Consider the following 115,343-nt stretch of genomic DNA (forward strand, 5'->3'; position numbering starts at 1 on the left):
GCCGATCAAAAACATACTCCTATGATGCAGCAGTACCTAAAACTAAAAGCAGAAAATCCAGAAATTTTGCTGTTCTACCGCATGGGAGATTTCTACGAGCTTTTCTACGATGATGCTAAAAAAGCCTCTCAACTCCTCGATATTTCGCTAACCAAGCGAGGCTCTTCAAACGGTGAGCCTATTCCTATGGCTGGCGTTCCATACCACGCCGTTGAAGGTTACCTTGCGAAGTTAGTGCAGTTGGGCGAGTCCGTAGCAATTTGTGAGCAGATTGGTAATCCAGCAACTTCAAAGGGCCCGGTTGATCGCGCTGTCGTAAGAATTGTGACTCCGGGAACCGTAACCGACGAAGCACTACTTTCTGAGCGTGTTGATAACCTGATTGCCTCCATTTACCACCACAATGGTAAATTTGGCTACGCGACACTTGATATTACTTCTGGCCGATTCCAGCTATGTGAGCCGGAAACCGAAGAAGCGATGGCGGCAGAGCTACAAAGAACGTCACCACGTGAGCTGCTATTCCCTGAAGATTTCGAACCCGTGAATTTGATGGCAAGCCGTAATGGTAATCGCCGTCGCCCAGTATGGGAATTTGAATTAGATACAGCGAAGCAGCAACTCAATCAACAATTTGGTACTCGTGACCTAGTTGGTTTTGGCGTTGAAACAGCCAAGCTTGGTTTGTGTGCTGCGGGCTGTTTGATTCAATATGTAAAAGACACACAACGTACCGCTCTTCCTCATATCCGTTCTTTGACGATGGATAAACAAGATCACTCAGTGATCCTTGATGCGGCTACTCGCCGTAATTTGGAGATCACCCAAAATCTTAGTGGCGGCACAGACAACACCCTAGCCGAAGTACTCGATCATACTGCGACTGCTATGGGTAGTCGTATGCTTAAGCGTTGGTTACATCAACCCATGCGTAATATTTCAGCTCTTGATCAACGCCTAGATGCGATTGGTGAGATGAAAGATCTGGCTCTGTTTACTGAGTTACAACCAACGCTGAAACAGATCGGTGATATCGAGCGTATTCTTGCGCGTCTTGCACTTCGTTCTGCTCGTCCACGTGATATGGCACGACTCCGCCAAGCAATGGAATACTTACCAGAGCTTGCAGAAACGCTGACGCAACTTAAGCACCCATACCTGACTCAGCTTGCTCAGTATGCATCTCCTGTCGATGAAGTGTCAGAGCTGCTTGAGCGTGCGATAAAAGAGAACCCTCCGGTGGTGATCCGCGATGGTGGCGTGATAGCTGAAGGCTACAACGCAGAACTCGATGAATGGCGCGACCTTGCTGCGGGTGCAACCGAGTTTCTGGATAAGCTTGAGCAAGAAGAGCGTGAACGTCACGGTATCGACACGCTTAAAGTTGGCTACAACAACGTACACGGTTTCTTCATTCAAGTTAGCCGCGGACAAAGCCATCTTGTGCCACCACACTATGTTCGCCGTCAAACACTGAAAAATGCAGAACGCTATATTATTCCTGAGCTGAAAGAGCACGAAGACAAAGTTCTCAGCTCTAAATCGAAAGCCCTAGCTATCGAGAAGAAGTTGTGGGATGAGTTGTTTGATTTGTTACTGCCTTATCTAGAGCGACTACAAAACATTGCTTCTTCAGTGTCTCAACTGGATGTTCTACAAAACTTAGCTGAGCGTGCAGACACCCTTGATTACTGTCGTCCAACCATGACTGAGTCAGCTGGCGTACAAATTCAGGCGGGTCGTCACCCCGTTGTTGAACAAGTAATGGACGAACCGTTTATTGCTAACCCTATCGACCTCAATGATCAACGTAAGATGCTGATCATCACAGGTCCAAACATGGGTGGTAAGTCGACCTACATGCGCCAGACCGCACTCATTGCGCTGATGGCTCATATCGGTTGTTATGTTCCAGCAGAAAGCGCGACGATTGGTTCTATCGACCGTATCTTTACTCGTATTGGCGCATCCGATGATTTGGCTTCAGGTCGTTCAACCTTCATGGTTGAGATGACAGAGACCGCGAACATTCTGCACAACGCGACACCAAATAGCCTTGTGTTAATGGATGAAATCGGTCGTGGTACCAGTACTTACGATGGTCTGTCTCTGGCTTGGGCAAGTGCGGAATGGCTAGCCAATCAAATCAATGCGATGACACTATTTGCAACGCACTACTTTGAGCTAACTGAGCTACCAAACCAAATACCAACCTTAGCGAACGTACACTTAGATGCGGTTGAACATGGCGACAGCATTGCCTTTATGCACGCAGTTCAAGAAGGTGCAGCAAGTAAATCTTACGGCCTTGCGGTTGCAGGATTGGCTGGCGTACCTAAAGCGGTGATCAAAAACGCACGTGCGAAGCTGACTCAGCTAGAAGCATTGAGTATCGACTCTCCGACATCAAAGCCAAGTGGCGTTGATATCGCGAACCAGCTGAGCCTGATACCTGAACCAAGTGAAGTAGAACAAGCACTGGCGAATGTTGATCCAGATGATCTGACACCTCGCCAAGCATTAGAAGAACTCTACCGTTTGAAGAAGTTGCTTTAGTCTCTTTCCAAGTAGGTTGTTATTGTCGTTTTGTACTGTCACTTGAGTCGGTAGCATCAAATACAAAAGCCATAAACAAAAAAACGCTGACTTAAAGTCAGCGTTTTTATTTGTCTTCTATTCAAAGAAACATCATCAGTTCATTTAGTCGTTTTCTACGTTGAACAGATTTTCCATATTCAAGCCTTGTTTGATTAGAATCTCACGTAAACGACGAAGACCTTCAACTTGGATTTGGCGAACACGTTCACGAGTTAGGCTAATTTCACGGCCTACTTCTTCTAGTGTTGATGGTTCATAGCCAAGTAATCCAAAGCGACGCGCAAGCACCTCTTTCTGCTTAGGATTCAGCTCATCAAGCCAGAAAATCAACGAGTTTTTAATATCGCTATCTTGAGTTGAAACCTCAGGATCTGAGTTATTGATGTCCGGAATAATATCCAGTAGCGCTTTCTCACCATCACCACCAATTGGCGTATCAACAGAGCTCACTCTTTCGTTTAGACGAAGCATCTTACTCACATCACCGACAGGCTTATCTAGCTTAGAAGCAATTTCTTCTGCCGTTGGTTCGTGGTCAAGTTTTTGTGATAACTCTCGTGCCGTACGCAGGTAGATATTCAGCTCTTTCACAACATGAATTGGCAAACGGATAGTGCGAGTCTGATTCATTAGCGCACGTTCAATGGTTTGACGAATCCACCATGTCGCGTAAGTTGAGAAACGGAAGCCACGCTCTGGATCAAACTTCTCTACGGCGCGAATCAAGCCTAGGTTGCCTTCTTCAATAAGATCGAGAAGTGCAAGACCACGGTTGCTATAACGACGAGAAATTTTTACCACCAAACGCAGGTTACTTTCGATCATGCGTTTACGTGCTGCTTCATCACCGCGTAGAGCTCGACGTGCATAAAGCACTTCTTCTTCAGCGGTTAATAGTGGTGAGAAACCGATTTCGCCTAAGTAGAGTTGAGTAGCATCTAAACTTTTAGATGTAACTTCAGTCTCTTCTTTCGTTTCGGCTTTCTTTTTGACTGTTCGTTTTGCTTTTCCAAGAGCTTCCGTTTCGTGGTTGCTTGGTTAAGATCGAACTCTTCTTTGGTTACTGCATTGCTTATACTCATAACGCCTCCCCCTGGCGAAATTAGCATGACATTACAACTTCATATGTCGCTAAATGACTGTGTCACTCCATACAATACGTAATTTTGCATACTGTATTTAAGGTAAATATCGTTTTGGATTAACGGATTTACCTTGGTAACGAATCTCAAAGTGCAGCCTAACACTGCTGGCTCCAGAGCTTCCCATTGTTGCAATCTTCTGCCCTGGTTTCACACTTTGCCCTTCAGAAACTAATAGTCGGTCGTTATGCGCGTATGCACTTAAGTAATTATCATTGTGCTTCACAATCACTAGATTGCCGTAGCCTCGTAGTGCATTACCCGAATAAACAACCGTTCCCCCTGCAGTAGATACTATTGGCTGACCTCGCTGTCCTGCTATGTCTATGCCTTTATTTCCTTGTTCGCCTACAGAGAAATTCTTGATTACTCTCCCTTTAGTTGGCCATAACCATTTGGATACTTTATCACTTGTTGGTTTGGTGGACGGTGTAACATTCTGTTTACCTTTAGACCCAACATACTCCTTTGATTTGGATTGTTCAACCTTCTTTGGTGGATCTTTTTTCACCGGTTTGGCGGAAGTTTGCGCCGGCTTAGAATTAGAGTTTTTACTCTTTACCGGCGTACTTTTAGGCTTACTGCTCGCAGACGCAGTCGTGGCCGCGGCTGCAGGAGCAACCACAGCTGCTGCAACGACCGTTGATTTACCATACGCTGGCGCGCTATAGCTAGGACGCCATAACTTAAGCTTCTGTCCGGGATGAATAGTGTAAGGTGCTGCGAGGTTGTTATAACTCACAAGGTCTTTAACGTCTTTATTGGTGACATAAGCAATGAAATAAAGGGTATCGCCTTTTTTGACTTCATAGTAACTGCCACGATAACTACCACGATCGATCGATGAGTAATTTTTGTTTAGGCTAGAAACTGGCGCAGGCGAGTTAGCCGCACACCCAACAAGTGCACAGCTAAGTAACAAAGTACTTCCTTTAAAAACCTTCGAACGCATCGACTCTCTATCCACCTACACCATTAGTCTTGTTATTAAGCTAGCTCACCAGGAACAAGAGGTACAAACCTTACCATTTCAATCACGCTGGATAAGAACTCATCACCATGACGAACAATTTTCAGCAACTGTTGCTCATCATCACCAACAGGAATCAACAAGCGACCACCATCTTTTAGCTGCTGCAAGAGTGCTTGAGGAATCGACTCCGCTGCTGCTGTTACAATAATGGCATCAAAAGGCGCCTTTGCTGCCCAGCCTTGCCAACCATCACCATGTTTGGTTGATATGTTGTAGAAATCGAGCTGTTTGAGACGACGTTTAGCATCCCATTGCAATGATTTAATTCTTTCAACCGAATAAACATGATCAACCAGTTGAGCCAAGACCGCCGTTTGATAGCCAGAACCCGTGCCGATTTCTAAAACACGGCTATTTTGCTGTAATTCTAGCAACTCTGTCATCTTCGCGACAATGTACGGCTGAGAAATCGTCTGGCCCTGTCCGATAGGAAGCGCATTATTATCATAGGCTTGATGATACATCGCCTGTGATAAAAAGCTCTCTCTCGGCAATTGATAAATAGCATCAAGAACCTTTTGATCCTGAATACCATTTTCAATCAGAAAAGTAATTAAGCGCTCTGCTTGAGGATTACTCACTTACTTCTCCCCTAACCATGTTGTCATCGCACCTAGCGACTCATGCGCTGTCAGGTCAACTTGTAATGGTGTTACTGACACAAAGCCATGCTCGATAGCGTAAAAGTCGGTACCTTCACCGGCATCTTGTTCTTTACCTGGAGGACCAAGCCAATAAATATCATGACCACGTGGATCTTTTTGCTTAATCATATCTTCAGCATGATGACGAGCACCTAGGCGAGTCACCTGAGTGCCAGACAACTGTTCTAAAGCTAAATCAGGGATATTGACGTTTAACAGGCGATTGGTTGGGATTGGGTTTGCTAAATGTTGTTCGACGATACGACGAGCAATGGCCGCCGCTGTCTTAAAATGTTTTTTACCCACCAGAGAAAACGCCACCGATTGAACGCCTAAAAAGTGCCCTTCCATGGCTGCTGCCACAGTGCCTGAATAAAGCACATCATCACCTAGGTTAGCACCGTGATTAATACCCGTTAATACCAGATCGGGCATATCATTTTTTAGCAGTTCATTTAACGCAAAGTGCACACAGTCGGTCGGTGTTCCTTGTACCGAATATGTATCTTCGGTAATTTCTTGAACACGTAAAGGCTGTTCTAAAGTTAATGAATTTGAAGCACCCGAGCGATTACGGTCAGGTGCCACAATGATAATTTCAGCAAGATCACGTAATTCATTGGCCAGCTCATGAATACCTTGAGCATGCACACCATCATCGTTGCTGAGTAAAATCTTCATCTTGTATCCTTTCTTTTGTTCCAATGCCAAGTCACTTAATTTCCGATATCAAGTGACTTCGCTCCAAGCAGAATCGTTATTGCTCGTAGCTTCTCTCTACGTGAACTTCTTCAACCAATTCACGAACAATAGCGGTTGCGAAACAACCTGCATCGAGAGAGAACTTAAGAGTGACATTATCTTCGTTCACTTCCCAAGTTAAACCCATCGGCTTCAACGAAGCTTCACGGCGATCATGGCGCATACGGTTGCCACAAATCAGAGCCATTAGATCCGGTTCAGCATCAAGGTGTTTCTGCTCTAAAGCTTGAGACGCATCAGTCGTCGGTAGCGCATTATCTCCAGCCAAAGCAACGGTAATAAACGCAGAACCGTTCGCGATATCTTGATTTACCGTTTCGATATTGTCTGCCGTCACAGCTAATTGAGCGCCGTTTTTAACGACGATATCGCCAACCAATGCCGACGCAAACGCATCTTGCTCAATACGGTCAGAAAGGATTAAGTTGTAGATCCAAGAACGAGCAGCAGAGAGGTACAAGCTGCGCTTATTTTGATTACGCGTGCGAACGTTTTCACGACCCCAACGACGAGCTTCAGATAAGTTGTTACCTTCATTACCGAAGCGCTGAGCACCAAAGTAATTTGGCACGCCTACCTGAGCAACTTTTTCTAAACGCTTTACCACATCATCGCAGTCCGTTACTTCAGACAAAGTCAGTTCAAATTGGTTGCCAATTAAATCGCCTGGACGCAACTTTTTGTTGTGACGAGCTGTCGCCAAGATCTCGATGCTTGGGTATTGTGCGAGAAAAGCTGAAAAGTCAGGTTCACCTTTTGGTAGATGCACACTCAACCACTGTTCTGTCACAGCATGACGGTCTTTCAAACCAGCCCAGCTCACGTCTTTCGACTTAACACCACACGCTTTAGCCAGTTCGTTTGCTACGAAGCTCGTGTTCTCACCAGTTTTACGAATACGCACCATTAGGTGCTCGCCTTCACCAGTAAACTCAAAACCCAAGTCTTCATTAACGACAAAGTGTTCGGCTTTTGCTTTTAGTTTTGCTTTCGCAGTTGGTTTACCGTTTAGGTAAGCCAATGAAGATAAAATATCTGACATGCTGTTCTTTTCGTGTTGGTGCTTACGCACTTTTAGTAATTAGGACCACCGCTTCACATGCGATGCCCTCTTTGCGACCTGTAAAACCTAAACGCTCAGTAGTCGTGGCTTTTACATTCACATTGCTAATGCTTGTTTCTAAATCTTGAGCAATGGCTTGGCACATAGAGTCTATATGAGGAGCCATCTTTGGAGCTTGCGCCATGATAGTAATATCAGCATTACCAATCACATAACCTTGCTCTTTTACTCGACGATAAACATCTTTAAGTAATTCGCGGCTATCTGCGCCTTTCCATTCATCATCCGTATCAGGGAAATGACGACCAATATCACCCGCTGCAATTGAACCCAGTAAAGCATCGCATAATGCATGCAGGGCAACATCACCGTCTGAGTGTGCGATAAGACCCTGTTCATAAGGGACGCTCACGCCACCAATAATTACCGGGCCTTCACCACCAAATTTGTGTACATCAAAGCCATGGCCAATACGAATCATCATTATTCCTTATTCTGACTTAAATAAAACTCAGCCAAAGCCAAATCTTCAGGCTGAGTAATCTTAAAATTATCTGAACGTCCAGCAATCAGTGCTGGTGATAAACCTTTCCACTCAAACGCAGACGCTTCATCGGTAATTGAAACACCTTGCTGCAAGGCTTCACTCAAGACTTTCCGTAAAGGCTTAGATCGGAACATCTGAGGGGTAAGCGCATGCCAGAGATCGACGCGATCGACCGTGTGTTCAATTTGTCCTTGAGCACCGCGTTTCATTGTATCGCGAACAGGCGCCGCTAAAATTGCGCCAACATCATGGGTCATAGCACCAGAGATCAGTTTATCGATATCGCTCAATTGGATACAAGGCCTAGCGGCATCATGCACCATCACCCAATCACTGAGTTGCTGTTGGGCAATATAGTCCAGAGCAGAAAGCACCGAATCGGCTCGTTCCGTCCCGCCGGACACTCTGATCACCTGCGGATTAAGGTTAAGCGGTAATTCAGGGTAATAGGGATCATCATCACTGACCGCTACCACGATTTTAGACACCTGAGGATGAGACAACAGTTTCTCAACGGTGTGCTCTAAAATCGTTTTACTGTGAATTTGAAGATATTGTTTGGGACGGTCGGCCTTCATTCGGCTGCCAACACCCGCAGCGGGGACCACTGCAATAACGCTTTGAAGTTGGTTCGACATTAATGAGATTCCTCACCAATAATACGATAAAACGTTTCGCCTTCTTTCACCATTCCAAGCTCATGACGTGCGCGCTCTTCTATCGCGTCTAAGCCTTGGCGTAGATCGTCGATTTCCGCAAACATCTCAGCATTACGAAGATGAAGCTTTTCATTTACTTGCTGCTGAACTTGGATTTCGTTGTTCACACCGTAGTAATCAGAAATACCATTTTTACCGAGCCACAGTGTGTGTTGTAGCCAGCCAAACACTATGAGCAGTACTAAAGCAAAAATTCGCATAACACCTTTCGCCGGTTGAAAAAGAAGGAACTAGAATAAGGCACATATATACCATAATGAGCTTATTGGTGCGAGATATGTGGTGTCAGGGAATCAATAAGTCGGGGAATTATTGTTGTTCGAAACCTGTGATGAGAGTCCCGACTCCCTCCTCCGTCGGCCTATGGAGTCACGTATTAGATAAACCAATACCTGCAAAAGAGAAAGCAACACACATTGCCCAACTGCATCTAACCACGTCATTCCCAAGAAGGAGGAACGACTGAATTGGGAATCTATCACGCTTAACGTAAACAAGGATTCCCTATGCCTTCCTTCGTCAGTCTAGGGAATGACGTATTTTAGGCAAAAAAAACGCCCTACCGAAGTAGAGCGTTTTCAAAAGCGTTAAGCTAATAATTCAGAGTGAATTATTGACCTTTAACTTCTTTAAGACCGTTGAAAGGAGCTTTAGAACCTAGAGCTTCTTCGATACGGATAAGTTGGTTGTACTTAGCAACACGGTCAGAACGGCTCATAGAACCAGTTTTGATTTGACCTGCAGCTGTACCTACCGCTAGATCAGCGATAGTTGCATCTTCAGTTTCGCCAGAACGGTGAGAGATTACTGCAGTGTAGCCAGCGTCTTTAGCCATCTTGATAGCAGCTAGAGTCTCTGTTAGAGAACCGATTTGGTTGAACTTGATAAGGATAGAGTTAGCTACGCCTTTCTCGATACCTTCAGCAAGAATCTTAGTGTTTGTAACGAAAAGATCGTCACCAACGATTTGAAGCTTGTCGCCTAGAAGTTCAGTTTGGTGCTTGAAGCCATCCCAATCTGACTCGTCAAGACCGTCTTCGATAGAAACGATTGGGAAGTTGTTCGCTAGTTCAGCTAGGTAGTGGTTGAACTCTTCAGAAGTGAAAGTTTTACCTTCGCCCTTCATGTTGTAGATACCAGCTTCTTTGTCGAAGAACTCAGATGCAGCACAGTCCATAGCAAGAGTAACGTCTTTACCTAGTTCGTAACCAGCAGCTGCAACAGCTTCTGCGATAACTTCTAGAGCTTCAGCGTTAGATTTAAGGTTAGGAGCGAAACCACCTTCATCACCAACTGCAGTGCTGTAGCCTTTAGACTTAAGAACTTTAGCTAGGTTGTGGAATACTTCAGCGCCGATACGTAGACCTTCTTTAAGAGTTTTAGCGCCAACTGGTTGGATCATGAACTCTTGGATGTCAACGTTGTTATCAGCGTGCTCGCCACCGTTGATGATGTTCATCATTGGTAGAGGCATAGAGAACTGACCAGCAGTACCGTTTAGCTCAGCAATGTGCTCGTATAGAGGCATGCCTTTCGCAGCAGCAGCAGCTTTTGCGTTAGCTAGAGAAACAGCAAGGATAGCGTTAGCGCCAAACTTAGACTTGTTCTCAGTACCGTCTAGATCAAGCATAACTTGGTCAACGTCAGCTTGTGCTTTAGCGTCTTTACCAACTAGAGCGTCAGCGATTGGGCCGTTTACAGCTTCAATTGCTTTAAGAACACCTTTACCTAGGAAACGTGATTTGTCGCCGTCACGTAGCTCAAGAGCTTCGCGAGAACCAGTAGATGCGCCAGATGGAGCAGCAGCCATACCTACGAAACCGCCTTCTAGGTGTACTTCAGCTTCTACAGTTGGGTTACCACGTGAATCGATGATTTCACGACCTAGAACTTTAACGATCTTAGACATTGAATGTTTCCTTCTCGTTGAATATATAAATGTCAAATTTAAAGGTAGCAGCACAACTTACGCAGCTACCTGGATTCCTTTTTACTTTTCTAATTCGCCGCGCTGGAATTCGCCAGCCGCTTTAACGAAACCTGCAAACAATGGGTGACCATCGCGAGGTGTTGAAGTGAACTCTGGGTGGAACTGAGCAGCAACAAACCATGGGTGGTTCGGGTTCTCAATAACTTCAACCAGTTTCTTGTCCGCAGACAGACCCGATACTTTTAGGCCCGCTTTTTCGATTTGTGGACGAAGATTGTTGTTCACTTCGTAACGGTGACGGTGACGTTCATGGATCGTCGCGCTACCGTATAATTCGTAAGCTTTCGTCCCTTTCGCTAGGTGACAAAGCTGTGAACCAAGACGCATTGTGCCGCCTAGGTCTGATTTCTCAGTACGCTCTTCAACTTTACCTTCGCCGTCAATCCACTCAGTGATTAGGCCAACAACAGGGTATTTAGTTTCTTTGCAGAATTCAGAAGAGTGTGCACCTTCCATCTTCGCAACGTTACGAGCGTACTCAATAAGAGCAACTTGCATACCTAGACAGATACCTAAGTAAGGTACTTTGTTTTCACGAGCGTATTGTGCAGCAAGGATCTTACCTTCAACACCACGGTCGCCAAAGCCACCAGGAACTAGGATTGCATCTAGGCCTTGTAGAATTTCTGTGCCTTTAGATTCAACATCTTGTGAATCTACATATTTAATTGTGACACTTAGGCGGTTTTTCAAGCCTGCGTGTTTCAGCGCTTCATTTACTGATTTGTATGCGTCAGGCAGTTCAATGTACTTACCAACCATACCAATCGTCACTTCACCCGTAGGGTTAGCTTCTTCGTAAATTACTTGTTCCCACTCAGACAGATCAGCTTCTGGTGCATTGATACCAAAACGCGTACATACAAGATCATCAATGCCTTGTGCACGGATTAACTGTGGGATCTTGTAGATTGAATCTACGTCTTTCATAGAGATAACTGCTTTTTCTTGTACATTACAGAAAAGAGCAATTTTCTTACGTTCGTTTGCTGGGATAACACGATCTGAACGACAAACTAGGATGTCAGGTTGAATACCAATAGACAGTAGCTCTTTTACAGAGTGTTGCGTTGGCTTAGTTTTCACTTCACCCGCTGCTGCTAGGTATGGCACTAGAGTAAGGTGCATGAACATTGCGCGTTCACGGCCTAGTTCTACTGCTAACTGACGAATCGCTTCCATGAATGGTAGAGATTCAATATCACCTACAGTACCACCAACTTCAACAAGCGCGATATCGTGGCCTTTAGCACCAGAGATTACGCGTTCTTTGATAGAGTTAGTGATGTGAGGGATAACCTGGATTGTTGCACCTAGGTAGTCACCACGACGTTCATTACGTAGAACGTCAGCATAAACACGACCTGCTGTGAAGTTGTTACGCTTAGTCATCTTGGTGCGAATGAATCGCTCATAGTGACCAAGGTCAAGGTCTGTTTCAGCGCCATCTTCCGTAACGAACACTTCACCGTGTTGAGTTGGGCTCATAGTGCCTGGATCAACGTTGATGTAAGGGTCAAGCTTCATCATAGTCACTTTAAGACCACGAGCTTCTAAAATAGCCGCAAGAGATGCTGCTGCAATACCTTTACCTAGAGAGGATACAACCCCGCCAGTAACAAAAATGTAATTTGTCGTCATGTTTAACCTGAAATTGGTTGAATGAGGGAAATGGATTACTTCTGGACGGGATGAAAATATACCAGAAGCCCCTTATCGCCACAACGTGAAATCTATCACACTGCAATTTTTTATTTTTTGCTTCAAATCAATTCATGATAAAAGCTTTGATGATCTTTTCTCCGCCACTTTGACTTCATCCCACATGGAATCAAGCTGTTGTAGAGAAAAGTCGGTCAAAATTTTATCTTGCTGATGAACTTTTTGTTCCACACCTTTAAAGCGGCGTGAGAATTTCAGATTGGCTTTATTGAGAGCCGTTTCTGGATTTTTACCCAAATGTCGCACTAAATTGACGGTAGCAAACAACAAATCACCCAGTTCTTCTTCAACTAAATCTTCATTTGGCGTTACTTGAAGCGCTTCTTCTAGCACCTCATCAACTTCTTCTAAAACCTTGTCGGCGACTGGGCCAATAGAGTCCCAATCAAAGCCAAATTTCGCGACTTGCTTTTGAATTTTTGTAGCACGCGAAAGTGCAGGTAGAGAGTTTGGTATTGAGTCTAGAATACTTTCTTGAGTTTTGCCTGCCTGTGCTTTCTCTTTGGCTTTTTCAGCTTCCCAGTTGGCGTTAATTTCTTCATCACTAGCAAACTCTGTATCAGAAAATACGTGTGGATGACGGCGCGTCAGCTTCTCATTGATACCGTCGACCACATCAGAGAACTCAAACAAGCCCTGCTCTTTTGCTAATTGACTGTAGAAGATCACCTGAAACAACAGGTCGCCCAACTCTTCTTGTAGATTCGGCCAATCTTTGTTGTGAATCGCGTCCACCACCTCGTAGGTCTCTTCGATAGTATGCGGCACAATTGTTTCAAAATTTTGTTTCAAATCCCAAGGACAGCCACCTTCTGGATCGCGCAGCTTAGTCATAATCTGTTCAAGTTGTTCAATCGGGTGATTCATCGTTTTCTTCCTATTCACTGTCTTTGATTTTTAAATTTAAAGCTTCACTAAAACTAAAAGGTACTAGAACTAAAAAAGGTGAGTAGCCAAAACCACTCACCTTTGTTGATACTGTCTAATTCTCTAAATTGCGCATCTTTCACTAAGCAGTTGTTACTTTAACAAGGCAACAAGCTTTCGTGATTCCTGAGCATAGCTCGCCTATGTGATGGAACAAGAAAGCGCAGTTAACGCAGTAAAAGTGACTAATGCAACGTGAAAGTTAGCCTAGGCGTTTAACCGACATGACATCTTTGATTTGTTCTACTCGGCTGGTCACTCGACTCAGAATTTCAATGTTGGTCACTTCCAAATCGAAATCCATCACCGATAGCTGACGTTTATAGTCAATACGGCTCTTCATTGTCGTCACACTGACTTTTTCGTTTAAGAACAGGGATGTGATGTCTTTCAACAAGCCGGTACGTTCTAGCGCCTCTACACGCAGTGTTAAAATATACGAGCCTACAAAACCATCGCCCCAGACAGTATCGATGATACGTTCGGGAGCATGCAGGTTAAGTTCACTTAACTGTTCACAATCGCTGCGGTGTACTGAGATACCACGCCCTTGAGTAATGTAACCTTTGATCACATCGCCCGGGATAGGCTGACAACAACGAGCCAAGTGGGTCATTAAGTTATCGACACCTTCAACAACGACAGCATCCTTTTTCGGACGACTCTGATGCGCTGGCTTATTGTCAGACTCAAGCAGCTTCTCTAGCGCTTTCTTATCTTCTTCTTCCGCCGTTGGTTTATTGACCAAAGCATTGATGTGATTAACGACTTGGTTGATACGCAAATCGCCACTACCAATACCCGCATACAATTCATCTGGAGTGTTGACGTTGAATCGTTTCAGCGCGTATTGCTCAGCATCTTTCAGTGTGGCGCCGACTCTGCCTAGCTCGACTTCTAAGATATCTCGTCCAGCTTCGAGGTTTTTCTCACGACTCTGAGCGCGGAACCAAGCGTTAATTTTTGCTCGAGCTCGACTTGAATGAACAAAGCCTGTCGTCGGATTCAACCAATCGCGTGATGGATTCGGTTCTTTTTGAGTGATGATCTCAACTTGATCACCCATCGCCAATTTATGAGTAAACGGAACGATTCGACCTGCGACTTTGGCACCGATACAACGGTGTCCAACCATCGAGTGGATGTGGTAAGCAAAGTCCAACGGTGTTGCACCCATTGGTAAATCGACCACATCACCGCGAGGTGTAAAGGCATAGACACGATCATCAAAGACTTGGCTACGTACTTCATCCAGCATTTCGCCAGAATCCGACATCTCTTCTTGCCAGTCGATAAGCTTACGCAACCAAGTGATTTTCTCATCGTAGCCACTGCGTACGCCGCTAGATGCACCTTCTTTGTATTTCCAGTGCGCAGCAACGCCCAATTCAGAGTCTTCATGCATCTGCTTGGTACGAATCTGAATTTCAATGGTCTTGCCTTCAGGGCCAAGAACTACGGTATGAATCGACTGATAACCATTCGGCTTAGGGTTCGCCACGTAGTCATCAAATTCACTAGGTAGATGTTTATATTTGGTGTGAACCACACCTAAGCCGGCATAACAGTCTTGCAGTTGGTCGGCGATAATACGCACCGCACGCACGTCAAAAAGCTCATCAAACTCTAAGCCTTTTTTCTGCATTTTACGCCAGATACTGTAGATATGTTTTGGTCGACCGCTGACTTCAGCATTGATACTTGAACGGTTCATTTCTGACGTGAGATCATCGACAAAGTCGGTGATGTATTGTTCGCGCACAATACGTCGCTCAGACAGCTGTTTGGCAATCTGCTTGTATGTATCTGGTTGTTGGTAGCGGAAAGCGTAATCTTCAATTTCCCATTTTAGCTGACCAATACCTAAACGGTTTGCAAGAGGCGCATAGATGTTGGCACACTCTTTTGCTGCCGCACGGCGCACAGCATCAGGGGCCTTTTTCACTTCTATGAGGTTACAAATTCGCTCTGCTAGTTTGATGACTACGCAGCGGAAATCATCCACCATTGCCAATAGCATTCGTCGAACATTATCGACTTGACCCGAGGCAGCACTGCCTTCAAGGGTGACATTTAGCTGGCCCAAAGCCGCCATTTCTTCCACGCCATCAATCAGCTTTACGGTTTCCTTTCCGTAACTTTCTTCAAACGCTTCACGCTCAAAAACACCGCTTGATACGACAGGGAAGAGTTGTGCCGCCACTAAAGTAGCGCGATCCATCGACAAGGTGACCAAGATTTCGATCATCTCTCGCCCACGCCAAAGCAAAAGTTCACCTTGCTCGTGATCTTTTAATAGCTCTTCACAGTGACGATAAACTTTGGTCAGTTTATTCGAGGTTTTTGCGTCTTGATTCAGTGACGCAATCCAATTATCTAGCTCAAACTGTTCGCTTGGGTTTAAATGTGCGCTTCGTACCGCAACCATCATGCCTTCCTAGTTATTATGTTTTATACCCAATTCAATATGACTAACTGGTTCCACGTTAGTTCGACTCATATTGATATCGGTGCAAGCTGCCCCGCACCTTTGTAATACATTTTTAAGCCTTATTTAAGGGCTTCTAAGCCTTGATAAAGAGAGCCATCGATTCGAGATGACTGGTATGAGGGAACATGTCCAACATGCCTAGCTTAGCCAATTGGTAGCCTTGTTTTTCTAAGCTCTCTGAATCTCTAGCTAGAGTAGCAGGATTACACGAAACATAAACCACACGCTTCGCTCCTAACCCTGAAATTTGATCAACGATCCCACTCGCTCCGGCACGAGCTGGATCGAGTAAGATTTTATCAAATCTTTCTTTTGCCCAAGGTTGTGAAGACAACTCTTCTTCAAGGTTCGCTTGGTAGAATTCTGTATTGCTTAATTGATTCAAAGCTGCATTAGACGTTGCCTGCTGAACCATTTCATCGACACCTTCAACCCCCACCACAAACGCAGATTGTTGTGCGATAGGCAGACTAAAGTTGCCCAAGCCACAAAACAGGTCGAGCACTCGCTCATCGGCTTGAGGCTCTAACCATTCAATCGCTTGAGTTACCATCTGCTGATTGACCTTTTGATTCACTTGAATGAAGTGGTTTGGCTCAAAAGGTAAGGTTACGCCGGTTTCGCTATAGCTTGGCGTGTCGCCCACTAAACGAATCAACTTGTCAGTTTCTGGCATAGAATACAGCGTAGCGCCTTCTGCCTGAGCCAACTCAATCAAAGATTGCTCATCTTTTTCAACCAAAGGCTTAAGGTGGCGTAGTACCATGACTGGACCAGTATCCCCGATCACTAATTCAACGTGTCCTAAAGAAGTAAGGTTGCTGAAAGTATTCAGTAAACTTTTCAGCTTTGGCAGCAAGATATTGAGACGAGGGTCAAGCACCGCACAATCGGTAATATTTTCAATCTGCTTGCTTTGCTTTTTACGGAAACCAAATTGAAGCTGCTGTGTTTTTTTATCGACAAATAAGCTGATACGCGCACGACGGCGATAACCTGTTTCATCACCAATAATCGGTTCAACAACGTCTGTTTTATCCGTTTGATATTGACTCATCAGATGGCTCAAAGACTGCGCTTTATGTTCTACCTGAGAAGAGTAGCCAAGGTGCTGGAGATGACAGCCACCGCACTGATTAAAATGTTTACAGAAAGGCTTCAAACGCAGTTCGCTTGGCTCCAGTAATTTAATCAGTTTTGCTCGCGCAAATTTACTCTTACTCTCGATGAGCTGAATAACAACCTGCTCACCCGGCAATGCACCATCAATGAAAACAGGCTTATTCTTCTGATAAGCAATCCCTGCCCCATTGTGATCCATTCGTTCAACCAAAACCGATTGGTGCTTGGTCTCGAATTGAGTTTTCTTTTTTGGTTGAAAAAAACGTGCCATTGCTTGTGCCTAATGTATCTTTTAATAAGTAATTTGTATCCAGGACTCACTATTATGCCTTGGAATCATTGTCGAACGTCACGGCTTTGATTAAGCTTACCGTTCACTTAACCGCCATTGTGCGCGTTATTTTCCCATATCCAGACCTCGATGTAATTAAAGAACATGACCAGATATGGCTTAAGAGCCCGTGTAATTACCTTAACTCTAGCTCCAACCCTAATTATTGGGCTGCTATTGAGTGCATTTTTCTCATTTAACCGCTATCAAGACCTTGAGGGTCAGGTGGTTAACACTGGTACTAGCATTATAGAACCGCTTGCGATTGCGAGCGCATCTGGCATGCAACTCGAAAGCCGAGAGTCTGTTCGCCAGCTCATCAGCTATGCGCATCGTAAAAACTCTAACCTTGTGCGCAGTATCGCGGTGTTTGATGATCGCCATGAGTTGTTCGTAACCTCAAACTTCCACCCCGACTTTGAAAGCCTCACTTATCCCAAAGATAAGCCGATACCGCATTTGAGCTCTTCGAACCTGCTCGATAACACGCTGATTCTCAGGACGCCCATCATCGCTGAGGGGCAATACATCAACTCAGCCAACGGGCAATCGCAAGCGAACCAAGCCATTGGCTATATCGCGATTGAGCTCGACTTATCTTCATTGCGATTACAGCAGTATCAAGAGGTGTTCTCTGCTTTCTTGGTGTTGATTCTGGGACTAGGTTTATCGGGCGTGTTTGCGTTCCGCTTAATGCACGATGTAACTCAACCGATCACGCACATGAAAAACATGGTTGACCGGATTCGACGTGGTCACCTCGATGTGCGTATCGAAGGCAAGATGCATGGTGAGCTAGATTCACTGAAAAACGGTATCAACGCGATGGCGGTATCGTTATCAGAGTATCACGTAGAGATGCAACACAGCATCGACCAAGCCACGTCTGATCTACGTGAAACCCTAGAGCAATTAGAGATTCAAAACGTTGAGTTAGACATTGCGAAAAAACGCGCTCAAGAAGCAGCACGTGTTAAGTCTGAGTTCTTGGCTAACATGTCTCACGAATTGAGAACACCGCTCAACGGTGTGATTGGCTTTACTCGTCAGATGCTTAAGACCCACCTATCGACCAGCCAAACCGATTACTTGCAGACCATTGAACGCTCTGCAAATAACTTGCTCAGCATCATCAACGACATTCTTGATTTCTCGAAACTCGAAGCCGGTAAATTAGCGCTCGAGAACATCCCATTTGAATTCCAAGCCAGCCTTGAAGAGGTTGTGAACCTTCAAGCCACCAACGCTCATGAGAAAGGCCTAGAGCTGACCCTTAAAATAGACCCGAAAGTTCCACCAGGCGTGGTTGGTGATCCGCTGCGTATTCAGCAGATCCTAACCAACCTTGTTGGTAACTCAATCAAGTTTACCGAGCGTGGCAATATCGATATCAGTGTTGAACTTCGTTCTCAGACCGAAGACAACATTGAACTTCAATTCATGGTTCGAGACACCGGTATAGGTATCTCAGAACGTCAACAGGCTCAGCTATTCCAAGCCTTCAGCCAAGCAGATGCGAGCATCTCTCGTCGTTATGGTGGTACAGGCCTTGGTCTCGTTATCACACAGAAGTTGGTAAGCCAAATGGGCGGTGAGATCAGCCTCACTAGTCGCCTGCACCAAGGTTCAACCTTCTGGTTTACCTTAAGGCTATCAACGACTGATATGCCAATGACCGAGCTTATCGAAACTCAATGCCTACAAGACAAACAGTTACTGTTGATCGAGCCGAACATGCAAGCGGCATCGATTACTCAGCAGATCCTAACCCAAGAAGGCTTAGTGGTAACGTACCGTTCGGTTATGCCTGACGAATCTACCTCGTATGACTACGTTCTACTTAACTTAGCCGCGAACCAAGAGTACCAACTTGATACCGTCAGTGGTTGGGCGATTGGTGCGAAGAAGATTGCCCAAAACGTAATTATTGGTACGCCAAGTACCGAACTTGCATTGGGTGAACAACTAATGAAAGAGGTCGATGTTCAATGCATTACCAAGCCTCTCTCTCGTAAGAAGCTTCTACAAACTCTGATCTCTAATCAAGCACCAACCTTGATTGCTCCAGCGATTGAAACACACTCAGAAGAGAAGCTACCGTTAACGGTACTGGCGGTCGACGATAACCCAGCCAACCTGAAGTTGATTACTGCGTTATTGAAAGAGCGAGTGGAAACCGTGATCAGCTGTACTAATGGTCAACAAGCGATCGACAAAGCGACTAGCACACCATTTGATATCATCTTCATGGATATCCAAATGCCACAAATGGATGGAGTGACCGCTTGTAAGCACATTAAGAAACTCGCTAACAACGCCAACACACCGATTATCGCAGTGACCGCACACGCCATGATGGGTGAGCGAGATAGACTGCTAGCTGCGGGCATGGATGATTACCTAACCAAGCCTATCGAAGAGCATGTCTTACAGCAGGTTCTGCTTCATTGGAGCCCAGCTTCAGAGGTTGAGCATATCAATAAAATAGACCCTGAACATCCTGCGGTCGCGGTTGAGATAGATAGTAGCCAGCCGCAAGAAACAGAAGCAAACGTGCACAAAAACATCATCATTGATTGGCAGGCCGCAATGAAGCAAGCCGCTAACAAAGAGGATCTTGCACGCGATATGTTGCGAATGTTAGTAGACTTTATCCCTGAGGTTTACGAAGCCGCAGAGAAAGCGATAGAAGACAACGACTTCCCTGTTGAAGAACTGATACATATCATCCACAAGATGCACGGCAGCAGCTCATACAGCGGCGTGCCAAGGCTAAAATCGGTATGTGCAACGATAGAGAAAGAGTTGCGTTCAGGTACTTCCATTGAGGCGATTGAGCCAGAGCTGTTTGAATTGCAGGATGAATTAGATAAGGTTCAGGCAACAGCGATTCATTACTTGCAGCCGATTAACAGTTAAAAGTTAGCGGTTGGTTGAAGGCAGTTAGCAGTTAGCAGTAAATTGAACGCATTCAGATAATAAAAAAGCAGAGCCATGAGCTCTGCTTTTTTTAACTTGAATATTTGGTCAGTGTTAAACAATTTGTTCGCTGCCTAAACACGCTCGCAGTCTAAGCAGACGACTAAACACATGGCTCAGTCCAAAGCTTACGACTCAAGTAATACCGTCGCCACCGCATAGTGGCGTTCATCGGAAATCGTTAGATGAATCGACTTTGTTCCATTCGCCAGTGCGATTTCCTGAGCTTTTTTATGCAAACTCAAAACGGGCTTGCCATGCTCATCGTTCGATATTTCAAAGTCATGAAAGGTCACACCAAGCGCAATGCCCGTGCCAAGCGCTTTCGATGCCGCTTCTTTAGCCGCAAAACGCTTCGCAAGGTAACGCCCTTTTTGCTTAAGCTGCTGGAATACTTCAAATTCAGAATCCGTCAAAATACGTTGAGCGAAAGCCTCACCACTTCGTGATAGTGCTTTTTCTACACGCTCGATTTCTGCGATATCTGTACCTAATCCAACAACAGCCATGTTTACCTTACTATTAAACTTCGATTTATTGATTCTATTGGTTTTTGATTAACCACTTACCACTTACCACTTAACTACTTATTAATTAACTACCTACTAATTAAAAAGTTAAGCGTTGTTACGTGCTGTTTCCATGATTGCTTTCATGTCTGCAACGGCTTTATTCAAACCATCAAACACTGCGCGTCCCATGATCGAGTGACCGATGTTCAGCTCGTAGATCTCAGGGAGTGCCGCAATGGGTGCTACGTTGTGGTAAGTCAGACCATGACCAGCATTGACTGTAATACCTAGATCATCTGCGTAGCTTGCGCCTGCTGCAATCTTTTTAAGCTCGTCTTGCTGATCTTCTTCTGTTTTCGCATCAGCGTAATGACCAGTATGAAGCTCAATAAACGGTGCACCACATGCTTTTGCTGCATCAATTTGCTCACGATCTGCATCAATAAATAGAGAGACCTTTATACCCGCAGCCGACAATTTTTCGGTCGCCGCTTTGATCTTCTCTAGTTGACCGACAACATCTAAGCCACCTTCAGTCGTTAGCTCTTCACGCTTTTCTGGAACCAAGCAAACAAACTCAGGATTGGTATCGAGTGCGATTTGAACCATCTCGTCCGTCACGGCCATCTCAAGGTTCATGCGAGTTTGGATTGTCTCAGCAAGAATGCGTACATCACGGTCAACGATGTGACGGCGATCTTCGCGCAGGTGAATAGTGATGCCGTCAGCACCAGCACGTTCAGCAATTTCAGCTGCGTGTACTGGGTCTGGATATTTAGTACCACGTGCATTACGTAGTGTTGCAATATGGTCGATATTAACGCCTAAAAGGATTGAGCTCATTTTCCAATACTCCGTGCTCTAGAGAGGGCTATTGTTGGCATAAATAGCTCTCTACTTTTTAATGGTTTGCCGCCAAGATACGGCTTTAAGGCTATGCGTGTAAAGCGTTTTGCCGCTTTTAACTGCTCTTTAGTGATAAACCTACGTTCACTGATTGCGATAAGTTCATCGCCCATAAAAGTCAGGTTATCTCGACGCACCGATGCGATAAAACCTTTCTGCTCTCGATAACGATAAGTCATGCTCGGATCAATCGGTTCACCGGTGCCGGCACAGTGTAAAAAGTCGACGCCATACCCCATAGCGGAAAGTAGAGCCAATTCAAAACGACGTAGCGCTGGCTCAGGATTCTCATTATGAGCGAGTTCTGTTAAGGCATGAAGATAGTCATGAAAAAATGCGGGCATGGCCACTTCGGCCATTAACACTCGCCCAACTAATTCATTCACGTACATTGCTGAATACAGATTAATACCGGCAAGAGGAAGCCCCAAGCTGATCGGTTCAGCTTGGCGTAACGTTTTCATTGAACCATTGCCAGACCACTTAAGCAGCAGAGGCGTAAAAGGTTGCAATGCACCTTTCAAATTAGAACGCTTACTCCGCGCACCTTTAGACATCAACGTCACCCTTCCGTACTCTTCACTGAAGACGTCCAGAATTAGGCTCGACTCACTGTATGGTCGACGGTGCAACACAAAGCATCGCTGTAACCCTTCGCTCAATCACTTACCCTTCTTACAGATACAAAAAGAGAGAGTTCGCACTCTCTCTTGTATTTATATTCAATTCAACTTTCTTAATATCAGAAAGTGACGTTCAATATATTATAGATCGTCGATGTAACCTAACGAGCGAAGTGCACGCTCATCGTCAGCCCAACCAGACTTAACTTTAACCCAAGTCTCTAGGTAAACCTTACGACCGAATAGTTCTTCCATATCAATACGAGCTTCACGACCAATCGTTTTGATCTTCTCGCCCGCTTTACCAATCACCATTTTCTTCTGACCAGTACGTTCAACAAGAATCAAAGCGTTGATGTGGAAACCATCGTTATCTGGGTTGTAATCAAAACGCTCGATTTCAACCGTTACTGAGTAAGGTAGCTCTTCGCCTGTGAATCGCATCAGTTTTTCACGGATGATTTCAGAGGCCATAAAGCGCTGTGAGCGATCCGTTACGTACTCTTCAGGGAAGTGGTGCGTCGCTTTTGGTAAAGAATTACGAACGTGCTTACGCAGTACATCGATATTCTTACCTTGCTTCGCCGAGATTGGCACAACATCCAGGAAGTCCATCTTCTTAGACACTTCCATCATGTGTTGCATCACGTCGGTACGGTCTTGAACGTTGTCTACCTTGTTAATACAAAGGACTACTGGGAAATCTGTTTTTCTCAGCTTGTTCAGTACCATTTCATCGTCGTCAGTCCAGTGAGTACCGTCAACAAGGAAAAATACTAAGTTCACATCGCTCAGTGAGCTGTTCGCCGCACGGTTCATCAAACGGTTGATTGCACGCTTTTCTTCGATGTGAAGTCCAGGAGTATCAACGTAGATCGCTTGGTAATCACCTTCAGTTTCTACGCCCATAATACGGTGGCGTGTTGTCTGAGGTTTACGTGATGTGATCGAGATTTTCTGACCCAAAATATGGTTCAGAAGCGTCGATTTACCTACGTTTGGTCGACCTACGATAGCGATGAAGCCACAGTGTTGGTTTTCCGGTAGGCCCGTTTTTTTGCTATCAGATGAAAAGAATGCATCGATATCGAAATCTTGATTGTTATCAGACATTGCTTAGTTGCTCTAATGCTGTTTCAGCAGCCGCTTGTTCTGCCTTGCGGCGGCTAGTGCCTTTACCGATAACAGGTTTATCCACACCTGCCACTTCACACTCAACCGTAAACTCTTGGTTGTGTGCTTCACCTTTAATATTAGTCACTGTGTAGACAGGTAGGGGATTTCTTCGACCTTGTAAAAACTCTTGTAGGCGAGTTTTCGGATCTTTTTGAGATACACCAGGCTGAATAGACTCTAGGCGAGATTGGTACCAGCTTAAAATAATGCGGCGAACAACCTCGGTATCACTATCTAAATAGACAGCACCGATGATCGCTTCTACTGCATCCGCTAGAATAGAATCACGACGGAAACCGCCACTCTTCAACTCACCTGGACCTAATTTTAAGTAATCTCCTAGTTCGAATTCACGACCTAGTTCTGCCAATGTATGACCACGTACTAATGTTGCGCGCATGCGGCTCATATCACCTTCGTTTACCTTAGGGAAACGGTGGTAAAGATCATCAGCGATAACAAAACTTAAAATTGAATCGCCCAGAAACTCAAGACGTTCGTTATGTTTACCTGCGGCGCTGCGGTGAGTCAGCGCCAGATGGATAAGATCGGCATCATTAAACTGATAGCCAATCTTTCTCTCTAGTTTATCAATTGGAGAATTCATGCTCTCTCGATGTGTTATGTGATCGATTAGTGAATCCCACCGATGCGATTAAAACGCACACCAGTAGGAATCCATGTTGGAAGTACACTGTCTGAACCGCGTTCGAATTCGAAGCTGATCCAAATAGCAACGGCCTTACCAACAAGGTTTGCTTCAGGGACAAAGCCCCAGTAACGGCTATCAGCACTGTTGTCACGGTTATCACCCATCACAAAGTATTGGCCTTCTGGAACGATCCACTCGTTAACACCATTGCGGGGTTGATATGCTTGCACACGATCACGACGTAATGGGTTAACTAAAATTTGGTGCTCCACGTCACCCAGCTGTTCATTCAGCTGAATCAGAGGCACACCGTCTTGAATAAATTGGCTTTCTTCTACGTGACTTAGTTTCACTGGTTCACAGCTACTTGTACCCTTCGCTTGAATGCAAACCTCTTTGCGGCTGCTGTAGCGAATGGTGTCGCCAGGCATACCAACAACACGTTTGATGTAGTCGATATTCGGCTGAGGTGGGTACTTAAATACGATTGAATCACCGCGTTCTGGCTTGCCTGTTTCTACCAATTGAGTGCGCCAAACTGGGTCTTTTAGACCGTACGCGTACTTCTCTACTAAGATGAAATCACCAACCAAAAGGGTTGGCATCATCGAACCAGATGGGATTTGAAACGGTTCATAGATGAATGAACGCAAGATCAAAACAAATGCAATTACCGGGAAAATGGACACACTGTTCTCAACCCACCAAGGCTGAGCCGTAACTTTTGCGCTGGTTTCAGCGTCTAGGCCATTCGATTGTGCTTCAACGTCAGCCAGTTTTTGTTGGCGTTTCTTCGCCCACACAAACTTTTCCAACGCCCATACAATGCCAGTCACTAGAGTTACGATCACTAAGATAAGCGAAAATGTATTAGCCATTGATATCCCTTAAATTTCATTTCTTTAAAAATAACGAAAGTGAAAGAATAGCGAGCTACTCTTCCACTTTCAATTATTCGTTTAATGCTGGATAAAGTTAGTCTTTACCAACATGAAGAATCGCTAAGAATGCTTCTTGAGGCAGTTCAACGTTACCGATCTGCTTCATACGCTTCTTACCTTCTTTTTGTTTCTTAAGAAGTTTCTTCTTACGACTGATATCACCACCGTAACATTTTGCGATTACGTTCTTACGCAGTTGTTTCACTGTAGAACGAGCAATGATGTGGTTACCAATCGCGGCTTGAATCGCGATATCAAACATTTGACGAGGGATGAATTCTTTCATCTTCTCAACCAATAGACGACCACGAGACTGTGCAATGTCTTTGTGCGTAATGATAGCCAGTGCGTCAACCGTTTCGCCATTAAGCAATACGTCTACACGAACCATGTTCGACACTTCAAAACGTTGGAAGTTGTAATCCAGTGACGCATAGCCACGAGATGTTGATTTCAAACGGTCGAAGAAGTCTAGAACCACTTCTGCCATTGGCAGGTCGTAAGTCACAGCAACTTGCTTACCGTGGTAAACCATATCAACTTGAACACCACGTTTTTCTACACATAAGGTAATTACGTTACCTAGGTAGTCAGACGGTACAAGGATATTACAACGAGCGATAGGCTCACGGATTTCTTCTAAATCATTAGTCGCAGGCAGTTTAGCCGGGCTATCAACGTAAAGAATGCTGCCATCCGTTTTTACAACTTCGTACACTACGGTTGGTGCCGTTGTGATTAGGTCTAGGTCGTATTCACGCTCTAGACGCTCTTGGATGATCTCCATGTGAAGCATTCCTAAGAAGCCACAACGGAAACCAAAACCAAGTGCTGCCGAACTTTCTGGTTCGAAGAACAGTGATGCATCGTTAAGGCTTAGTTTGCCTAGTGCATCACGGAAGTTTTCGTAGTCATCAGACGATACTGGGAATAGACCTGCGTATACTTGAGGCTTCACTTTTTGGAAACCAGGTAGACGTTCAGTGCTGCCGCCTTTTGCAAGCGTCAACGTATCACCAACAGGTGCACCAAGGATGTCTTTAATACCACAAACAACCCAGCCAACTTCGCCAGTATTTAGCTCAGTTGTGTCGATTTGCTTAGGTGTGAAGATACCTAGACGGTCAACACCCCAAACTTGGTCTGTCGACATTACTTTAATCTTGTCGTTCTTCTTCAGCTTACCGTTCTTGATACGAACCAAAGAAACAACACCTAAGTAGTTATCGAACCAAGAGTCGATGATCAGCGCTTGTAGCGGCGCTTCTGGATCACCTTCTGGTGGTGGGATAGCAGTTACGATGTTTTCAAGAACGTCGTCAACACCGATACCGGTTTTTGCGGAACAACGAGTCGCTTCCATCGCATCGATACCAACGATCTCTTCGATTTCTTCAGCAACACGCTCAGGTTCAGCTGCAGGTAAGTCAATCTTGTTCAAGATTGGCACTACTTCCAGCTCCATTTCGATCGCGGTGTAACAGTTTGCTAGAGTTTGCGCTTCAACACCTTGACCAGCATCCACAACCAATAGCGCGCCTTCACAAGCGGCTAGAGAACGAGATACTTCGTAAGAGAAATCTACGTGTCCTGGAGTGTCGATAAAGTTAAGTTGGTAAGTTTCACCATCTTTCGCTTTGTAATCTAAAGTCACACTCTGCGCTTTAATTGTAATACCACGCTCGCGTTCTATATCCATAGAATCGAGGACTTGAGCTGCCATCTCACGTTCACTTAACCCTCCACAAACTTGGATTAAGCGGTCAGAAAGGGTCGACTTACCGTGGTCGATGTGGGCGATAATCGAAAAATTACGAATGTGCTTCATAGGCTTGGTGTGACTAAACTCTTTGAATAGGGATAATAAGAAAGCCGCGACGCGTCCAATCTACAGTCAGCATTGGTGGCGGCATTTCAATCAAGTTGGCAGATTCTACCCAATTTAAGGGCAAGAAGCATCATAAATTAGACGAGAGGCTCGCCTAGGATTCGAATCAAGACGACTTCTTGCTTGGATTTGTCTTCCATAGGTTTGGCTAACCGCTTCGCTAAAGCAATACCACCAGCAGTAAACAGCGCAGCACTTAAGATAACAATGCCCTCGCCCCCTTGGAGTAAGGGTTGTAACAAGAGTTGTCCAAAACCAGCACCAATCATCAACATGAAAAGTGGAATGAGGTAAACAATCGCCGCCGACTGAAGTAAGCTTTTTTCTGGAAAGCCAATTTCTACGATTTGTCCTGCTTTAACCAAACTTTTGGTTTTAAGCTGCCAAAACAAAGATTTATTGCCGACAGCTTTAGTAACAATACCGGTTCCACAGCTCTTTTGAGAAGAACAGCTACTGCAACTGGTTTGTTGTTCGCAGCTCAGATGAACAAAAAATTGCTTACCTTTTTGTTCGACTGAGCTGACGGTAGCAAGCGCGGTCATCATTGCGCTGGAACCGAATTAGCAAACTTGATCGATTGAGCAATACGCTTAGCGGTTGCTGGCGGAATGTCACCCACCACAGAGATTTCGCGGTCTCCATTCACTAAACTGTGTAACGTTCTGCGTCCTTGACGCACCAACTGGCCTTTCAATGAATGTTCATCTTTATCGGCAACGTACACCGAGAAACTGAATAATCCATCACTGAACAGTTGGCTTTCAACCATTTTATTGGTTGCCGCCATCGGATAACGACTGAGTTCTTTGGACTTAAAGCCTTCCGGAATCCAAGACACTTCCCAGTTTGTTTCACTCACTAAGCCTTCAGGTAATGACAGTACTTTCGGCAGTTGAGCGCTATTCAAGCCCCCCATTGCCTCTGCAATTTTGTCATTCACCACGTAAGAAATAGTGCGGTACTGCTCTAAGACTTCACCGTCACGATCAAGAAGATCGGCACGTAAAGGAAGATTGGTTTTTTCGTCAACCCATACGACATAAGAGTAGCGAAGCCCGTCTTTTGGAACCACTCGCAATACTTGTGTGGTACTTCCAGCTTCACGAGCTCGACCCACTTTCACGAAATCGTAGTAATCGTTGAGCGCGTCAATATCTCGGTTAATCATAGGAATGACAGGTGCAACCATACTGCCAGACTGGATAGTGAATGGTTCTGTACCCGGTTCTATATAGCTAACTTCGTCGCCACGTCGAATGACTTCGCGAACAGGGCCGCTTAAGTAAACAAGGTGTGCGAGTTGTTGGTCGTCGTTAACTGCATGACGATAAAGCAGAGGTTCAATACTGCTCTTCTTTATCAAAATATAGGAGAGTTCGTAATTTAGATGCTGACTGGCCTCGTTCATTTGATGCAATAACGCCTTTGCAGTAATTTCCTCTGCAAAGGCCGTTGGAGACATCAAGCTGAACAGTGTCAGTGCACTGACCAGGATTTTCTTCATTCAATGTCCGATTCTAGATGTGCATCTTGCATTGGCGATGCATCACTGTTTAATCTTAGCTGTAACTCATAATCTTCTAACAATGCATGAACGCGTTTGCGCTGCTCTTGCAAGTTAGCTTCAGATGCTGGTTTCTCAACAGAGTCACGCGTTAAGCTTACTGGTTCAGCAGAACCCGCAAACGGAATCGTCTGGAGTACAGGCAGCTGTTCTGGTGCTGCTGGGTCACTGCCACCATATTGTTGAACACCTAACACAACAGCTAGAGAAACACAGGCTGCAACGGCAACTTGTCCAAACTGTTGTAACCAAGCAGGAAGCTGGCGCTTCGCTTGTTGAGGTTTCGGTTGTTCTTCAATTGGAGCAACAACAGGTTCTACATTCACTTGGTGCAAGTTCGACATTGAACCGTGTGCTGGCTCGCTTTCAAGCGCAGCGGCAACACTGTTAGCAATGTTCCAACCTTGACTTTCTGGCGCATCCCCACGCATTACATCACCAATTAAATGGTAATTCTGCCAGGTATCCATGCTTTCTTGATCAGACTCCAACTCTGCAATCAGAGCTTTGTCGATCATTTCTCCATCCATGAGTGTCGAAAGCTTTTCTTTATCAGCCATTATTTTCACCATAATTATTACAAGTTCTAGCGTTGTAAAAGAGGTTTAATTTTCTTTTCCACTGCTTCACGAGCTCGGAAAATACGCGAACGTACGGTTCCTACAGGGCAATCCATTACTTCTGCAATCTCTTCGTAGCTCAAACCTTCGAGCTCACGCAGCGTCATTGCAGTTTTTAAGTCTTCTGGTAACGCTTCAATCGCACCAAAAACGACTTGTTTCAATTCTTTGGACAGCGTTAAGTTCTCAGGGTTCGATATTTCTTTTAACGCGCTGCCTGTTTCGTAATATTCTGCATCTTCTGCATCAACATCTGTTGCTGGCGGCCTGCGGCTCTGAGCAACAATATGATTTTTAGCGGTGTTCACGGCAATTCGGTACAACCATGTATAGAAGGCACTTTCGCCACGAAAATTAGGTATCGCGCGGTAAGCTTTAATAAAAGCTTCTTGTGCTACATCAGGTACATCACCAGAATTATTCACGTATCGAGAGATAAGGTTACACACTTTATTTTGGTACTTAACCACTAGTAAGTTAAATGCCTGCTTATCTCCACTCTGCACTCGCTCAATCAACACTTGATCGGTTAGCTGCTCGTTCATTCGAGCGGGTACTCCTATTGTTATAACCCTTACCTTCGCAGATATGGGTACTAATTATGCGAAATGTAGTATTGACACCACCGTCTACAAGAGCACTATTGTGACTAAGCCAAATACTGAAAGTTCCAACTTTCTTAAAATTATTTGCCATTATTGTTTCACAATGTGATGTAATAAAAATAGCTATCCCTATTAATTTGGGGAAACTTGAGCAAAAGCAATGGTATTGAGCAATTAAATATTTCTAGATAGCTGTCTATATCTTGATTTTGCATAGCGTTTTAGGATGGCACTGCGGGGATTATAACAGTCTTACCCCAACTCCTAAAACAAGACAGAGTCAATTGAGAGTGGACAACTCTACTATAGCCCGGGATTTAATAAGTTTTATGAACGCAAACCGTGAACATCAGTGTGATGTATTAGTGGTAGGAAGTGGTGCGGCAGGCTTGTCATTAGCCTTACGTGTAGCAGAACATGCAAAAGTAATTGTATTAAGCAAAGGACCACGTAGCGAAGGATCGACGTATTACGCACAAGGTGGTATTGCCGCGGTATTCGATGAATCAGACAGTATTGAGTCTCACGTAGAAGATACTCAAATTGCTGGTGCTGGGCTATGTGAAGAAGATACAGTTCAATTCATTGCTGAAAATGCAAAAGAGTGTGTGCAGTGGCTAATTGATGGCGGTGTTCCATTTGATAAAGATGAGAACAGCACCGAAGGCCAACCTAAATATCACCTCACTCGTGAAGGCGGACACAGCCACCGCCGAATTTTGCACGCTGCCGATGCAACTGGCATGGCGATGCAAACCTCACTACAAGACAACGTCAATAATCACCCTAACATCGAGATCTTTGAGCGTCACAATGCGCTTGATTTAATCACAGAAGATAAAGTCGGTGGTTCGAAAGACAAAGTTATCGGTGCCTACATCTGGAACCGTAACCAAGAACACGTAGAAACCGTGCGTGCTAAATTTGTGGTACTTGCAACTGGCGGCGCTTCCAAGGTTTACCAATACACTTCAAACCCTGACGTCTCTTCAGGTGATGGTATTGCTATCGCTTGGCGTGCTGGTTGTCGTGTCGCAAACCTCGAATTCAACCAATTCCACCCAACATGTCTATTCCACCCAGAAGCGCGTAACTTCCTTCTGACAGAAGCATTACGTGGCGAGGGCGCTTATTTACGTCGCCCTGATGGTTCAAGATTCATGAAGGACTTCGACGAGCGTGGTGAACTGGCTCCTCGTGATGTGGTAGCTCGTGCGATTGACTTTGAAATGAAGCGCTTAGGCGCAGACTGCATGTATGTCGACATCAGCCACAAGCCTGAAGAATTCATTACCGCGCATTTCCCAATGATCCACACGCGTTTGATGGATTTGGGTATCGACATGACCAAAGAGCCGATCCCTATCGTACCGGCTGCCCACTACACTTGTGGTGGTGTGATGGTGAATAAGCAAGGTCAAACCGACTTAACTAACTTATATGCGATTGGCGAAGTGAGCTACACCGGCCTACACGGTGCGAACCGTATGGCTTCAAACTCATTGCTTGAGTGTGTGGTATACGCATGGGCTGCAGCGAAAGATATCGTTGAGAACATCGACCAATCTCAACTGTGTGCTGAACTGCCTGCATGGGATGAAAGCCAAGTCACCAACAGTGATGAAGAGGTGATCATTCAACACAACTGGCACGAGCTAAGACTGTTCATGTGGGATTACATGGGTATTGTTCGAACGGATAAACGTCTAGAACGTGCAATGCGCCGTATTCAGATGCTGCAGCAAGAAACTCATGAGTACTACAGCTACTTTAAAGTTTCGAACAACCTGCTTGAACTGCGTAACTTATTGCAAGTGGCTGAACTGATGGTGCGTTGTGCGATGCAACGTAAAGAGAGCCGAGGCCTGCACTACACGTTGGATTACCCAGAGCTTGCAGAAGACAGCGGCCCAACCATTCTCACACCAGAGAGAAACCAATCATAACCATTGGTTAAAAGTTATTAGCGGCTTAGTACGTTAACCAAAAGCAATCAAACGAAAGGGAGCCAAGTGCTCTCTTTTCTTTTATCTACACTTTCTTTTATTTGATGCTCTAGCTTATCTCGCGGGCTCGTTGTAGGTTTGCCAGAAAATGTCGATACTCACGCTCATCACAACTATCTCGCCATAACATTACCGAATGTCCACATTCAAAACTCAGCTTAACGAAAAATTGCGCCCAAACCTTATCGACGGTCTTGAGAACATAAGGTTGGCCATTCAACCTAACTTCCCCATAGTGCTTGTAATCGAAACAACCTTGAGCCGCATTAACCACAACCGTATCGGTTTTGAATAAAGAGATCATGAGATAAAAACAGTAGAGACTGGCAACAAGAGGGATGGAGGTGAATACGATGAAAAACAAAAGGCACCCAAAAATAGTGCCTTTTGCAAATAATGCGGAATATGAAGGGTTAAGCTGAAGCCTAACGAACCTTGCTGAGGTTATGCGCGACAATTTTATCAACCATTGATGCATGACCTAGGTTTTCACTGCGCCCGTGTCCCATCACCCAAGTAAACAAATCTGGGTCATCACACTCTAATAGAGAAACAAACTCGCGCTGTTCCTGCTCTTGCAACGAATCAAAACACTCTTCAAAAAATGGCATGATGACTACATCAAGTTCTAACATGCCGCGACGGCAACCCCATTTAATTCGTGCTTTCTGCTCTGCAGTGTACATTGGCTATCCTCACCTATAATTTTTCTTTCTCGGAGTGTAACAAGTCATACGCTCTGCAACTACTATGTGAGTCACAGTCCCTATCTAAGCTCACAAAAAAACCTAGGCTGACAAAGAAACAGAACCGGATTAACATAGAGCCAAATAAAATTCTTAGGAAAGATAAAATGGATTGGAAAAACACATTTCAGCCGCTCGCTCATACGCAAAATGAATCGCTTCCAGAACTGATGATGACACACGTGTCAGATTGGAGCGCAATTACCATGATAGGCGATGACAAAAAGTCGTACCTACAAGGTCAAGTTACGTGCGATGTCGTCACTCTTCCTAATGATGAATCTACATTAGGTGCGCATTGTGATGCGAAAGGAAAGGTATGGAGTATCTTTCGCTTGTTCCACCACAACGGTGGCTACGCACTCATGCAGCCTAAATCGGCAATTGAAGTCGAGCTAGTTGAAATCAAGAAATACGCCGTATTCTCTAAGGTTGATATCGAGCAAACGTCTGACGTTGTTATCGGTGTGATGGGCGCGTCCGCTGATCAATATATTGACTCAATTTCAGAAAGCCAAGGTAAAGTGCGAGTTATCTCTGGTGGCACCGCTGTTCAAGTCTCTGACAACCGTTGGGCTCTACTTGTGACAGAAGAAGCCGCTGAAGCTTTGGTAACAAGCAGCACAGCAGAAAAAGTATCAGAAGCACTTTGGCAGTATCATGAAATTCTTGATGCTCAGCCGAACCTATCGAAAGCAGAGCAAAACGAGCACATTCCTCAAGCACTTAACTTACAAGCGATTGGCGGTATCAGCTTTTCAAAAGGCTGCTACACAGGTCAAGAAACGGTTGCTCGTGCTAAGTACCGTGGCATGAACAAGCGTGAAATGCGCATTGTTTCTGGAACGACTTCAGATGTACTGTCTCTTGAAAATACGATTGAACTAGAACGCAGCGTGGGTGAAAACTGGCGTGGCGCAGGCCGACTATTAAACGTGTATCAATTTGCTGATAACCACGCGATGGGCTTGATGGTGTTACCAAACAATCTTGATGACGATGTTCAGCTTCGATTAACAGCACAACCTGACCAAGTGTGGAGCATTCTGCCACTGCCTTACAGCCTTGACGAAGAGTAACCACGTGGAAACTCTGATTACACAATGGTTGGATCAACAGCAGGTGAATTATCGCCTGCTGATGCAAAGCAAACCAACCACCAGCATCGAAGAGACAGCGCAAGAACGAGGCATCGATGCCTCTCAAATGGTCAAGTGCATCCTGCTCAAGGATATGGGAAACCAGTATGCGTTAGCCTGTATTGCTGGTGATCGCTCTGTCGATCCTAAGAAAGTACGCTCGGTACTGAATTGCCGTCGAATGACCTGCGTATCACTGAAAGATGTTGAAGCCATCACTGGCTTTAAGGCTGGATGTGTCGGCCCGCTTGCTCTGAAGAGACACATGCCGATCATTTTTGATCCTTCTCTTCAGAATAACGCCTTCGTGACGATCAGCTCTGGTGATCGAATGGCTGGCGTCGCATTGGATCTCGATGATCTTATGGCTTTGTGTGCCCCTATCGTCGCAGAGATCTGTCGATGATCCACTCTAAGGCGTAATTGATCGCAAACCTCACTTAAAGTTTTCATTAAATACATATTTTGTGTGAAGTTCGTCATAAGAAAAACACATTAATAGTAAATATTTAATCAAATTAAAAGCATAAGTAGTCACAAGGTTAAATCTGCGTTATTGTTAATTTACTGACTAGCCTTTAGGTAAATCAGTACAAGTGAATCCACTGAGTAACATCAGTATCCACTTTTGTGTAATGCATCTGTGACTATTCGCCCGTTTTAGACGGGCTTTTTTTATGCCTAAAATTTACAATTTGATTACACAAATAAAAAAATCCCGCCTATTCTTATACTTGTAACATCTCTACTGCTTAATACCGAACAGGAAAGTTCATGGCAGTTTCCCTACTCACTATTATTTTGAGGAGAAGCTCACGTAAAAATAGATATTTACTACAGGAAGTGCTTAGAACAGCACAAATATCTAATAAACGTCAACTCTGCTGCATATTAATCCACGCTTATCACAATTATTATCACGGATTTTTTCTATAATATGCAGGCTAGGTAAATATAAGGATAATTAAGAATGAGACTGTTTAAGCGCTATACACCGGGTATGATTGCTAAACATGTAAGTCGACTTTTCAAAGGACGAATCTACATTTACGGCGTCGGCAAATTTGAGTTTGATAATGGCAAGCTCGTACTACCGGAGCGAGCAGAGAAACGTCATTTTCAAACCGTGAAAGAGATCAACAGTGAAATCATGAAGCTGCGTTGTGCATACGCCTAATCTGATTATCTAAAGAATTCGAAATAAAAAGGGTTGGCATATTAATGCCAACCCTTTTTTAGTACTTATGATTCTGAAAACCTGTTCTGTCGCGAGTTATTCGTTATTAATGCTCAACAACTTAACCATTAAATCACTATCGGTGAGTCACAGGACGTTTTGCTAAATCAGGAAGGTTCCCAGATAAACCAAGTGCTCTTTTCATGATTTCATCTTTCGCACCAGGCAGTTGACCCGCAAGCTTCATACCGATGCCACGAATCAGCTTCTTGGCTGGATTGTCACCTTCAAACAGATCTTTAAAGCCCTGCATAGACGCAATCATCTTCGCCGCCTCTGCTTTCCTCCAGCGCTCGTAGCCACGAAGGTTACGCTTAGTACCAATGTCCTCGCCAGCAGCCCACAGCGTTAACAGCTCTTGCGCTAAGCTTGCAGCATCTAATAGTCCTAAGTTGACACCCTGCCCCGCTAACGGGTGAATCGTATGAGCAGCATCACCAACCAAAGCTACACGCTCTACCACGAAATCTCGCGCATATCGCATACGTAACGGGAAGGCGAAACGCTCACCAACCACTTCGCACAATCCAAGCTTGGTATCAAATTCAGCCGTTAGCTGTTTATTGAAATCAGCATCCGACATGGATACAAGCTTCTCGGCACGATTTGGTTCCGTAGACCAAACAATAGAGCTCATATTCGTTGGTTGCATTGGCAGGAACGCCAACGGTCCTTGCGGTGTGAATATTTGACGAGCAACACTGTGGTGAGGCTCTGTTGTTTTGATGTTCGCGACAATCGCACTGTGGCCGTAATCCCAATGTGTTAGTGGGATATCTTGCTGCTTGCGAACCCAAGAGTTTGCACCGTCAGCTCCAACAACTAACTTAGCGGTCAGCGCTTGGCCATTGTCTAGCGTTAACCATGCTTCGCTCTCACCAATCGCCATCGTTTTGCACGTAGCTGGCATGTATAGGCTGACATTGTCTTGTTTCTTAACCTGATCAAGCAGCGCTAATTGAATTACGCGGTTTTCTACAATATGGCCTAGGTTAGGCTGTGCTAAGCGTGTCGAGTCAAACTCGATGCGAGCAAAGCTGTCTTGTTCCCACACTTCCATCGCTTGGTAGGGCGCAGCACGTCTTTGTTCGATACCTTGCCATGCACCTAGGTTACGCAGAATGACTTCACTCGAACGGCTCAGTGCCGACACTCGCACATCGGGTAATTCACTTAGTCCTTCACTGGGAGCTTTGCCTTCAATCACCGCAACTCTTAAGTCACTGTCTTTCAATGCGGCCGCGAGCGCTAGGCCAACCATGCCACCGCCAACAATAGCGATATCAACACTTTGCATCATTATTTTTTACCTTATCTATCTACTAGGCCAAGCGTATGACGCAAAAGTGGACCTTTAAGAGATGGGAGGTTATCGATTACGGCTAACCCAAGATTACGCCCAATACGAGCGGTCATAAAATCATTTGAGAACAGATGAACGAGGCTTGAAGTCAACGTAATCGTCGTGTCTCTGTCTTGTTCTCTACGCTTTCTAAAGTTAACAAGACCAGTGTAACGCCCAACATCATCCAGTTGGTTACATAACTCTTCAGCCAAAGAAGCGACATCACGAATGCCGAGGTTAAAACCTTGGCCCGCAATGGGGTGAAGCGTTTGAGCAGCATTGCCTACGATCGCAAAACGATGAGAAATATTCTGCTGGCGATGACGAAGAATTAATGGGTAACTCGCACGCTTGCCCACTTTTTCTAATCGACCCAATCGCCAACCAAAATCTTTCTGCAGTTGCTCAAGAAATTCATCATCGCTTAAAGCGGTGACTTGCTGCGCTTGCTCTGGTGGCAGACACCAAACCAACGATAAACGATTGTCACTCATCGGTAACAGAGCAACTGGCCCATGATGAGTAAAACGCTCAAAGGCTCGACCTTGATGAGGTTCACTAGCAACAATATTGGCAATCACAGCAACTTGTTCAAAGTCATGTTCACTCAATGGGATATTCAGTTGCTGACAACAGGTTGAGATAGCACCGTCAGCTGCAACCAATAACTTAGTGGTTACTGTTTGCCCACTTGTCAGCTCAATCGTCGTTAACGATTCATCACGTTCAACGGTTCTAACAGACTCAGGGCAAAGCATCGTAATTGCAGCTTCTGATTCTAATTTCTGCTGATAGATCCGACCAACATCCGCCAACTCAACCACGTAGCCAAGCGCATCGACAGCAAGATCTTCACTGTAGATGTCCGTCATTCCAGCATGACCTCGATCTGATACATGAATATCTTTGATCGGGGTTGCAACGGGAGCGATAGATTGCCACAACTGCAAAGAGTCAAGGATCTGCACAGTGCCATAAGACAAAGCAATAGAACGTGAATCGAATCCAGGATGAGCTTGATGATCAACCTGATAAGGCTCCACTACCGCAATAGACAGAGAGCCTTGACTTAAGTGGTTCAGAGCAAGGGCTAAGGTTGCCCCCGCCATTGCACCACCAGCAATTACAACATCATACTGAGCCATCATAACCTCAAGCGAGCAAGCGAATTAGTGAATGGTTGGAGCGGCATCTTCAGATGGACGAGCGCCAAACTCAGCATGAATCGTTAATGCACACGCTTTGACATGCTCGATAACGTGTTCTAGAAGCTGTGCTTGCTCTTCTAAGTCGTCTTCTTCATCAATACCCAGCTTCGCCATCTCTTCCAGATCAGCCAAGGCTTCTTTGGTGCCATCAGACGCTTTGTTTAACGGAGCGCCCACTAAACCCAAACCAGAGATAAAGTGGTTAATCCAATCAGACACACCATCAGCAAGGTCAAATAGGCTTGCACTTGCGTCTTCATCAGGCAACAACATAGACAGTTCCATGCCAGAACCGGTAATTTCGCTGGTCGTCACCTTTAATGTCGCTTCAGCTAACGTTAAGACACGATCAGGCCAACCCATGCCTTCATTGGTGTAATCAAAGATCAGTGGTTGCCAGCTTTTATCTGTAAGGTTTAAACCTCCACTTAACATACCCGTTAACAGACCATGCATTTCAGCTGGTGTTACGGCTAGGCTTGCCGATTGAAGTTCAGTCGCAACCGTTAGGTAGTCAGGTAAAGTAGTTTCGCTCATCAGTAGCTCGCTCAGTTATTCTTTATATCGATAGTATAATCGTACCACTTCACCCCAATTCTGGTAAGCATCGATCCCCAGCAATTGAAGGATGACTGACTACCAAATGTTCAATTTGCTGAATTACTGTGTGCTCAAGCTCTCATTTACAAACAGTCACTCTGAAAAGCTTGAATCTTAATAGCGGTTTACCTATAGTTTCTCCCTCAGAGGAGATTGCTTCCTCATCGGTGTTTGCTCTTTTTCTTTTTCAAAAATGAGAAAGTGCAACAGCCTTAAAAATAGCGCGTTAAAGAGTTCATCCATCATGAGTAATCAAGCGGTAGACGTTGAAATATTAGGAAAACTGACTCGAGTTAATTGTCCTCCAGGGCAAGAGGAGTCATTAATTGCAGCGGCGGCCGATCTTGATAATCGATTGAAAGAGATGGCTGAACGTACTAAGGTAACCAATGAAGTGAAGCTGCTAACGATCGCAGCTCTGAATATTTGTTATGAGCTACAAACCAAGAAGTTTGAAGCAAACGACGAACAAAACGCACTGACCGAGCGAATGGAACAGCTCACGACATCACTTTCAGATGTCCTCAGTAAAGTTAAGCACGGACAGCAATAGCGTACACAAAATTTACCCTGGAGTGTTTGTCAGAGGATTCACGTCCCCGAGCCGATAAGCAATCCCTAAGGGTTAGTACTTGAGTGCTATTGAGCATGCTCGGTCCGCCGAGAAGCCTACGGTAATCATTGCTGATCCGCCTTGAACTCGCTGGTTCAAGGGCCATCTATTCTCAACGGCACTTTGGGGTATCCCTTCTTATGAAGACGCTCACACGCAGCGAATTTCGCAAACAGATCCGTATCAAACGTAATGCCTTATCTGGCGAACAACAAACTCAATCCGGTTTAGATTTAGTCCAGCAGTGCGCTCAGCTTGATGAAGTTCAGTCTGCTCAGCATATCGCCCTCTATATATCCATCGATGGCGAACTCGATACCCAGCCGTTAATTGAATGGTTATGGGCGCAAGGTAAACAAACTTATTTACCGGTATTACACCCCTTCTCTGCCGGACACCTGTTATTTCTTCACTATTCTCCAGACACACCGACCGTCCTTAATAAATACGGTATCGTTGAACCTCAGCTGAATCAATTGCTCGTCAAACCATGCCAACAACTCGATCTTATTCTCACACCATTGGTGGGCTTTGACTCTCAAGGGCATCGCTTAGGAATGGGCGGTGGATATTACGATCGCACTTTGGCTCGATGGTTTGAGACAGGTAACGGTGCAACTCCGATTGGTTTGGCACATGATTGCCAACATGTCGATCGCTTACCTATTGAAGGTTGGGACATTCCGTTACCTAAAATCGTGACTCCGAGTAAAACTTGGCAATGGGAAAACAACCATTAAAGCGCTATAATCGCGCCGCAAACGTTAACCTCGATATACAAACGTTAACTTTAATACGCGAACGATTAATTCACAGCGCAAGACCTTATTCAGGAGAATGGCATGACTCAAGATGAAATGAAAAAAGCAGCCGGCTGGGCAGCACTTCAATATGTTGAAGAAGGCAGCATTGTAGGTGTCGGTACTGGCTCAACAGTAAATCACTTCATCGACGCACTTGGCACAATGAAAGACAAAATCAAAGGTGCGGTTTCAAGCTCTGTAGCCTCTACTGAAAAACTAGAAGCGCTAGAAATCAAAGTTTTTGAGTGCAATGACGTATTCAAGTTAGACATCTATGTTGATGGCGCGGATGAAATTAACGGTTCACGCGATATGATCAAAGGCGGTGGTGCTGCTTTGACCCGTGAAAAAATCGTTGCCGCTATCTCAGACAAGTTTATTTGTATCGTTGATGGTACGAAAGCAGTTGATGTGTTGGGTAAATTCCCACTGCCTGTTGAAGTTATCCCAATGGCACGTTCATACGTTGCTCGTGAATTAGTAAAACTTGGTGGTGACCCAGTTTACCGCGAAGGCTGCACAACCGATAACGGCAACGTGATCCTAGATGTTTACGGCATGGCGATCGAAAATCCAAAACAGTTAGAAGATATCATCAATGGTATCGCTGGTGTGGTAACGGTTGGTCTGTTCGCTCACCGTGGTGCTGATGTAGTTATCACTGGCACACCTGAAGGTGCAAAAATCGAAGAATAAATAATAGAAGATTGAGTTTTTCTGTTACTTCATTACATACGGTGCCCAAGGGCGCCGTTTTTTTTGCTTTATACCTGTAAAATTATGTCTTATTCCGTAATTTTCTTACCCAAAACATTTTTTTTTTGTTACTTTATTGTTCAGAAGACGCACAGGGAAAACGTTTGTCTCCTGACAAAGTGGTGAATTTGTTCCCCTTTCAGCCATTTTGTAGCACGTGCGCCGCATTTGCCCAACCTTTCCATTTTAAGGACGAGAACAATGGCCAAAGTTTCACTGGAAAAAGAAAAAATAAAAATTCTACTTCTAGAAGGTCTTCACCCTTCTTCTGTAGAAGTACTGCAAGCCGCTGGTTACACAAATATTGAGTACCACAAAGGCTCGCTACCTGAAGATGAACTTCTTGAAGCAGTTAAAGATGCTCACTTCATTGGTATCCGTTCTCGCACAAACATCTCCCAAGAAGTTATTGATGCGGCTGAAAAGCTGGTTGCAGTTGGTTGTTTCTGTATTGGTACTAACCAAGTAAACCTTCAAGCGGCAGCAAAACGTGGTATCCCTGTGTTCAATGCACCGTTCTCAAACACTCGAAGTGTTGCTGAGTTGGTTCTTGGTCAGGTTCTATTGCTACTGCGTGGTATCCCTGAAAAGAACGCTCTTGCTCACCGTGGCATCTGGAAAAAGAGTGCAGACAACTCTTACGAAGCTCGTGGTAAGCGTTTAGGTATTATTGGCTACGGTCACATTGGTACTCAACTGGGTATTATTGCTGAAAACCTTGGTATGCGTGTTTACTTCTACGATATCGAAAACAAGCTGTCTTTGGGTAACGCAACTCAAGTCCATACAATGACTGATCTTCTGAACAAGTGTGATGTCATTTCTCTGCATGTTCCAGAAACTAATGAAACCAAGAACATGATGGGCAAAGAAGAGTTCGACCGCATGAAACCAGGTTCTATCTTCATCAACGCCGCTCGTGGCACTGTTGTTGATATCCCAGCATTATGTGGCGCTCTAGATTCTGGTCACCTTGCGGGTGCAGCTATCGATGTTTTCCCAACAGAACCAAAAACTAATGCTGACCCATTTGAGTCACCATTGATGCAGTTCGATAACGTGATTCTTACCCCTCACGTTGGTGGTTCAACACAGGAAGCACAAGAGAACATCGGCGTAGAAGTTGCTGGCAAGCTTGCTAAGTACTCTGATAATGGCTCTACGCTATCAAGTGTTAACTTCCCTGAAGTTTCACTGCCATTGCATACAGGCACTTCTCGTTTGCTACACATCCACGAGAACCGTCCAGGTATTCTGACTCAAATTAACACCATCTTCGCTGAAGAAGGCATCAACATCGCAGGTCAGTATCTACAAACTGCCGCAGATATGGGTTATGTGGTTATCGATGTGGAAGCTGATCGTTCACAAGAAGCTCTGCTTAAATTGAAAGAGATCGAAGGCACAATCCGTGCTCGTCTTCTTCACTAATCATCGAGTTAGACCATAAGTAAAAACAGAAAAGGCTCTCGCAATGAGAGCCTTTTTAGTATTTGGCCTATCGTAGGTAATTAGATCACCATGATCCAAAAGCCTCTATAGCGCTATCTTATTCTTCGATCTGGTAGATCACATTAACACGATCGCGAATGGTGATCGTTGAGTCTTCATAAGAGTTCGACTCTGTTCTCGCATCCATCGCCATCGAACGCATGAGCACAGGCTGAGAAGATTGTGCGTTGTAATCAACACGCCAAACATCACCTAGCTCACGCTCAAAACCACTCGCCAATGATTTCGCTTTTGATCTTGCATCCTTGATTGCTTCTAAGCGAGCCTGTTCTTGATACTTAGCTTGGTCGCGAACTTGCAGTTGAATGTTATCGATCTGATTAATGCCCTGACCAATAGCAATATCCATGTAGTCATTTAGATTAGCTAAATCATTAACTTGAACCGTCACATTACGTGAAGCACGATAGCCAACCAATTCAGGCTTACCATCTTTCGGGTAATGGTATTGAGGCGATAAATACAAGTTAGAGCTGTGTACGCTAGCCTCATCAACTCCTGCTTTTTGCAGCTTGTTGAGAAAGCCTGTCACGACTTTATCGACAGTATTTTTAGCTTGTTCAGCGGTCATTGTTGATTCTACAACTCTAACAGAGAATGTTGCCATATCCGGTGTCGCGATCACTTCACCATAGCCCGTCGTTGAAATATGCGGAAAAGAGGGAGAGTTTGCCAATGATGGAAAACTCACAGCACTCAACGCTGCAGTAAGAGTAAGAGACGTTGCTAAGATTTTTGGTACAAACTTCATTAGGAAAACCCACGCTGAACAAATGTTCTTTTATCATAGAGCAATTTGTCGCATAGCCAATCCTGATACCCAACTTCTAACAGAACTTTGACGATGAAAAAACCAACAGCTTACTGAGGTAAGTGATTGTGAGCATAACTTAATATGGCTTGAGAGATTTCCTTCAACACCCCACTCTCAAGCTGCCAATGGTGCCAATAGATACGATAAGACAGCAAGAAGCCGGGCGTGACATCAATCAGTGTCCCTGATTCCAACTCTTCAATAATCTGCAGTCGAGGGATCAAACAATAGGCGACACCAGAGAGAGCGAGTCGCACAAAAGCTTCTGAACTTCCCACCGTATGATTGATAACGCTGTCTCTCGGAACATTAAAATGATCATGCAAAAACTTCTTATGCAGATCATCGTATTGGTCATACGAAACCGCAGGAGCTTTGGTTAATGTCGAATAGTTCACTCCGTCAGAGAAGTAGCGTTGATGAAAGCTAGGACTCGCCACACACACGTAGTCCATACGACCGAGATAGTCAGCGCTGCACCCAGGAATAGGCTGTGATTCCAGACTGATCGCCCCTGCGACTTCTCCACTCTTAATTTTTTCGATCGTTCTCGATTCACCATGAATCGCAAGGTTCAACTCAACTTGACGTGAGTTCATCACATCAGATAACGCAGGCAACAGCCATGTCGCCAAACTATCAGCATTGGTCGCTATTGATAGGGAAAGAGGTTGAGTACCCTCTTCATTCATCAATTCAGGGACAAGCTCATGCTCTAACAAACGAACACGACGATACAAACCCAACAGCTTTTTCCCTGCCGGTGTTGGCCTTGGGGGGCTTTCTCTCACAAGCGCGGGTTGGGCTAACCATTTTTCCAGTTGTTTGATGCGTTGAGACACCGCCGATTGGGATATGTACAACTGCTCAGCCGCCCTTTCAAAGCTGCGTTGTTTCACGACTGCATCGAGTGCTTCTATCCATTTGTAATCCAATCCACGCATCAACTTGTTTCCTTTTTAACCTAACTATCATCAACATTAGCAACTCTAATAATAGATTAAAATCATTAATTATACTTATTTAAAAGGTCGGAGTATCTTCGCCATATAGCACGTAAATATCGTTAATTAAGTGGAGGTAAAAATGAATTTTTGGGTTTTATTACAAGGTTTTGGTCTAGGGGCAAGCATGATTATCCCTATTGGCGCTCAGAATGCGTACGTCTTAAATCAAGGGATAAAACGCAATCACCACCTAACCACAGCAACGATTTGTAGCCTACTCGATACCTTGTTCATCTCATTGGGTATTTTTGGTGGCGGAGCTATCCTGTCGCAAAATGAATTACTGCTCACTTCAGTGACATTGGGGGGTATCGCCTTTCTTACGGTTTATGGGTTGCTATCACTGCGCAGTGCGTTCAGAACACGTGCCAGTGATGAATCAAAAGGTGAGATATTAGCTCGTGGCAAGCGCACCGTTGTTTTAGGTGCATTGGCAGTAACTGTATTAAACCCGCATCTCTATTTGGATACCGTGGTGATTCTAGGATCCATTGGCGGGCAGTTTGAAGGCAACGACAGAATTGCTTTTGCTATGGGGACGATCTTGGCTTCGTTCGTGTGGTTTTACTCTTTGTCATTAGGCGCTGCAAAGCTAGGCCCAACGCTATCTAAGCCGAACGTTAAGAAAGGCATTGATATCGCAGTCGCGACCATGATGTTTGCCATTGCACTTGTGCTCGCTAATGGGTTGATTGAACAGTATTGGTAATCACATCAAGAACAGAGATCGCAAGCCAGTCATTAGAAAATTGCAACGACGCCACGAATAAACAGTGAATTATTCAATCTCGTTGGTGGTTAGAATGACTCGAATTTTATTGTTCAGTTCATTCAGCGCAGCTTCAAGGCTCGGTTCAGGTTGGCTCAAGTGTTTTATCAAAGTCATGAAATAGCTATCCATAATCAAAGGCATTTTTTCAGAAATAGATGTACTGACATTAACCGTCTGAAAGAGTGCCTGATCAAAGGTTCGGTAATAGTCGAGATCCCAAATCACCTCTTTGAGTAACGCTCGACTCAATTCAACATTATCAAAGTAATAACAGTAGTAATGTTCAATAAGCGAGAGACCAATATCCAACGTACTCTTATTTTGATCAGTCGCTAACACTTCCTGAGCAATCTTTTCCAACTGCGATAGCATCCCTTCTCGAAGAATCGTCAACTTGGTTTCAAAATGACTAAACACCGTGCCATCAGCCACACTTGCGTGACGAGCAATCTGTCGAGTTGTGGTGTTGTCATAACCATTTTCACCAAACAATTCCCAAGCAGACGCCAAGATCTTCTGTTTCGTTATGTCTCTCTTACTCACGAAAATACACCCTTTTCAAATCAAGCTTGATCATACTCTTAGTCGTCTAATTTGACAAACTGAGCGCGCTCAATTATAAAAATGAGCACGCTCACTTTACTTTCAATTTGGAGAACCGATGAATTTATTAAACCGATTGGGACAAATACTGATTTTTCTACCCACCATTTTTTGTTTCTCTTACCTACTTCGTCCCCTGTTAATGATGATTCTTATCCCTGGAGGGTTATGTCTACTGGCAATTTTAGGAGGCAAAGAGGTAAGAAAGCCTTTATATGCAATGCTGAAAACATCGTTATGGCCGACGTCGAATAAAACAAAAGGCAGGGTGATGAAAAGAAAACAGAGCATTAAGAGAGTCAACGCTCAGGAGGGCTAGTCTTGGAATCAAAAAAGGCGGATAACCTAAGTTATCCGCCTTTCCTTATAAAAGCTTATAGCTATAAAAACTAATCGGAGATTAAGCTTCTACTTTATTCATGTGTACATCCATTTGCGGGAATGGAATTTCGATACCTTCGTTATCCAAGCCTTCTTTGATTGCTTGCATAAGGTCAAAATACACATCCCAGTACTCTGCAGTGTTAACCCATGGGCGAACGACAAAGTTTACTGAAGAATCCGCTAGTGTATGAACACCAACTTGAACACCCGGTGTTTTAAGTACACGTTCATCAGATTCACAAATCTTAGTCAGTAGCGCTTTTGTCTTTTGAAGATCAGCGTTGTAAGAAACACCAATCATTAGATCAATACGACGTGTATCATGACGAGAGTAGTTAGTAATTGGGCTACCAATAACGCTACCGTTCGGTACTACAACCATCTTGTTGTCTGGCGTTGTTAGAACTGTTTGGAAGATTTGAATTGAATCAACCGAACCTGCTACACCACCAATTTCCACGTAGTCACCAGACTTGAATGGACGGAATGCAACGATAAGTACACCAGCTGCAAAGTTAGATAATGAGCCTTGTAACGCTAAGCCTACCGCTAAACCAGCCGCACCAATAACAGCAACCACAGATGCAGTTTGAACGCCTAGACGACCAAGTGCAGCAATTAAAACAATAACAAACAACAAGTAACGAACTAAACCATGGACGAACTCCACAACTGCTCGGTCCATTTTCTTCTTCTGAAGAACCTTAGACACGCTATTCGCTACTGCTTTAACAATAAGGTTACCAATAAATAGAATTATCAGTGCTGAGATAATGTTTACACCGTATTGAATAAACAGATCTGAGTTATTTGTTAACCACTGTTCTGCGTGAGACAGACCATCCACAAGTGGAGTCTCAATCGCTGTCGAACTATCAGCCATAATGTGCATCCTCTATATAATATGCTATGAGCTAAACTGCCTTAAGCCAAACTTACCCAACAACAAAATAAACCGTATATTTCACGTTAAGTCGTTGTGTTAAAAGTAAATTAAAGCCAAGTCCTTTTTTATAAACTGAACCAAGTTCAATTTTTCGGCACGATATCCTATCTTTGACAGATTGCAAAGTCATATTTATGTAAGCTTTTGAATTAATAAAACTTACCAATAAACACAAATACCGATAACTAAAAGACTACGAAATTTATTCACCGCACGCTAGGTTTTTCACATATTTAGTACAAGTTTTTATCAGACATAAAAAAACCCGCTCAATGAGCGGGCTTTTAAAACTTAAAGAGTACTTAATTCAAAGAATTACAGTACGTCTACAGCGTTAAGGTCAGCGAATGCTTTCTCAAGACGAGTAACCATTGAAGACTGACCAGCACGTAGCCATACGCGTGGATCGTAGAACTTCTTGTTTGGAGCAGCTTCGCCAGTTGGGTTACCGATTTGACCTTGTAGGAAATCACGGTTCTCAGCTTCGTAAGTACGAACGCCATCCCATGAAGCCCACTGAGTATCAGTATCGATGTTCATTTTGATAACGCCGTAACCGATAGACTCTTGGATTTCTGCTTCAGAAGAACCAGAACCACCGTGGAATACGAAGTTAAGAGCGTCAGCTGCAATGCCAAACTTCTCAGCACAGTATGCTTGAGAGTCACGCAGGATAGTTGGAGTAAGTACAACGTTACCAGCTTGGTAAACACCGTGTACGTTACCGAAAGAAGCTGCGATAGTGAAACGTGGGCTAACTGCGTTTAGTTTCTCGTACGCGTATGCAACATCTTCAGGAGAAGTGTAAAGCTCAGATGCGTCCATATCAGAGTTATCAACGCCGTCTTCTTCACCACCAGTACAACCAAGTTCGATCTCGATTGTCATGTTTAGTTTAGCCATGCGAGCTAGGTAAGCTGCACATGTTTCGATGTTCTCTTCTAGAGACTCTTCAGAAAGGTCTAGCATGTGAGAAGAGAATAGTGGCTTACCAGTTTGTGCGAAGAACTCTTCACCAGCGTCTAGTAGACCGTCGATCCATGGAAGAAGTTTCTTAGCAGCGTGGTCAGTATGAAGAATAACTGGAACACCGTAAGATTCTGCTACTGCGTGAACGTATTTTGCACCAGCTACAGCGCCAAGAATTTGAGCGCCTTGACCTTCAAGTTTAACGCCTTTACCAGCGAAGAAACCAGCACCGCCGTTAGAGAACTGAACAACAACTGGAGCTTTTGCTTTAGCAGCAGCTTCAAGAACAGCGTTGATAGTATCAGTGTTGATTACGTTTACTGCAGGAAGAGCAAATTTGTTTGCTTTTGCTACTTCAAATACTTTCTGTACGTCATCGCCAGAAATCACACCAGGTTTTACAAAATCGAAGATCTTAGACATGGAAATAGTCCTATTTATTCTATCGTTTTAAGATTAAAAAACTTAAGTTTAAAAATTTGCAATCGTTTGCTCACAACTTGTGCCATTCTAGCAAAAAAGTGTGATATGCAGCAAACGTTAAAAGGCGAGATTCACATCTCGCCTTTCTAAATCAATTACGCTTTAGCACGCTCTTCAAGCATTGCTACTGCAGGAAGTACTTTACCTTCAACAAACTCAAGGAAAGCGCCGCCGCCAGTAGAGATGTAAGAAACATCTGCTTTGATACCGAACTTGTCGATAGCCGCTAGCGTGTCACCACCGCCTGCTACAGAGAAACCTTCAGAGTCAGCGATTGCTTTAGAAATACCAGCAGTACCCGCTTCGAAGTTTTTGAATTCGAATACGCCTACAGGGCCGTTCCAAAGAATCGTTTTTGCGTTGCCGATGATTTCAGCTAGAGCTGCAGTTGAATCTGGGCCAAGGTCGAAGATCATGTCGTCGTCTTGAACTTCAGAAACGTGCTTAATTTCAGCTTCTGCGTTTTCGTCGAATGCTTTAGCACATGCAACGTCAGTCGCTACTGGGATAGCACACTCTTTCATTAGCTTCTTAGCAGTTTCAACTAGGTCAGCTTCGTATAGAGACTTACCTACGTTGTGGCCTTCAGCAGCAATGAACGTGTTCGCGATACCACCACCAACAACAAGTTGGTCAGCGATTTTAGAAAGAGATTCTAGAACTGTTAGTTTAGTAGAAACTTTAGAACCACCAACGATAGCCACTAGTGGGCGAGCTGGGTTGTCCATTGCTTTACCAAGAGCTTCAAGCTCAGCAGCTAGAAGAGGACCAGCACATGCTACAGGAGCGTAAGTACCAACGCCGTGTGTAGAAGCTTGAGCACGGTGAGCTGTACCGAATGCGTCCATCACGAAGATGTCACATAGTGCAGCGTATTGCTTAGAAAGTGCTTCTTCGTTCTTCTTCTCGCCTTTGTTAAAACGAACGTTTTCAAGAACAGTTAGTTCGCCAGCGTTTAGCTCTAGGCCATTTACGTAATCTTTCGCTAGCTTAACTTCGCAGTCTAGTGCGTCGTTTAGGTAGTTAACTACAGGAGCTAGAGAGAACTCTTCGTTGTATTCGCCTTCAGTAGGACGACCAAGGTGAGAAGTAACCATAACTTTTGCGCCAGCTTCTAGGCAAAGTTTGATAGTTGGTAGAGATGCTAGGATACGTGCATCTGAAGTTACTTTACCGTCTTTTACTGGTACGTTTAGGTCAGCACGGATAAATACGCGTTTACCTGCAAGTTCCAGGTCAGTCATCTTGATCACAGACATGATTTGTCCTCTCAAATTTAAATAAAAATAAAGTTTTGGAAACTCAGCAACCCTGCTAAGCCTATAAATTATTCAACTGGTAATTCTTTAACTACTAGTAATATGTGGACACTTAGCATTTAATTCAAGCTAAAAAATAAATAATCCGCACATTTGCTTCTAGGTCTTACTTCTTGCCTTCAGAAGCTTCCATTGCAAGAACCGTATCCAGCATTCGGTTTGCAAAGCCCCATTCATTGTCGCACCACACCAGCATTTTCACTAAGTGGCCGTTGCTCACTCGAGTTTGTGAACCATCAACAATTGCACTATGGGGATCGTGATTAAAATCGATGGAAACGAGCGGCGCTTCAGTATAGTCAACTATATTGTGTAATGTACACTGGGATGCATTAACAATGGTTTGATTTACGTCATTAACTTTCACATTTGCATTAATTGTGACACTTAAATCCATCGCAGTGACGTTTACCGTTGGCACACGCACGGATATCGCTTCAAATTTGTTAGAAAATTTCGGAAAGATTCTTTCAATACCTTTATGCAATTTGGTATCGACAGGAATGATTGATTGGCTTGCTGCTCGAGTTCGACGAAGGTCGCTGTGGTATGCATCGATAACTTGCTGGTCATTCATAGAAGAGTGAATGGTCGTAATCGTGCCGGACTCAATACCAAAAGCATCATCAAGCACCTTGATGATAGGGACAATACAGTTAGTCGTGCATGAACCATTGGAAACGATTCGATGGTCAGCGGTAATAGTGTCGTGATTCACACCGTAAATAATGGTGTTATCCAGATCGTTAGCACCAGGATGTGAAAACAGAACCTTTTTCGCCCCAGCAGCAATGTGCGCTAGGCCGTCATCACGGCAACCGTAAACGCCGGTACAGTCGAGAACAATATCAACTTCAAGGTCACGCCAAGGCAACAACTCAATATCAGCAAGGTGTAAGATACGAATCGTATCGAACTCTCCCTTATCTTCAGCACCAACGCCATGATGAACATAGATGTGCTCTTGATCGTTAGAGATTTTCTTGCCGAAGCGGCCGTGACTGGTGTCGTATTGCAATAGGTGAGCCATAGCGTCAGGCTGAGCAAGCTCATTGACAGCTACTACTTTGATTTGTTGGCTTTTGCCACTTTCATAGACAGCGCGTAATACATTACGCCCTATTCGTCCAAATCCGTTTATCGCGACTTTTAGCATAGTTCCGTACATCTAACCAAAATTTCGTGCAACAGATGATAACTGAATCCTACCCAAAAGGCATTACTTGAATAACTCAACCTACTTAGGACAGATTGATCTGCTGCGTATAAAGATGAGTCTAGGAGAAAACAAATCCCAGATACAAAAAACCGAGCTCTACGCTCGGTTTTTTCTTTCATTTTACTGTTAGCACTAGGCTAGCAATCAATGATTAAGCAAGCAGCTCTTTCGCTGTGTTTACTACGTTTTCAGTAGTGAAACCGAACATCTTGAATAGCTCGCCTGCTGGTGCAGATTCGCCGAACGTTGTCATACCGATGATCTTGCCACCGAAGCCAACGTACTTGTACCAGAAGTCAGCGATGCCAGCTTCTACTGCGATACGTGCTGTAACGTCAGATGGAAGTACAGACTCACGGTACTGCGCGTCTTGCTTGTCGAATGCGTCAGTTGCAGGCATAGAAACTACGCGTACTTTCTTGCCTTCAGCTGTTAATTCAGCAGCAGCGCTAACCGCTAGCTCAACTTCAGAACCCGTCGCGATAAGGATAAGCTCAGGCTTGCCTTCGCAATCTTTCAGGATGTAACCACCCTTAGCGATGTTAGCTACTTGCTCTGCGTCACGATCTTGTTGTGCAAGGTTTTGACGAGAGAAGATAAGTGCAGAAGGACCATCTTTGCGTTCGATTGCCAGTTTCCAAGCAACAGCAGACTCAACTTGGTCACATGGACGCCATGTGCTCATGTTTGGAGTCAGACGTAGAGAAGCGATCTGCTCAACTGGTTGGTGAGTAGGACCATCTTCGCCTAGGCCGATAGAATCGTGCGTGTAAACTTGGATGTTCTGAATTTTCATCAGAGCAGCCATACGCATTGCGTTACGAGCGTATTCCATGAACATTAGGAACGTTGCGCCGTATGGTACGAAACCGCCGTGCAGAGCGATACCGTTCATGATAGCCGTCATACCGAATTCACGTACACCGTAGTGGATGTAGTTACCAGAGAAGTCATTTGCTTCAAGAGACTTAGAACCAGACCACATAGTCAGGTTAGAAGGCGCAAGGTCAGCAGAGCCGCCCATGAATTCAGGTAGCATAGCACCGAACGCTTCTAGAGCATTTTGAGACGCTTTACGTGATGCGATGTTTGCTGGGTTAGCTTGAAGATCAGCAATGATTGCGTTTGCTTTCTCTTCCCACTCAGCTGGTAGTTCGCCGTTTGTACGACGTTTGAATTCTGCTGCTAGCTCTGGGTGAGCGGCTGCGTATGCGTCAAACTTAGCATTCCATGCTGCTTCTTTCGCTGCGCCTGCTTCTTTCGCATTCCACTCAGCTGCGATATCAGCTGGAATTTCGAAAGGACCGTGTTCCCAACCAAGTGCCGCTTTAGTTGCTGTAATTTCATCAGCGCCTAGTGGAGCACCGTGACAGTCGTGCGTACCCGCTTTGTTTGGAGAACCAAAACCGATGATAGTTTTAGTACAGATAAGTGTTGGGCGAGGATCCGCTTTAGCTGCTTCAATAGCAGCATTGATAGCGTCAGCGTCGTGACCATCAACTGCCGGGATTACGTGCCAGCCGTAAGCTTCAAAACGCTTAGGTGTATCGTCAGAGAACCAACCTTCAACTTCGCCATCGATAGAGATGCCGTTGTCATCCCAGAAAGCAACCAGCTTACCAAGACCTAGCGTACCGGCTAGAGAACATGCTTCGTGAGAGATACCTTCCATCAGACAGCCATCACCCATGAATGCATAAGTGTAGTGGTCTACGATGTCGTGGCCTTCTTTGTTGAACTGTGCAGCCAATGATTTTTCAGCCATCGCCATACCAACAGCGTTGGTGATACCTTGACCTAGAGGACCCGTCGTTGTTTCGATACCAGGAGCGTAACCGTACTCTGGGTGACCTGGAGTCTTAGAGTGCAGTTGACGGAAGTTTTTCAGGTCTTCAATTGAAAGCTCGTAACCTGCAAGATGAAGCAGAGAGTAAATCAACATTGAACCATGGCCGTTAGACAGAATAAAACGGTCTCGGTCAGCCCACTCTGGGTTTGCTGGGTTGTGGTTCAAGTGACCACGCCAAAGAACTTCAGCGATGTCAGCCATACCCATAGGTGCGCCAGGGTGGCCTGAATTTGCTTGTTGAACGCCATCCATGCTAAGTGCGCGAATTGCATTGGCTAGATCTTTACGAGAAGGCATGTCTGCTCCTGAGTACATAAGCGATTTAAAAAAGAGATTGATGCTAAAGTTTTCATTTTTATTAGCGCGGGTATTCTCTCAAACGACTTTAGCGACTGCAAACGTTTTACTGGCATTTTAACGGTCACTTTTCGCAATTTTCGAACATTTACATCACTTAGCAATGCGTTATCTCGACCGATACGCAAACGTTTAGTTATGACATATCATAAAAAAGAGCTTGTAATTCGACCGCTGGAATTTAGAATAGCCGTCTAGATGTAGAAACACCTACAAAATATACTGTATTTAACGGCGGCGCTTCCTAGCTTGCGACGCCTGAAATTATTTGCATTTAACTATTTGCAACTAAAAACTAAACTAAAAGTGGAGCTCTCATGGCTAAGCACCTATTCACTTCTGAATCTGTTTCAGAAGGCCATCCAGATAAAATTGCAGACCAAATCTCTGATGCTGTTCTTGATGCCATCTTGGAACAAGATCCAAAAGCACGTGTTGCTTGTGAGACTTACGTAAAAACCGGCATGGTTATGGTTGGCGGTGAAGTAACAACGTCTGCATGGGTTGATATCGAAGAAATCACTCGTGAAACAGTTCGTGAAATTGGTTACGTTCATTCTGATATGGGCTTTGACGCTGACTCTTGTGCAGTACTAAACACAATTGGTAAGCAGTCTCCAGACATCAACCAAGGTGTTGATAAAGCCGATCCTAAAGATCAAGGCGCAGGCGACCAAGGTATCATGTTTGGTTACGCGACTAACGAAACACCAATCCTAATGCCAGCTCCAATTACTTACTCTCACCTTCTTGTTAAGAAGCAAGCTGAAGTACGTAAGAGCGGCAAGCTTGACTTCCTTCGCCCAGATGCGAAATCTCAAGTTACGTTCCAATACGACCAAGGTAAGATTGTTGGTATCGACGCAGTGGTTCTTTCAACTCAACACTGTGATTCAGTAACAACACCTGACCTACGTGAAGCGGTAATGGAAGAGATCATCAAGCCAGTACTTCCTGCTGAGTGGATCAACAAAGACACTAACTTCTTCATCAACCCAACCGGCCGTTTCGTAATCGGTGGCCCAATGGGTGACTGTGGTCTAACCGGTCGTAAGATCATCGTTGATACCTACGGCGGCGCAGCTCGTCACGGTGGCGGTGCATTCTCTGGTAAAGATCCATCAAAAGTTGACCGTTCTGCAGCTTACGCAGCTCGTTACGTTGCGAAAAACATCGTTGCTGCTGGTATGGCTGACCGTTGTGAGATTCAACTGTCTTACGCTATCGGTGTTGCAGATCCAACATCTATCATGGTTGAAACGTTTGGTACTGAGAAAGTAGCTCACGAAATTATCATTGAAGCCGTTCGTCAAAACTTCGACCTACGTCCATACGGTCTTCAAGAGATGCTGAACCTTCTTCAGCCTATCTACAAGCAGACTGCTGCATACGGCCACTTCGGTCGTGAAGAGTTCCCTTGGGAAGCGACTGACAAAGCAGCAATCCTTGCGGACTTCGCTGGGCTAAAATAATTTAGCCACTGCAATTTGTTTCTTTAAAGCCCTTACTGCTTAGTAAGGGCTTTATTTTTATGCACTTACCCAACCTTTTCTTACTAGACCACCCTGCCCAAGTCTTCTTTACCGTTAACCACTTAGTATAAAAACCCACCGATAATTTGTGTTTTCGAACACTACTGACAATAGTTAAGGTAACTCCTAGGCGATCAAGCTCACATTTAACTCAAAGTAATTCAGTCTGATAGCTCTCGTTAAATGCACGCTAGAACAATAACTGGGACGAAAAAGAGCATTTTAGCTCAACACCATAATCCTCATATGAACGCAATACTGAGCTTTATGGAACTATAACTAGGACGTTATTTAACTAGGGGGATATATGCCTCGTACTGTACACCCATCCGAACTGAACGATAAGAAACACAAGGTCAGCGATCAGGATTATGCTCGCACCATTCCTTGTAACCAAGTAAGCATATCCGCCCCATTCCATTGGTTGTCGCTTGCACTGCACGACTTAGTGAGAATGCCACTAATCAGCGCATTTTACGGTTTGTGCTTTATGGGTGCGGCCATCGCTATTGTTCAACTTGTCCAATGGCAAGGAACACATTTAGTCGTTATGCCAAGCTTGATTGTGTACATGCTAATAGGGCCGTTTCTTGCCCTAGGCTTGTATGACGCAGCCTGGGAAAGAGAAAAGGGGCACAACGCTAGCCTACTGCACTCTATGAAAGCCATCACACGTAACTCAACCCACCAATGGGCGTTTGCGATTGTATTAATGGTTGCGATGATATTCTGGATGCGTATCGCTGCATTATTGCACGCACTTTACCCTTCAGTACAAGGGGCACCATTGACCGAATTTGCTCCCTTCTTAATTACAGGGTCTGTGATTGGTTTTGTTATCGCTAGCCTGATATTTAGTATCTCAGCATTTTCGATTCCATTGATGATGGAAAGACGTGTAGATGTAATGAGTGCCATTTTTACTAGCTTCAACGCTGTTAAATCAAACATCCCTGCGATGGTCGTTTGGGCTGGTATCATTGGTACAGGTATCTTAGTCGGCTTCGCGACCTACGGCGTGGGTATGATTGTAACGATGCCATTACTTGGCTACGGAACATGGCATGCTTACCACGAAGTCATCAAAAAGAAACATCACGTTTAAATCGTTTCACGATCGATGAGCAATGTTATGATGAGGCCTTAGCTTAGACGCTGAGGCTTTTTTTGGAGTTAACAACGCTTGTCTTACACCCCACAACAACATCGAGTAAATAAAAAACTGGGCGAATGCCTAGCTATCGCTAATCAACATTTTTCTCGTGAATTTCCATGTCCAACCGTCACTTACAAGTTAAGAGGAAAGGCAGCGGGAAAAGCCTACCTCCAGTTAAACGAGATAAAACTCAACCAAGTGCTATTCAGCGAAAATGAAGACGCCTTTATTAACGAGGTTGTGCCTCATGAACTCGCACATCTGATCACACATCAGGTCTTCGGACGAGTTAGGCCTCACGGGAATGAGTGGAAATACGTGATGGAAAAGGTATTCAATGTACCGGCCAAAACGACCCACAGCTTGGAGATAACCTCAGTGCAGGGCAAAACTTTTGAGTATCGCTGTGATTGCACCACTTATCCCCTGTCGATAAGACGACACAACAAAGTCATCCGCAACCAATCAACGTATCGTTGCCAACAATGCCAGCAAACCTTAGCTTTTACCGGCCTTCAATTGAGCTAAGTCTTAAACTCACAAGGTAACGCGAATAAATGTAATAGAGAGAACTAACATTTGAGTGCTAGACTGTTGTTTATCATACTTTCATCAGTCTTTCTCTATGCAAAAAAACACTCCAAAAGTATTTGGCCTATCGGTGTCCTTTTACCTATCAATAGTATTTGGCCTACTGGTAACCCAAAGCGTTTTCGCCGCTCCACCAAGCTCCTTCTCCAAAGCAAAAAAAGAAGCCGTGAAGATTTATCTCGATCACCCGACTTCATTTTATTGTGGTTGCGACATCACTTGGAAAGACAAAAAGAAAGGTATCCCCGACCTCGACGGCTGTGGTTATCAAGTGAGAAAACAGCAAAAGCGCGCTTCCCGTATTGAGTGGGAACACGTGGTTCCAGCTTGGCAATTCGGCCACCAGCGTCAGTGCTGGCAAGATGGCGGACGCAAGAACTGCACTCGCAATGACAAAATATTTAAATCGATGGAAGCCGACCTTCATAATCTAACTCCGGCAATTGGCGAGGTTAACGGTGATCGATCCAATTACAATTTCAGTCAGTGGAATGGAATGGATGGCGTGAGTTACGGTCAGTGTGAAATGCAGGTCAACTTCAAACAGCGTAAGGTTATGCCGCCAGACAGAGCAAAAGGTTCTATCGCGCGTACTTATCTTTATATGAGCCAAGAGTATGGTTTCAAACTATCTAAGCAGCAGACTAACCTGATGATGGCGTGGAACAAGCAATTCCCTGTCGATAAGTGGGAATGTACTCGTGATAAGCGAATCTATGCGATCCAAGGTAATCACAACCCATTTGTTTTCCCTGCTTGTAAATAACACGACTCAGGCAACCAACATCTCCAATTGCCTCCATCTCAAACAAGAGTTTTAGAATTGCCCCTGAAACTCTTGCTCTACCCTTGTTTTTTCAACTAAAAGCATCCATGTTAGGCAGAGACAAAATACCCAAATGACACTATTTATAGGTTTACCAGCATGAGAATCCCTCGTATCCATCACCCAGAACGCATTCATCAGTTAGGTTCACTCGCTTTAGGCGAAGATGCCGCGGGTCATGTTGGTCGAGTCCTTCGTATGAAAGAAGGCCAAGATGTTCTTCTATTTGATGGCAGTGGCGCTGAATTCCCTGCGACCATTGCTGAAGTATCAAAAAAGAACGTCACAGTTAATGTTACTGAACGTATCGAACGTAGCAGCGAATCTCCGTTAGACTTACATTTAGGCCAAGTGATTTCACGTGGCGATAAAATGGAATTCACGATTCAGAAATCGGTTGAGCTTGGTGTAAACACCATTACCCCACTGATTTCAGAGCGCTGTGGCGTTAAGCTTGATACTAAACGCTTCGAGAAAAAGCTCGCGCAGTGGCAAAAGATTGCTATCGCAGCATGTGAACAATCTGGTCGCAATACGGTTCCGGTTATTCGCCCAATCATGCAACTTGAAGAGTGGTGCAGCGAACCGAGTGAAGCGTTAAAGCTAAACCTGCATCCTCGCGCAAAATACTCAATTAACACCCTTCCAGAACCCATCAGTAAGGTGCGCCTATTGATCGGTCCTGAAGGCGGACTGTCAGCTGAAGAAATCGGCATGACAGAACAATACAAATTTGAAGAGACGCTACTCGGCCCACGTGTACTTCGTACCGAGACAGCAGCTCTAACCGCAATTACTGCCTTACAAGTCCGTTTTGGCGATCTAGGCTAGGAGAAAAAAATGATCAAACTTGGCATCGTAATGGATCCAATTTCATCCATTAACATCAAAAAAGACTCTAGCTTTGCCATGATGCTTGAAGCTCAGCGTCGTGGTTACGAAATCCATTACATGGAAATGGATGATCTACATTTAGATCAAGGCGTAGCCATTGCTGACACTAAGGTTGTTGAACTAAAAGAAGATCCAAACGGCTGGTACGAATTCAAATCAGAACAGACTATCGCTCTCTCTGATTTAGATGCTGTACTAATGCGTAAAGATCCTCCGTTTGATACAGAGTACATCTACGCAACTTACATTCTTGAGCGTGCTGAAGAGAACGGCGCACTGATCGTAAACAAGCCACAAAGCTTACGTGACTGTAACGAGAAGCTATTCACGGCTTGGTTCCCTGAACTGACACCAACCACCATCGTGACTCGTAAAGCTGAAAAAATTAAAGCGTTCCGAGAAGAACACGGTGACGTGATTCTAAAACCACTTGATGGTATGGGCGGCGCGTCTATCTTCCGAGTGAAAGAGGGCGATCCAAACGTATCAGTGATCATTGAAACACTGACTAACCACGGTCAAAACTACGCAATGGCACAAACCTTTGTTCCAGACATCAGCAATGGTGATAAGCGTATTCTTGTGGTTGACGGCGAACCAATGCCTTACTGTCTAGCTCGTATTCCGGCAAAAGGGGAAACTCGAGGTAACCTTGCTGCTGGCGGTACAGGTGAAGCTCGTCCTCTAAGTGAAACAGACTGGGCTATCGCAAGGGCAGTTGCTCCTGCACTGAAAGAGAAAGGCTTAATCTTTGTTGGGCTTGATGTTATCGGCGACAAGCTGACTGAAATCAACGTGACAAGCCCTACTTGTATCCGTGAAATTGAAGCTGCTTTTGATATTTCGGTAACGGGTAAATTAATGGATGCAATCGAGCGTCGCGTTAACGCTAAATAGCCTAAACTAAAGAAAGCCTTAGCTATTCGAAAACACAAAAATATCTAGGCAAAGAACAATGAGCGGCTTTACGCCGCTCTTTTTCCTTTACTGGGAACACACTGGCAGGAGGCTCTATGAATTTAACGAACCACTTTCTGGTCGCTATGCCCGGAATGAAAGATCCATACTTTCAGAATTCGGTGATCTATCTTTGTGAGCACAATGACGAAGGTGCGATGGGTTTGATGATCAACGCTCCTATCGATGTCACTGTCGGCAGTATGCTTAAGCAAGTTGAGGTTGATTCTGAACAGCCGAAACCCAACCAAGCAAGCCTTGATAAGCCAGTACTTAATGGTGGTCCAGTCGCAGAAGATCGTGGGTTTATTTTGCACAAACCCAAAGGCAGTTATCAATCCAGCATCAACATGACGGATCAAATCTCGGTAACAACCTCGAAAGATATTCTAATGGTGTTAGGGACAGAAGATGAACCTATGCATTATCTGGTCGCGCTTGGTTATGCAGGATGGGAACCAGGACAACTGGAAACCGAGCTGACTGAAAACTCATGGCTAACCGTTGAAGCCGATCCAAAGGTTATCTTCGATACGCCAATTTCGGATCGTTGGAAAGTTGCCGTGCAAATGTTAGGTATCAATGCAGCTCAGCTTTCAGCGGACGCAGGCCACGCCTAGCTCAAATCAGTATATAAACTCTCAAACACAGATTAATTTGGAAGCCCCATGTCACGAACAATTATGGCATTTGACTACGGTACGAAAAGTATCGGCAGTGCGATAGGACAAGAGATCACAGGCACAGCAAGCCCTTTAAAAGCCTTTAAAGCCAAAGATGGTATCCCCAACTGGGATGACATAGAAAAACAAATCAAAGAGTGGCAACCGAATCTTATCGTGGTTGGTCTGCCTACCGATCTTCACGGTAAAGATCTAGCAACCATTACACCCAGAGCGAAGAAATTCGCTAACCGTCTTAAGGGACGCTTTGGTGTGGATGTTGAACTACATGATGAGAGACTTTCTACGACAGAAGCAAGGGCCGACCTTTTTGAAATGGGTGGCTATAAAGCGCTAAGCAAAGGTAATGTCGATAACCAGTCTGCGGTCGTCATTTTAGAGAGCTGGTTTGAAGCACAATATTCATAACGAAAAATAAGTGAGCGAAATGTAAGCTAACTTGTGATCCCACTCGAATTTCACATCGTAATGTCGATGCAATTCAAAAATAAGAACGTGGGAGTTCACATGAAAATTTTTCTAGCAATCTTCGCCGCTCTAGCTATTTCGGCGTGCAGTTCAACAGGATCTAGCAATGCTGGGTACATGAATGATAGTAAAGTTAATTCTAGTTTTACTGGTGGAAATAGATATTACGATGATAGCCGCAGACAACACGGTACGTTAAGTGATAATTAAGCTACCCATAAACGCCTGAGCCTCTCAACTCAGGCGGTCCCCTTGGTGACTATCAATTTAGCCCATATCAATCTTAACGCCAGCCAACGCACCAGTCCCGTAGTCATCGCCACGTCTGGTTTTCAACATCAAGCGCAAGTCATTGGCTGAATCTGCACTGTGGAAAGCATCTTCCTCACTGATCTTGCCTGCAACGACCAAATCATACAAAGCTTGGTCAAAAGTCTGCATACCAATCTCTTTCGATTTCGCCATCGTTGTTTTTAGCTCATGTAACTCACCACGGCGAATCAAGTCAGACACTCGTGGGCTGTTGAGTAGAATCTCAAACACACCATGACGACCGCTGCCATTCTTATCTCGGATTAATTGCTGAGCGACCACACCACGTAGATTCATCGACAGATCAAACAAGAACTGCTCTTTCTGCTCTTTAGGCACCAAATGGAGAATACGTTCCAACGCTTGGTTAGCATTATTCGCGTGCAAAGTTGCCATACACAAGTGACCCGTTTCAGCAAAGGTCATCGCGTATTCCATGGTTTCACGGCTACGGATTTCGCCAATCAAAATCATATCAGGCGCTTGGCGCAAAGAGTTCTTAAGCGCAACTTCATAGCTCTCAGTGTCTAGCCCGACCTCACGTTGAGTCACGATACATTTTTTATGTTCGTGAACGAATTCAATCGGGTCTTCAACCGTCAAAATATGCCCCGAACGGTTGGTATTACGATAGCCTGTCATTGCAGCCATTGAAGTTGATTTACCAGAGCCCGTTGCTCCAACCACCAGCACAAGTCCACGCTTTGCAATTGACAGGTCTTGCAGTACATCAGGAAGCTTTAATTGCTCAAAGGTTGGGATGTTAGTCTCGATACGACGAATTACCGCTCCTGGTAGCTCTCGTTGAAAGAATGCGCTAACACGAAAACGACCAAAATCACGCACAATGGCAAAGTTAGCCTCACGCGTTTGCTGATATTCATCGCGTCGGTCTTGATCCATCATCGCATCAAGAAGCTGAGATACTTGAGCCGCATTCAGCTTATCTCCTTGAGGTCGCAGTTCACCATCCACACGAAACAGGATTGGAGCATCGACAGTGATATAAAGATCCGAAGCCTTTTGAGAAAGCATCCCCTCAAGGATTTGATTCAATTCCATTTTGTTCACCTTGATTAAAACATTGAGGTTTCAATTTCGATCTTTTTCTCGACCTCTTCTGAATCAACCAAACCTTGAGCCATCAACTGCTTCGCATTTTGCTCCATGGTCTGCATACCATGTGCCGCGCCCGTTTGAATGATCGAATACATCTGCGCGACCTTGTCTTCACGGATCAAGTTTCTGATCGCAGGCGTCGCCATCATGATCTCATGACAAGCCACTCGACCACCACCGACACGCTTTAACAGCTTCTGGGCGATCACCGAACGTAACGATTCAGACAACATTGAACGCACCATGTCTTTGTCGCTACCCGGGAATACATCGATAATACGGTCGATAGTTTTTGCCGCAGAGCTCGTGTGCAAGGTACCAAACACTAAGTGGCCTGTTTCTGCTGCGGTTAGCGCTAAGCTGATCGTCTCTTGGTCACGAAGCTCACCAACAAGGATAACGTCTGGATCTTCACGTAACGCACTGCGCAGCGCAGCTTTGAAGCTGTGAGTGTCGCGGTGCACTTCTCGTTGGTTGATTAGGCATTTGTTGTTGGTATGAACAAATTCGATCGGGTCTTCAATCGTCAAGATATGCTTATTATGGTTTCGGTTAACGTAATCTACCATCGCAGCCAAAGTTGTCGACTTACCCGAACCCGTAGGCCCTGTCACCAAGACTAAACCTTTTTCGTAATTAGATATTCTTTCAAAGATTTCAGGAGCCCCTAGCTGTTCAAGGGTAGGAATCTCCACTGGAATGGTACGAAATACAGCAGAGCAGCCACGAGATTGGTTAAAAGCATTAACACGGAAACGACCAACGTTGGGTAATTCAAAAGAGAAGTCGACTTCCAGTTTTTCTTCGAACTCACCGCGTTGTGAATCACTCATGATCTCAAAAACCAAACGATGCACATCAGCATGACTCAAAGCTGGTATTCCAAGCTTCCTTACTTCACCATCTATACGTACCATTGGAGATACACCCGCAGAAAGATGTAGATCTGACGCGTTATGCTTTACACTAAAATCTAGTAACTCAGTGATATCCATTTATTTTCCCTTAAGTAAAGTCAGCTATGAGTAGTATTCAACAAAATATCGAACAAATCACCTCACAGATTCGTAGTGCTGAGCAAAAGTGCGGACGAGCTCCAGAGTCCGTGCAACTTTTAGCCGTCAGTAAAACTAAACCTATTGATGCGATTCTAGAAGCCGCACTCGGAGGCCAAGTTGCCTTTGGTGAAAACTATGTTCAAGAAGGTGTCGATAAAGTAAAACACTTTTCAGAACAACATTCTAACCTAAATTTAGCATGGCATTTTATTGGCCCAATTCAATCCAATAAAACCCGCCCTATCGCAGAAAGCTTCCAGTGGGTGCATTCTGTCGATCGCGATAAAATCGCGCAAAGGCTTAATGATCAACGACCAAACGAGCTTCCACCTCTACAAGTACTCATTCAAGTGAACACCAGTGGTGAAGATTCGAAATCAGGAACGTCAGAAGAGACAGTTTTTGCACTCGCAGAGTTGATTTCGTCGCTCCCTAACCTCACCTTAAGAGGATTGATGTCGATTCCTGCAAACGTATCTGACTATCAATCTCAGCTTAATGCATTTTCTCAACTGGCGGAGCTTAAAGGCAAGCTAGCCGTGAAGTATCCAAACATCGATACCCTTTCGATGGGTATGAGTGGTGATATGGATGCAGCAGTTGAGGCTGGTAGCACAATGGTTCGTATTGGAACGGCTATCTTCGGTGCTCGTGATTACGCAAAATAGCGACGGCGAGCAGCAAGAAATAGCTACAGCAAGCAACGAAAAATACAGTATTGATACCGCTTCGCTTTAACCGCGCAGCGACACGCTCAGGATTTTATATATGGAACATAAGAACATCGCCTTTATTGGGGCGGGAAATATGGTTCGCTCTATTGTAGCGGGCTTAGTGGCGAGTGGTTACCCAGCGCAAAAGATTACTGCAACAGCACCTTCAGACACCAGAAGGCTGCCGTTAGAGCAAGAGTACGGCATCAATACCACCAGCGATAATATTGCCGCAGCAGAGCAAGCAGACGTTGTTGTGTTATCCGTGAAGCCACAAATGATGGCTGATGTATGCAAACCCTTACAAAGCATCGACTTTAGCAACAAACTGGTTATCTCAATTGCCGCGGGTATTAATGCGAATCGACTCAATGAGATGTTAAACTGCCAGCTAAACCTTGTCCGTGTTATGCCAAACACGCCATCACTGCTTGGTAAGGGGATGAGCGGCCTTTATGCTGACTCAACGGTTAGTCAGGGTGATAAAGAGTTCGCTTCTCAGTTAATGCAAGCCGTAGGTGAGGTAAGCTGGGTTGAGCAAGAGTCTGGGATTAATAACATCATTGCGGCGGCGGGCAGTGCTCCGGCTTACTTCTTCCTATTTATGGAAGCGATGCAAGCCGAAGCAATCAACCAAGGCTTCGACCAGGAAACCGCTCGTAAATTAGTGCAGCAGTCTGCATTAGGTGCGGCAGAAATGGTGGTTGCGAATCCAAATACTGAGTTATCTACTCTACGTGAACAGGTGACTTCAAAAGGCGGCACAACCGCAGAAGCACTGCGCACGTTTAACGAACATCAACTGTCAGATATCGTAGCCAAAGCCATGCAAGCGGCGGTTGCTCGAGCTGAAGAGATGGAAAAACTGTTTTAATACTCGTTACAGTACAAAAGCATTGTGTCGTTCGGGTTATACCTAAGCGGCAAGTAAATCCGAAAAAGGAAACAATATGAATTCGATGAGCTTTCTGATCTCGACCGTTTTTGATCTTTACATCATGGTTGTGATCTTACGTATCTGGCTACAAGCATCACGTGCAGATTTCTACAACCCATTCTCACAATTTATCGTAAAAGCGACACAACCGGTTGTTGCCCCACTACGCCGAGTAATTCCATCAATCGGCAGCCTTGACCTTGCGACGGTTGTATTCGCTTATGTGCTGTGTGTACTTAAGTTCGTCGCTCTAAACTTGATTATCTCTGGCGGTGCGGCTGTATTTGATATTAGCTTCCTGATCTTTGGCGCACTATCTCTGCTCAAAGCGGCTGGTGGTTTGATTTTCTGGGTTCTACTAATCCGTGCAATCCTGAGTTGGGTTAGCCAAGGCCGTAGCCCAATCGAATACGTATTCCACCAATTAACAGAACCAATGCTAGTTCCAATTCGCCGCATCCTTCCTGATATGGGTGGCTTCGACCTAAGTGTGCTGGTTCTGTTCATTGTTCTGCAATTTGCGAACTTCCTAATGGGCGACATGATCGGTCCTATTTGGTATCAGCTATAATTCAAGTACGAACCTCAGGTACTTTGACGATGCCAAAAGCAGTTTGGGCCGAAGAAGACGATATTCTTCTTCGGCTCTATATCCAACCCAAGGCAAGCCGCGATAAAATCGTTGGCTTACACGGAGAGGAACTGAAAATTGCCATTACTGCACCACCGGTTGATGGCAAAGCAAATGCTTACTTAGCGAAATACCTTGCGAAACAATTTAAGGTAGCGAAAGGGCAAATTAAGATAGAAAAGGGAGAGCTCGGTCGGCATAAGCAAGTTCGAATATGCTCACCAAGCCAAATCCCAACTGAAGTCAAAGCCATCCTATGATGGCTTTTTGCTATTTATTGGAGTCATTATGCGTCTATGGATAACAGCACTACTCACCGCTCTGATTGCCCTACCAAGCTCGGCAGGACAGTTTAAAAGTATCAAGGATGTCGAGGTTCATTACTCGGCTTTCAATTCCACGTTTTTAACTGCGCAGGTCGCTAAGCAATATAAGCTGAAACGAAACGGATACTCAGCGATTCTAAATATCAGCGTGCTAGACAACGCTTCTCTAGGCAAGCCTGCAACAACGGCTAAAATTACGGGAACAGCACGAAACTTAGTAGGCAATACTCGTGCGCTTAACTTCCGTGAAATAAAGGAAGGTGATGCGATTTATTACCTTGCTGAGTTCCCTATCACTCACGAAGAGAACATCACTTTTGATATTGATGTTAACGCAGGCTTGAAAGGCACTGGACCACTGCGTTTCACACAAAAATTCTATATAGAAGAGTAGCTTCAAAGCTCACATTTCTAGTCATTAACTTATTAGAGCCACATCCCCATGAGTAAGATTGTTTTAGCAACAGGCAACCAAGGCAAAGTTCGCGAGATGGCAGATATTCTGTCTGAGTTTGGTTTCGACGTTGTCGCGCAAAGTGAATTTAACGTTTCAGAAGTCGCTGAAACGGGAACGACTTTCATTGAAAATGCCATCATCAAAGCTCGCCACGCTGCGAAAGAAACAGGGCTGCCAGCCATTGCTGACGACTCTGGTTTAGAAGTTGATTACTTAAATGGAGCACCCGGTATCTACTCGGCACGTTACTCAGGTGAAGGGGCGACAGATAAGCAAAACATCGAAAAGCTGTTATCTGCTATGCAAGGTGTCGAGGTTGAAAAACGCACAGCTCGTTTTCACTGTGTATTGGTGCTAATGCGTCACGAAAATGATCCGACTCCATTAGTATGTCACGGTAAATGGGAAGGTCGCATTCTGACTGAAGAACACGGTGAGAATGGCTTTGGCTACGATCCTGTATTCTTTGTACCAGAAGATAACTGCGCCTCAGCAGAACTTGAATCGTCACGTAAGAAGCAACTGTCACACCGTGGTAAAGCCCTAGCGTCATTATTCAAGACTCTCAAGGAGCAAGCTCTGTAATGCACAATGCAGCGCTAATACCACCCGCACTCAGCCTCTATGTCCACATCCCATGGTGTGTACAAAAGTGTCCGTATTGTGATTTTAACTCTCATGCTCTAAAAGCCGAGATTCCTGAAAAAGAGTATATAGATGCTCTGCTTGAGGATCTCGATACCGATATCGAAAAATACCAACTCAATGGCGCACCTCGCCCATTGCATTCGATCTTTATTGGTGGCGGCACACCGAGTCTATTTTCTCCAGAAGGAATAGGTCGATTGCTGCAAGGCATTGAACAGCGTATCCCATTCAAACCTGAAATAGAAATCACCATGGAAGCTAATCCGGGAACTATCGAAGCTGAGCGTTTTGCTGGTTACCAAAAAGCAGGCATAACTCGAATCTCGGTGGGCGTGCAAAGTTTTGAGCAAGAGAAACTGGAAAGGCTTGGGCGTATTCACGGTCAAGACGAAGCGGTTAACGCTGCTCATTTAGCACATAAAATCGGATTAAATAGCTTCAACCTAGATCTAATGCACGGCTTACCCGATCAAAGCATTGATCAGGCCTTGGCTGATTTGGACAGAGCGATCGAGCTCGACCCTCCACATTTGTCTTGGTATCAGCTAACAATAGAACCTAACACCATGTTCTATTACAAAACGCCACAGCTGCCTGACGATGATGACCTTTGGGATATCTTCGACTTAGGCCATAAGAAGCTCGCAGATGCAGGTTATGTACAGTACGAAATTTCAGGTTACAGCAAGCCGGGATATCAGTGTCAGCATAATCTCAACTACTGGCGCTTTGGTGACTACCTAGGTATTGGCTGTGGCTCTCATGGCAAGCTGAGCTTTGCAGATGGACGTATTGTTCGCACCACTAAGGTTAAACACCCTAGAGGCTACCTAGCCGCGTATCAGAATCTGGTAAAGCCCTATCTGTCGGATGAACTTGAAGTACCTAATGACGACCGCCCTTTCGAGTTCTTCATGAACCGCTTCAGGCTAATGGAGGCGTGTCCAAAACAAGACTTCATTGATACGACTGGGTTAGAGTTTGATTCGATTCAGCCAACGATAGAGTGGGCCAAAGACCTCGGTTATCTTAATGAAACCGACAGCCATTGGCAGATCACTGAAAAAGGAAAACTCTTCTTAAACGATTTGCTTGAAGCCTTTATGGCAGAAGAAGACGAATAGTTCGAGATTCGAGATTCGAGATTCGAGATTCGAGATTCGAGATTCGAGATTCGAGAAGTATTGCGTAAGGGTTGGCTTTAGGGTCAACCCTTTTTATTGTAAGAGTCTTTCTCGAAGCGAAGCGCTCTATAGGACGAAGTCCGTGCTCGCATCTCGCATCTTTCTTCTAAAAAATAGAACGCCCAATACGCTCAGAGAGCAACTCTAAAGCCTGAGTTCCCGCTAGTGAATTACCCGACGCGTCCAGTTCCGGAGACCACACCGCGATCGTCATTTCGCCAGGAACAATCGCAATAATCCCGCCACCGACACCAGATTTTCCGGGCATACCAACACGATAAGCAAACTCTCCCGCCCCATCGTACAAACCACATGTCGCAAGCAAAGCATTCAGCTGTTTGGTTTGAACTGGCGTGATGATCTCTTTCTTAGTCTGAACCGACACGCCTTTGTTTGCCAAATAGCTAAAGGTCTTCGCCAAGTCAACACAGGTCATTTTAAGCGCACAAGCATGAAAGTAATTGTTGAGTACGGGAATAACATCGTTCTCAAAATTACCAAATGAACGCATCAAATAAGCGATAGCAGCATTACGATCGCTGTGCATCATCTCAGAAGCCGCCACAACCTTGTCATACACGATATGTGTATCACCTGATAGCTGACGGACAAATTCTAATAAACGGTGCCTTGGCGCTGATAGACGGCTTTGTAATAAATCAGCCACGACAATCGCGCCAGCATTAATAAACGGGTTACGAGGGATGCCGTGTTCCATCTCAAGCTGAATCATCGAGTTAAAGGCTTGTCCTGAAGGCTCCTTCCCTACTCGCTGCCATATCTCTTCCGGCTTATACAACACCATTGCTAGCGTCAGACTTAAAGCCTTCGAGATAGATTGCACTGAGAATGCTTCATCAGCATCGCCAGCTTGAATAACTTCACCTTCATTGGTGTATACCGCAATCGCCAGTTTCTGGTTCGATACACGAGCCAATGCAGGGATATAATCAGCGACCTTTCCCTGACCAATTAAAGGGCGAACTTCATCTAAAATCTCGGCCAAGATAGCTTGAGTTGGTTTCATGTGTGCTTACTTCTTTATTGTTATTTTTGTAGGGGTGTGACATTACTTTCTGTCCTTAAACCTTTATCGCAATAAAAGCCTAAGGACAAAAAAGCCAACATTACAATAATGTTGGCTTTAATCAATCCCATAAAGTGTAGGGTTTAGTCCTAAGTCGGATTCACCTTCACTTAATTTGGTTCAGAATTACTTAGTACGCTTGAATTTAATATCCCAAACACCATGACCTAAACGGTGGCCACGAGCTTCAAACTTAGTCAGTGGACGCTCGTCTGGACGAGGAATGTAATCACCGTCTTCAGCGATATTCTCGAAACCTGGAGCGACGTTCATCACTTCAATCATATGTTCTGCGTAGTTTTCCCAGTCTGTTGCCATGTGGAAAATACCAGTATCAAGTTGCAGCTTACCGCGAACCATCTCTGCAAACTCAGCCTTAACGATACGACGTTTGTGGTGACGAGCTTTATGCCATGGGTCAGGGAAGAACAGTTGCAGTGTATGCAGGCTGCTGTCTGGGATCATGTGTTCAAATACTTCTACTGCATCGTGACACATTACGCGCAGGTTAGTTACGCCAGCATCGCGAGCTGTACCTAAACACGCACCAACACCTGGGCTGTGAACTTCAATACCTAAGAAGTTTTTCTCAGGCGCATTCTTTGCCATTTCAACCAGTGATGCACCCATACCGAAGCCAATTTCTAGTACAACAGGGTTGTCGTTGCCAAACACTTCTTTCCAATTAAGAAGTTCTGGGTTGTAGTCGATACCCATTGTTGGCCAACATTCGTTCATCGCGTTTTCTTGGCCTTTTGTTAAGCGGCCTTCGCGGCGAACAAAACTACGGATCTTACGAACCAGTTTGCCGTCTTCAGTATATTCGTTAGTGGTCACTTCACTCATTGATTTTTGCCTGCACATTGATTAATCAAAGCGGGGATTATCCAAAGAATTGCCTCCGGTGCAAGTCTTTCCGTGGATAAATTCCCACACAATTTGTCTGTTTTACATCCAACCGTAAGTGTGGTGCAATTTCACTCCTAATAATAGCAAAGCATAGAGCATGTCGTGACTCCTTTCGCAACCGCCATATTAAAGTGGTATGACGCCTTTGGGCGTAAAGAATTACCTTGGCAACAAAACAAAACCGCCTACACCGTTTGGCTATCTGAAATCATGCTTCAGCAGACTCAAGTCGCCACGGTGATTCCATACTACCAGCGCTTCTTAGAGCGCTTTCCAACGGTTATCGACCTAGCGAACGCTGAACAAGATGAAGTGCTCCACTTATGGACGGGGCTTGGTTATTACGCGCGAGCTCGTAACCTTCACAAAGCAGCTAAGATTGTTGCTGAACAGTATGGTGGTGAATTTCCGCTGTCTATCGAAGAGATGAATGCGCTACCGGGCATCGGTCGCTCAACTGGCGCTGCAGTGCTGTCTTCCGTTCATAAGCTTCCTCATGCAATTCTTGATGGCAATGTGAAACGAACGCTTGCAAGAAGCTTTGCCGTTGAAGGTTGGCCCGGACAAAAGAAGGTTGAAAACCAACTTTGGGAGCATGCAGAAGCTCATACTCCGAAAAAAGATGTCGATAAATACAATCAAGCAATGATGGATATGGGTGCGATGGTTTGTACCCGTAGCAAGCCTAAATGTACCTTATGCCCGATTGAAAGCATGTGTGAAGCTAAGAAGCTCGATAGACAGCTCGATTTCCCTGGCAAGAAACCAAAGAAAGAAAAGCCAATAAAAGAAACATGGTTTGTGATTCTGTACCACAACAATCAAGTATGGCTCGAACAACGCCCTCAATCTGGTATCTGGGGAGGACTATTCTGTTTCCCTCAAAATGAAAACGCAGAGATCGAACATCAGTTAGATCTTCGTTCGATCAAAGACAATGAAACCGATTCGATCAAGACCATGATTGCGTTTCGGCACACTTTCAGCCACTACCACTTAGATATCACACCAGTATTAGTAAAATTAGATAAACAACCAGATTTGATAATGGAAGGGACTAAAGGTCTCTGGTATAACTTATCAAAACCGGAAGAAATTGGCCTAGCCGCTCCTGTAAAGCAGCTTATTGAGAGCCTACCCTTTGAACTGAATGACGACGTTTGAATCAACGAACGCGATAAGAGGAACCACTATGAGCCGCACTGTATTTTGTGCTCGCCTTCAAAAAGATGCTGAAGGCCTAGATTTTCAACTTTACCCAGGTGACTTAGGTAAGCGTATCTTTGACAACGTGTCTAAAGAAGCTTGGGGACAATGGCAAAGCAAGCAAACTATGCTTATCAATGAAAAGAAGCTAAACATGATGGATCCTGAGCATCGTAAACTTCTTGAAACTGAGATGGTTAACTTCCTTTTCGAAGGTAAAGATGTCGTTATTGATGGCTACACTCCACCAAGCGAATAAGACATTTATTTAAGCAAATTTTAATGACATCATGGTTAACGCTGCGATGTCATTTTTGTATGAGGAACTATGAAAAAGCTAAGTTACTTCCTAACAGCCATGTTGTTAACTGGGTGCAGTCGTGAATTTGTCGAAAGCATTTATGATGTTAATTACGAACCAACCAACCGATTTGTAAGTAATTTAGCGGAGCTACCCGGTCAATTTGAAAAAGACACTGGGGCGTTAGATTCTTTAATTAATAGCTTTTCTGGCAATATCCAAAAACGTTGGGGCAGCAGTGAAGTAAAGATGGCGGGCAAGAGTAACTATGTGAAATACATAGATAATTACTTGAGCCGTTCAGAAGTAAACTTTAGCCAAGGCCTGATCACAGTTGAAACCGTCTCCTCAACGGACCCTAAAAAGCACCTCAAAAATGCAATCATGACGACACTTTTAACGCCAGATGATCCTGCGAATGTCGATCTATTCTCTTCCAAAAGCATCAAGTTAGAAGGTCAACCTTTCCTCTATAACCAAGTCGTTGATCAGGATAAAAAGCCTATCCAATGGACATGGCGTGCTAACAAATTTGCTGATTACCTGATCGCCAATAACCTAAAAACCAAGGAAGTCGACTTTAAAAAAGCGTATTACGTCGAAATTCCAATGGTGGCCGATCACGCCAGCAAACGAAGCTATAAGTACGCAGATATCGTTCGTCGCGCATCTCAACGTTATGACATTCCTGAAGACTTGATTTACGCAATCATCAAAACAGAGAGTAGTTTTAACCCATACGCTGTGAGTTGGGCGAATGCTTATGGTCTTATGCAGGTGGTCCCAAAAACGGCAGGCCGAGATGTCTTTAAGCTCGTCAAAAATAAACCTGGAGAACCAAGTCCTGAGTACTTATTCAATCCAGAAAACAACATTGATGCTGGCACTGCGTACTTTTACATCCTTAAAAATCGTTATTTGAAGGACGTGCAGCACCCAACCACACTCGAATACAGCATGATCTCAGCATACAACGGTGGCACTGGTGGGGTACTCAATACCTTCAGTAAGGACAGAAAGCGGGCAATGCGTGACTTAAACTCATTGCAACCTAGTCAAGCTTACTGGGCACTGACAAAGAAACACCCAAACAAAGAGTCACGTCGATACTTAGAAAAAGTAACAAAATTCAAGAAAGATTTTAACCAAGGTAAAACGTAAGCCTCACTTTTGAATAAAAAAACAACTAACGAACGTTTTTTTTAATTATTTTCAAAAAAGGTGTTGACGGTTATGCAGAAAATCCGTTTAATAGCGCTCCGTTGCCCGGATAGCTCAGTCGGTAGAGCAGAGGATTGAAAATCCTCGTGTCGGTGGTTCGATTCCGCCTCCGGGCACCACAATTTGATTTGTTGGTGTCATTACTCTTTAACAGGGAGTAGCAACACGAACAAAAGCATAAAGAATTTAGTGTGCCGACTTAGCTCAGTAGGTAGAGCAACTGACTTGTAATCAGTAGGTCACCAGTTCGACTCCGGTAGTCGGCACCATTCTTTTGCCTCGATAGCTCAGTCGGTAGAGCAGCGGATTGAAAATCCGCGTGTCGGTGGTTCGATTCCGCCTCGAGGCACCATTATTTGGTACTTAACAAATAATGGTCTTTATAGACCTGATGTTGAGACAAGTAATTCCCCTTTAGTTCAGTTGGTAGAACGGCGGACTGTTAATCCGTATGTCGCAAGTTCAAGTCTTGCAAGGGGAGCCATTTTAAAGAACTTCATTTTATATGAGGTTTTAATTAGAGAGTTTACTCTCTAAAGCAAAGAATTTAGTGTGCCGACTTAGCTCAGTAGGTAGAGCAACTGACTTGTAATCAGTAGGTCACCAGTTCGACTCCGGTAGTCGGCACCATTCTTTTGCCTCGATAGCTCAGTCGGTAGAGCAGCGGATTGAAAATCCGCGTGTCGGTGGTTCGATTCCGCCTCGAGGCACCATTATTTGGTACTTAACAAATAATGGTCTTTATAGACCTGATGTTAAGACAAGTAATTCCCCTTTAGTTCAGTTGGTAGAACGGCGGACTGTTAATCCGTATGTCGCAAGTTCAAGTCTTGCAAGGGGAGCCACATTCAAGAAAGCCAAGTCGAAAGACTTGGCTTTTTTTTGCTTGAGCAAAAGCTAACTCTATTCAGTATTGCCGCCAACTCAACATCAAGCCCTGATCATCCCCATAAAGTTAAAGCATCCCCTTTCCTATCTCGACAGTACCCATCCTTGAATTCGTTCAAACCCTCTCGATACAAACTAAACCATATCTGAAATTAAGCACCTTTAGCCGCGTATCGTCACATAAAAACAAACAGAATGGCAATCTGTTACTTTTTTTGCTTCGTAAATTTAATCTTCATCATGTTTTGATATCTTTCTGATATCTGCCCTACACGAGTTAGATTAAGATTCGATGAATTATATCTAATACTAATTATTGAATCGCTACGCAGGAAAATATGAAATTAAAAACGCAAGCTTACTTATTATCGGGCATCATCTTGATCGCTCTGCTGGCGCTAACTGCTACTGGTTTATGGACCTTGAGAGTCGCTAGTAACATGGACAACAAAGCTCGTGTGACAGAGCTATTTAAGAGCGCATACAGCATTCTTACTGAAGTCGAAAAAATGGCTATTGATGGCACTCTAGAAGAACAACAGGCCAAACAGCTTGCTACTCGCCTACTACGTAACAACATCTATAAAGACAATGAATACGTTTATGTTGCGGATGAAAACATGACGTTTGTTGCGACACCTCTGGATCCACAACTACACGGGACCAGCTTTAATGATTTTAAAGACGGTGATGGAAACAGTGTTGGCCAACTCATTCAACGAGTACTTGGCAATCGTACTGGCCAGATCATTGAGTACACCTGGACACAAAAGCTTCCAGACGGAACGATTGAAGAAAAACTGTCTATTGCAGAGAAGACTCCGCATTGGGGTTGGGTTGTAGGTACGGGTATCGGCTTCAATGAAGTCAATGCACGTTTCTGGTCAACGGCTCAATGGCAATTGTTTCTATGTGTCGTGATTGCTGGTCTTATTTTATCAAGCCTAATTGTATCTATTAAGCGAATGCTGGCACTTCTTGGCGGCGAGCCTAAAGATGTAAGAGAAGCGGTACAAGCCGTCGCAGAAGGCCGCATTCAAACCTCTTTTGAAACTCAGGCAATAAACGGCAGTATTTATCACGCTGTACAACAAATGAGTAAGTCGTTAGCCGAGCTAGTATCAAACCTTAATGCCTCAATGCTGGCATTAAGAGGTGAGTTACAGCGCGTGGAAGATCGTGCAGGTTCTATCGCTCAGCTGACCGAGACTCAGCAACAGTCGACTGAGATGATCGCGACAGCTATGACGGAAATGGCCTCTTCAGCCAACAATGTTGCTGATTCAGCAGGCGATACTGCGCGTAATACTGACGAAGCTGATAAACAGAGCCAACATACTCAGCGCCTAATTCACAACACAGTAGATAACATTCAAGGTCTAGCAGGCCAACTCGGCACAGCAAGTGAAGCCGTCGCTAACTTAGACAGTGATGTACATAACATCGTTAAGGTCTTAGACGTCATCGGTGATATTGCAGAACAAACTAACCTTCTAGCACTGAATGCGGCAATTGAAGCGGCGCGTGCTGGTGAACAAGGTCGCGGATTTGCCGTTGTAGCAGATGAAGTTCGCAACCTTGCAGGTCGAACACAGTCAAGCACGAAAGAAATCCAGCTAATGATCAATAACCTTCAAGAAGGCTCTCGTAACGCGATAAAAACTATGGAAGTGTGCGCGACTACCAGTGAAAGCACCGTAACAGAGTCCCAGAATGCCTCTGAAGCACTACAACAGATAGTTGTGGCGTTAGAGTCTATTTCATCAATGAGTCATCAAATCGCGACAGCCGCCGCTGAACAGACTCAGGTGAGTGATGATATTTCGAAGCGTATCAATATGATCGAAGAAAGTGGCAACCAACTGAGTAATGTAGTGACAGAAAGTCATAACAGCACTCAAACACTTGCCTCTCTTTCTAATGAATTAGAAGCCTGGGTTAATAGGTTTGAAGTAAAACACTAAACTCTCAACAAAATTCTTAAATATAAAAGCACGTTTTCATACGTGCTTTTTTTATTTCGACGCCCAATCAGTGTAGTTAACCGTAGTTTTACTATCTTTTAGAGCATGCTAGACCTAGGTTTTTCGCCCCAAATGAACAAAAACAACCCACTAAGTATAGAAAAACATCAAACAATACTTTTTTTGCAATTTAATGTTGACCCAGAACGCGAAAACACGTTTAATACACCTCGTCGCCCGGATAGCTCAGTCGGTAGAGCAGAGGATTGAAAATCCTCGTGTCGGTGGTTCGATTCCGCCTCCGGGCACCACAATTTATTTGTTGGTGTCTTAGACAACAACAGTAAAGCACAAAGAAATATTATGTGCCGACTTAGCTCAGTAGGTAGAGCAACTGACTTGTAATCAGTAGGTCACCAGTTCGACTCCGGTAGTCGGCACCATTTCTTTAAAGCTTTAAGAATAATTCCCCTTTAGTTCAGTTGGTAGAACGGCGGACTGTTAATCCGTATGTCGCAAGTTCAAGTCTTGCAAGGGGAGCCAAGTTAATCATCAAGCATAAGCTTTTTGATTCATGATGCCGACTTAGCTCAGTAGGTAGAGCAACTGACTTGTAATCAGTAGGTCACCAGTTCGATTCCGGTAGTCGGCACCATTCTCTTGATTAGAGGCTAAACAATCAATTCCCCTTTAGTTCAGTTGGTAGAACGGCGGACTGTTAATCCGTATGTCGCAAGTTCAAGTCTTGCAAGGGGAGCCAATTAGAAAAGGCCGCATCATTGATGCGGCCTTTTTGCATTTAAAGATCCGAATTTCCCCATGCAAGTACCTTCACCTCTCTAATTCCTTTTCGATTCAGTAACTAACAGTTTCATATTCTTCCAAAACTACCAAGCTTCATTCTTTAATTCGCTTTGAATCCCTAACCTAGCAACAGCGACACATTTAAATAAGAGTCACTCATAACATACTTACCGTTTATGTCATTGATGAAGAGCTCGGCTGAAAAAAATCAATGACTAAATATGGAAACAAGACAACTTAATAAAGAATCAACTAAGCTCTAGAAAGACCCTGTTGGCTGCTTAAATTGAAGTAACATACAACTCACTCTTTATCGAAACTATCCACCACGATAGCTCCCATAGACGCTGGCATGGAAATAACGATAACCCTTTTGATAGATACAATTGGATCGCTTAATAAAGGCAGCTTGTCCAAACAAGTCAGCACCAAAGCAACAACCATTGCCGTCATGACGTAAGCAATAACTATTCTGAAAATAAACACCGGCAACCGAGCGACAATATCTTTTTGAAATACACTCTCATACGTGTAAAAGCCAAGGAATACAGCAGACAATAGAAACAACAACAGCAAGTTAGCTGTAGGTAAAGTCTCCCCTAACTTCCAGGCTTCTTCAGAAAAAGAAATCGGCACGGCCAAAGCAAAAGATCCTACAAAGATCTGGCTCGCATCTTCAAAGTTAAAGCTTAATTTCATAGATCTACCTTTAAGGCTTTAGGGCGCAATCGATTTGTCGAACCAATCCCAAAGCTATCAGTTCATGAGCTTGAGTAATTTGGACTATCAACTAACAAAGATAACTTTACGTAACCTTATACTAGTCGTATTTACCAACAAACAATTTAAACTAGTAAGCAATAAATCAAATAACTCACTGGCAAAGACGTGTATCGATTCATCCTCCAAGCCAGGAGACGGGAGATGTTCTATCTATTTAATTGATCGAACATTGTCATTTCAAATCTCAGCTATTCTAATGATTAACTGCAAACCAACACATTGCTAGTCACTTAAATGCTATATCTGGAATTGGTAGCCTTTAATAAGCCCATTAAACAAGGCGCTCAGATACGCTTCAAAATGGCTTTAGGGTTAATGCATGCTAGGAGTCGTTATTAATATCGACAAGCTCTACCACGCTCTAAAAAGGTTTCTAACACACCGCGAGAGCCTTATCTTCATCAAAGAATTCCGACCGAAAGGATAGTCGAGTTCGTAGGCAAGCACATTGCCAATATTAAAGAGCAATACTCATAGCCTAACTGAAGTCATGATTGCACAACCCAAACGAAACTGGGCATTCCCTCTATCAATAGTTCTCATATAGCGGTAGACGGTTAGGGATACTGTAGATGAGCCAGCACGACTTGATTTACCAAGGGACAAATCCCTATAACTCCACACTTTCGATTACGATGCTTTAATAAGTTAAGTCACTAATTATATAGGCAGTTAAAACATATCTAAGTCATTCTCGATTAGAATCGTAAGAAAGCCCAGTTATTGATAACAGAGCTTCCCCAATATAAGTATCTAGATATGAGGTATTGCAAGCTATTGGGATTGTAGGTCGCACTGAGAAACCTTATCCAAGTAAAGGGCAAGCTTAGTCTGTAAGGCCAGATTTTCGGAGTAAGACTGAAATGGCCAAAATTAACACGGTCGAGCAATGAGCTAAGCCCATTTTCAAAATGTAGAAAGCCTCACTATTTCTAACGAGGCGTTCTAATCAGTAATTGAATTAACTGGGAAACCTTTTTCGGAACTAGTCTGTCTAACCCCAAATATGAAACTGGAAACGACGAAAGCCTAGTCGTGAGACTAGGCTTTCTAATAAGTGGCAGAATGGTCAGCTATAGGCGAACCCTCGCAGGGCTCGTTCGAGCGAAGGGTAGAAATACAATTATTTAGATGTAAAAAAGCCCCGCTATTTCTAGCGAGGCTTCTAAATAAGTGGCGGAGTGGACGGGACTCGAACCCGCGACCCCCGGCGTGACAGGCCGGTATTCTAACCAACTGAACTACCACTCCGCAGTGTCTATTCAGCATAATGCAATTTAAGCCTGACGATGTCCTACTCTCACATGGGGAAACCCCACACTACCATCGGCGCTATTATGTTTCACTTCTGAGTTCGGCATGGAATCAGGTGGGTCCACAATGCTATGGTCGTCAAACAAATTCTGTTGTTAACTTGATTAATCAAATCAACTAAATAGTGGTGCTGATACCCAGACTCGAACTGGGGACCTCACCCTTACCAAGGGTGCGCTCTACCGGGCTGAGCTATATCAGCAATTCAGGAGTCGTTTAAAAACGATTCTGAAAACTTTTGTCTTCACTTTTTAAAAAGTGAAAATAAATTTGGAGCCTGGCGATGTCCTACTCTCACATGGGGAAACCCCACACTACCATCGGCGCTATTGTGTTTCACTTCTGAGTTCGGCATGGAATCAGGTGGGTCCACAATGCTATGGTCGCCAAGCAAATTTTAAAATTCGGAAAACTGATTTAAAAGTCTCTCTTCAAACTCATTCAAGCGTTTGGTATTTCTATTGAGTCCACAAAACCCCTTGGGTGTTGTATGGTTAAGCCTCACGGGCAATTAGTACAGGTTAGCTCAATGCCTCGCAGCACTTACACACCCTGCCTATCAACGTCGTAGTCTACGACAACCCTTTAGGACGCTTATAGCGCCAGGGAAAACTCATCTCAAGGCTCGCTTCCCGCTTAGATGCTTTCAGCGGTTATCGATTCCGAACTTAGCTACCGGGCAATGCCATTGGCATGACAACCCGAACACCAGAGGTTCGTCCACTCCGGTCCTCTCGTACTAGGAGCAGCCCCTTTCAATTTTCCAACGCCCACGGCAGATAGGGACCGAACTGTCTCACGACGTTCTAAACCCAGCTCGCGTACCACTTTAAATGGCGAACAGCCATACCCTTGGGACCGACTTCAGCCCCAGGATGTGATGAGCCGACATCGAGGTGCCAAACACCGCCGTCGATATGAACTCTTGGGCGGTATCAGCCTGTTATCCCCGGAGTACCTTTTATCCGTTGAGCGATGGCCCTTCCATTCAGAACCACCGGATCACTATGACCTGCTTTCGCACCTGCTCGAATTGTCATTCTCGCAGTCAAGCGGGCTTATGCCATTGCACTAACCACACGATGTCCAACCGTGTTTAGCCCACCTTCGTGCTCCTCCGTTACTCTTTGGGAGGAGACCGCCCCAGTCAAACTACCCACCAGGCACTGTCCGTAATCCCGATTCAGGGACCAACGTTAGAACATCAAAACTACAAGGGTGGTATTTCAAGGACGACTCCACCACATCTAGCGACGCGGTTTCAAAGTCTCCCACCTATCCTACACATGTAGGTTCAATGTTCAGTGCCAAGCTGTAGTAAAGGTTCACGGGGTCTTTCCGTCTAGCCGCGGGTACACTGCATCTTCACAGCGATTTCAATTTCACTGAGTCTCGGGTGGAGACAGCGTGGCCATCATTACGCCATTCGTGCAGGTCGGAACTTACCCGACAAGGAATTTCGCTACCTTAGGACCGTTATAGTTACGGCCGCCGTTTACCGGGGCTTCGATCAAGAGCTTCGACCGAAGTCTAACCCCATCAATTAACCTTCCGGCACCGGGCAGGCGTCACACCGTATACGTCATCTTACGATTTTGCACAGTGCTGTGTTTTTAATAAACAGTTGCAGCCACCTGGTATCTGCGACTCTCGTCTGCTCCATCCGCAAGGGACTTCACTGATAAGAGCGTACCTTCTCCCGAAGTTACGGTACCATTTTGCCTAGTTCCTTCACCCGAGTTCTCTCAAGCGCCTTGGTATTCTCTACCCGACCACCTGTGTCGGTTTGGGGTACGATTCCTTACAATCTGAAGCTTAGAGGCTTTTCCTGGAAGCATGGCATCAATGACTTCACTACCGTAGTAGCTCGACATCGTATCTCAGCGTTAAGAAAGTCCGGATTTACCTAAACTTTCCGCCTACGTACTTGAACCTGGACAACCGTCGCCAGGCCCACCTAGCCTTCTCCGTCCCCCCATCGCAATTGTAAGAAGTACGGGAATATTAACCCGTTTCCCATCGACTACGCCTTTCGGCCTCGCCTTAGGAGTCGACTTACCCTGCCCCGATTAACGTTGGACAGGAACCCTTGGTCTTCCGGCGAGGGAGTTTTTCACTCCCTTTATCGTTACTCATGTCAGCATTCGCACTTCTGATACCTCCAGCAGCCCTTACAGACCACCTTCAACGGCTTACAGAACGCTCCCCTACCCCACATACCCTAAGGTACGTAGCCGCAGCTTCGGTGTATAGCTTAGCCCCGTTACATCTTCCGCGCAGGCCGACTCGACCAGTGAGCTATTACGCTTTCTTTAAATGATGGCTGCTTCTAAGCCAACATCCTGGCTGTCTGAGCCTTCCCACATCGTTTCCCACTTAGCTATACTTTGGGACCTTAGCTGGCGGTCTGGGTTGTTTCCCTCTCCACGACGGACGTTAGCACCCGCCGTGTGTCTCCCGGATAGTACTTACTGGTATTCGGAGTTTGCAAAGGGTTGGTAAGTCGGGATGACCCCCTAGCCTTAACAGTGCTCTACCCCCAGTAGTATTCGTCCGAGGCGCTACCTAAATAGCTTTCGGGGAGAACCAGCTATCTCCAGGTTTGATTGGCCTTTCACCCCTAGCCACAAGTCATCCGCTAATTTTTCAACATTAGTCGGTTCGGTCCTCCAGTTGATGTTACTCAACCTTCAACCTGCCCATGGCTAGATCACCTGGTTTCGGGTCTAATCCTAGCAACTGTACGCCCAGTTAAGACTCGGTTTCCCTACGGCTCCCCTAAACGGTTAACCTTGCTACTAAAATTAAGTCGCTGACCCATTATACAAAAGGTACGCAGTCACACCACGAAGGTGCTCCTACTGCTTGTACGTACACGGTTTCAGGTTCTATTTCACTCCCCTCACAGGGGTTCTTTTCGCCTTTCCCTCACGGTACTGGTTCACTATCGGTCAGTCAGTAGTATTTAGCCTTGGAGGATGGTCCCCCCATATTCAGACAGGATATCACGTGTCCCGCCCTACTCGATTTCACTGATTATGATGTGTCGGTTACGGGGCTATCACCCTTTATTGCGAGACTTTCCAGACTCTTCACCTGCATCATTAAAAGCTTAAGGGCTAATCCAATTTCGCTCGCCGCTACTTTCGGAATCTCGGTTGATTTCTCTTCCTCGGGGTACTTAGATGTTTCAGTTCCCCCGGTTTGCCTCCTGTTGCTATGTATTCACAACAGGATACGTGCTTATGCACGTGGGTTTCCCCATTCAGAAATCCCAGACTCAAAAGGTTATTACTACCTAATCTGGGCTTATCGCAAGTTATTACGTCTTTCATCGCCTCTGACTGCCAAGGCATCCACCGTGTACGCTTAGTCACTTAACCATACAACCCGAAAGGGTCTTAGTGTATGGCAACTAACCAAGGTTTTTGGTTGTCATCAAGAAGGGTTAATTCTTGATAACTGTTTGCCGGACTCAATTGTGAATCAATGTAAACATTGATTCGAATACAAGACACTTGAATGTGTTTGTTGTGTTTATCAATAAAGATAAACATTGAGAACTTTTAAATTTGATTGAATTACTCGTAAGTAATCAATCAGTCAGCTTTCCAAATTGTTAAAGAGCTTGATTTCTTTCGAAACCATTTTTAAAGATTCTTAAGGAAAAACCCTTAAAGATGGTGGAGCTATGCGGGATCGAACCGCAGACCTCCTGCGTGCAAGGCAGGCGCTCTCCCAGCTGAGCTATAGCCCCATCTAGGTATCTAGTCGATATTGGTGGGTCTGAGTGGACTCGAACCACCGACCTCCCGCTTATCAGGCGAGCGCTCTAACCAGCTGAGCTACAGACCCAATATCGTCTCTTTTACTTTCTAAACCTAATCAATCTGTGTGGACACTCATCGTGGTATCTTCGTATAAGGAGGTGATCCAGCCCCAGGTTCCCCTAGGGCTACCTTGTTACGACTTCACCCCAGTCATGAACCACAAAGTGGTGAGCGTCCTCCCCGAAAGGTTAAACTACCCACTTCTTTTGCAGCCCACTCCCATGGTGTGACGGGCGGTGTGTACAAGGCCCGGGAACGTATTCACCGTGACATTCTGATTCACGATTACTAGCGATTCCGACTTCATGGAGTCGAGTTGCAGACTCCAATCCGGACTACGACGCACTTTTTGGGATTCGCTCACTATCGCTAGCTTGCTGCCCTCTGTATGCGCCATTGTAGCACGTGTGTAGCCCTACTCGTAAGGGCCATGATGACTTGACGTCGTCCCCACCTTCCTCCGGTTTATCACCGGCAGTCTCCCTGGAGTTCCCGACATTACTCGCTGGCAAACAAGGATAAGGGTTGCGCTCGTTGCGGGACTTAACCCAACATTTCACAACACGAGCTGACGACAGCCATGCAGCACCTGTCTCAGAGCTCCCGAAGGCACACCTGCGTCTCCGCTGGCTTCTCTGGATGTCAAGAGTAGGTAAGGTTCTTCGCGTTGCATCGAATTAAACCACATGCTCCACCGCTTGTGCGGGCCCCCGTCAATTCATTTGAGTTTTAATCTTGCGACCGTACTCCCCAGGCGGTCTACTTAACGCGTTAGCTCCGAAAGCCACGGCTCAAGGCCACAACCTCCAAGTAGACATCGTTTACGGCGTGGACTACCAGGGTATCTAATCCTGTTTGCTCCCCACGCTTTCGCATCTGAGTGTCAGTGTCTGTCCAGGGGGCCGCCTTCGCCACTGGTATTCCTTCAGATCTCTACGCATTTCACCGCTACACCTGAAATTCTACCCCCCTCTACAGCACTCTAGTTCACCAGTTTCAAATGCAGTTCCGAGGTTGAGCCCCGGGCTTTCACATCTGACTTAATGAACCACCTGCATGCGCTTTACGCCCAGTAATTCCGATTAACGCTCGCACCCTCCGTATTACCGCGGCTGCTGGCACGGAGTTAGCCGGTGCTTCTTCTGTTGCTAACGTCAAGATGTGCAGCTATTAACTACACACCCTTCCTCACAACTGAAAGTACTTTACAACCCGAAGGCCTTCTTCATACACGCGGCATGGCTGCATCAGGCTTTCGCCCATTGTGCAATATTCCCCACTGCTGCCTCCCGTAGGAGTCTGGACCGTGTCTCAGTTCCAGTGTGGCTGATCATCCTCTCAGACCAGCTAGGGATCGTCGCCTTGGTGAGCCATTACCTCACCAACTAGCTAATCCCACCTAGGCATATCTTGACGCGAGAGGTCCGAAGATCCCCCTCTTTGGCCCGTAGGCATTATGCGGTATTAGCCATCGTTTCCAATGGTTATCCCCCACATCAAGGCAATTTCCTAGGCATTACTCACCCGTCCGCCGCTCGACGCCCATTAACGCACCCGAAGGATTGTTAGTGTCGTTTCCGCTCGACTTGCATGTGTTAGGCCTGCCGCCAGCGTTCAATCTGAGCCATGATCAAACTCTTCAATTTAAGATTTTGTGACTCAACGAATACTGACTTCAAAACTACTATGTAATTTTAAAGCTATTACCATTCCAACAGAATGGTAATGAATTGACTGTGCCGAATAACTACAAGTAGTTAAACGTATTGGTCACTCAGTTCATTGAAATCATTGTGTTACCGAAGTAACTGTCATTACGCCCTTTCGAAAAAGAACCAATAACGTTTTGATATTCATCAACGAGTGCCCACACAGATTGATAGGTTTAAATTGTTAAAGAGCTTTGCTTTCAGTGCCTTAGCACGTAAGCAGGACGCGTATAATACGCCTTCCACTTTGAAAGTCAACATAAAACTCTAAGAAAACTTAGAACTCTATGGTGACTTGTCTAGAAACTAGACAAAGTCGAAATTAAAGCCTGGCGATGTCCTACTCTCACATGGGGAAACCCCACACTACCATCGGCGCTATTGTGTTTCACTTCTGAGTTCGGCATGGAATCAGGTGGGTCCACAATGCTATGGTCGCCAAGCAAATTTTAAAATTCGGAAAACTGATTTAAAAGTCTCTTTCAAACTCATTCAAGGTCTGTCTTTGAGTCCACAAAACCCCTTGGGTGTTGTATGGTTAAGCCTCACGGGCAATTAGTACAGGTTAGCTCAATGCCTCGCAGCACTTACACACCCTGCCTATCAACGTCGTAGTCTACGACAACCCTTTAGGACACTTATAGTGCCAGGGAAAACTCATCTCAAGGCTCGCTTCCCGCTTAGATGCTTTCAGCGGTTATCGATTCCGAACTTAGCTACCGGGCAATGCCATTGGCATGACAACCCGAACACCAGAGGTTCGTCCACTCCGGTCCTCTCGTACTAGGAGCAGCCCCTTTCAATTTTCCAACGCCCACGGCAGATAGGGACCGAACTGTCTCACGACGTTCTAAACCCAGCTCGCGTACCACTTTAAATGGCGAACAGCCATACCCTTGGGACCGACTTCAGCCCCAGGATGTGATGAGCCGACATCGAGGTGCCAAACACCGCCGTCGATATGAACTCTTGGGCGGTATCAGCCTGTTATCCCCGGAGTACCTTTTATCCGTTGAGCGATGGCCCTTCCATTCAGAACCACCGGATCACTATGACCTGCTTTCGCACCTGCTCGAATTGTCATTCTCGCAGTCAAGCGGGCTTATGCCATTGCACTAACCACACGATGTCCAACCGTGTTTAGCCCACCTTCGTGCTCCTCCGTTACTCTTTGGGAGGAGACCGCCCCAGTCAAACTACCCACCAGGCACTGTCCGTAATCCCGATTCAGGGACCGACGTTAGAACATCAAAACTACAAGGGTGGTATTTCAAGGACGACTCCACCACATCTAGCGACGCGGTTTCAAAGTCTCCCACCTATCCTACACATGTAGGTTCAATGTTCAGTGCCAAGCTGTAGTAAAGGTTCACGGGGTCTTTCCGTCTAGCCGCGGGTACACTGCATCTTCACAGCGATTTCAATTTCACTGAGTCTCGGGTGGAGACAGCGTGGCCATCATTACGCCATTCGTGCAGGTCGGAACTTACCCGACAAGGAATTTCGCTACCTTAGGACCGTTATAGTTACGGCCGCCGTTTACCGGGGCTTCGATCAAGAGCTTCGACCGAAGTCTAACCCCATCAATTAACCTTCCGGCACCGGGCAGGCGTCACACCGTATACGTCATCTTACGATTTTGCACAGTGCTGTGTTTTTAATAAACAGTTGCAGCCACCTGGTATCTGCGACTCTCGTCTGCTCCATCCGCAAGGGACTTCACTGATAAGAGCGTACCTTCTCCCGAAGTTACGGTACCATTTTGCCTAGTTCCTTCACCCGAGTTCTCTCAAGCGCCTTGGTATTCTCTACCCGACCACCTGTGTCGGTTTGGGGTACGATTCCTTACAATCTGAAGCTTAGAGGCTTTTCCTGGAAGCATGGCATCAATGACTTCACTACCGTAGTAGCTCGACATCGTATCTCAGCGTTAATGAAAGTCCGGATTTACCTAAACTTTCCGCCTACGTACTTGAACCTGGACAACCGTCGCCAGGCCCACCTAGCCTTCTCCGTCCCCCCATCGCAATTGTAAGAAGTACGGGAATATTAACCCGTTTCCCATCGACTACGCCTTTCGGCCTCGCCTTAGGAGTCGACTTACCCTGCCCCGATTAACGTTGGACAGGAACCCTTGGTCTTCCGGCGAGGGAGTTTTTCACTCCCTTTATCGTTACTCATGTCAGCATTCGCACTTCTGATACCTCCAGCAGCCCTTACAGACCACCTTCAACGGCTTACAGAACGCTCCCCTACCCCACATACCCTAAGGTACGTAGCCGCAGCTTCGGTGTATAGCTTAGCCCCGTTACATCTTCCGCGCAGGCCGACTCGACCAGTGAGCTATTACGCTTTCTTTAAATGATGGCTGCTTCTAAGCCAACATCCTGGCTGTCTGAGCCTTCCCACATCGTTTCCCACTTAGCTATACTTTGGGACCTTAGCTGGCGGTCTGGGTTGTTTCCCTCTCCACGACGGACGTTAGCACCCGCCGTGTGTCTCCCGGATAGTACTTACTGGTATTCGGAGTTTGCAAAGGGTTGGTAAGTCGGGATGACCCCCTAGCCTTAACAGTGCTCTACCCCCAGTAGTATTCGTCCGAGGCGCTACCTAAATAGCTTTCGGGGAGAACCAGCTATCTCCAGGTTTGATTGGCCTTTCACCCCTAGCCACAAGTCATCCGCTAATTTTTCAACATTAGTCGGTTCGGTCCTCCAGTTGATGTTACTCAACCTTCAACCTGCCCATGGCTAGATCACCTGGTTTCGGGTCTAATCCTAGCAACTGTACGCCCAGTTAAGACTCGGTTTCCCTACGGCTCCCCTAAACGGTTAACCTTGCTACTAAAATTAAGTCGCTGACCCATTATACAAAAGGTACGCAGTCACACCACGAAGGTGCTCCTACTGCTTGTACGTACACGGTTTCAGGTTCTATTTCACTCCCCTCACAGGGGTTCTTTTCGCCTTTCCCTCACGGTACTGGTTCACTATCGGTCAGTCAGTAGTATTTAGCCTTGGAGGATGGTCCCCCCATATTCAGACAGGATATCACGTGTCCCGCCCTACTCGATTTCACTGATTATGATGTGTCGGTTACGGGGCTATCACCCTTTATTGCGAGACTTTCCAGACTCTTCACCTGCATCATTAAAAGCTTAAGGGCTAATCCAATTTCGCTCGCCGCTACTTTCGGAATCTCGGTTGATTTCTCTTCCTCGGGGTACTTAGATGTTTCAGTTCCCCCGGTTTGCCTCCTGTTGCTATGTATTCACAACAGGATACGTGCTTATGCACGTGGGTTTCCCCATTCAGAAATCCCAGACTCAAAAGGTTATTACTACCTAATCTGGGCTTATCGCAAGTTATTACGTCTTTCATCGCCTCTGACTGCCAAGGCATCCACCGTGTACGCTTAGTCACTTAACCATACAACCCGAAAGGGTCTTAGTGTATGGCAACTAACCAAGGTTTTTGGTTGTCATCAAGAAGGGTTAATTCTTGATAACTGTTTGCCGGACTCAATTGTGAATCAAACTAACGTTTGATTCGAATACAAGACACTTGAATGTGTTTGTTGTGTTTACCAATAAAGGTAAACATTGAGAACTTTTAAATTTGATTAACATGACTCGTAAGTCAGTTAATCAGTCAGCTTTCCAAATTGTTAAAGAGCATAAAGCAAAAAGCTTTAATCAATAACTTACGTTATTAATTAAAGCTCTGGCTTTAACTAAATCTAAACCATCAATCTGTGTGGACACTCATCGTAAGTATCTTCGTATAAGGAGGTGATCCAGCCCCAGGTTCCCCTAGGGCTACCTTGTTACGACTTCACCCCAGTCATGAACCACAAAGTGGTGAGCGTCCTCCCCGAAAGGTTAAACTACCCACTTCTTTTGCAGCCCACTCCCATGGTGTGACGGGCGGTGTGTACAAGGCCCGGGAACGTATTCACCGTGACATTCTGATTCACGATTACTAGCGATTCCGACTTCATGGAGTCGAGTTGCAGACTCCAATCCGGACTACGACGCACTTTTTGGGATTCGCTCACTATCGCTAGCTTGCTGCCCTCTGTATGCGCCATTGTAGCACGTGTGTAGCCCTACTCGTAAGGGCCATGATGACTTGACGTCGTCCCCACCTTCCTCCGGTTTATCACCGGCAGTCTCCCTGGAGTTCCCGACATTACTCGCTGGCAAACAAGGATAAGGGTTGCGCTCGTTGCGGGACTTAACCCAACATTTCACAACACGAGCTGACGACAGCCATGCAGCACCTGTCTCAGAGTTCCCGAAGGCACACCTGCGTCTCCGCTGGCTTCTCTGGATGTCAAGAGTAGGTAAGGTTCTTCGCGTTGCATCGAATTAAACCACATGCTCCACCGCTTGTGCGGGCCCCCGTCAATTCATTTGAGTTTTAATCTTGCGACCGTACTCCCCAGGCGGTCTACTTAACGCGTTAGCTCCGAAAGCCACGGCTCAAGGCCACAACCTCCAAGTAGACATCGTTTACGGCGTGGACTACCAGGGTATCTAATCCTGTTTGCTCCCCACGCTTTCGCATCTGAGTGTCAGTGTCTGTCCAGGGGGCCGCCTTCGCCACTGGTATTCCTTCAGATCTCTACGCATTTCACCGCTACACCTGAAATTCTACCCCCCTCTACAGCACTCTAGTTCACCAGTTTCAAATGCAGTTCCGAGGTTGAGCCCCGGGCTTTCACATCTGACTTAATGAACCACCTGCATGCGCTTTACGCCCAGTAATTCCGATTAACGCTCGCACCCTCCGTATTACCGCGGCTGCTGGCACGGAGTTAGCCGGTGCTTCTTCTGTTGCTAACGTCAAGATGTGCAGCTATTAACTACACACCCTTCCTCACAACTGAAAGTACTTTACAACCCGAAGGCCTTCTTCATACACGCGGCATGGCTGCATCAGGCTTTCGCCCATTGTGCAATATTCCCCACTGCTGCCTCCCGTAGGAGTCTGGACCGTGTCTCAGTTCCAGTGTGGCTGATCATCCTCTCAGACCAGCTAGGGATCGTCGCCTTGGTGAGCCATTACCTCACCAACTAGCTAATCCCACCTAGGCATATCTTGACGCGAGAGGTCCGAAGATCCCCCTCTTTGGCCCGTAGGCATTATGCGGTATTAGCCATCGTTTCCAATGGTTATCCCCCACATCAAGGCAATTTCCTAGGCATTACTCACCCGTCCGCCGCTCGACGCCCATTAACGCACCCGAAGGATTGTTAGTGTCGTTTCCGCTCGACTTGCATGTGTTAGGCCTGCCGCCAGCGTTCAATCTGAGCCATGATCAAACTCTTCAATTTAAGATTTTGTGACTCAACGAATACTGACTTCAAAACTAATATTCATGTAAACATGAACATGTAATTCTAAAGCTATTACCATTCCAACAGAATGATAATGAATTGACTGTGCCGAATAACTACAAGTAGTTAAACGTATTGGTCACTCAGTTCATTGAAATCAATTTTGATTCCGAAGAATCTGTTTTATCTAACGATAAAACGTTTTGATATTCATCAACGAGTGCCCACACAGATTGATAGGTTTAAATTGTTAAAGAGCTTCACTTGTTGAGCGTTCCTTTTAAGTAAGGAGCCTCTCGAAGTGGACGGCCATTCTAGCGTTTTAATTCTCAGTGTCAAACACTTATTGGGAATTAATTCCTACTTTTAAAAAGTAGGAGCGATTAAACGCTTTAAGCTAGTTGCCTTACCAACATTCTGCGCTGAAGCCTTGTGGCGTCTGCCGTGTCAGTGAGGCGGCATTATAGAGATGCCGCTCATATTGGCAAGCAATAAATGCGTTTTTTATTGAAAAAAGAGGTTAAGTGAGGACATTTCAACCAAGGGCTTATTTATACCAGTTTCACCCCAAGTTTCGAACAAATTACCCACAGTGACCTGTGGATAACTACTCACCATTATCAAAAAAGTAAGATAAACGAGCCCTAGGGTTTAGATATTCTCTAACTTGTTCCGGTAGCTTGCTTGGATGAACAGCATTAACGATTTTGATCTCTTTAACAAAGAGGTCAATGATCGGGGCTTGGGTTCTTGGCACGCTAGGATCGTAAATCAGTACATTTGGATAAAGCATATGCTTGGCGTTAACAGATATCACAATCCCAATCGAATCATTTGAAAGCTGTACTACGGTTCCTGGTGGGTAGACTCCCATAAACTTAACCAACAGCCCCAAATTATCTTGGCTATATAGAGATTTGCCGTTCTTATATAAGTGAGACAATGCCAAGTATGGGATCATTTGTTGATATTGCGTTTTACCATGGCAAAGATTATCGAAAGCGTTAGCCACTGCAACTATCTTGGCAAACTCATCGATCTCATCTTCTTTTAAACCTTCAGGATAACCAGAACCATCATTCATCTCATGATGTTGAGCAATCACCTTTTTAGCACTTTCAGGAAAGTCATCAATTGTTGAGACAATATCTGCACCATATTTGGTGTGAAGCTTTAGGTAGTTCTCTTCAGGTACCGTTAGTGCGCTCTGCTTTCTTAATATCGCGACTGGTATTTTGATTTTGCCTACATCGTGGAACAATGCGGCAAATGAAAGATCTTTCAACTGTTGCGTATTGTAGCCTTTAGCTTTACCTATCATTAGCGCAATAACAGAGACATTTAATGTATGAAAGTAGATATCTTCAAAGTCAGCTTTTGCATTCATGAGATGCAAGGTGACGTTATCATCGCTCACTAGGGTTTCGACAATATCATCAACAAGAGCCTTAACCTCCCCTACCGCATCTAATGGGCGATTACGGATTTTAGTCATCACTGAACGCATTCGAGCAAGCGAACGTTCGAATTCTTTCTCGCAATGGCTCACCCTACGACGGTAAGAGCTTAGAGTTTCGATACGCTCATGCTTATCTTTCCACATTCTTTCTGCTTCAAGGCTAACCTGTAAATCACAATCAAGGTCTTGTTCACTCACATGATTCGCGGGTAAGGGTGATGTATCACTTTGGTTCGGGTTTATATAGACGTGCTTAATCCCAAGATGTCGAATGACTTTTACTTGGGCGTCGTCTTTGATTTTAAAGCTGTTGAGTAGAAATGGGTGTTCATTCCATTTTACTGGGAGTCGTACATGTAGACCGGGCTGAATGCGATCTACGGTAATCTTTATGCTGCCCATTTTTATATATAATATTGATTATTAATCTCTATTTATAATTCTAATAAAACCAAGCAGCAATTTCACTATCCAATTTCACAGGTTCAACTTAAAGAATCACAGTGCACCATCCAACGTATACCGAACTTGTCTTCTACTTTGCCAAACCGGGCACCCCAAAAAGTATCTGCGAGTGGTGTCATTATACGCCCGCCTTGCTTTAGCTTTTCAAAGATGTGTTCTTGAGTCGCGGTATCCTCGGTAACAAGCGAGAGTGCAAGGTTGTTCCCTTCAAGCTCCTTGGCTTTAACACCATCAGACATCATCAGCTTCATACCAAATGCTTCGAACTCAGCATGCATAATCCAATCAGGTTGAGCGCCCTCTATTACTTGTGGCGCATCACTAAAAAGTTGTTTAGATAAAACTACACCGCCAAAACACTTATGGTAAAAATCCAACGCTTCATTACAACGGCCATCAAAAAACAAGTAAGGGGTTACTGTCAGCATATATCTCTCCTCTATTATTCCTTTAAACATAGACAATAGAAGAGAGAATGGTAGGTAACATCATGATTTAAGATGATTAATTCACTAAGAAATCGAATTACGAAGGGAAACCGTGAGATTTAGGAATGAAACCACAAGATCTGACTGATTGAAAAAGCGTTTCTGCCGTTAATACAAAGGTAAGCTTTTCTATTCTCCAGATACAACAAAGCCCCGACTTGAGTCGAGGCTTTGTCATTTAAATATGGTACCGGTAGGCGACTTGACTGGGCTTGCATCCAAGCCGACATGCTGGGTTAGGAATTCACAAACGCCCAAAACGACGAAAGGTCGCTATAAAAGCGACCTTTCTATGTTTGGTACCGGTAGGCGGACTTGAACCGCCACGCCCGAAGGCAACGGATTTTGAATCCGTCGTGTATACCAATTTCACCATACCGGCATTATCTTGGGGCATTGCCCTTTCGATGTCTGGCATTATACGTATGCGAACTGATGTGGCAAGTATAAAAACTTGAATTCATGTGTGTTTGCCGATAATTTCGCCACTAAGTCATAAGCTGTGCGTCATGTCTCTTTTCACGCCAAGCCTTAGACTATATTCTGACGCCTAAATTTTTGAAGAAGTAAAACACCATGACATCAACAAACACAATGCCACCAGCAGGAGTAATGCGCCGATTTGGTGCCTTGTTCTATGACGCCCTTATCGTAATCGCTATTGAAATGTTGGCGGCTGGCGTCATTGTCGCTCTGCTGCACGCACTCATGGCTCTTGGCATTTTTAACCATAGCGGTTATGCCGATGTTAGTGACTTCTTAACGAACCACCCTATCTGGAGCCCTGCATATACTTTCTACTTAGTCGTAGTTTGGGTGTACTTCTTTGTATTCTTCTGGACAAGAGCAGGCCAAACGCTAGGAATGAGAGCTTGGAAACTGCGTGTTCAAAACAAAGATGGCTCAACAATTACGGTAACCCAAGCGCTAATTCGCTTAGGAACCTCAGGATTTGGATTGGCAAACTTATGTGTTCCATTCGATCCTCAGAAGCGTGGCTTTCACGACATATGGGCGAAGACCGAAGTAGTCGTGCTACCACAAGCACGATAACGCTATTAATCTCGCTACAAGCAAGATCAAAAAAGGAAGGCGTTATGCCTTCCTTTTTCTATTTACAGTTTCCGCCTCAAGAGCATTATGGCTATTCCGAGGAACACCACGCTCGGGGCTAGCGCACCAAAGGCCGGTGGTATTTGATAAACCAAACTGACCGGACCAAAAAACTCACTGGATATATAGAAGGTGAAACCTGCAATAACCCCCGAAAGAATTCTTGCTCCCATAGTCACACTTCGTAATGGACCAAAGATAAACGACAGTGCCATCAACATCATGACCGCTATCGAGATCGGCTGAGTTATCTTTCTCCATAAAGCGAGCTCATAGCGTGATGCATCTTGCTCCGACGCTTTTAGGTAGGAAACATAATCATACAATCCACTTAAAGACAGCTCTTCAGGCTTAACCGTTACAATCGCAAGCTTATCTGGAGCGAGTGACGTCTTCCATGAGTATGTCGGTAGGCTTTCTTTGGTAATTTGAATCTCATTTTCGAACGACGTGATCTCGACATCGTTCATTGTCCAAACGTTGTCTCCAACGTAATCGACCTCTTCAGAGTATATCGCCGTTTTAAGTGCCTTATTCTCATCAAAGCGCCACATGTTCAAACCATATAGCTTTTCATCGTCAATTTTGACAACGAATATAAAGTCATTGGCATCACGCGCCCATACCCCACTTTGAGTAGAGATAATGTTACCACCAGCAATCGATATGGTTCTCAGATCACGAGCCATCTTCTGTGCTTGAGGCGCACCCCATTGACCAAGAAGAGTCACCACGATCATTAATGGAATTGCGGTTTTGAGTACCGATAGGCCAATATCTAACTTAGAGAAACCCGCAGCCTGCATCACCACCAGCTCAGAACTCGCAGCAAGCATACCCAATCCAATCAATGCACCAAGTAATGCGGCCATTGGAAAGAACATTTCGATATCGCGAGGGATACTCAATAGAACGAAATACAGCGCTTGTAATAGGTCATAGGTACCACGACCAACCTTTCTCAGTTGCTCTACGTACTTGATAATTCCAGAGAGACCAACAAACGTCACCAATACCAGTGACGTAGTTGCGATGATGGTTCTGCCTATATATAAATCGAGAATCTTAAACACGGCTTAAGCTAACCTTTTATTCTTGAATTTTTCTTTCAAACGCCTTACTGGCACACTATCCATAAAGTTTGCACCAATCGCGACAAATAACAATAACGCATTAATTGGCCACATGCCGACTACCGCAGGGATACTCCCCTCTTCAATCGAAGATTTGGTTGCACTAATTGCTAAGAAATAGGTTAAGTAAATTAGAATAGCAGGCCCAATTTTAGCGAAACGACCTTGTCGAGGATTTACCGCAGATAGTGGCACAACAAGCATGGTCAACAATGGAATACAAAGCACCAATGAAATTCGCCACTGTAATTCCGCTTTGGCACTGTTTTCTGGATTGCCAATCAGTTCGAGCGTAGGAATAGCTTCCCAATCTCGACCTTTTTTCTCAACCTCACGCTGACCAATTAAGCCTTCGTACTCTTCAAAGTGCGTCACCATGTAATCAAGACGTGTTGGAACTCCTTCATGACGGGTACCATCGTACATCACAATCACTTGGCGACCATCGCTGAGCTCTTTTACATCACCCGACTTAGAGAACATCACACTAGGCAATACCGAATCACGTGGGCGCATTTGAGCAACGAACACATTTTCTAACTTATTACCGTCGATATCATCAATGAAAACGACAGAAGAACCATCCGGCGTGCCTTCAAACTTACCTTTTGGTAGCAAATCAACGCTATTTTCTGCAGCGACTTCTTCATACATTTGCTCAACTTTGTCTTGCGACCAAGGAGATAACCAAAATGAGTTAAAGGCAGCAACAGATGCGGTAATCAAAGCCAAATAAAGCGCAGATTGGATAAGGAATTTATTACCAATACCCGTAGCGTTCATTACGACAATTTCACTTTCAGCATAAAGACGGCCAAAAGTAAGCAAAATACCAATATAGATACTGAGTGGAAGCATCAACAAGCCCATTGCTGGCATATTTAGACCAACAATCGACAATATGAGGCTCGCAGGAATATCACCATCAGAGGCGTCCGCTAAAACACTGATGAATTTTTGGCTGAGAAACACGAGAAAGAGAACAAAAAAGATCGCAAATTGGCTCTTGATTGTCTCGCGGATCAAATATCTAACAATAATCACGCTCAAATTACCTATACAAAACTTGTTTTTTTGATTGAATCACTATAATTTCCCGTTGAACCTTTTATTTTTTTAAATTTTTAGCTAAGTGTTAGCGTTCTTCTTTAAGGTTAGTTCCATTATAGGATCCAACAAGTAAGAACCCATTATCTAACATTTAGTTCGATTTGTCTTCAGGATGTAGGAGTACGCATGGAGTTCAGTGTAAAAAGTGGCAGCCCAGAGAAACAGCGCAGCGCATGTATCGTTGTCGGTGTATTCGAACCGCGCCGCCTTTCTCCAGTAGCCGAGCAATTAGATAAGATTAGCGATGGCTACATTAGTTCACTGCTTCGTCGCGGTGATCTAGAGGGTAAACCTGGCCAGATGCTGCTACTGCATCAAGTACCTGGTGTACTTTCAGAACGTGTTCTACTGGTAGGCTGTGGTAAAGAACGTGAGCTAGGCGAGCGTCAATACAAAGAAATTATCCAAAAAACCATCAGCACACTAAACGAAACAGGTTCTATGGAAGCAGTATGTTTCCTTACAGAACTTCACGTTAAAGGTCGCGACACTTACTGGAAAGTTCGTCAAGCGGTAGAAGCGACTAAAGATGGTCTTTACACATTCGACCAATTTAAGAGCAACAAACCAGAGACTCGTCGTCCATTGCGTAAATTGGTATTCAATGTGCCAACTCGTCGCGAGCTAAGCCTTGGCGAAAAAGCGATTTCTCATGGTCTTGCTATTGCTTCAGGTGTGAAAGCATCTAAAGATCTTGGCAACATGCCACCGAACATCGCAAACCCGGCTTACCTAGCTTCTCAAGCTCGTCGTTTAGCTGACGATTATGAGACAGTAAAGACTAAGATCATCGGTGAAGAAGAGATGGAAAAGCTGGGTATGACTTCATACTTAGCAGTAGGCCGTGGCTCTAAGAACGAATCTATGATGTCTATCATGGAATACAAAGGTGCTGCTGACCCAAATGCAAAACCTATCGTTCTACTCGGTAAAGGTCTTACTTTCGATTCAGGCGGTATCTCCCTTAAGCCTGGTGAAGGCATGGATGAGATGAAGTACGACATGTGTGGTGCTGCATCTGTATTCGGCACAATGAAAGCATTGGCGAAACTTAACTTGCCAATCAACGTTGTAGGTATTCTTGCTGGCTGTGAAAACATGCCGGGTAGCAATGCTTACCGCCCTGGTGACATTCTAACGACAATGTCTGGCCAAACGGTTGAAGTACTAAACACTGATGCTGAAGGTCGCTTGGTTCTATGTGATGCTCTAACTTACGTTGAGCGTTTTGAACCGGATTGTGTTGTTGACGTTGCAACACTAACTGGCGCGTGTGTTATTGCTTTAGGTCACCACATCAGTGGCGTTCTATCAAACCACAACCCTCTTTCTCATGAACTTGTTAATGCTTCAGAGCAAGCAAGTGACCGTGCATGGCGTCTACCTATGGCAGACGAGTACCATGAGCAGCTAAACAGCCCGTTTGCTGATATGGCAAACATCGGTGGCCGCCCTGGCGGTACTATCACCGCAGGTTGTTTCCTGTCTAAATTCACCAAAAAGTACCACTGGGCTCACATCGACAGTGCAGGTACCGCGTGGAAGTCAGGTGCAGCGAAAGGCTCGACAGGTCGTCCTGTCTCAATGCTAGTCCAATTCTTATTGAACCGCAGCGGCCATGAGACTGAAGAGCAATCTTCAAAATAATGAAAAGGGCCTACGGGCCCTTTTTTAATAAGCGCTATTTGTTAGAGCCTGTTAACCAAGTAACATTGATATCCACAATTTTCAGTTCGAGTGTTAAATATGCAGACTGCTACGTTTTACATTGTGTCTCCAGACAGCCCGCAAGCCAGTGAAGAGGGTTTTGCTCACTACGTGTTGTTTCTTGCGCAGCATTTTGCAAAACAAGGCGCTAAACTTTATCTCAACTGTAACGATAAAGATCATGCTGAGCGTATCGCTGAAGTTTTTTGGCAAGTAGAGCCTACTGAATTTATCGCGCACAACTTGGTTGGCGAAGGTCCAAAATATTCAACGAATATTGAGATAGGCCATCAAGGTGTCAAACCTAATTGGAACCGCCAATTGGTAATAAATCTGGCCGATAATCATACAACCTTTGCGAACGCCTTTGCTCAGGTGATAGACTTCGTTCCTTGCGACGAAAAACCTAAGCAACTCGCTCGAGAAAGGTATAAAATTTACCGTCAGGCTGGATATCAGCTACAAACTATCGAGATTCAACATCCATAGTCAAACCTCATAGTTAAAGCTATCTTTGGATTTAGATTCAAGAAGCTTCACTTATGAAGTTTGACCACGATTAACCATTCACAGTATCCGTTTAAGAGCACTATGGAAAAGACATACAACCCAACATCAATCGAACAAGCTCTGTATAAGACTTGGGAAGAGAAAGGCTACTTTAAGCCACACGGTGACACATCAAAAGAAGCTTACAGCATCATGATCCCGCCACCGAACGTCACTGGTAGCCTACACATGGGTCACGCGTTCCAAGATACGATCATGGATACGCTTATCCGTGCTCAACGTATGAAAGGCAAAAATACGCTTTGGCAAGTGGGTACTGACCACGCTGGTATCGCAACTCAAATGGTTGTTGAGCGTAAGATCGCCGCTGAAGAAGGCAAAACAAAACACGACTACGGCCGTGAAGCTTTCATCGACAAGATCTGGGAATGGAAAGGCGAATCAGGTGGCACGATCACTCAACAACTTCGTCGTCTTGGTGCATCTGTAGATTGGGATCGTGAGCGATTCACTATGGATGACGGCCTATCAGCTGCGACTCAAGAAGTATTTGTTCGTCTATACGAAGAAGACCTAATCTACCGTGGTAAGCGTCTAGTAAACTGGGATCCTAAACTGCACACTGCAATTTCTGATCTTGAAGTTGAAAACAAAGACAAAAAAGGTTTTATGTGGCACTTCCGCTACCCGCTAGCGAATGGTGTTAAAACCGCTGATGGCAAAGACTACATTGTCGTTGCGACTACGCGTCCTGAAACCATGCTTGGTGATACCGGTGTTGCGGTTAACCCTGAAGATCCTCGCTACAAAGATCTTATCGGTAAAGAAATCCTGCTTCCTATCGTAAATCGTCTTATCCCTATCGTTGGTGATGAGCACGCTGACATGGATAAAGGCACGGGTTGTGTGAAAATCACGCCAGCTCATGACTTTAACGATTACGAAGTGGGCAAGCGCCATAGCCTACCAATGATCAACATCCTAACGTTCAACGGTGATATCCGTGATGCGGCAGAAATCTTCACAACGAACGGTGAAGAAAGCGATGTGTACTCAACAGAGCTTCCAGCTAAATACCAAGGCATGGAGCGCTTTGCAGCTCGTCGTGCAACGGTTGCTGAATTTGAAGAGCTAGGCCTACTTGAAGAAATCAAAGATCACGATCTAACCGTTCCTTACGGTGACCGTGGTGGCGTGGTTATCGAACCAATGCTGACGGACCAATGGTACGTACGTACAGCGCCTCTTGCTGCTCCTGCTGTTAAAGCCGTTGAAAATGGTGAGATCCAATTCGTACCTAAGCAGTACGAAAACATGTACTTCGCGTGGATGCGTGACGTGCAAGACTGGTGTATCTCTCGTCAACTTTGGTGGGGCCACCGTATCCCAGCATGGTACGACAACGATGGTAAAGTTTACGTAGGTCGTACTGAAGAAGAAGTTCGTGAAAAGAACAACCTTTCACCGGTAATTGTTCTTCAGCAAGACAACGACGTTCTTGATACATGGTTCTCTTCTGCACTTTGGACTTTCGGCACGCAAGGCTGGCCTGAAGATACTGAAGCAATGAAAACATTCCACCCATCAGAAGTACTAGTATCTGGTTTTGATATTATCTTCTTCTGGGTTGCTCGTATGATCATGATGACTATGCACTTCGTGAAAGACGAAGATGGCAAGGCTCAAGTACCTTTCAAAACAGTTTACATGACGGGCCTTATCCGTGATGAAAACGGCGACAAGATGTCTAAGTCGAAAGGTAACGTACTTGACCCTATCGATATGATTGACGGCATCGGCCTTGAAGAGCTAGTAGAGAAGCGTTGTGGCAACATGATGCAACCTAAACTGGCTGCTAAGATCGAAAAAGCCACACGTAAAACTTTCGAAGATGGTATCGAACCATACGGTACCGATGCACTGCGTTTCACTCTTGCTGCTATGGCTTCAACTGGCCGTGACATCAACTGGGACATGAAGCGTCTTGAAGGTTACCGTAACTTCTGTAACAAGCTATGGAACGCAAGCCGTTACGTACTGATGAACACAGAAGAGCACGATTGTGGCATGTCACTGTCTGTAGAAGACCGTGCAAACATGGGATTCTCTCTAGCAGACAAGTGGATTGAATCTCAGTTTGAAGTTGCAGCGAAAGAGTTTAACGCTCATCTAGACAACTACCGTCTAGACATGGCAGCAAACACGCTTTACGAATTCATCTGGAACCAATTCTGTGACTGGTACCTAGAGCTAACTAAACCTGTTCTTTGGAAGGGTACTGAAGCTCAACAACAAGCGACTCGTTACACGCTTATCACGGTTCTAGAGAAGACTCTGCGTCTTGCTCACCCTGTTCTTCCTTACATCACTGAATCTATCTGGCAAAGCGTTAAGCCACTAGTAGACGGCGTTGAAGGCGAGACCATCATGACTCAAGCGCTTCCTCAGTTTAATGAAGCTAACTTCAATGCTGAGATCGTTGACGACATCGAATGGGTTAAAACTTTCATCACAGCTATCCGTAACCTACGTGCGGAATACGACATTGCACCAAGCCAAGGCTTAGAAGTAATGATCAAAGTCGCTGATGAGAAAGATGCAGCTCGTATCGAAGCAAATAAGATCGTTCTTACTTCTCTAGCTAAGCTAGACGATATTAAAGTTCTAGCAGACGGCGAAGCGACTCCAGCTTGTGCAACTAAGCTTGTTGGCAAATCTGAGCTGATGATCCCAATGGCGGGTCTTATCGACAAAGATGCTGAGCTTGCTCGTCTAGATAAAGAAGTAGCGAAAACTCACGGTGAGATTAAGCGTATCGAAGGTAAGCTAGGTAACGAAGGTTTTGTTGCTAAAGCACCTGAAGCAGTTATCGCGAAAGAGCGTGAAAAGCTTGAAGGCTACCAAGAAACTCTTGTTAAGCTAGAAGAGCAAAAAGCGACAATCGCTGCTTTATAATCCATGCGATAGTTTTTAAGTAAGAAAAAGGGCAGATAATAATCTGCCCTTTTTATTGTCTAAAATTCAGTTTTAATTGTTTGATTAATACATTCACATTATATAACAATGACTTAAGCATTAACACTAGCCTTCACTAGTAAACAACTAATGTACGTCCCTCAATGATTCAATCCGTTCACCCAATTCAGGATGAGAGCTGAGCCATGTGGGCAGTTCAGCATGTCCATCAGAACCTTTTCCTAACAATTCAAACATCTCAATCATAGCTTGATTAGAACCATGCAGCTCGATCATCGAATAGGAAGCAAATGCATCAGCTTCTCGCTCTGCATCTTGTGATTGACCATTATTTGCAACAAACACACCAAGACCCGTAAGGTTATCAATGATCCCAGAGCTTTCACCAGTCAAAGCCGCCACAGTTACTGATAACAAACTGGATCGAACCAATACTTTCATTACATGCTGATGTTGAACATGTCCTAATTCATGTAACAAGATACTGTCTAGTTGCTCTTTCGTCTCAGTCAACCAAACTAAGTCATCTAATACAATGATTGTTCCCGCACTCAGTGCAAAAGCATTGGCGCCAAGTTCTGAAGAACGAAAGACCAACTGTACATCGCCCTCAATATTCATTTGTTGCAACTGCTTTTCAAAGCGCTGACGAATATGATTCTGTCGTTCTTCCGGCAGAGTAGAGCTCTCAAAGAACTGTTCATCTAAAGACTCTAAAACCTGTTTTTCAACCAATCTAGGCACTGAATCAGGCAAATAAGTGACTATTTTATTAGTTAACCACGGGATCCCATGAGTAAACATAGAAATAGTAAGTAACACAAGAACAACACTACTAACTAAGATAGCCGTGATGTTCTTTTCTAATTTACCTAAGAAATTATGTTTACCTCTGTCTCTCAAATAGGCGTCCAATTCATCACTTGCCTCCGTGATAAATTGCCATCCATCTGGGAATTTGAGCTTTGTTGGAGCGGATCCAACGCCTCGCATAATTTCAACACGTTCAAAATATGTAGAAACAATAGAACCATCCCCATCCACACTCAGGAGTAGTTTATCAGGGTGAGATATATCTAAAATGGCCTCGCAGCGTTCAGAACTACGAGGCGGGTGTGCAACACCAGAGATCATTTAACCAATACCAAGATCAACATTAAACGCTTGAGCTATTTCATCAGAAATAGCCGATTCCACATCAGACGGTTGGTCGTTTGCTACTAGTAAATCTAAGTCACCTTGAACATACGTATTCTCCGACAAGTAGTTCATCGTTCTTACCATCACCCATGGTCTAGCTAACCCGAGGGTAATCACTTGAAGCAAGAAGTTAGTTAATACTAAAAGCATGTAGCTTTTTATCGTTAATGTCGAAGCAAAACTTAACGTTGAATCGGCCTCATTTTCTTTTCCTTCAAGCACTAATTTAGAGAAAGTATAATTTCTAATTTTTACTTGAATGTAAGCAGCAATCGCAATACTCATAACAATGAAAACAAAGTAATAAGCAACTATCATTGAAGTCAAACTTCCGTTGTTAGCGATTTCGGATAACGACTCAGGGTTGTTGATCATGTTAAAGCCAACGGCACTGAAGAGAGCCAAGACGGCAACAATAGAGACAACCAGCCATACAATCATACTGGTTAAGTATACTTTGAAATAAAAGCCATCTTGGTAATCAGCTTTAAACTGACGATCGCCATAGCGATAACCATTAGAAAAATAATTGGCGATACCAGCAAGTAGCCAGGATTGTAAATAAACATAAGAAGGTATGGATATTAAAATGGCGATGCCACCAGCAATCATATTCATTTTCATAGTAAATATTATTGCCATGATTGCCGTAAATACGCCGACACCCACAACAAGACCGCGCCCAAGAATTGCCCAGTAGGCTCCAGAAACAGTACCGTGGAAAGAGAAGTGAACATTTCGAAAGCTTGTCATTGCAGAATCAAAACGAGCATTACTGCGAGATAACAATGGTAACAATGCAAAGAAAGCCAGTAATAAAACCAATGCAACCTGAGGAGCAAATTGATTACTGACTCCCCAAGCGACTACACAAATCAACGCAATGATTCGCCCTTTCAATATTTGTATAGGCTTACCATGATATTCAAAGCTATCACTGCCAATAAATGTATTCCCATAAAAGTAACGTTTATTTCGAACTTTTGCCCAAGCCGAGTAAATACCCAATGTGATGACGGATAAAAGGATGTTAACGATCCAAATACCAAAATATTCGTTACCCTTTCCCTTAAAATTCACCCTAGTTTCTAACTGTTTTGTTTCCATTTCTCTATTCCATTTGACGCTTTAAAAACAACCATGTACATCTGCGTGCACATCAACAACGTAAAAATATAGAAACACATCATTCTGATCAATTGATAATTAATATAAAAAGAGAGCGAACTATCAACATTAACCCTTTGAACTCTAATTTATTCTCCCTTCCTATAATAACCCCATTGACATAGTTGCGATGCGCATTTAAATCATAGTTGTATATCGCAACCATATTGAGAGGCAACATGACTTCAGCACAACTTAGAGAATTATCACGTCAGCTCGTTCGACAGCTTGGAATGCTCGACAAAGATTGTGGTGATATTGCCCTACCTCCGATTCAAGCTCATACACTTATTGAACTAGAACAGCAGCCATTAACCGTGAATCAATTAGCGGATAAGCTCAATATTGATAAGTCCAACGCCAGTAGAGCAGTCAACAATCTAGCGAAGAACTCGTTAATTCAAACCTCACCACACCCCAACGATAAGCGCAGTGTTGTAGCTTCAGTAACAGAGCAAGGGAAAAACACTCTTGCCAAACTTCACAATCAACAAAATCAATTTTATAACTCGGTGCTTGAGCGTTTAACGGAAGCGGAAACTCAACAAGTTTCGGGGGGAATCGAGCACTACCTTAAAGCACTGCAACAAAGCCACGCTTCAATCGATGTGGTGGTTCGCCCCCTACTACAGGAAGACAACACCGTAGTGGCCAATGTGATTCGCCAAGTCTCTTATGAGAACGGGCTAACTGAAGATAAAGGCTATGGTGTTGCTGATCCCACCTTAGAAGACATGTTCAGTGTTTATAACAATGAAAGATCTCAGTATTGGGTGATTGAACTTGATGGAAAGGTTGTCGGTGGTGGTGGATTTGCACCATTAGCAGGTATGCCAGAAGTCTGTGAACTGCAAAAGATGTACTTCTTGCCAGAAACCAGAGGCAAAGGCTTAGCGAAGAAGTTGGTTAATATGTCGGTGGAGAAAGCTAAGGAACTGGGTTATCAACATATGTACCTAGAAACAACCGAATGCCTTAATGCCGCCGTTAAACTTTACGAAAAATTGGGCTTTGAACACCTTGATTCAGCTTGGGGAGAAACAGGCCATGACGCTTGTGAGGTTGTCATGGCCAAAACGCTATAATGTGTTTTTGAAATAGGGTTAGCGTCGGCAGTTCATTAGATGACAAGCGAGTGAGCAAATTGATTCATTACGTAACGGGCTAATTGAATAACCGCTAGTTACGCAAAAAGTTACTCACGCAAGAGGCTGGATTCAAGGCTACGAAAGAACTCTCTTTTTGCCCATCTAGTTCCACTTCTAACTGATATAAATGCTTAGGATTGGGCTTCTCAAGGTTAAATACCATTGGAGCCTCAACCTGAAACACAACACCCGTATGTTCTGCTCGCACATCAATCGGCATCACGAGAGTCATACCATTAAACTTGATTGATGCCGATATTAACCCCGGCTTTAGCGTTTGATAGATAACATCTACTTTAAACTCACAGCCACCACCGTGATGCCAAATTTGCTCGGTGACGACTTGCTCAAGCTTGACGTTACGAACGAACTGCAAATATGGAGCTTGCCAGATTCCAATCCGAGAATCTGATTTAGCAACGACCTGTGAAGGGATAGAGTCATCCATATCCTCTTCAAGCAACAGGCTCTCCTCTTCTTCAAGGAAAAGGATCTCAAAACGATTTCGACCAGGCTGCATATAAGGACGGATGTCTTTACGAGATTCGGCTTCGCTGCCATCACAGTCAAACACGGCAACGCCATTGAGTCGCACTTCTGCAAAGTAGTCAACACCTGCGACGACTAGTTCAACAAATGGGCATGCCAACATGGCATCATCCACTTCGATGTCATGCATCAGGTGCCATTCTTGCTCTGCGATTTCCTCTTCACTCAAGCTATTAGGGAGCTTTGAGCTTAATGGAGCAGGAAAGGTAATGTCATCTTGTGGGATAGAGAGATCCGTCAGTGGCGAAATTTGCCAAAGACCATCGAGAGGTAGCCGCATGTCATTCCTTGAGCTAGATCAATTTTGACCGCATTATAATGAATGAATGCATATAAAGACATTTATTTTTCTGAGGACAAAAAAATGCCAGCTCAAGGCTGGCATTCTTTAAAACTGGGAGAGATTACTCTTCGTCTTCATCATCTTCGTCAGGGTAGATAGCATCTTCACCTTCGTAGTAAGTGCCCCAACCGTCGTAGATAATGTCAAACTTCTCTGCAAGATTTACAAGCTTCTCAACTTGCTCATCAATCGCTTCTGCGTTCAGAGTACACTGCATCGTTGCATCACAACAAAGTAGCTTGTTGCCATCTTCGTCTTCTGTCTCTTCAGCTTCAAGCACTTCAAAGCCCATTTTGAATGCTTCAACAACGGCTTTCTCAAGTACTGCGAAATCTTCAGCGAATAGGTGATGCTCGATATCGTATAGAGCTTCAGGATCGCTACCATCTTCGATTAGTGCTTCAATGATGTCGCGAGTCTCTCCTTTTTGAAATTCAATTAATTCCGCTACTGATAGATATTCATCTTCGTGAGACATGTGTCTGCTCCAGAGTGTTGACTATGAAAAGATCAAATTTGATTGCCACGAAATATGGCACGGATCGCCTAGAAAAGCCACCTAGATCAGGTGTAGAAGAGTAAGTTTATCGCTAGATAACAGAAGGGATATCAATTAAAAAGTGAAATCAAAATCACAGAAACAAATTTTCAACATATTTTTAACCATCGTGTGTTTTAGCATTTCATTTTTATTGTTACTTTTAGCCTGACTCCTTCAAAATTGAGTGGTTAATCATATCAGATGCATACTGCCGATCACTTCATCGATGCATAAAACCTCACTTATAAGTAAGTAACTGCATAAATTTTGAATGAAAAATCACGTTCACCAAGCAAAGTGGATTATCAAATCACTGAAATTGGAGCATAGATCCGCAAAAAGTTTGTTCCAGAACTCAGCCTTTCGGTTGGATTTTAATATTAACAATCCCATACAACTCAGCATTTAAAACCAAAAATATCAAAATAACATAACCTTTACACAAGTTTCAAAACTTGCATATTACGAACAAGCTTGTCATAAATAGACGCTGGATTAATAGTAAGGATGCAAAATGAGTAAGCTGTACGTTGGCTCCGAAGTCGGTCAATTAAGACGAGTTCTCCTAAATAGGCCTGAAAGGGCACTCACCCACCTCACCCCTTCTAACTGTCATGAGCTACTCTTTGATGATGTGCTTGCAGTAGAAGCAGCAGGTGAAGAACACGATGCCTTTGCGACAACACTTCGTAACCAAGACGTTGAAGTGTTATTACTGCATGACCTACTGGTTGAGACACTCGCTGTAGCACAAGCTCGTGAGTGGCTGCTTAATACTCAAATCTCTGATTTCCGTTACGGCCCTACATTCGCACGTGATTTAAGAGAGTACCTTGCTCAAATGGACAATGAGCACTTGGCTACGATCCTACTTGGTGGTTTAGCCTACTCTGAGCTTCCTATTAAATCTTCTTCAATGCTACCGAAGATGCACCGCCCACTTGATTTCGTTATTGAGCCGCTACCTAACCATCTATTTACCCGCGATACTTCTTGCTGGGTTTATGGCGGTGTCTCTCTTAACCCGATGATGATGCCTGCTCGTCAACGAGAAACGAATCACTTGCGAGCAATATATCGCTGGCACCCTGTATTCGCAGGACAAGATTTCATTAAGTACTTCGGTGATGAAGATCTTCATTACGACAACGCCAATATTGAAGGTGGAGATGTACTGGTTATCGGTAAAGGCGCTGTTCTTATCGGTATTTCAGAGCGCACTAAACCACAAGGTGTCGAAAACCTAGCTGCGAGTTTATTCAAGTCCGGTCAAGCTAAAGAAGTGATTGCGATTGATTTACCGAAGCACCGCTCTTGTATGCACCTTGATACGGTCATGACACACATGGATATCGACACATTCTCAGTCTATCCAGAGATCGTTCGTAAAGACCTAGATACTTGGCGCTTAACGCCGAAAGAAAATGGCGAAATGCGAGTAGAGAAAGCTGAAAACTACCTAACAGCGATTGAAGGTGCACTGGACATCGATCAACTGAAGATCATCACAACTGGTGGTGATAACTACGAAGCTGAACGTGAACAGTGGAATGACGCTAACAACGTACTGACGGTGAAACCGGGTACGGTTATCGGTTATGAGCGTAATGTTTACACCAATGAGAAATACGACAAAGCAGGCATCGAAGTTCTGACAATTCCAGGCAATGAACTGGGTCGCGGTCGTGGTGGCGCTCGTTGCATGAGCTGTCCTATAGAAAGAGACGGTATTTAACTCAAGTAGTTCAGTAAAGCGAACACATAACTTATCTAGGCCAGTACCATTGTACTGGCCTTTTTTATCAAATTAATAAAATAAATATTCACAAATATAGCATTTTTATGTTTAACTAAGTTCTTCATTGATTCTATATACCCAAGGAGCGAGAGATGGCATTTAATCTTCGCAATCGTAACTTTCTAAAACTTCTCGACTTTACTCCTAAAGAGATTCAGTTTTTACTCGACCTGTCTGCTGACCTTAAAAAGGCTAAGTATGCAGGTACAGAGCAGAAAAAGCTTAACGGTAAAAACATCGCTTTGATCTTTGAAAAAGCATCAACTCGAACTCGATGTGCCTTTGAGGTAGCTGCTTTTGATCAAGGAGCTCAGGTCTCTTATTTAGGCCCTTCTGGTTCTCAGATTGGTCAGAAAGAATCAATGAAAGATACCGCGCGTGTATTAGGTCGTATGTACGATGGTATTGAATACCGTGGTTTTGGCCAGAGCATCGTCGAAGATCTTGGCGCTTATGCGGGTGTACCAGTTTGGAATGGTCTAACCGATGAGTTCCATCCAACTCAGATCTTGGCTGATTTCCTTACAATGATCGAACATGGTCGCGGTAAACATCTGCATCAAATCAGTTTTGCTTACCTAGGCGATGCACGTAATAACATGGGTAATTCTCTGTTAGTGGGTGCAGCTAAAATGGGTATGGATATTCGCCTTGTCGCGCCTAAAGCGTTCTGGCCGGAAGAACAGCTTGTCGAAGAGTGCCAAGCTATTGCGCAAACTACCGGTGCGAAAATCACGCTGACAGAAGACGTTGCCGAAGGCGTGAAAGGCTGTGATTTCCTTTACACCGATGTTTGGGTTTCTATGGGTGAAGCGCCCGAAGCTTGGGACGAACGTGTGGCTATAATGACGCCTTACCAAGTGAATATGGATGTCATAAAGCTTACAGGTAACCCTCAAGTGAAGTTCATGCATTGCCTGCCAGCTTTCCACAACAATGAAACCGTGATCGGCCAGCAAGTCGCAGATAAATATGGAATGAACGGTTTGGAAGTAACAGACGAAGTATTTGAGTCCGACTACTCAATTGTATTTGATGAAGCAGAGAATCGCATGCACACCATCAAAGCAGTAATGGTCGCGACACTTGGCCAATAGAGAATAATGAAAGTAAACAAAGCTTGATGTAATCGCTTGCGCTCACAAATTGAAAGCGTATAATTCTCGGCAATTTGTCTGAGAGTAGTGAAAATGACGCCAAGCAATGTTGTGATAAAACATAATAAAATTGTGAAAACACCAAATATTGCTCGCAAGCTAGCATGCTTGCCAGGCCGTCTATTCTGCTTTTCAGCACTTTTTTAAAGCCTCCCATTATGGGGGGCTTTTTTATGGCCAATACATTATTGTGGGGAAGAAGATCATGGCGAATTCGCTCTATCAAAAGCACATCATCTCAATTCCAGAGCTTTCTCGTGAAGAGCTAGAATTAATTGTTCAAACGGCAGGTCAACTTAAAGCTGAACCAAACCCAGAACTCATCAAGAACAAAGTTGTTGCCAGCTGCTTCTTCGAACCTTCAACACGAACTCGTCTCTCTTTTGAAACGGCTATTCAGCGCATCGGTGGTGATGTGATTGGTTTCGATAGCGGTGGTAACACGTCACTGGCGAAGAAAGGCGAAACGCTAGCAGACTCAGTACAGGTTATCTCTTCATACGTTGATGCTTACGTAATGCGCCACCCTCAAGAAGGCGCCGCGCGTCTGGCTTCTGAGTTCTCTAACGGTGTACCTGTGATTAACGCGGGCGACGGCGCAAACCAACACCCAACACAAACGCTATTAGACCTGTTCTCTATCGCCGAAACTCAAGGCCGCCTCGACAACCTTAACGTTGCATTCGTTGGTGACCTTAAGTACGGCCGTACGGTTCACTCGCTAACTCAAGCACTAGCTAAATTCGACAACATCTGTTTCTACTTCGTGGCTCCAGAAGCACTGGCGATGCCTGACTACATTTGTGAAGAACTTGATGAAGCGGGTATTAAGTACCAACTGCTGACAGACATGGAAGATGTGATTCCTGAGCTGGATGTTCTGTACATGACTCGAGTTCAAAAAGAACGTTTTGATGAATCGGAATACGCGCACATCAAATCAGCGTACATCCTGACGGCTCCGATGTTGGAAAATGCACGTGATAACCTAAAGGTTCTTCACCCTCTTCCTCGTGTTGATGAAATTACTGTCGATGTCGATAAAACACCTTACGCTTACTACTTCCAGCAAGCTGAGAACGGTGTTTACGCGCGTGAAGCATTGCTAGCCCTTGTTCTTAACGAAACGCTGTAGAGGAGAGATATCATGTCTAAAGAGACTCAATTAAAAGTTGAAGCAATCAAGAACGGAACGGTTATCGACCATATCCCAGCTAACATCGGGATCAAGGTACTCAAACTGTTCGACATGCATAACTCTAATCAGCGAGTAACGATTGGCCTAAACCTGCCATCCTCTGCTCTAGGCGGTAAAGACTTACTCAAGATAGAGAATGTGTTTATCACTGAAGAACAGGCGAGCAAGTTAGCACTTTACGCGCCTCACGCGACCGTAAACCAAATCGAAGATTACGAAGTGGTTAAGAAGCTACCACTAGAACTTCCTGAGCAAATCAACGATGTGTTCGAGTGTCCAAATACCAATTGTATTACTCACAATGAACCCGTTGAAAGCAGCTTTAAAATCTTTGAAAAGAAAGAAGATATTCGATTGAAGTGTAAATACTGCGAAAAAGTCTTCTCTCGTGAGATCGTGACAGAAAGATAACGTCATACGGCAACGCCGATCGAACGCAAAAACTATTCAATACCTCGCCTGTGCGGGGTATTTTGCTCTTTACCTATCCTAAGTTTGAAGGCACACTAAAAATCGCTTTTTATCCAATAACTGATGGAATAACCAATGACTAAAGTACTTCACACAGAATCTGCTCCAGCTGCAATCGGCCCATACGTACAAGGTGTTGACCTTGGCAACATGGTTCTGACTTCTGGTCAAATCCCAGTAAACCCAGCAACTGGTGAAGTATCTGCTGATATCGCAGAGCAAGCTCGCCAATCTCTAGACAACGTTCAAGCAGTTGTTGAAGCTTCAGGCCTGACTGTAAAAGACATCGTAAAACTAACGGTATTCGTTAAAGACCTAAACGACTTCGGCACAGTAAATGAAGTTTACGGTAAGTTCTTTGATGAGCACGGTGTTGCAAACTACCCTGCACGTTCATGTGTTGAAGTAGCGCGTCTGCCAAAAGATGTAGGTATCGAGATCGAAGCTATTGCGGTTCGCAAATAGGTATTAATATCTAGAATAAACGGTTTCTAGTAAACAAGTTGGCATAATGCTGAGCGTTTATCAGATACAAAAAAGGTTGCCCAATTGGCAACCTTTTTTATTGCTCATCGTTTCGCTTAGATGATTACTTCTTATTAAGCTCAACCACTTCTTTGTCTAACTCTTCAAGCTTCGCAGCCATCTGCTCACGAGCTAGGTTAGCCAGTTGACGAACATTAGACTTATCGTAATCTTCAGTGCTGATTGGTGGCAGCATTTCAACAATCACATGACCATTGTTCCAACGGTTCAGCTTCACGCCACCTGTTGAGCTACACACGATAGGGATAATAGGTAAGCCAGCGCCAATCGCAGCATGGAAAGCACCCGTTTTGAATGGCAACAAACCACGACCACGAGAACGAGTCCCCTCAGGGAACATCCATACTGAAACATCACTCTCTTTAAGGCTAGTAACCACTTGATCGATAGTACCTACCGCTTTGCTGCGGTTAGCTCGGTCAATTAGGATATTACCCGTCAACCAGTACAGCTGACCAAAAAGAGGCATCCACGCTAGGCTCTTCTTACCAACAGTCACAACCTTAGGTGTTACCGCTGATGAAATCGTGAATAGATCCCAGCTATTTTGGTGGTTTGCAACGTAAACATGTTGGCCACGAGAGTAAGCATCTTCCGGGATACGAAGCTCTAACTTCATACCAAAGATTTTCGACATGCGACCGAAATAACGACCAAAGGTAAATACGTGTTTCGGGTTGCGTGGGCTTAGTAGACAGTAACCACACCCAAATACAAACATAAGAATCGCAAATATCGCCACTGCGAAAATACGTAATATTGCTATCATTTTGTTCCTCACAACCGCCAAGTTGATTCATCTATTTGCACAAAATAGGCAACAGATTCACTGGCGGTAAATACAACTATAAAAAAGCCGAAACCAAGGTTCCGACTTTTCTGTTTTCATCTTACTGATTCATGAACTCACTAACCTAAGTTAGTTCGACTCGCTAAACCGTGTAATGTTTGCGCCTAAGGCTGACAATTTATCTTCAATCTTATCGTAGCCACGATCGATGTGATAAATACGGTCAACAATGGTTTCACCTTGAGCAATACAGCCAGCAATAACAAGACTCGCAGATGCGCGAAGGTCCGTTGCCATTACTTGAGCGCCGCTCAATTTTTTGGTTTCACCACAAATAGCCGTGTTGCCTTCTATTTCCGCTTTTGCGCCCATTCGCTGTAACTCAGGGATGTGCATAAAGCGGTTTTCAAAGATAGTCTCAGTGATAACACCACTGCCCTTCGCCATCATGTTAAGCAGAGTAAATTGTGCTTGCATGTCGGTTGGGAAACCTGGGTGAGGTGCTGTTACGATTTTCACCGCTTTCAGCTCACGATCTGTCATATCAAGGCTGATCCAGTCTTCGCCTGTTTCAACCTTCGCACCCGCTTCTTCAAGCTTCGCTAATGCAGCTTCAAGAAGATGAGCGTTAGTGTTACGACAAACGACTTTACCGCCAGACACTGCCGCAGCAACCAAGAAAGTACCGGTTTCAATACGGTCAGCAACCACAGAGTGTTGGCCACCACCAAGACGCTCAACGCCTTCGATAGTGATCGTATCTGTACCTGCACCAGAAATCTTAGCACCCAGTTTGTTTAGGAAATCAGCCGTATCAACAATCTCAGGCTCGCGCGCTGAGTTGTCTAATACAGTTGTACCTTCAGCCAGTGTTGCTGCACACATGATAGTAATGGTGGCACCCACACTTACTTTATCCATCACGATGTGCGCGCCTTTCAGACGGCCATCAACACTTGCTTTCACATAACCATCTTCTAATACAATAGTCGCACCTAGTTGCTCTAGGCCATGGATATGTAAATCAACAGGTCTGGCACCAATCGCACAACCACCAGGAAGTGACACTTGGCCTTCACCAAAACGAGCAACTAGAGGACCCAAAGCCCAGATAGAAGCACGCATTGTTTTTACTAAATCATAAGGCGCACAAAATTCATTAATTTCGCTGCCATCAACATGAACACTACCGTTACGTGATACTTTTGCGCCTAAACGCTTTAGTAGTTCCATCGTAGTATCGATGTCACGTAGGTGAGGAACGTTACTTACTTCCACTGGCTCTTCAGCAAGAATTGAAGCAAATAAGATAGGTAGCGCTGCATTTTTTGCGCCTGAGATCGTCACTTCACCGCTTAGCGGCTTATCCGATCCAATAACTCGAAACTTTTCCATCATAAACCTTAAAGTGACATCAGTTTCTTATCACGTTCCCACTCTTCTGGCGTAAACGCCTTAATAGAAAGAGCATGGATGTCATTGCGTTGAATGTATTCCATTAGTGGGCCGTAGATTAGTTGCTGCTTCTTAACTCGATTCATGCCGTCAAAACATGCATCAACCGCAACAACTTCGTAATGACTGCCTTCACCCTTCACGAAAATCTCCTGAAGGTTCAGTGCCGCTGCTAATAATTCTTGTACTTTTGTGCTGTCCACAAATAGCTCCTGCCTAATTTTTTATGTGTTCTGCCATCATTGGCTGGATATTGCTCAATTGGAACAACGTTCGTAATTGTTCTGGCACGAAACTGAGCATTATATGACAGTTTTGATTTTTTGCATGCTCTAATAAGTGAATTAGCATCACCATTCCTGCTGAATCGACTCGATTTATATGGCTAAGGTCAATTTCAACGCTCGATTCCGTTGTTTGCCACTTTTCCAATATTCGCCAGATTGCAGGAACGCTGTCTCGGTCGATATCACCGAGCAGCTGATACTCTTTAGAGCTTAGTGCTTGCCATTGAGAATGGCTCATTATTTGTTGCTCTCAAAACGAATGGGCTGCGCTGCCAATTTCTCTAGTTCGTCAGCAACTTGTAAGATGCCTTCTTGACGAATTTTCGTATTCCACTCTGACTGCTTGCTTGATAATAGACTAATACCTTCCGCAACCATATCGAACGCCTTCCATTCGCCTGACTTCTTGTCTTTGCGTAACTTAAATTCAAGCTTAATGTTTGGTCGCGGCGAATCAATGATATCGACCTTTATACTCGTAATACGGCTATCTGCTTTGATTCTTGGTTCTGGACCAAATTGAATCGTCTGATCCGTGTACTGCGTCAGTACTTGAGCATAAGAAGAAACGAGGTACTTACGGAATGAATCGATAAATACACGCACATCTTTTCTATCCGCACCTTTTAGGTTTGGCCCTAACAACTTAAGTGCTGCATATTGAGCGTTCACATAAGGCATCAACTCTTCTTCTACAATAACCTTCAATAATTCAGGATCATTGTGGATGTTCTCTTGTTCGTTCTTCAGGCGTTCAAAAGACACTTCGGCTACTTGAGTCATCATCTGATAAGGCTGAGTGCGATCAATCGATTCTTCAGCAAGAACTTGAGTCGACATCAGCAAAGCAACCGCTGTTATAAACCATTTTTTCAATAGGCTATTCGTCTTTAACATGAGACTACTCCTTAGCTTCATTATCATCAGAACCGCCAACGCTATACAGCACTTGGCCTATTAAATCTTCGAGCACTAATGCTGATTTGGTGTCTTCAATCGAGTCACCATCGACCAACATCTCTTCATCTTCGAAAATGAAGCCAGGAACAAGACTGATGTATTGCTCACCAATTAAACCAGACGTTAAGATTTGAGCACTAGAGGTATCAGGAAATTGTGAGTACTTCGCATCAATAGACAGTTCAACCACAGGGAGATAGCTTTCAGTATCAAGCTGAATGCTCTGAACTCGGCCAACAACCACGCCACCCACCTTCACCGGTGAGCGAACTTTTAGGCTACCAATGTTGTCAAAGGTCGCTTTTAAGTTGTAAGTATGATTTGAACCGAGACCTTTTACGTCAGCGACTTGAAAAATCATGATTAAGATTGCGCAAATTCCGGCAATAACAAAGGTGCCGACCCATAATTCTAATTTTCGAGTTTGTTGCATGATTAATTCCCAAACATCAATGCGGTAAGAACAAAATCTAGCCCTAATACCGCTAGAGAAGAGTGCACTACAGTGCGTGTGGTTGCTTGACTAATACCTTCAGAGGTCGGTACTGCATCATAACCATTGAAAAGCGCGATCCACGTTACGGTGATAGCGAAGACCATACATTTGATCATGCTGTTGCCAATATCTCGACCCAGCTCAACAGAAGATTGCATCGCAGACCAAAAGCTACCGTGGTCGATGCCTTTCCAATCAACACCCACTAGTTGGCCGCCCCAGATACCTACCGCCATAAAGATCATAGCAAGCAAAGGCATTGAGATAAGCCCGGCCCAAAGTCGGGGGGCAATAATGCGTTTAAGAGGATCGACCGCCATCATTTCAAGGCTAGAGATCTGCTCCGTCGCTTTCATTAAGCCAATTTCAGCCGTTAACGCAGAACCAGCACGCCCAGCAAATAAAAGCGCTGTTACCACTGGGCCTAGTTCACGTAGCAACGACAGCGCGACCATCTGCCCAAGGTTACCTTCAGCACCGTAATCAATTAATACGACATAACCCTGTAGGCTAAGTACCATGCCAATAAATAGACCCGAAACCAAAATAATAGCTAATGACTGAACGCCAACGCTATAAAGTTGTTTAACTAGTAAAGGGAAGTTTTTTAGTCTCGGGACGCCAAACAAAGCGCCAAATAACATCAGGCTTGCTCGACCAAATGACTCACAGATCGCAAGTGTTCGTTTGCCGACACCCGCAATAGTTTTCGCAATCATATTAAAACAAATCCTTTTCTAGACTCTTTGCCGGGAACCGAAATGGCACAGGGCCATCCGCATCACCTTGCAAAAATTGTTGCACTCTTGGATCGTCATTGTTGTACAGTTCCTCGGGAGACCCAGCAGCAATAATTTTACTATCAGCCATTAGATAAACCCAATCAGCAATACTCATCACTTCTGGAACATCGTGAGAAACGACAATCGAGGTTAAACCCAAGGCTTGATTCAAATTGCGGATAAGCTCAACTAAAACACCCATGGTGATTGGGTCTTGGCCGACAAAAGGCTCATCGTACATAATCAGTTCCGGATCCAAAGCAATCGCACGAGCCAACGCCGCTCGTCTTGCCATGCCGCCGGATAACTCACTCGGCATCAATTGAGCCGCACCACGCAAGCCTACCGCCTCAAGTTTAAGCAAAACAACAGTACGAATGAACTTCTCATTAAGCTCAGTATGTTCACGAAGGGGAAATGCTACGTTATCAAAGACATTGAGATCCGTAAAAAGTGCACCCGATTGAAAAAGCATGCTCATTTTTTTACGGGCTTGGTATAACTTACGGCGTGACAACGCAGGAATATTATCGCCATCAAACCACACTTCCCCAGCATCTGGAGGCAGTTGACCGCCAATCAAGCGAAGTAAGGTGGTTTTACCAATCCCAGACGGTCCCATGATTGCAGTAATTTTGCCTTGAGGTACCTCTAAGCTAATGTCATCAAAGATAACTCGCTCGCCTCGAGAGAAGCTGAGGTTTTTAACCTTCACAAGCTCAGTATTCAACATGACCTGTTGTTTCCTTGCTCTAAAAAACATCAATTATGGCTGTAATAATAATGAGTCTACTTTAGAATTAAAAGCACTGTTCGATTAATTACATAAAACAAAAAGACAGGCAGGGATTTGAAAGCATTGAAAAATTCACCTTTCGAGTGCATTTCTTTATCACTAACCCTGAATTAATTTGTAGAGTGACTTCCCTTTTATCTATCAACAAGTCAAAATTAGCGGTTAATTCTCCGTTTTTTATTAATTTTTAGGAATCATCATGCTTGAAGCGATTGCGTTTCTCATTATCGGTCTAGGTTTTTTGGTGTGGAGTGCAGATAAACTGGTTTATGGAGCCGCTGCTCTTGCCCGCAACTTCGGTATTTCACCTTTAGTTATCGGTATGACGATTCTTGCAATGGGATCTTCTGCGCCAGAAATGATGGTTTCAGCAACAGCTGCTCTCGACGGAAAAACAGATACCGCAGTTGGTAACGTTTTAGGTTCTAACATCGCTAATATCGCTCTGATTTTAGGTATTACAGCGCTTATCAAGCCACTATCTATCAGCTCTGGTGTGATTCGCCGTGAACTACCATTGATGATTGGTGTCACTCTACTTGCAGGCGCTTTGCTGTGGGACAACCATTTAGGGTTCTACGAAGGCGTGTTGTTGTTTGTTC

The 115,343-nt window shown here is 44.6% G+C and carries 99 protein-coding genes, 17 tRNA genes, 7 rRNA genes, 1 other RNA gene and 1 pseudogene (2 of these 125 cut by a window edge); 55 read left to right on the top strand and 70 right to left on the bottom strand.

Annotated features, from left to right (window positions below):
- Nucleotides 1-2,556: the 3' portion of a DNA mismatch repair protein MutS gene (mutS, locus tag AC3CKG_RS13835; protein ID WP_065110788.1), read on the top strand. Its footprint begins 6 nt before the window's first position; 2,556 of the gene's 2,562 nt are visible here — the last part of the coding sequence; its start codon lies beyond the left edge, outside the window; it ends in the stop codon at nucleotides 2,554-2,556.
- A gap of 144 nt (nucleotides 2,557-2,700) precedes the next feature.
- Here the strand turns inward: mutS and rpoS are convergent.
- The 13 genes and pseudogenes from rpoS to rlmD form a co-directional block, all read right to left on the bottom strand.
- Nucleotides 2,701-3,680: pseudogene (gene rpoS, locus AC3CKG_RS13840) on the bottom strand (RNA polymerase sigma factor RpoS).
- A 97-nt stretch (nucleotides 3,681-3,777) separates the two neighbouring features.
- Entirely contained in the window at nucleotides 3,778-4,692 is a 915-nt protein-coding gene (gene nlpD, locus AC3CKG_RS13845; RefSeq protein ID WP_029223237.1) for a murein hydrolase activator NlpD, read from the bottom strand.
- 35 nt (nucleotides 4,693-4,727) lie between these two features.
- Nucleotides 4,728-5,354, bottom strand: a complete 627-nt coding sequence (locus AC3CKG_RS13850) for a protein-L-isoaspartate(D-aspartate) O-methyltransferase (protein WP_017108696.1) — start codon at nucleotides 5,352-5,354, stop codon at nucleotides 4,728-4,730.
- Complete coding sequence (gene surE / locus AC3CKG_RS13855; RefSeq protein WP_029223236.1) at nucleotides 5,355-6,098, bottom strand: 5'/3'-nucleotidase SurE; 744 nt, start codon at nucleotides 6,096-6,098, stop codon at nucleotides 5,355-5,357.
- 76 nt (nucleotides 6,099-6,174) lie between these two features.
- Nucleotides 6,175-7,221 carry a tRNA pseudouridine(13) synthase TruD gene (gene truD, locus AC3CKG_RS13860; RefSeq protein WP_065110784.1) on the bottom strand — a complete coding sequence of 349 codons (1,047 nt, stop codon included), beginning with the start codon at nucleotides 7,219-7,221 and terminating at the stop codon, nucleotides 6,175-6,177.
- A 22-nt stretch (nucleotides 7,222-7,243) separates the two neighbouring features.
- On the bottom strand, nucleotides 7,244-7,723 hold the full coding sequence (gene ispF, locus AC3CKG_RS13865) for a 2-C-methyl-D-erythritol 2,4-cyclodiphosphate synthase (RefSeq protein WP_004735397.1): 480 nt from the start codon (nucleotides 7,721-7,723) through the stop codon (nucleotides 7,244-7,246).
- Between the two features lie 2 nt (nucleotides 7,724-7,725).
- Nucleotides 7,726-8,427: a 2-C-methyl-D-erythritol 4-phosphate cytidylyltransferase gene (ispD, locus tag AC3CKG_RS13870; protein ID WP_488528496.1), complete on the bottom strand. Its 702-nt coding sequence runs from the start codon at nucleotides 8,425-8,427 to the stop codon at nucleotides 7,726-7,728.
- Entirely contained in the window at nucleotides 8,427-8,708 is a 282-nt protein-coding gene (gene ftsB, locus AC3CKG_RS13875) for a cell division protein FtsB (protein ID WP_004735394.1), read from the bottom strand. Before ftsB ends, ispD begins: the two co-directional genes overlap by 1 nt.
- 410 nt (nucleotides 8,709-9,118) lie before the next feature.
- Complete coding sequence (gene eno, locus AC3CKG_RS13880; RefSeq protein ID WP_004735393.1) at nucleotides 9,119-10,417, bottom strand: phosphopyruvate hydratase; 1,299 nt, start codon at nucleotides 10,415-10,417, stop codon at nucleotides 9,119-9,121.
- 81 nt (nucleotides 10,418-10,498) lie between these two features.
- Entirely contained in the window at nucleotides 10,499-12,139 is a 1,641-nt protein-coding gene (pyrG, locus tag AC3CKG_RS13885; protein WP_065606254.1) for a CTP synthase, read from the bottom strand.
- Nucleotides 12,140-12,271: 132 nt separating this feature from the next.
- Nucleotides 12,272-13,087 carry a nucleoside triphosphate pyrophosphohydrolase gene (gene mazG / locus AC3CKG_RS13890; protein ID WP_488528497.1) on the bottom strand — a complete coding sequence of 272 codons (816 nt, stop codon included), beginning with the start codon at nucleotides 13,085-13,087 and terminating at the stop codon, nucleotides 12,272-12,274.
- Between the two features lie 262 nt (nucleotides 13,088-13,349).
- The gene (gene relA, locus AC3CKG_RS13895) at nucleotides 13,350-15,575 is read right to left on the bottom strand and encodes a GTP diphosphokinase (RefSeq protein ID WP_029223233.1); all 2,226 of its coding nucleotides are present in this window, start codon (nucleotides 15,573-15,575) and stop codon (nucleotides 13,350-13,352) included.
- A 136-nt stretch (nucleotides 15,576-15,711) separates the two neighbouring features.
- Entirely contained in the window at nucleotides 15,712-17,031 is a 1,320-nt protein-coding gene (rlmD, locus tag AC3CKG_RS13900) for a 23S rRNA (uracil(1939)-C(5))-methyltransferase RlmD (protein ID WP_102307943.1), read from the bottom strand.
- A gap of 165 nt (nucleotides 17,032-17,196) precedes the next feature.
- Here rlmD and barA point away from each other — a divergent pair, with 165 nt between their 5' ends.
- Complete coding sequence (gene barA, locus AC3CKG_RS13905; RefSeq protein WP_102383520.1) at nucleotides 17,197-20,010, top strand: two-component sensor histidine kinase BarA; 2,814 nt, start codon at nucleotides 17,197-17,199, stop codon at nucleotides 20,008-20,010.
- A gap of 188 nt (nucleotides 20,011-20,198) precedes the next feature.
- Here barA and acpS read toward each other — a convergent pair whose 3' ends face one another.
- The 11 genes from acpS to rpoE all read right to left on the bottom strand — a co-directional run bounded on the left by acpS (nucleotide 20,199) and on the right by rpoE (nucleotide 29,500).
- Nucleotides 20,199-20,579 carry a holo-ACP synthase gene (acpS, locus tag AC3CKG_RS13910; protein ID WP_017108688.1) on the bottom strand — a complete coding sequence of 127 codons (381 nt, stop codon included), beginning with the start codon at nucleotides 20,577-20,579 and terminating at the stop codon, nucleotides 20,199-20,201.
- Nucleotides 20,580-20,687: 108 nt separating this feature from the next.
- Complete coding sequence (gene pdxJ, locus AC3CKG_RS13915) at nucleotides 20,688-21,425, bottom strand: pyridoxine 5'-phosphate synthase (RefSeq protein ID WP_017108145.1); 738 nt, start codon at nucleotides 21,423-21,425, stop codon at nucleotides 20,688-20,690.
- Complete coding sequence (gene recO, locus AC3CKG_RS13920) at nucleotides 21,422-22,150, bottom strand: DNA repair protein RecO (protein WP_017108686.1); 729 nt, start codon at nucleotides 22,148-22,150, stop codon at nucleotides 21,422-21,424. Before recO ends, pdxJ begins: the two co-directional genes overlap by 4 nt.
- A 102-nt stretch (nucleotides 22,151-22,252) precedes the next feature.
- Nucleotides 22,253-23,224 (bottom strand): GTPase Era, encoded by a 972-nt coding sequence (gene era / locus AC3CKG_RS13925; RefSeq protein ID WP_004735384.1) that lies wholly within the window; start codon nucleotides 23,222-23,224, stop codon nucleotides 22,253-22,255.
- Nucleotides 23,217-23,894 carry a ribonuclease III gene (rnc, locus tag AC3CKG_RS13930; protein ID WP_004735383.1) on the bottom strand — a complete coding sequence of 226 codons (678 nt, stop codon included), beginning with the start codon at nucleotides 23,892-23,894 and terminating at the stop codon, nucleotides 23,217-23,219. The genes era and rnc overlap by 8 nt, the downstream gene beginning before the upstream one ends.
- Before the next feature lie 26 nt (nucleotides 23,895-23,920).
- Nucleotides 23,921-24,817, bottom strand: a complete 897-nt coding sequence (gene lepB, locus AC3CKG_RS13935; RefSeq protein ID WP_017108144.1) for a signal peptidase I — start codon at nucleotides 24,815-24,817, stop codon at nucleotides 23,921-23,923.
- Nucleotides 24,818-24,914: 97 nt separating this feature from the next.
- Nucleotides 24,915-26,708: a translation elongation factor 4 gene (gene lepA, locus AC3CKG_RS13940; protein WP_017108143.1), complete on the bottom strand. Its 1,794-nt coding sequence runs from the start codon at nucleotides 26,706-26,708 to the stop codon at nucleotides 24,915-24,917.
- Nucleotides 26,709-26,845: 137 nt separating this feature from the next.
- Nucleotides 26,846-27,316 carry a SoxR reducing system RseC family protein gene (locus tag AC3CKG_RS13945; RefSeq protein ID WP_017108684.1) on the bottom strand — a complete coding sequence of 157 codons (471 nt, stop codon included), beginning with the start codon at nucleotides 27,314-27,316 and terminating at the stop codon, nucleotides 26,846-26,848.
- Complete coding sequence (gene rseB, locus AC3CKG_RS13950) at nucleotides 27,313-28,275, bottom strand: sigma-E factor regulatory protein RseB (RefSeq protein WP_017108141.1); 963 nt, start codon at nucleotides 28,273-28,275, stop codon at nucleotides 27,313-27,315. Before rseB ends, AC3CKG_RS13945 begins: the two co-directional genes overlap by 4 nt.
- The gene (locus AC3CKG_RS13955) at nucleotides 28,272-28,895 is read right to left on the bottom strand and encodes a sigma-E factor negative regulatory protein (RefSeq protein WP_029223232.1); all 624 of its coding nucleotides are present in this window, start codon (nucleotides 28,893-28,895) and stop codon (nucleotides 28,272-28,274) included. The genes rseB and AC3CKG_RS13955 overlap by 4 nt, the downstream gene beginning before the upstream one ends.
- 26 nt (nucleotides 28,896-28,921) lie before the next feature.
- Nucleotides 28,922-29,500 carry an RNA polymerase sigma factor RpoE gene (gene rpoE / locus AC3CKG_RS13960; RefSeq protein WP_008223963.1) on the bottom strand — a complete coding sequence of 193 codons (579 nt, stop codon included), beginning with the start codon at nucleotides 29,498-29,500 and terminating at the stop codon, nucleotides 28,922-28,924.
- 389 nt (nucleotides 29,501-29,889) lie between these two features.
- Here rpoE and nadB point away from each other — a divergent pair, with 389 nt between their 5' ends.
- Nucleotides 29,890-31,506 carry an L-aspartate oxidase gene (gene nadB, locus AC3CKG_RS13965; RefSeq protein WP_017108682.1) on the top strand — a complete coding sequence of 539 codons (1,617 nt, stop codon included), beginning with the start codon at nucleotides 29,890-29,892 and terminating at the stop codon, nucleotides 31,504-31,506.
- 109 nt (nucleotides 31,507-31,615) lie between these two features.
- Here nadB and AC3CKG_RS13970 read toward each other — a convergent pair whose 3' ends face one another.
- Nucleotides 31,616-32,044, bottom strand: a complete 429-nt coding sequence (locus tag AC3CKG_RS13970; RefSeq protein ID WP_488528498.1) for a protein YgfX — start codon at nucleotides 32,042-32,044, stop codon at nucleotides 31,616-31,618.
- Nucleotides 31,992-32,252, bottom strand: a complete 261-nt coding sequence (locus tag AC3CKG_RS13975) for an FAD assembly factor SdhE (protein WP_004735374.1) — start codon at nucleotides 32,250-32,252, stop codon at nucleotides 31,992-31,994. The genes AC3CKG_RS13970 and AC3CKG_RS13975 overlap by 53 nt, the downstream gene beginning before the upstream one ends.
- Nucleotides 32,253-32,419: 167 nt before the next feature.
- Between AC3CKG_RS13975 and ygfZ the strand changes: the two genes are divergently transcribed.
- From ygfZ to AC3CKG_RS13990, 3 genes are all read left to right on the top strand, one after another.
- A complete protein-coding gene (gene ygfZ / locus AC3CKG_RS13980; protein ID WP_102518301.1) occupies nucleotides 32,420-33,391 on the top strand; it encodes a tRNA-modifying protein YgfZ in 972 nt (323 codons plus the stop codon).
- 4 nt (nucleotides 33,392-33,395) lie between these two features.
- Nucleotides 33,396-33,857 (top strand): aminoacyl-tRNA deacylase, encoded by a 462-nt coding sequence (locus AC3CKG_RS13985; protein ID WP_280541203.1) that lies wholly within the window; start codon nucleotides 33,396-33,398, stop codon nucleotides 33,855-33,857.
- Between the two features lie 564 nt (nucleotides 33,858-34,421).
- Nucleotides 34,422-34,628: a DUF1107 domain-containing protein gene (locus tag AC3CKG_RS13990; RefSeq protein ID WP_017108134.1), complete on the top strand. Its 207-nt coding sequence runs from the start codon at nucleotides 34,422-34,424 to the stop codon at nucleotides 34,626-34,628.
- Nucleotides 34,629-34,764: 136 nt separating this feature from the next.
- Here AC3CKG_RS13990 and AC3CKG_RS13995 read toward each other — a convergent pair whose 3' ends face one another.
- The 3 genes from AC3CKG_RS13995 to AC3CKG_RS14005 are packed head-to-tail and all read right to left on the bottom strand — an operon-like array spanning nucleotide 34,765 to nucleotide 37,778.
- A complete protein-coding gene (locus AC3CKG_RS13995; RefSeq protein ID WP_488528499.1) occupies nucleotides 34,765-35,988 on the bottom strand; it encodes an FAD-dependent 2-octaprenylphenol hydroxylase in 1,224 nt (407 codons plus the stop codon).
- An 11-nt stretch (nucleotides 35,989-35,999) separates the two neighbouring features.
- Nucleotides 36,000-37,178, bottom strand: a complete 1,179-nt coding sequence (ubiH, locus tag AC3CKG_RS14000) for a 2-octaprenyl-6-methoxyphenyl hydroxylase (protein ID WP_102485695.1) — start codon at nucleotides 37,176-37,178, stop codon at nucleotides 36,000-36,002.
- A gap of 24 nt (nucleotides 37,179-37,202) precedes the next feature.
- On the bottom strand, nucleotides 37,203-37,778 hold the full coding sequence (locus AC3CKG_RS14005; RefSeq protein WP_017108131.1) for a YecA/YgfB family protein: 576 nt from the start codon (nucleotides 37,776-37,778) through the stop codon (nucleotides 37,203-37,205).
- A 307-nt stretch (nucleotides 37,779-38,085) separates the two neighbouring features.
- Between AC3CKG_RS14005 and zapA the strand changes: the two genes are divergently transcribed.
- From zapA to serA, 5 genes are all read left to right on the top strand, one after another.
- Nucleotides 38,086-38,394 carry a cell division protein ZapA gene (gene zapA / locus AC3CKG_RS14010; protein WP_004735366.1) on the top strand — a complete coding sequence of 103 codons (309 nt, stop codon included), beginning with the start codon at nucleotides 38,086-38,088 and terminating at the stop codon, nucleotides 38,392-38,394.
- Nucleotides 38,395-38,405: 11 nt separating this feature from the next.
- Nucleotides 38,406-38,588, top strand: a non-coding RNA gene (ssrS, locus tag AC3CKG_RS14015) — 6S RNA.
- Nucleotides 38,589-38,594: 6 nt separating this feature from the next.
- Nucleotides 38,595-39,194 carry a 5-formyltetrahydrofolate cyclo-ligase gene (locus tag AC3CKG_RS14020; protein WP_372114401.1) on the top strand — a complete coding sequence of 200 codons (600 nt, stop codon included), beginning with the start codon at nucleotides 38,595-38,597 and terminating at the stop codon, nucleotides 39,192-39,194.
- Nucleotides 39,195-39,296: 102 nt separating this feature from the next.
- Nucleotides 39,297-39,953 (top strand): ribose-5-phosphate isomerase RpiA, encoded by a 657-nt coding sequence (rpiA, locus tag AC3CKG_RS14025; protein ID WP_009847664.1) that lies wholly within the window; start codon nucleotides 39,297-39,299, stop codon nucleotides 39,951-39,953.
- 261 nt (nucleotides 39,954-40,214) lie between these two features.
- The gene (gene serA / locus AC3CKG_RS14030; protein WP_017108127.1) at nucleotides 40,215-41,444 is read left to right on the top strand and encodes a phosphoglycerate dehydrogenase; all 1,230 of its coding nucleotides are present in this window, start codon (nucleotides 40,215-40,217) and stop codon (nucleotides 41,442-41,444) included.
- Between the two features lie 118 nt (nucleotides 41,445-41,562).
- On the opposite strand, the gene AC3CKG_RS14035 is transcribed toward serA, so the two are convergent.
- Complete coding sequence (locus AC3CKG_RS14035; RefSeq protein WP_017108126.1) at nucleotides 41,563-42,276, bottom strand: oxidative stress defense protein; 714 nt, start codon at nucleotides 42,274-42,276, stop codon at nucleotides 41,563-41,565.
- A 110-nt stretch (nucleotides 42,277-42,386) separates the two neighbouring features.
- Nucleotides 42,387-43,283, bottom strand: coding sequence for a LysR family transcriptional regulator ArgP (locus AC3CKG_RS14040; RefSeq protein WP_029223489.1), 897 nt, complete (start codon nucleotides 43,281-43,283; stop codon nucleotides 42,387-42,389).
- 142 nt (nucleotides 43,284-43,425) lie between these two features.
- On the opposite strand from AC3CKG_RS14040, the gene AC3CKG_RS14045 reads away from it, so the two are divergent.
- Entirely contained in the window at nucleotides 43,426-44,055 is a 630-nt protein-coding gene (locus AC3CKG_RS14045; protein ID WP_102485696.1) for a LysE/ArgO family amino acid transporter, read from the top strand.
- Between the two features lie 69 nt (nucleotides 44,056-44,124).
- Here the strand turns inward: AC3CKG_RS14045 and AC3CKG_RS14050 are convergent, their stop codons facing one another.
- The 6 genes from AC3CKG_RS14050 to tkt form a co-directional block, all read right to left on the bottom strand.
- Nucleotides 44,125-44,661 carry a TetR/AcrR family transcriptional regulator gene (locus tag AC3CKG_RS14050; protein ID WP_488528500.1) on the bottom strand — a complete coding sequence of 179 codons (537 nt, stop codon included), beginning with the start codon at nucleotides 44,659-44,661 and terminating at the stop codon, nucleotides 44,125-44,127.
- Nucleotides 44,662-45,121: 460 nt separating this feature from the next.
- Complete coding sequence (mscS, locus tag AC3CKG_RS14055; protein WP_065102943.1) at nucleotides 45,122-45,988, bottom strand: small-conductance mechanosensitive channel MscS; 867 nt, start codon at nucleotides 45,986-45,988, stop codon at nucleotides 45,122-45,124.
- 378 nt (nucleotides 45,989-46,366) lie between these two features.
- On the bottom strand, nucleotides 46,367-47,443 hold the full coding sequence (gene fbaA / locus AC3CKG_RS14060) for a class II fructose-bisphosphate aldolase (protein WP_004735492.1): 1,077 nt from the start codon (nucleotides 47,441-47,443) through the stop codon (nucleotides 46,367-46,369).
- A 155-nt stretch (nucleotides 47,444-47,598) separates the two neighbouring features.
- The gene (locus tag AC3CKG_RS14065; protein WP_029223491.1) at nucleotides 47,599-48,762 is read right to left on the bottom strand and encodes a phosphoglycerate kinase; all 1,164 of its coding nucleotides are present in this window, start codon (nucleotides 48,760-48,762) and stop codon (nucleotides 47,599-47,601) included.
- A gap of 166 nt (nucleotides 48,763-48,928) precedes the next feature.
- Nucleotides 48,929-49,978, bottom strand: coding sequence for an erythrose-4-phosphate dehydrogenase (epd, locus tag AC3CKG_RS14070; protein WP_065110771.1), 1,050 nt, complete (start codon nucleotides 49,976-49,978; stop codon nucleotides 48,929-48,931).
- Between the two features lie 214 nt (nucleotides 49,979-50,192).
- Nucleotides 50,193-52,187: a transketolase gene (gene tkt / locus AC3CKG_RS14075; RefSeq protein WP_102361373.1), complete on the bottom strand. Its 1,995-nt coding sequence runs from the start codon at nucleotides 52,185-52,187 to the stop codon at nucleotides 50,193-50,195.
- 377 nt (nucleotides 52,188-52,564) lie between these two features.
- Between tkt and metK the strand changes: the two genes are divergently transcribed.
- The 9 genes from metK (at nucleotide 52,565) to AC3CKG_RS14120 (ending at nucleotide 59,564) form a co-directional block, all read left to right on the top strand.
- The gene (gene metK / locus AC3CKG_RS14080; protein ID WP_065102940.1) at nucleotides 52,565-53,719 is read left to right on the top strand and encodes a methionine adenosyltransferase; all 1,155 of its coding nucleotides are present in this window, start codon (nucleotides 52,565-52,567) and stop codon (nucleotides 53,717-53,719) included.
- Nucleotides 53,720-54,086: 367 nt separating this feature from the next.
- Nucleotides 54,087-54,884: a DUF2189 domain-containing protein gene (locus AC3CKG_RS14085; protein ID WP_017105107.1), complete on the top strand. Its 798-nt coding sequence runs from the start codon at nucleotides 54,087-54,089 to the stop codon at nucleotides 54,882-54,884.
- Nucleotides 54,885-54,962: 78 nt separating this feature from the next.
- Nucleotides 54,963-55,463 (top strand): SprT family zinc-dependent metalloprotease, encoded by a 501-nt coding sequence (locus AC3CKG_RS14090; RefSeq protein ID WP_017097525.1) that lies wholly within the window; start codon nucleotides 54,963-54,965, stop codon nucleotides 55,461-55,463.
- Between the two features lie 97 nt (nucleotides 55,464-55,560).
- Nucleotides 55,561-56,292, top strand: a complete 732-nt coding sequence (locus AC3CKG_RS14095; protein WP_488528501.1) for an endonuclease — start codon at nucleotides 55,561-55,563, stop codon at nucleotides 56,290-56,292.
- Nucleotides 56,293-56,451: 159 nt separating this feature from the next.
- On the top strand, nucleotides 56,452-57,183 hold the full coding sequence (rsmE, locus tag AC3CKG_RS14100; RefSeq protein WP_017077778.1) for a 16S rRNA (uracil(1498)-N(3))-methyltransferase: 732 nt from the start codon (nucleotides 56,452-56,454) through the stop codon (nucleotides 57,181-57,183).
- Between the two features lie 9 nt (nucleotides 57,184-57,192).
- On the top strand, nucleotides 57,193-58,143 hold the full coding sequence (gene gshB, locus AC3CKG_RS14105; protein WP_004735482.1) for a glutathione synthase: 951 nt from the start codon (nucleotides 57,193-57,195) through the stop codon (nucleotides 58,141-58,143).
- Between the two features lie 116 nt (nucleotides 58,144-58,259).
- Nucleotides 58,260-58,823, top strand: coding sequence for a YqgE/AlgH family protein (locus AC3CKG_RS14110; protein ID WP_054547449.1), 564 nt, complete (start codon nucleotides 58,260-58,262; stop codon nucleotides 58,821-58,823).
- A gap of 48 nt (nucleotides 58,824-58,871) precedes the next feature.
- Complete coding sequence (gene ruvX, locus AC3CKG_RS14115; protein ID WP_017062240.1) at nucleotides 58,872-59,294, top strand: Holliday junction resolvase RuvX; 423 nt, start codon at nucleotides 58,872-58,874, stop codon at nucleotides 59,292-59,294.
- Between the two features lie 99 nt (nucleotides 59,295-59,393).
- A complete protein-coding gene (locus tag AC3CKG_RS14120; protein ID WP_428780663.1) occupies nucleotides 59,394-59,564 on the top strand; it encodes a hypothetical protein in 171 nt (56 codons plus the stop codon).
- Between the two features lie 57 nt (nucleotides 59,565-59,621).
- On the opposite strand, the gene AC3CKG_RS14125 is transcribed toward AC3CKG_RS14120, so the two are convergent.
- Both AC3CKG_RS14125 and AC3CKG_RS14130 read right to left on the bottom strand, forming a co-directional pair.
- Nucleotides 59,622-60,728: a PilT/PilU family type 4a pilus ATPase gene (locus AC3CKG_RS14125; RefSeq protein ID WP_488528502.1), complete on the bottom strand. Its 1,107-nt coding sequence runs from the start codon at nucleotides 60,726-60,728 to the stop codon at nucleotides 59,622-59,624.
- Between the two features lie 14 nt (nucleotides 60,729-60,742).
- Nucleotides 60,743-61,780 carry a type IV pilus twitching motility protein PilT gene (locus AC3CKG_RS14130; protein ID WP_004735478.1) on the bottom strand — a complete coding sequence of 346 codons (1,038 nt, stop codon included), beginning with the start codon at nucleotides 61,778-61,780 and terminating at the stop codon, nucleotides 60,743-60,745.
- Between the two features lie 26 nt (nucleotides 61,781-61,806).
- Between AC3CKG_RS14130 and AC3CKG_RS14135 the strand changes: the two genes are divergently transcribed.
- From AC3CKG_RS14135 to hemW, 7 genes are all read left to right on the top strand, one after another.
- A complete protein-coding gene (locus tag AC3CKG_RS14135) occupies nucleotides 61,807-62,511 on the top strand; it encodes a YggS family pyridoxal phosphate-dependent enzyme (protein ID WP_488528503.1) in 705 nt (234 codons plus the stop codon).
- A gap of 100 nt (nucleotides 62,512-62,611) precedes the next feature.
- On the top strand, nucleotides 62,612-63,430 hold the full coding sequence (gene proC, locus AC3CKG_RS14140) for a pyrroline-5-carboxylate reductase (protein ID WP_372250671.1): 819 nt from the start codon (nucleotides 62,612-62,614) through the stop codon (nucleotides 63,428-63,430).
- Nucleotides 63,431-63,506: 76 nt separating this feature from the next.
- Nucleotides 63,507-64,064, top strand: a complete 558-nt coding sequence (locus AC3CKG_RS14145; RefSeq protein WP_017067798.1) for a YggT family protein — start codon at nucleotides 63,507-63,509, stop codon at nucleotides 64,062-64,064.
- 29 nt (nucleotides 64,065-64,093) lie between these two features.
- Complete coding sequence (gene yggU, locus AC3CKG_RS14150) at nucleotides 64,094-64,384, top strand: DUF167 family protein YggU (RefSeq protein WP_488528504.1); 291 nt, start codon at nucleotides 64,094-64,096, stop codon at nucleotides 64,382-64,384.
- Nucleotides 64,385-64,412: 28 nt separating this feature from the next.
- Nucleotides 64,413-64,844: a DUF4426 domain-containing protein gene (locus tag AC3CKG_RS14155; RefSeq protein WP_488528505.1), complete on the top strand. Its 432-nt coding sequence runs from the start codon at nucleotides 64,413-64,415 to the stop codon at nucleotides 64,842-64,844.
- A 48-nt stretch (nucleotides 64,845-64,892) separates the two neighbouring features.
- Nucleotides 64,893-65,492 carry an XTP/dITP diphosphatase gene (locus tag AC3CKG_RS14160; protein WP_065205690.1) on the top strand — a complete coding sequence of 200 codons (600 nt, stop codon included), beginning with the start codon at nucleotides 64,893-64,895 and terminating at the stop codon, nucleotides 65,490-65,492.
- Nucleotides 65,492-66,679, top strand: a complete 1,188-nt coding sequence (gene hemW / locus AC3CKG_RS14165) for a radical SAM family heme chaperone HemW (RefSeq protein ID WP_488528506.1) — start codon at nucleotides 65,492-65,494, stop codon at nucleotides 66,677-66,679. The genes AC3CKG_RS14160 and hemW overlap by 1 nt, the downstream gene beginning before the upstream one ends.
- 166 nt (nucleotides 66,680-66,845) lie before the next feature.
- On the opposite strand, the gene glsB is transcribed toward hemW, so the two are convergent.
- Complete coding sequence (gene glsB, locus AC3CKG_RS14170) at nucleotides 66,846-67,766, bottom strand: glutaminase B (RefSeq protein WP_009847707.1); 921 nt, start codon at nucleotides 67,764-67,766, stop codon at nucleotides 66,846-66,848.
- Nucleotides 67,767-67,952: 186 nt separating this feature from the next.
- Nucleotides 67,953-68,672 (bottom strand): tRNA (guanosine(46)-N7)-methyltransferase TrmB, encoded by a 720-nt coding sequence (trmB, locus tag AC3CKG_RS14175; RefSeq protein WP_004735468.1) that lies wholly within the window; start codon nucleotides 68,670-68,672, stop codon nucleotides 67,953-67,955.
- Nucleotides 68,673-68,837: 165 nt separating this feature from the next.
- On the opposite strand from trmB, the gene mutY reads away from it, so the two are divergent.
- The 16 genes from mutY (at nucleotide 68,838) to AC3CKG_RS14255 (ending at nucleotide 75,075) form a co-directional block, all read left to right on the top strand.
- Nucleotides 68,838-69,899 carry an A/G-specific adenine glycosylase gene (gene mutY / locus AC3CKG_RS14180; RefSeq protein WP_099165201.1) on the top strand — a complete coding sequence of 354 codons (1,062 nt, stop codon included), beginning with the start codon at nucleotides 68,838-68,840 and terminating at the stop codon, nucleotides 69,897-69,899.
- A 28-nt stretch (nucleotides 69,900-69,927) separates the two neighbouring features.
- Complete coding sequence (locus AC3CKG_RS14185; RefSeq protein WP_010435637.1) at nucleotides 69,928-70,200, top strand: oxidative damage protection protein; 273 nt, start codon at nucleotides 69,928-69,930, stop codon at nucleotides 70,198-70,200.
- Between the two features lie 69 nt (nucleotides 70,201-70,269).
- A complete protein-coding gene (mltC, locus tag AC3CKG_RS14190) occupies nucleotides 70,270-71,403 on the top strand; it encodes a membrane-bound lytic murein transglycosylase MltC (protein ID WP_065606910.1) in 1,134 nt (377 codons plus the stop codon).
- Between the two features lie 103 nt (nucleotides 71,404-71,506).
- A tRNA-Phe gene (locus tag AC3CKG_RS14195) sits at nucleotides 71,507-71,582 on the top strand.
- Nucleotides 71,583-71,656: 74 nt separating this feature from the next.
- A tRNA-Thr gene (locus AC3CKG_RS14200) sits at nucleotides 71,657-71,732 on the top strand.
- Nucleotides 71,733-71,739: 7 nt separating this feature from the next.
- Nucleotides 71,740-71,815, top strand: a tRNA-Phe gene (locus tag AC3CKG_RS14205).
- Nucleotides 71,816-71,871: 56 nt separating this feature from the next.
- Nucleotides 71,872-71,947, top strand: a tRNA-Asn gene (locus tag AC3CKG_RS14210).
- Nucleotides 71,948-72,017: 70 nt separating this feature from the next.
- Nucleotides 72,018-72,093, top strand: a tRNA-Thr gene (locus tag AC3CKG_RS14215).
- Nucleotides 72,094-72,100: 7 nt separating this feature from the next.
- A tRNA-Phe gene (locus AC3CKG_RS14220) sits at nucleotides 72,101-72,176 on the top strand.
- A 56-nt stretch (nucleotides 72,177-72,232) separates the two neighbouring features.
- Nucleotides 72,233-72,308: transfer RNA gene (locus tag AC3CKG_RS14225), tRNA-Asn, on the top strand.
- A 381-nt stretch (nucleotides 72,309-72,689) separates the two neighbouring features.
- A complete protein-coding gene (locus AC3CKG_RS14230; RefSeq protein ID WP_076672340.1) occupies nucleotides 72,690-74,315 on the top strand; it encodes a methyl-accepting chemotaxis protein in 1,626 nt (541 codons plus the stop codon).
- Between the two features lie 235 nt (nucleotides 74,316-74,550).
- Nucleotides 74,551-74,626 (top strand) — tRNA-Phe (locus AC3CKG_RS14235).
- Nucleotides 74,627-74,682: 56 nt separating this feature from the next.
- Nucleotides 74,683-74,758 (top strand) — tRNA-Thr (locus AC3CKG_RS14240).
- A 24-nt stretch (nucleotides 74,759-74,782) separates the two neighbouring features.
- A tRNA-Asn gene (locus tag AC3CKG_RS14245) sits at nucleotides 74,783-74,858 on the top strand.
- A 36-nt stretch (nucleotides 74,859-74,894) separates the two neighbouring features.
- Nucleotides 74,895-74,970, top strand: a tRNA-Thr gene (locus AC3CKG_RS14250).
- Nucleotides 74,971-74,999: 29 nt separating this feature from the next.
- A tRNA-Asn gene (locus AC3CKG_RS14255) sits at nucleotides 75,000-75,075 on the top strand.
- A gap of 347 nt (nucleotides 75,076-75,422) precedes the next feature.
- Here the strand turns inward: AC3CKG_RS14255 and AC3CKG_RS14260 are convergent.
- From AC3CKG_RS14260 to AC3CKG_RS14330, 15 genes are all read right to left on the bottom strand, one after another.
- A complete protein-coding gene (locus tag AC3CKG_RS14260) occupies nucleotides 75,423-75,818 on the bottom strand; it encodes a DUF2391 family protein (protein ID WP_026012249.1) in 396 nt (131 codons plus the stop codon).
- A gap of 1,258 nt (nucleotides 75,819-77,076) precedes the next feature.
- Nucleotides 77,077-77,153: transfer RNA gene (locus AC3CKG_RS14265), tRNA-Asp, on the bottom strand.
- A 30-nt stretch (nucleotides 77,154-77,183) separates the two neighbouring features.
- Nucleotides 77,184-77,299, bottom strand: a 5S ribosomal RNA gene (rrf, locus tag AC3CKG_RS14270).
- A gap of 42 nt (nucleotides 77,300-77,341) precedes the next feature.
- Nucleotides 77,342-77,418: transfer RNA gene (locus AC3CKG_RS14275), tRNA-Thr, on the bottom strand.
- Nucleotides 77,419-77,491: 73 nt separating this feature from the next.
- Nucleotides 77,492-77,607, bottom strand: a 5S ribosomal RNA gene (rrf, locus tag AC3CKG_RS14280).
- A 99-nt stretch (nucleotides 77,608-77,706) separates the two neighbouring features.
- A 23S ribosomal RNA gene (locus AC3CKG_RS14285) occupies nucleotides 77,707-80,599 on the bottom strand.
- A gap of 298 nt (nucleotides 80,600-80,897) precedes the next feature.
- Nucleotides 80,898-80,973, bottom strand: a tRNA-Ala gene (locus AC3CKG_RS14290).
- A gap of 21 nt (nucleotides 80,974-80,994) precedes the next feature.
- Nucleotides 80,995-81,071, bottom strand: a tRNA-Ile gene (locus tag AC3CKG_RS14295).
- A 66-nt stretch (nucleotides 81,072-81,137) separates the two neighbouring features.
- Nucleotides 81,138-82,692: ribosomal RNA gene (locus AC3CKG_RS14300) — 16S ribosomal RNA — on the bottom strand.
- A gap of 390 nt (nucleotides 82,693-83,082) precedes the next feature.
- Nucleotides 83,083-83,198: ribosomal RNA gene (rrf, locus tag AC3CKG_RS14305) — 5S ribosomal RNA — on the bottom strand.
- A gap of 91 nt (nucleotides 83,199-83,289) precedes the next feature.
- Nucleotides 83,290-86,183: ribosomal RNA gene (locus AC3CKG_RS14310) — 23S ribosomal RNA — on the bottom strand.
- A gap of 355 nt (nucleotides 86,184-86,538) precedes the next feature.
- A 16S ribosomal RNA gene (locus AC3CKG_RS14315) occupies nucleotides 86,539-88,093 on the bottom strand.
- The 16S, 23S and 5S rRNA genes sit together here with 4 tRNA genes alongside, the layout of an rRNA operon.
- Before the next feature lie 610 nt (nucleotides 88,094-88,703).
- Entirely contained in the window at nucleotides 88,704-89,957 is a 1,254-nt protein-coding gene (locus AC3CKG_RS14320) for a cyclic di-GMP phosphodiesterase (RefSeq protein ID WP_102384440.1), read from the bottom strand.
- An 83-nt stretch (nucleotides 89,958-90,040) separates the two neighbouring features.
- A complete protein-coding gene (locus tag AC3CKG_RS14325) occupies nucleotides 90,041-90,448 on the bottom strand; it encodes a VOC family protein (RefSeq protein WP_029223348.1) in 408 nt (135 codons plus the stop codon).
- 357 nt (nucleotides 90,449-90,805) lie between these two features.
- Nucleotides 90,806-90,890 (bottom strand) — tRNA-Leu (locus AC3CKG_RS14330).
- Between the two features lie 194 nt (nucleotides 90,891-91,084).
- On the opposite strand from AC3CKG_RS14330, the gene AC3CKG_RS14335 reads away from it, so the two are divergent.
- Nucleotides 91,085-91,561, top strand: a complete 477-nt coding sequence (locus AC3CKG_RS14335; protein ID WP_017110557.1) for an RDD family protein — start codon at nucleotides 91,085-91,087, stop codon at nucleotides 91,559-91,561.
- 62 nt (nucleotides 91,562-91,623) lie between these two features.
- Here the strand turns inward: AC3CKG_RS14335 and lptG are convergent, their stop codons facing one another.
- Nucleotides 91,624-92,694, bottom strand: a complete 1,071-nt coding sequence (gene lptG, locus AC3CKG_RS14340; RefSeq protein ID WP_017110558.1) for an LPS export ABC transporter permease LptG — start codon at nucleotides 92,692-92,694, stop codon at nucleotides 91,624-91,626.
- 3 nt (nucleotides 92,695-92,697) lie between these two features.
- Nucleotides 92,698-93,798 carry an LPS export ABC transporter permease LptF gene (lptF, locus tag AC3CKG_RS14345; protein ID WP_004735336.1) on the bottom strand — a complete coding sequence of 367 codons (1,101 nt, stop codon included), beginning with the start codon at nucleotides 93,796-93,798 and terminating at the stop codon, nucleotides 92,698-92,700.
- 192 nt (nucleotides 93,799-93,990) lie between these two features.
- Between lptF and pepA the strand changes: the two genes are divergently transcribed.
- The 3 genes from pepA to AC3CKG_RS14360 all read left to right on the top strand — a co-directional run bounded on the left by pepA (nucleotide 93,991) and on the right by AC3CKG_RS14360 (nucleotide 99,036).
- Nucleotides 93,991-95,511 carry a leucyl aminopeptidase gene (gene pepA, locus AC3CKG_RS14350; RefSeq protein ID WP_488528507.1) on the top strand — a complete coding sequence of 507 codons (1,521 nt, stop codon included), beginning with the start codon at nucleotides 93,991-93,993 and terminating at the stop codon, nucleotides 95,509-95,511.
- Between the two features lie 99 nt (nucleotides 95,512-95,610).
- Entirely contained in the window at nucleotides 95,611-96,060 is a 450-nt protein-coding gene (locus tag AC3CKG_RS14355; RefSeq protein WP_102384439.1) for a DNA polymerase III subunit chi, read from the top strand.
- Between the two features lie 102 nt (nucleotides 96,061-96,162).
- Nucleotides 96,163-99,036: a valine--tRNA ligase gene (locus AC3CKG_RS14360; protein WP_488528508.1), complete on the top strand. Its 2,874-nt coding sequence runs from the start codon at nucleotides 96,163-96,165 to the stop codon at nucleotides 99,034-99,036.
- Nucleotides 99,037-99,183: 147 nt separating this feature from the next.
- Here the strand turns inward: AC3CKG_RS14360 and AC3CKG_RS14365 are convergent, their stop codons facing one another.
- Nucleotides 99,184-100,191: a M48 family metallopeptidase gene (locus AC3CKG_RS14365; protein ID WP_488528509.1), complete on the bottom strand. Its 1,008-nt coding sequence runs from the start codon at nucleotides 100,189-100,191 to the stop codon at nucleotides 99,184-99,186.
- Nucleotides 100,192-101,364: a YjgN family protein gene (locus AC3CKG_RS14370; protein WP_102340104.1), complete on the bottom strand. Its 1,173-nt coding sequence runs from the start codon at nucleotides 101,362-101,364 to the stop codon at nucleotides 100,192-100,194.
- A 239-nt stretch (nucleotides 101,365-101,603) separates the two neighbouring features.
- Here AC3CKG_RS14370 and AC3CKG_RS14375 point away from each other — a divergent pair, with 239 nt between their 5' ends.
- Nucleotides 101,604-102,509: a bifunctional helix-turn-helix transcriptional regulator/GNAT family N-acetyltransferase gene (locus AC3CKG_RS14375; protein WP_488528510.1), complete on the top strand. Its 906-nt coding sequence runs from the start codon at nucleotides 101,604-101,606 to the stop codon at nucleotides 102,507-102,509.
- A 94-nt stretch (nucleotides 102,510-102,603) separates the two neighbouring features.
- Here the strand turns inward: AC3CKG_RS14375 and AC3CKG_RS14380 are convergent, their stop codons facing one another.
- Together AC3CKG_RS14380 and rraB are read right to left on the bottom strand one after the other, a co-directional pair.
- Entirely contained in the window at nucleotides 102,604-103,401 is a 798-nt protein-coding gene (locus AC3CKG_RS14380) for a glycosyl hydrolase 2 galactose-binding domain-containing protein (protein ID WP_488528511.1), read from the bottom strand.
- A gap of 124 nt (nucleotides 103,402-103,525) precedes the next feature.
- A complete protein-coding gene (gene rraB / locus AC3CKG_RS14385; protein ID WP_004735324.1) occupies nucleotides 103,526-103,942 on the bottom strand; it encodes a ribonuclease E inhibitor RraB in 417 nt (138 codons plus the stop codon).
- Nucleotides 103,943-104,519: 577 nt separating this feature from the next.
- Between rraB and arcA the strand changes: the two genes are divergently transcribed.
- From arcA to AC3CKG_RS14410, 5 genes are all read left to right on the top strand, one after another.
- Nucleotides 104,520-105,740 carry an arginine deiminase gene (gene arcA, locus AC3CKG_RS14390; protein WP_102340107.1) on the top strand — a complete coding sequence of 407 codons (1,221 nt, stop codon included), beginning with the start codon at nucleotides 104,520-104,522 and terminating at the stop codon, nucleotides 105,738-105,740.
- Nucleotides 105,741-105,895: 155 nt separating this feature from the next.
- Nucleotides 105,896-106,900 carry an ornithine carbamoyltransferase gene (locus AC3CKG_RS14395; RefSeq protein ID WP_488528512.1) on the top strand — a complete coding sequence of 335 codons (1,005 nt, stop codon included), beginning with the start codon at nucleotides 105,896-105,898 and terminating at the stop codon, nucleotides 106,898-106,900.
- 265 nt (nucleotides 106,901-107,165) lie between these two features.
- Entirely contained in the window at nucleotides 107,166-108,095 is a 930-nt protein-coding gene (pyrB, locus tag AC3CKG_RS14400) for an aspartate carbamoyltransferase (protein WP_004735321.1), read from the top strand.
- A gap of 12 nt (nucleotides 108,096-108,107) precedes the next feature.
- Complete coding sequence (gene pyrI, locus AC3CKG_RS14405) at nucleotides 108,108-108,569, top strand: aspartate carbamoyltransferase regulatory subunit (protein ID WP_004735320.1); 462 nt, start codon at nucleotides 108,108-108,110, stop codon at nucleotides 108,567-108,569.
- A gap of 135 nt (nucleotides 108,570-108,704) precedes the next feature.
- Nucleotides 108,705-109,094: a RidA family protein gene (locus AC3CKG_RS14410; RefSeq protein ID WP_004735319.1), complete on the top strand. Its 390-nt coding sequence runs from the start codon at nucleotides 108,705-108,707 to the stop codon at nucleotides 109,092-109,094.
- 124 nt (nucleotides 109,095-109,218) lie between these two features.
- Here AC3CKG_RS14410 and AC3CKG_RS14415 read toward each other — a convergent pair whose 3' ends face one another.
- From AC3CKG_RS14415 to mlaF, 8 genes are all read right to left on the bottom strand, one after another.
- Nucleotides 109,219-109,944: a 1-acylglycerol-3-phosphate O-acyltransferase gene (locus AC3CKG_RS14415; protein ID WP_004735318.1), complete on the bottom strand. Its 726-nt coding sequence runs from the start codon at nucleotides 109,942-109,944 to the stop codon at nucleotides 109,219-109,221.
- A gap of 150 nt (nucleotides 109,945-110,094) precedes the next feature.
- Nucleotides 110,095-111,360 (bottom strand): UDP-N-acetylglucosamine 1-carboxyvinyltransferase, encoded by a 1,266-nt coding sequence (gene murA / locus AC3CKG_RS14420; RefSeq protein ID WP_029223045.1) that lies wholly within the window; start codon nucleotides 111,358-111,360, stop codon nucleotides 110,095-110,097.
- An 8-nt stretch (nucleotides 111,361-111,368) separates the two neighbouring features.
- On the bottom strand, nucleotides 111,369-111,623 hold the full coding sequence (ibaG, locus tag AC3CKG_RS14425) for a BolA family iron metabolism protein IbaG (protein ID WP_004735316.1): 255 nt from the start codon (nucleotides 111,621-111,623) through the stop codon (nucleotides 111,369-111,371).
- A gap of 13 nt (nucleotides 111,624-111,636) precedes the next feature.
- Nucleotides 111,637-111,945 carry an STAS domain-containing protein gene (locus AC3CKG_RS14430; protein WP_004735315.1) on the bottom strand — a complete coding sequence of 103 codons (309 nt, stop codon included), beginning with the start codon at nucleotides 111,943-111,945 and terminating at the stop codon, nucleotides 111,637-111,639.
- Nucleotides 111,945-112,547 (bottom strand): ABC transporter substrate-binding protein, encoded by a 603-nt coding sequence (locus AC3CKG_RS14435; protein ID WP_488529250.1) that lies wholly within the window; start codon nucleotides 112,545-112,547, stop codon nucleotides 111,945-111,947. Before AC3CKG_RS14435 ends, AC3CKG_RS14430 begins: the two co-directional genes overlap by 1 nt.
- 61 nt (nucleotides 112,548-112,608) lie before the next feature.
- A complete protein-coding gene (gene mlaD / locus AC3CKG_RS14440; RefSeq protein WP_065104177.1) occupies nucleotides 112,609-113,100 on the bottom strand; it encodes an outer membrane lipid asymmetry maintenance protein MlaD in 492 nt (163 codons plus the stop codon).
- A 2-nt stretch (nucleotides 113,101-113,102) separates the two neighbouring features.
- Nucleotides 113,103-113,882, bottom strand: coding sequence for a lipid asymmetry maintenance ABC transporter permease subunit MlaE (gene mlaE / locus AC3CKG_RS14445; RefSeq protein ID WP_020477255.1), 780 nt, complete (start codon nucleotides 113,880-113,882; stop codon nucleotides 113,103-113,105).
- 1 nt (nucleotide 113,883) lies between these two features.
- The gene (mlaF, locus tag AC3CKG_RS14450) at nucleotides 113,884-114,678 is read right to left on the bottom strand and encodes a phospholipid ABC transporter ATP-binding protein MlaF (RefSeq protein WP_065104179.1); all 795 of its coding nucleotides are present in this window, start codon (nucleotides 114,676-114,678) and stop codon (nucleotides 113,884-113,886) included.
- A 262-nt stretch (nucleotides 114,679-114,940) separates the two neighbouring features.
- Here mlaF and AC3CKG_RS14455 point away from each other — a divergent pair, with 262 nt between their 5' ends.
- Nucleotides 114,941-115,343 carry the start of a calcium/sodium antiporter gene (locus AC3CKG_RS14455; RefSeq protein WP_017107773.1) on the top strand. Its footprint extends 563 nt past the window's final position, so the window shows 403 of its 966 coding nt (coding positions 1-403); the start codon lies at nucleotides 114,941-114,943; its stop codon lies off the right edge, out of view.

It is taken from the genome of Vibrio sp. QJM3NY_15 (genome assembly GCF_057785995.1).

What these genes read in the sequence shown, in the direction of transcription:
- trmB (WP_004735468.1), bottom strand. Translation starts at nt 68,672, where the DNA reads ATGAGTGAAGTGACCACTAACGAATATACTGAAGACGGCAAACTGGTT.
- AC3CKG_RS14260 (WP_026012249.1), bottom strand. Translation starts at nt 75,818, where the DNA reads ATGAAATTAAGCTTTAACTTTGAAGATGCGAGCCAGATCTTTGTAGGA.
- rraB (WP_004735324.1), bottom strand. Translation starts at nt 103,942, where the DNA reads ATGTCTCACGAAGATGAATATCTATCAGTAGCGGAATTAATTGAATTT.
- glsB (WP_009847707.1), bottom strand. Translation starts at nt 67,766, where the DNA reads ATGAAACCAACTCAAGCTATCTTGGCCGAGATTTTAGATGAAGTTCGC.
- AC3CKG_RS14160 (WP_065205690.1), top strand. Translation starts at nt 64,893, where the DNA reads ATGAGTAAGATTGTTTTAGCAACAGGCAACCAAGGCAAAGTTCGCGAG.
- ruvX (WP_017062240.1), top strand. Translation starts at nt 58,872, where the DNA reads ATGTCACGAACAATTATGGCATTTGACTACGGTACGAAAAGTATCGGC.
- AC3CKG_RS14135 (WP_488528503.1), top strand. Translation starts at nt 61,807, where the DNA reads ATGAGTAGTATTCAACAAAATATCGAACAAATCACCTCACAGATTCGT.
- AC3CKG_RS14095 (WP_488528501.1), top strand. Translation starts at nt 55,561, where the DNA reads ATGCAAAAAAACACTCCAAAAGTATTTGGCCTATCGGTGTCCTTTTAC.
- mazG (WP_488528497.1), bottom strand. Translation starts at nt 13,087, where the DNA reads ATGAATCACCCGATTGAACAACTTGAACAGATTATGACTAAGCTGCGC.
- AC3CKG_RS14110 (WP_054547449.1), top strand. Translation starts at nt 58,260, where the DNA reads ATGAATTTAACGAACCACTTTCTGGTCGCTATGCCCGGAATGAAAGAT.
- mlaD (WP_065104177.1), bottom strand. Translation starts at nt 113,100, where the DNA reads ATGCAACAAACTCGAAAATTAGAATTATGGGTCGGCACCTTTGTTATT.
- pyrI (WP_004735320.1), top strand. Translation starts at nt 108,108, where the DNA reads ATGTCTAAAGAGACTCAATTAAAAGTTGAAGCAATCAAGAACGGAACG.
- epd (WP_065110771.1), bottom strand. Translation starts at nt 49,978, where the DNA reads ATGCTAAAAGTCGCGATAAACGGATTTGGACGAATAGGGCGTAATGTA.
- metK (WP_065102940.1), top strand. Translation starts at nt 52,565, where the DNA reads ATGGCTAAGCACCTATTCACTTCTGAATCTGTTTCAGAAGGCCATCCA.
- nadB (WP_017108682.1), top strand. Translation starts at nt 29,890, where the DNA reads ATGAACGCAAACCGTGAACATCAGTGTGATGTATTAGTGGTAGGAAGT.
- rnc (WP_004735383.1), bottom strand. Translation starts at nt 23,894, where the DNA reads ATGAATTCTCCAATTGATAAACTAGAGAGAAAGATTGGCTATCAGTTT.
- AC3CKG_RS14415 (WP_004735318.1), bottom strand. Translation starts at nt 109,944, where the DNA reads ATGATAGCAATATTACGTATTTTCGCAGTGGCGATATTTGCGATTCTT.
- mlaF (WP_065104179.1), bottom strand. Translation starts at nt 114,678, where the DNA reads ATGTTGAATACTGAGCTTGTGAAGGTTAAAAACCTCAGCTTCTCTCGA.
- AC3CKG_RS14355 (WP_102384439.1), top strand. Translation starts at nt 95,611, where the DNA reads ATGCAGACTGCTACGTTTTACATTGTGTCTCCAGACAGCCCGCAAGCC.
- pepA (WP_488528507.1), top strand. Translation starts at nt 93,991, where the DNA reads ATGGAGTTCAGTGTAAAAAGTGGCAGCCCAGAGAAACAGCGCAGCGCA.
- zapA (WP_004735366.1), top strand. Translation starts at nt 38,086, where the DNA reads ATGAGTAATCAAGCGGTAGACGTTGAAATATTAGGAAAACTGACTCGA.
- AC3CKG_RS14375 (WP_488528510.1), top strand. Translation starts at nt 101,604, where the DNA reads ATGACTTCAGCACAACTTAGAGAATTATCACGTCAGCTCGTTCGACAG.
- era (WP_004735384.1), bottom strand. Translation starts at nt 23,224, where the DNA reads ATGTCTGATAACAATCAAGATTTCGATATCGATGCATTCTTTTCATCT.
- rseB (WP_017108141.1), bottom strand. Translation starts at nt 28,275, where the DNA reads ATGAAGAAAATCCTGGTCAGTGCACTGACACTGTTCAGCTTGATGTCT.
- AC3CKG_RS14125 (WP_488528502.1), bottom strand. Translation starts at nt 60,728, where the DNA reads ATGGAATTGAATCAAATCCTTGAGGGGATGCTTTCTCAAAAGGCTTCG.
- tkt (WP_102361373.1), bottom strand. Translation starts at nt 52,187, where the DNA reads ATGCCTTCTCGTAAAGATCTAGCCAATGCAATTCGCGCACTTAGCATG.
- ispF (WP_004735397.1), bottom strand. Translation starts at nt 7,723, where the DNA reads ATGATTCGTATTGGCCATGGCTTTGATGTACACAAATTTGGTGGTGAA.
- AC3CKG_RS14320 (WP_102384440.1), bottom strand. Translation starts at nt 89,957, where the DNA reads ATGGGCAGCATAAAGATTACCGTAGATCGCATTCAGCCCGGTCTACAT.
- AC3CKG_RS14155 (WP_488528505.1), top strand. Translation starts at nt 64,413, where the DNA reads ATGCGTCTATGGATAACAGCACTACTCACCGCTCTGATTGCCCTACCA.
- barA (WP_102383520.1), top strand. Translation starts at nt 17,197, where the DNA reads ATGACCAGATATGGCTTAAGAGCCCGTGTAATTACCTTAACTCTAGCT.
- AC3CKG_RS13995 (WP_488528499.1), bottom strand. Translation starts at nt 35,988, where the DNA reads ATGATGCAAAGTGTTGATATCGCTATTGTTGGCGGTGGCATGGTTGGC.
- ispD (WP_488528496.1), bottom strand. Translation starts at nt 8,427, where the DNA reads ATGTCGAACCAACTTCAAAGCGTTATTGCAGTGGTCCCCGCTGCGGGT.
- ftsB (WP_004735394.1), bottom strand. Translation starts at nt 8,708, where the DNA reads ATGCGAATTTTTGCTTTAGTACTGCTCATAGTGTTTGGCTGGCTACAA.
- AC3CKG_RS14365 (WP_488528509.1), bottom strand. Translation starts at nt 100,191, where the DNA reads ATGATCTCTGGTGTTGCACACCCGCCTCGTAGTTCTGAACGCTGCGAG.
- AC3CKG_RS14370 (WP_102340104.1), bottom strand. Translation starts at nt 101,364, where the DNA reads ATGGAAACAAAACAGTTAGAAACTAGGGTGAATTTTAAGGGAAAGGGT.
- fbaA (WP_004735492.1), bottom strand. Translation starts at nt 47,443, where the DNA reads ATGTCTAAGATCTTCGATTTTGTAAAACCTGGTGTGATTTCTGGCGAT.
- rpoE (WP_008223963.1), bottom strand. Translation starts at nt 29,500, where the DNA reads ATGAACGAGCAGCTAACCGATCAAGTGTTGATTGAGCGAGTGCAGAGT.
- serA (WP_017108127.1), top strand. Translation starts at nt 40,215, where the DNA reads ATGGCCAAAGTTTCACTGGAAAAAGAAAAAATAAAAATTCTACTTCTA.
- AC3CKG_RS13945 (WP_017108684.1), bottom strand. Translation starts at nt 27,316, where the DNA reads ATGATGACCGCGCTTGCTACCGTCAGCTCAGTCGAACAAAAAGGTAAG.
- ygfZ (WP_102518301.1), top strand. Translation starts at nt 32,420, where the DNA reads ATGGATTGGAAAAACACATTTCAGCCGCTCGCTCATACGCAAAATGAA.
- relA (WP_029223233.1), bottom strand. Translation starts at nt 15,575, where the DNA reads ATGGTTGCGGTACGAAGCGCACATTTAAACCCAAGCGAACAGTTTGAG.
- AC3CKG_RS14005 (WP_017108131.1), bottom strand. Translation starts at nt 37,778, where the DNA reads ATGAGCGAAACTACTTTACCTGACTACCTAACGGTTGCGACTGAACTT.
- murA (WP_029223045.1), bottom strand. Translation starts at nt 111,360, where the DNA reads ATGGAAAAGTTTCGAGTTATTGGATCGGATAAGCCGCTAAGCGGTGAA.
- AC3CKG_RS14045 (WP_102485696.1), top strand. Translation starts at nt 43,426, where the DNA reads ATGAATTTTTGGGTTTTATTACAAGGTTTTGGTCTAGGGGCAAGCATG.
- pyrG (WP_065606254.1), bottom strand. Translation starts at nt 12,139, where the DNA reads ATGACGACAAATTACATTTTTGTTACTGGCGGGGTTGTATCCTCTCTA.
- rlmD (WP_102307943.1), bottom strand. Translation starts at nt 17,031, where the DNA reads ATGGCACGTTTTTTTCAACCAAAAAAGAAAACTCAATTCGAGACCAAG.
- arcA (WP_102340107.1), top strand. Translation starts at nt 104,520, where the DNA reads ATGAGTAAGCTGTACGTTGGCTCCGAAGTCGGTCAATTAAGACGAGTT.
- nlpD (WP_029223237.1), bottom strand. Translation starts at nt 4,692, where the DNA reads ATGCGTTCGAAGGTTTTTAAAGGAAGTACTTTGTTACTTAGCTGTGCA.
- AC3CKG_RS14395 (WP_488528512.1), top strand. Translation starts at nt 105,896, where the DNA reads ATGGCATTTAATCTTCGCAATCGTAACTTTCTAAAACTTCTCGACTTT.
- AC3CKG_RS14120 (WP_428780663.1), top strand. Translation starts at nt 59,394, where the DNA reads ATGAAAATTTTTCTAGCAATCTTCGCCGCTCTAGCTATTTCGGCGTGC.
- acpS (WP_017108688.1), bottom strand. Translation starts at nt 20,579, where the DNA reads ATGGCTGTTGTTGGATTAGGTACAGATATCGCAGAAATCGAGCGTGTA.
- AC3CKG_RS14020 (WP_372114401.1), top strand. Translation starts at nt 38,595, where the DNA reads ATGAAGACGCTCACACGCAGCGAATTTCGCAAACAGATCCGTATCAAA.
- AC3CKG_RS13990 (WP_017108134.1), top strand. Translation starts at nt 34,422, where the DNA reads ATGAGACTGTTTAAGCGCTATACACCGGGTATGATTGCTAAACATGTA.
- AC3CKG_RS14230 (WP_076672340.1), top strand. Translation starts at nt 72,690, where the DNA reads ATGAAATTAAAAACGCAAGCTTACTTATTATCGGGCATCATCTTGATC.
- lepA (WP_017108143.1), bottom strand. Translation starts at nt 26,708, where the DNA reads ATGAAGCACATTCGTAATTTTTCGATTATCGCCCACATCGACCACGGT.
- surE (WP_029223236.1), bottom strand. Translation starts at nt 6,098, where the DNA reads ATGAAGATTTTACTCAGCAACGATGATGGTGTGCATGCTCAAGGTATT.
- AC3CKG_RS14130 (WP_004735478.1), bottom strand. Translation starts at nt 61,780, where the DNA reads ATGGATATCACTGAGTTACTAGATTTTAGTGTAAAGCATAACGCGTCA.
- mscS (WP_065102943.1), bottom strand. Translation starts at nt 45,988, where the DNA reads ATGGCTGATAGTTCGACAGCGATTGAGACTCCACTTGTGGATGGTCTG.
- truD (WP_065110784.1), bottom strand. Translation starts at nt 7,221, where the DNA reads ATGTCAGATATTTTATCTTCATTGGCTTACCTAAACGGTAAACCAACT.
- AC3CKG_RS14380 (WP_488528511.1), bottom strand. Translation starts at nt 103,401, where the DNA reads ATGCGGCTACCTCTCGATGGTCTTTGGCAAATTTCGCCACTGACGGAT.
- AC3CKG_RS13955 (WP_029223232.1), bottom strand. Translation starts at nt 28,895, where the DNA reads ATGGCTGATAAAGAAAAGCTTTCGACACTCATGGATGGAGAAATGATC.
- lepB (WP_017108144.1), bottom strand. Translation starts at nt 24,817, where the DNA reads ATGGCTAATACATTTTCGCTTATCTTAGTGATCGTAACTCTAGTGACT.
- AC3CKG_RS13975 (WP_004735374.1), bottom strand. Translation starts at nt 32,252, where the DNA reads ATGTACACTGCAGAGCAGAAAGCACGAATTAAATGGGGTTGCCGTCGC.
- pdxJ (WP_017108145.1), bottom strand. Translation starts at nt 21,425, where the DNA reads ATGAGCTCAATCCTTTTAGGCGTTAATATCGACCATATTGCAACACTA.
- AC3CKG_RS14435 (WP_488529250.1), bottom strand. Translation starts at nt 112,547, where the DNA reads ATGTCGACTCAAGTTCTTGCTGAAGAATCGATTGATCGCACTCAGCCT.
- AC3CKG_RS14035 (WP_017108126.1), bottom strand. Translation starts at nt 42,276, where the DNA reads ATGAAGTTTGTACCAAAAATCTTAGCAACGTCTCTTACTCTTACTGCA.
- AC3CKG_RS14145 (WP_017067798.1), top strand. Translation starts at nt 63,507, where the DNA reads ATGAATTCGATGAGCTTTCTGATCTCGACCGTTTTTGATCTTTACATC.
- pyrB (WP_004735321.1), top strand. Translation starts at nt 107,166, where the DNA reads ATGGCGAATTCGCTCTATCAAAAGCACATCATCTCAATTCCAGAGCTT.
- AC3CKG_RS14335 (WP_017110557.1), top strand. Translation starts at nt 91,085, where the DNA reads ATGACATCAACAAACACAATGCCACCAGCAGGAGTAATGCGCCGATTT.
- AC3CKG_RS14085 (WP_017105107.1), top strand. Translation starts at nt 54,087, where the DNA reads ATGCCTCGTACTGTACACCCATCCGAACTGAACGATAAGAAACACAAG.
- rsmE (WP_017077778.1), top strand. Translation starts at nt 56,452, where the DNA reads ATGAGAATCCCTCGTATCCATCACCCAGAACGCATTCATCAGTTAGGT.
- AC3CKG_RS14410 (WP_004735319.1), top strand. Translation starts at nt 108,705, where the DNA reads ATGACTAAAGTACTTCACACAGAATCTGCTCCAGCTGCAATCGGCCCA.
- rpiA (WP_009847664.1), top strand. Translation starts at nt 39,297, where the DNA reads ATGACTCAAGATGAAATGAAAAAAGCAGCCGGCTGGGCAGCACTTCAA.
- yggU (WP_488528504.1), top strand. Translation starts at nt 64,094, where the DNA reads ATGCCAAAAGCAGTTTGGGCCGAAGAAGACGATATTCTTCTTCGGCTC.
- mlaE (WP_020477255.1), bottom strand. Translation starts at nt 113,882, where the DNA reads ATGATTGCGAAAACTATTGCGGGTGTCGGCAAACGAACACTTGCGATC.
- AC3CKG_RS14325 (WP_029223348.1), bottom strand. Translation starts at nt 90,448, where the DNA reads ATGCTGACAGTAACCCCTTACTTGTTTTTTGATGGCCGTTGTAATGAA.
- AC3CKG_RS13970 (WP_488528498.1), bottom strand. Translation starts at nt 32,044, where the DNA reads ATGCATCAATGGTTGATAAAATTGTCGCGCATAACCTCAGCAAGGTTC.
- gshB (WP_004735482.1), top strand. Translation starts at nt 57,193, where the DNA reads ATGATCAAACTTGGCATCGTAATGGATCCAATTTCATCCATTAACATC.
- ubiH (WP_102485695.1), bottom strand. Translation starts at nt 37,178, where the DNA reads ATGGCTCAGTATGATGTTGTAATTGCTGGTGGTGCAATGGCGGGGGCA.
- AC3CKG_RS14360 (WP_488528508.1), top strand. Translation starts at nt 96,163, where the DNA reads ATGGAAAAGACATACAACCCAACATCAATCGAACAAGCTCTGTATAAG.
- hemW (WP_488528506.1), top strand. Translation starts at nt 65,492, where the DNA reads ATGCACAATGCAGCGCTAATACCACCCGCACTCAGCCTCTATGTCCAC.
- AC3CKG_RS14065 (WP_029223491.1), bottom strand. Translation starts at nt 48,762, where the DNA reads ATGTCTGTGATCAAGATGACTGACCTGGAACTTGCAGGTAAACGCGTA.
- eno (WP_004735393.1), bottom strand. Translation starts at nt 10,417, where the DNA reads ATGTCTAAGATCGTTAAAGTTCTAGGTCGTGAAATCATCGATTCACGT.
- mltC (WP_065606910.1), top strand. Translation starts at nt 70,270, where the DNA reads ATGAAAAAGCTAAGTTACTTCCTAACAGCCATGTTGTTAACTGGGTGC.
- AC3CKG_RS14040 (WP_029223489.1), bottom strand. Translation starts at nt 43,283, where the DNA reads ATGCGTGGATTGGATTACAAATGGATAGAAGCACTCGATGCAGTCGTG.
- AC3CKG_RS14430 (WP_004735315.1), bottom strand. Translation starts at nt 111,945, where the DNA reads ATGAGCCATTCTCAATGGCAAGCACTAAGCTCTAAAGAGTATCAGCTG.
- proC (WP_372250671.1), top strand. Translation starts at nt 62,612, where the DNA reads ATGGAACATAAGAACATCGCCTTTATTGGGGCGGGAAATATGGTTCGC.
- AC3CKG_RS14185 (WP_010435637.1), top strand. Translation starts at nt 69,928, where the DNA reads ATGAGCCGCACTGTATTTTGTGCTCGCCTTCAAAAAGATGCTGAAGGC.